Origin of the sequence: Ruminococcus flavefaciens AE3010 (assembly GCF_000526795.1) — a bacterium.
Lineage (GTDB): Bacteria > Bacillota > Clostridia > Oscillospirales > Ruminococcaceae > Ruminococcus > Ruminococcus flavefaciens_D.
The window spans coordinates 625687-741029 of sequence record NZ_JAGT01000001.1 but is presented as its reverse complement, the minus strand read 5'-3'; the positions used below and the strand labels follow the sequence as shown (position 1 = coordinate 741029).

The 115343-nt window shown below is 42.4% G+C and carries 57 protein-coding genes and 4 tRNA genes (2 of these 61 only partly in view); 47 read left to right on the top strand and 14 right to left on the bottom strand.

The genetic code is table 11. The features are described from left to right. From N774_RS17950 to N774_RS0103070, 16 genes are all read left to right on the top strand, one after another. Positions 1-7197, top strand: the final stretch of a protein-coding gene (locus N774_RS17950) for a non-ribosomal peptide synthetase (protein ID WP_024859843.1). The gene continues 7773 nt to the left of window position 1, outside the view; the window shows 7197 of its 14970 coding nt (coding positions 7774-14970); its start codon lies off the left edge, out of view; it ends in the stop codon at positions 7195-7197. Between the two features lie 13 nt (positions 7198-7210). After that, on the top strand, positions 7211-33214 hold the full coding sequence (locus N774_RS16695; RefSeq protein WP_024859842.1) for a non-ribosomal peptide synthetase: 26004 nt from the start codon (positions 7211-7213) through the stop codon (positions 33212-33214). A 17-nt stretch (positions 33215-33231) separates the two neighbouring features. Beyond that, a complete protein-coding gene (locus N774_RS17945) occupies positions 33232-35385 on the top strand; it encodes a condensation domain-containing protein (protein ID WP_024859841.1) in 2154 nt (717 codons plus the stop codon). Continuing rightward, the gene (locus N774_RS16690) at positions 35342-46942 is read left to right on the top strand and encodes a non-ribosomal peptide synthetase (protein WP_080770411.1); all 11601 of its coding nucleotides are present in this window, start codon (positions 35342-35344) and stop codon (positions 46940-46942) included. The genes N774_RS17945 and N774_RS16690 overlap by 44 nt, the downstream gene beginning before the upstream one ends. A gap of 18 nt (positions 46943-46960) precedes the next feature. Next, positions 46961-60616, top strand: coding sequence for a non-ribosomal peptide synthetase (locus N774_RS0103125; protein ID WP_024859839.1), 13656 nt, complete (start codon positions 46961-46963; stop codon positions 60614-60616). A gap of 119 nt (positions 60617-60735) precedes the next feature. Beyond that, positions 60736-62439 (top strand): ABC transporter ATP-binding protein, encoded by a 1704-nt coding sequence (locus N774_RS0103120; protein ID WP_196231518.1) that lies wholly within the window; start codon positions 60736-60738, stop codon positions 62437-62439. 1 nt (position 62440) lies between these two features. After that, positions 62441-64216 (top strand): ABC transporter ATP-binding protein, encoded by a 1776-nt coding sequence (locus N774_RS0103115; RefSeq protein WP_024859837.1) that lies wholly within the window; start codon positions 62441-62443, stop codon positions 64214-64216. 15 nt (positions 64217-64231) lie between these two features. Next, the gene (locus N774_RS0103110; RefSeq protein ID WP_024859836.1) at positions 64232-65029 is read left to right on the top strand and encodes a nitrilase-related carbon-nitrogen hydrolase; all 798 of its coding nucleotides are present in this window, start codon (positions 64232-64234) and stop codon (positions 65027-65029) included. Then, entirely contained in the window at positions 65019-65180 is a 162-nt protein-coding gene (locus tag N774_RS19085) for a hypothetical protein (protein ID WP_155250337.1), read from the top strand. The genes N774_RS0103110 and N774_RS19085 overlap by 11 nt, the downstream gene beginning before the upstream one ends. Positions 65181-65373: 193 nt before the next feature. After that, positions 65374-66579, top strand: a complete 1206-nt coding sequence (locus N774_RS0103100) for a phenylacetate--CoA ligase family protein (RefSeq protein WP_051463364.1) — start codon at positions 65374-65376, stop codon at positions 66577-66579. Between the two features lie 16 nt (positions 66580-66595). Beyond that, positions 66596-67828: a PLP-dependent aminotransferase family protein gene (locus N774_RS0103095; protein ID WP_024859834.1), complete on the top strand. Its 1233-nt coding sequence runs from the start codon at positions 66596-66598 to the stop codon at positions 67826-67828. A gap of 75 nt (positions 67829-67903) precedes the next feature. Continuing rightward, complete coding sequence (locus N774_RS0103090; protein WP_242836546.1) at positions 67904-68395, top strand: 2-oxoacid:acceptor oxidoreductase family protein; 492 nt, start codon at positions 67904-67906, stop codon at positions 68393-68395. Next, positions 68376-68648, top strand: coding sequence for a 4Fe-4S binding protein (locus tag N774_RS0103085; RefSeq protein ID WP_024859832.1), 273 nt, complete (start codon positions 68376-68378; stop codon positions 68646-68648). Before N774_RS0103090 ends, N774_RS0103085 begins: the two co-directional genes overlap by 20 nt. A 1-nt stretch (position 68649) precedes the next feature. Then, positions 68650-69861, top strand: coding sequence for a pyruvate ferredoxin oxidoreductase (gene porA / locus N774_RS0103080; protein ID WP_024859831.1), 1212 nt, complete (start codon positions 68650-68652; stop codon positions 69859-69861). Beyond that, positions 69858-70637: a thiamine pyrophosphate-dependent enzyme gene (locus N774_RS0103075; RefSeq protein WP_024859830.1), complete on the top strand. Its 780-nt coding sequence runs from the start codon at positions 69858-69860 to the stop codon at positions 70635-70637. The genes porA and N774_RS0103075 overlap by 4 nt, the downstream gene beginning before the upstream one ends. 41 nt (positions 70638-70678) lie before the next feature. Continuing rightward, complete coding sequence (locus tag N774_RS0103070; protein ID WP_024859829.1) at positions 70679-72058, top strand: SLC13 family permease; 1380 nt, start codon at positions 70679-70681, stop codon at positions 72056-72058. An 88-nt stretch (positions 72059-72146) separates the two neighbouring features. On the opposite strand, the gene N774_RS17940 is transcribed toward N774_RS0103070, so the two are convergent. From N774_RS17940 to N774_RS0103055, 3 genes are all read right to left on the bottom strand, one after another. Then, positions 72147-72821, bottom strand: coding sequence for a 4'-phosphopantetheinyl transferase family protein (locus tag N774_RS17940; RefSeq protein WP_024859828.1), 675 nt, complete (start codon positions 72819-72821; stop codon positions 72147-72149). Positions 72822-72895: 74 nt separating this feature from the next. Next, positions 72896-72979: transfer RNA gene (locus N774_RS0103060), tRNA-Leu, on the bottom strand. Between the two features lie 38 nt (positions 72980-73017). Beyond that, positions 73018-73094, bottom strand: a tRNA-Pro gene (locus N774_RS0103055). A 224-nt stretch (positions 73095-73318) separates the two neighbouring features. Between N774_RS0103055 and N774_RS0103050 the strand changes: the two genes are divergently transcribed. After that, positions 73319-75679 (top strand): clostripain-related cysteine peptidase, encoded by a 2361-nt coding sequence (locus N774_RS0103050; protein ID WP_024859827.1) that lies wholly within the window; start codon positions 73319-73321, stop codon positions 75677-75679. Between the two features lie 38 nt (positions 75680-75717). On the opposite strand, the gene N774_RS0103045 is transcribed toward N774_RS0103050, so the two are convergent. Continuing rightward, positions 75718-78468, bottom strand: coding sequence for a family 43 glycosylhydrolase (locus N774_RS0103045; protein ID WP_024859826.1), 2751 nt, complete (start codon positions 78466-78468; stop codon positions 75718-75720). A 253-nt stretch (positions 78469-78721) separates the two neighbouring features. On the opposite strand from N774_RS0103045, the gene N774_RS0103040 reads away from it, so the two are divergent. The 6 genes from N774_RS0103040 (at position 78722) to N774_RS0103015 (ending at position 85300) form a co-directional block, all read left to right on the top strand. After that, a complete protein-coding gene (locus tag N774_RS0103040) occupies positions 78722-79654 on the top strand; it encodes a DMT family transporter (RefSeq protein ID WP_024859825.1) in 933 nt (310 codons plus the stop codon). A 63-nt stretch (positions 79655-79717) separates the two neighbouring features. After that, on the top strand, positions 79718-79903 hold the full coding sequence (locus tag N774_RS0103035; RefSeq protein WP_024859824.1) for a hypothetical protein: 186 nt from the start codon (positions 79718-79720) through the stop codon (positions 79901-79903). Positions 79904-80022: 119 nt separating this feature from the next. Beyond that, a complete protein-coding gene (locus tag N774_RS0103030) occupies positions 80023-80694 on the top strand; it encodes a response regulator transcription factor (RefSeq protein ID WP_024859823.1) in 672 nt (223 codons plus the stop codon). Next, positions 80691-81698: a sensor histidine kinase gene (locus N774_RS0103025; RefSeq protein ID WP_024859822.1), complete on the top strand. Its 1008-nt coding sequence runs from the start codon at positions 80691-80693 to the stop codon at positions 81696-81698. Before N774_RS0103030 ends, N774_RS0103025 begins: the two co-directional genes overlap by 4 nt. A 114-nt stretch (positions 81699-81812) precedes the next feature. Beyond that, positions 81813-82496, top strand: coding sequence for an ABC transporter ATP-binding protein (locus N774_RS0103020; RefSeq protein ID WP_024859821.1), 684 nt, complete (start codon positions 81813-81815; stop codon positions 82494-82496). Next, positions 82493-85300, top strand: coding sequence for an ABC transporter permease (locus N774_RS0103015; RefSeq protein ID WP_024859820.1), 2808 nt, complete (start codon positions 82493-82495; stop codon positions 85298-85300). Before N774_RS0103020 ends, N774_RS0103015 begins: the two co-directional genes overlap by 4 nt. A gap of 32 nt (positions 85301-85332) precedes the next feature. Here the strand turns inward: N774_RS0103015 and N774_RS0103010 are convergent, their stop codons facing one another. The 5 genes from N774_RS0103010 to N774_RS0102990 all read right to left on the bottom strand — a co-directional run bounded on the left by N774_RS0103010 (position 85333) and on the right by N774_RS0102990 (position 90068). Beyond that, positions 85333-86655, bottom strand: coding sequence for a threonine/serine ThrE exporter family protein (locus N774_RS0103010; RefSeq protein ID WP_024859819.1), 1323 nt, complete (start codon positions 86653-86655; stop codon positions 85333-85335). Positions 86656-86776: 121 nt separating this feature from the next. Then, the gene (locus N774_RS0103005; protein ID WP_024859818.1) at positions 86777-88327 is read right to left on the bottom strand and encodes a hypothetical protein; all 1551 of its coding nucleotides are present in this window, start codon (positions 88325-88327) and stop codon (positions 86777-86779) included. Beyond that, positions 88317-88823, bottom strand: a complete 507-nt coding sequence (locus tag N774_RS0103000) for an RNA polymerase sigma factor (RefSeq protein WP_024859817.1) — start codon at positions 88821-88823, stop codon at positions 88317-88319. The genes N774_RS0103005 and N774_RS0103000 overlap by 11 nt, the downstream gene beginning before the upstream one ends. 95 nt (positions 88824-88918) lie before the next feature. Continuing rightward, positions 88919-89806, bottom strand: coding sequence for a radical SAM protein (locus N774_RS0102995; RefSeq protein WP_080770408.1), 888 nt, complete (start codon positions 89804-89806; stop codon positions 88919-88921). Then, positions 89796-90068, bottom strand: coding sequence for a hypothetical protein (locus tag N774_RS0102990; protein ID WP_024859815.1), 273 nt, complete (start codon positions 90066-90068; stop codon positions 89796-89798). The genes N774_RS0102995 and N774_RS0102990 overlap by 11 nt, the downstream gene beginning before the upstream one ends. Before the next feature lie 171 nt (positions 90069-90239). Here N774_RS0102990 and proC point away from each other — a divergent pair, with 171 nt between their 5' ends. The 5 genes from proC (at position 90240) to N774_RS0102965 (ending at position 94563) form a co-directional block, all read left to right on the top strand. Then, positions 90240-91040 carry a pyrroline-5-carboxylate reductase gene (gene proC, locus N774_RS0102985; RefSeq protein WP_024859814.1) on the top strand — a complete coding sequence of 267 codons (801 nt, stop codon included), beginning with the start codon at positions 90240-90242 and terminating at the stop codon, positions 91038-91040. 50 nt (positions 91041-91090) lie between these two features. Further along, on the top strand, positions 91091-91678 hold the full coding sequence (locus N774_RS0102980) for a hypothetical protein (RefSeq protein WP_024859813.1): 588 nt from the start codon (positions 91091-91093) through the stop codon (positions 91676-91678). 17 nt (positions 91679-91695) lie between these two features. Further along, positions 91696-92619, top strand: coding sequence for a DUF624 domain-containing protein (locus tag N774_RS0102975; protein ID WP_024859812.1), 924 nt, complete (start codon positions 91696-91698; stop codon positions 92617-92619). A 97-nt stretch (positions 92620-92716) separates the two neighbouring features. After that, on the top strand, positions 92717-93199 hold the full coding sequence (locus N774_RS0102970; RefSeq protein WP_024859811.1) for an RNA polymerase sigma factor: 483 nt from the start codon (positions 92717-92719) through the stop codon (positions 93197-93199). A 71-nt stretch (positions 93200-93270) separates the two neighbouring features. Continuing rightward, positions 93271-94563 (top strand): hypothetical protein, encoded by a 1293-nt coding sequence (locus N774_RS0102965; RefSeq protein WP_155250336.1) that lies wholly within the window; start codon positions 93271-93273, stop codon positions 94561-94563. Between the two features lie 85 nt (positions 94564-94648). Here N774_RS0102965 and N774_RS0102960 read toward each other — a convergent pair whose 3' ends face one another. Continuing rightward, positions 94649-95134 (bottom strand): metallophosphoesterase family protein, encoded by a 486-nt coding sequence (locus tag N774_RS0102960; protein WP_024859809.1) that lies wholly within the window; start codon positions 95132-95134, stop codon positions 94649-94651. A 188-nt stretch (positions 95135-95322) separates the two neighbouring features. On the opposite strand from N774_RS0102960, the gene N774_RS0102955 reads away from it, so the two are divergent. The 7 genes from N774_RS0102955 (at position 95323) to N774_RS0102925 (ending at position 100163) form a co-directional block, all read left to right on the top strand. Then, on the top strand, positions 95323-95571 hold the full coding sequence (locus N774_RS0102955; RefSeq protein ID WP_024859808.1) for a hypothetical protein: 249 nt from the start codon (positions 95323-95325) through the stop codon (positions 95569-95571). A gap of 1 nt (position 95572) precedes the next feature. Next, entirely contained in the window at positions 95573-95917 is a 345-nt protein-coding gene (locus N774_RS0102950; RefSeq protein WP_024859807.1) for a hypothetical protein, read from the top strand. Positions 95918-95934: 17 nt separating this feature from the next. Then, positions 95935-96243, top strand: a complete 309-nt coding sequence (locus N774_RS0102945) for a hypothetical protein (protein WP_024859806.1) — start codon at positions 95935-95937, stop codon at positions 96241-96243. Between the two features lie 11 nt (positions 96244-96254). Next, entirely contained in the window at positions 96255-96509 is a 255-nt protein-coding gene (locus N774_RS0102940; RefSeq protein ID WP_024859805.1) for a pro-sigmaK processing inhibitor BofA family protein, read from the top strand. Between the two features lie 76 nt (positions 96510-96585). After that, positions 96586-97860 carry a thymidine phosphorylase gene (locus tag N774_RS0102935; RefSeq protein ID WP_024859804.1) on the top strand — a complete coding sequence of 425 codons (1275 nt, stop codon included), beginning with the start codon at positions 96586-96588 and terminating at the stop codon, positions 97858-97860. Positions 97861-97897: 37 nt separating this feature from the next. Continuing rightward, positions 97898-98323 carry a zinc ribbon domain-containing protein gene (locus N774_RS0102930; protein WP_024859803.1) on the top strand — a complete coding sequence of 142 codons (426 nt, stop codon included), beginning with the start codon at positions 97898-97900 and terminating at the stop codon, positions 98321-98323. 205 nt (positions 98324-98528) lie between these two features. Next, a complete protein-coding gene (locus N774_RS0102925) occupies positions 98529-100163 on the top strand; it encodes a class I adenylate-forming enzyme family protein (protein ID WP_024859802.1) in 1635 nt (544 codons plus the stop codon). Between the two features lie 206 nt (positions 100164-100369). Here the strand turns inward: N774_RS0102925 and N774_RS16680 are convergent, their stop codons facing one another. From N774_RS16680 to N774_RS0102905, 4 genes are all read right to left on the bottom strand, one after another. Further along, a complete protein-coding gene (locus N774_RS16680) occupies positions 100370-100732 on the bottom strand; it encodes a hypothetical protein (protein WP_024859801.1) in 363 nt (120 codons plus the stop codon). Further along, a complete protein-coding gene (locus tag N774_RS0102915; RefSeq protein WP_024859800.1) occupies positions 100722-101105 on the bottom strand; it encodes a hypothetical protein in 384 nt (127 codons plus the stop codon). Before N774_RS0102915 ends, N774_RS16680 begins: the two co-directional genes overlap by 11 nt. Continuing rightward, a complete protein-coding gene (locus N774_RS16675; RefSeq protein WP_024859799.1) occupies positions 101098-101718 on the bottom strand; it encodes a hypothetical protein in 621 nt (206 codons plus the stop codon). Before N774_RS16675 ends, N774_RS0102915 begins: the two co-directional genes overlap by 8 nt. 221 nt (positions 101719-101939) lie before the next feature. Next, a tRNA-Lys gene (locus tag N774_RS0102905) sits at positions 101940-102015 on the bottom strand. A 176-nt stretch (positions 102016-102191) separates the two neighbouring features. Here N774_RS0102905 and N774_RS0102900 point away from each other — a divergent pair. The 12 genes from N774_RS0102900 to fumC form a co-directional block, all read left to right on the top strand. Then, a tRNA-Arg gene (locus tag N774_RS0102900) sits at positions 102192-102268 on the top strand. Between the two features lie 211 nt (positions 102269-102479). Next, on the top strand, positions 102480-103466 hold the full coding sequence (locus tag N774_RS0102895; protein ID WP_196231517.1) for a GDSL-type esterase/lipase family protein: 987 nt from the start codon (positions 102480-102482) through the stop codon (positions 103464-103466). A gap of 89 nt (positions 103467-103555) precedes the next feature. Beyond that, on the top strand, positions 103556-104344 hold the full coding sequence (locus tag N774_RS0102890; RefSeq protein ID WP_024859797.1) for a hypothetical protein: 789 nt from the start codon (positions 103556-103558) through the stop codon (positions 104342-104344). Further along, complete coding sequence (locus tag N774_RS0102885) at positions 104344-105036, top strand: class D sortase (RefSeq protein ID WP_024859796.1); 693 nt, start codon at positions 104344-104346, stop codon at positions 105034-105036. Before N774_RS0102890 ends, N774_RS0102885 begins: the two co-directional genes overlap by 1 nt. Then, a complete protein-coding gene (locus tag N774_RS0102880; RefSeq protein WP_024859795.1) occupies positions 105033-105929 on the top strand; it encodes a hypothetical protein in 897 nt (298 codons plus the stop codon). Before N774_RS0102885 ends, N774_RS0102880 begins: the two co-directional genes overlap by 4 nt. Before the next feature lie 144 nt (positions 105930-106073). Next, positions 106074-107306 carry a UTP--glucose-1-phosphate uridylyltransferase gene (locus tag N774_RS0102875; RefSeq protein WP_196231516.1) on the top strand — a complete coding sequence of 411 codons (1233 nt, stop codon included), beginning with the start codon at positions 106074-106076 and terminating at the stop codon, positions 107304-107306. Positions 107307-107380: 74 nt separating this feature from the next. After that, positions 107381-109114, top strand: a complete 1734-nt coding sequence (locus N774_RS0102870; protein ID WP_024859793.1) for an ABC transporter ATP-binding protein — start codon at positions 107381-107383, stop codon at positions 109112-109114. Then, entirely contained in the window at positions 109107-110846 is a 1740-nt protein-coding gene (locus N774_RS0102865; protein WP_024859792.1) for an ABC transporter ATP-binding protein, read from the top strand. The genes N774_RS0102870 and N774_RS0102865 overlap by 8 nt, the downstream gene beginning before the upstream one ends. Before the next feature lie 128 nt (positions 110847-110974). Then, complete coding sequence (locus N774_RS0102860) at positions 110975-112912, top strand: aconitate hydratase (protein WP_024859791.1); 1938 nt, start codon at positions 110975-110977, stop codon at positions 112910-112912. A 21-nt stretch (positions 112913-112933) separates the two neighbouring features. Beyond that, positions 112934-114145, top strand: coding sequence for an NADP-dependent isocitrate dehydrogenase (locus N774_RS0102855; protein WP_024859790.1), 1212 nt, complete (start codon positions 112934-112936; stop codon positions 114143-114145). 21 nt (positions 114146-114166) lie between these two features. After that, positions 114167-114814 (top strand): redox-sensing transcriptional repressor Rex, encoded by a 648-nt coding sequence (locus tag N774_RS0102850; protein ID WP_024859789.1) that lies wholly within the window; start codon positions 114167-114169, stop codon positions 114812-114814. A 513-nt stretch (positions 114815-115327) separates the two neighbouring features. Then, positions 115328-115343, top strand: the 5' portion of a protein-coding gene (gene fumC, locus N774_RS0102845; protein ID WP_024859788.1) for a class II fumarate hydratase. Its footprint extends 1361 nt past the window's final position; 16 of the gene's 1377 nt are visible here — the first part of the coding sequence; the start codon lies at positions 115328-115330; the stop codon falls past the right edge of the window.

The following is a 115343-nucleotide window of genomic DNA, read 5'->3' as shown; positions in this document are numbered from 1 at the left end:
GAAGCAGACTTTGAATACATAACAAGTACCGAATCAGATGAAGAACTTATGAAGAACTTCCTGAAGCCCTTTGATCTTGCAAGCGGAAAGCCTGTAAGAGTAAAGCTTGTAAACAAGGGCGAGTACCATCTCATGATGTTCGATATGCACCATATTGTCAGTGACGGAATGAGTGTCAATACGTTTACCAATGAGTTCATGGCATTGTACAACGGAGAAAAACCAGAGCCATTGACACATCAGTTCAAAGATTACAGCGAGTGGATGAGAACAAGAGACCTGAGCGGACAGGCAAAGTATTGGAAGTCGCAGTTTGAAGATGAAATACCTGTACTTGATATGCCGACAGATTTTCAGAGACCACAGGATCAGAGCTACGAAGGAAGCATAACAAGTGCAACCCTTGACGAGAAATTAAGTAATAGCGTCAAGGAGCTTGTAAGGAAAAGCGGAGCAACCGAATACATGGTATTCCTTGCAGCAGCAATGGTAATGCTGAGCAAGTATAGCCGACAGGAAGACATAGTAATAGGAAGTCCCATAAGCGGACGTACCCATAAGGATACCGAAGGTATGCTTGGAATGTTCGTCAACACACTTGCAATGCGAGGAAGACCCGAGAAGAACAAGAGCTTCAAGGATTTCCTTAAAGAGATAAAGGAAACATGCCTTAGGGCATATGAAAATCAGGAATATCCGTTTGAAGAGCTTGTCGAAGCAGTAGAAGTAAGACGAGATATGTCAAGGAATCCGCTGTTTGACGTGATGCTTACGATGCAGAACAACGAGAGCACAAAGCTTAAACTCGGAGACAGCGGAATCGAGGAAACAGGAACAGCCAATACAGTAGCCAAGTTCGATCTATCAATAGATGTAACGGAAACAGACGGCAAATTCGGAGTTGTACTTGAGTATTGTACAGCACTGTTCAAGAATGAAACAGCAGACAGGATACTTGCACATTTCATCGAAGTAGTGAAGTCCATAACTGTAAATTTTGAGCAGAAAATAAGCGAAATTGAAATGGCAACAGCCGAAGAAAAGCAGCTCATCCTAAACGACTTCAATGCAACAGAAACAGAATACCCAAGAGGCAAGACGGTAGTTGAGCTCTTTGAGGAACAGGTAAAGAAAACACCAAATAGTACTGCGCTTGTATTTGAAAACAATACTCTGACATATGCAGAGCTCAATGAAAGAGCCAACAGCCTTGCACACAAACTTCGTGAAATTGGGGTAAAGCCTGATGATTTTGTAGCGATCATTGCTGACAGAAGCATAGAAATGATATGCGGAATATATGGAGTTATCAAGTCAGGCGGAGCATATGTGCCGATCGATCCGACATATCCAAAGGATAGGATAAGCTTCATGCTTGATGACTGCAAACCAAAGGCAGTACTGAAATACACAACTGAAAATGTAATAATTGACAACGAAATACCTGTAATAGACCTTGGAAACGAAGAGGTCTGGAAAGGTGCGTCCGATGATCTACAGCATATCAACACACCGAATGACCTTATCTATTGTATTTACACATCGGGAACAACTGGAAGGCCGAAGGGCGTAGAATTGGAGAATACAGGCTTAATAGGACTTGTAAAGTCATATGAAGAAGTATTTGAAATGACGGGAAACGATAGAATGATGCAGTATGCAAGCTATTGCTTCGATCAGTCAGTGGGAGATATTTTCGGAGCGATGCTGAACGGAGCAGCACTGTATGTAGTGGCATCAGAGATGCGCTACAATATGAGTGAGCTTGAAGCGTACATGAAGACAAAGCGAATAACAGTGGCATCGCTGACACCTAAGGTAATTAGAGAGCTGGATATTTGCGGAATGCCTGATCTGAGACTTCTTGATTCAGGAGGAGAAGCCGCAGAGCTTGATGTTCTTAGAAAAATCGCAGTAAGCGGAAAGAAGATAATAAATTCATACGGACCTACAGAGGCAACGGTAAACACCACATACAGCGAAATAAAGGCAGAAACGCAAAGAGTTGTTATCGGAGGACATTCGTGCCATACAAAGGTATATATTGCTGAAGCTGATAATCTCTGCGGAATAGGAGTGCCGGGCGAGCTGTGCATAACAGGTGACGGACTTGCAAGAGGCTATCTGAACCGTCCTGAGCTAACTGCCGAGAAGTTCGTAAAGAACCCATTCGGTGAAGGAAGAATGTACAGATCGGGAGACCTTGCAAGATGGCTGCCTGACGGAAATATAGAGTTCTTAGGAAGAATAGATGAGCAGGTAAAGATAAGAGGCTTCCGAATCGAGCTTGGTGAAATTGAAAGCAGAATAAGAGAAATTAAAGGAATAAAGGACTGTGCAGTAATAGCGAGAGCAGACAGCACAGGAGATAAGGCAATATATGCTTATTTCACAAGCGATGAAGAAAAGAGCGTGTCAGAGATAAGAGACAGGCTCAGCGAAAGCATGCCCGAATACATGGTGCCTGCATATATGATGCAGATAAAAGCAATACCCGTAACACGAAACGGCAAGCTTGACAAAAGAGCCCTACCCGATATCGAAGCCAGAGCGACAAAGAAGTACATCGCACCAAGAAACGAGATCGAAGAGAAGATCTGCAATATATTCAGTGAAATACTTAATGTGGAACAGGTGGGAATCAAGGACAGTTTCTTTGAACTCGGCGGACACTCACTGAGAGCGACAAGACTTGTAAACCGTATCGAAGCGGAAACAGGAACAAGAATAGCATTAAAGGAAGTATTTGCACATCCGACAGCAGAGCAGCTTGCAGTACTTGCAGGAGCTGAGAGCGAAGAATATGTACCTATTCCGAAAGCTGAGGAGAAGGAATATTATTCCATGTCCTCAGCCCAGAAGAGAACCTACCTGATACAGCAAATGGATCCCGAGTCGACAGCATACAATATGCCCCAGAATCTGAAGCTTACGGGAGAAGTGCGTCCTGAAGATCTAAGAAAAGCATTGCAGGAAATGACCGACCGCCATGAGATACTGAGAACACAGTTCCTGATGATAGACGGAGAGCCTGTACAGAAAATACTTGATCACATAGATGCAGACTTCGAGTATGTAACCAGCGAAGAATCAGATGAAGAGCTGATGAAGAACTTCCTGAGGCCCTTTGATCTTGCAAGCGGAAAGCCTGTAAGAGTAAAGCTTGTAAACAAGGGCGAGTACCACTTGATGATGTTCGATATGCATCACATAGTGGGCGACGGAATGAGTGATGAGATATTCACAAGAGAGTTTATGGCACTGTATAACGGAGAAAAGCTTGAACCGTTAACACACCAGTTCAAGGACTACAGTGAGTGGATGAGAACAAGAGACCTGAGTGATCAGGCAGAGTATTGGAAGAGTCAGTTTGAAGATGAGATACCTGTACTTGATATGCCAACTGATTTCCAGAGACCACAGGAGCAGAGCTACGCAGGAAGCATAACAAGCAGAATCCTTGATGAAGACCTCAGCAAGAGCGTCAAGGATCTTGTAAGGAAAAGCGGAGCAACAGAATATATGGTATTCCTTGCAGCAGCAATGGTAATGCTGAGCAAGTACAGCAGGCAGGAAGACATAGTAATTGGCTCACCAATTAGCGGACGTACCCATAAGGATACCGAAGGTATGCTTGGAATGTTCGTCAACACACTTGCAATGCGAGGAAGACCCGAGAAGAACAAGAGCTTCAAGGATTTCCTTAAAGAGATAAAGGAAACATGTCTTAAAGCATATGAAAATCAGGAATATCCCTTTGAAGAGCTTGTAGAAGCAGTAGAAGTACATAGGGATATGTCAAGGAATCCGCTGTTTGACGTAATGCTCGTACTGCAGAACAACGAGATGGCAAATGGAGAATTATCCGGAGCAGAAGCAGAAGAAACAGGCAGCTCGGAAACGTCAGCAAAGTTTGACCTGACATTCAATGTATCGGAATTCAATGGTAAGTTTGGAATAGGACTTGAATACTGCACAGCACTGTTCAGAAGTGAAACCGCCGACAGGATACTTGCACATTTCATTGAAGTTTTGAAGTCTATAACAGCAAATGCAGAGCAGAAGATAAGCGAAATTGAAATGACAACAGATGAAGAAAAGAAGCTTATCCTTAACGACTTCAATGCAACAGCAATGGATTATCCAAGAGACAAGACGGTAGTTGAACTCTTTGAGGAACAGATAAAGAAAACTCCGAACAATACAGCACTTGTATTTGATAACAACAGCCTTACATATGCAGAGCTCAATGCAAAGGCAAACAGCCTTGCGCACAAACTGCGTGAACTCGGAGTAAAACAAGACGATTTTGTAGCGATCATTGCTGACAGAAGCATAGAAATGATATGCGGAATCTACGGAATCATCAAGTCAGGCGGAGCATATGTGCCGATCGATCCGACATATCCAAAGGATAGGATAGGCTTCATGCTTGATGACTGCAAGCCAAAGGCAGTACTGAAATACACAACTGAGAGTATAGCTATAGATAGTGAAATACCAGTAATAGACCTTGCAGACAGTAAGGTCTGGACAGGTTCGTCCCATGATCCTGAGCATGTAAATACACCGAATGACCTTATCTATTGTATCTATACCTCAGGAACAACAGGAAAGCCAAAGGGGGTTACGATCGGCAATCTTTCGCTGAACAATTATCTCAGAACAGTAGGCGAACATTTCTACATACATGATGGCGTTATACCGTTGATAACCAATTATGCCTTCGATCTGACAGTTACTGCAATTCTGGGAAGTATGCTCCTCGGAAGAACGCTTATGCTCTTTATGACAGAGTACGATCTTGCAAAGTATGCATCTGAAAATGATGTAGCAGTTCTGAAAATAGTGCCGTCACATCTTAATCTCCTTATGGACGAAATAGAAACATTTGGCAAATGCAAAATACATGCTCTTATGCTTGGCGGAGAGGCTGTAACAAGACCGCTGACAGAGCGGATAGTTAGTGTGATAGGTGAAGATACGGAGATCATAAACGAGTACGGTCCTACCGAAGCAACAGTAGCATCATCGTTTGCGAAACTCAAAAACGGCGAGCCCATAACTATAGGAAAGCCTTTCTACAATACGCAGATCTATATATTTAATGATATGGAATTCTGTGGTATAGGAGTACCGGGCGAACTGTGCATAGCAGGTGACGGAGTAGCAAGAGGATATCTGAACAGACTTGAGCTTACAGATGAGAAGTTTGTAAAGAATCCATTCGGTGATGGTAGAATGTATCGCACTGGAGACCTTGCAAAATGGCTGCCTGACGGAAATATCGAGTATCTTGGACGAATTGACGAACAGGTAAAGATAAGAGGCTTCCGAATCGAGCTTGGAGAAATTGAAAGCAGGATAAGAGAAATTGACGGCATAAAGGATTGTGCAGTAATAGCGAGAGCAGACAGCACAGGAGATAAGGCAATATATGCTTATTACACGAGTGACGAAGAGAAGAGTGTGTCCGAGATAAGGGACAGACTCAGCGCTGTGATGCCCGAATACATGGTACCTGCATATATGATGCAGATAGAAGCAATACCCGTAACACGAAACGGCAAGCTTGACAAGAGAGCGCTTCCCGATATCGAAGCCAAGGCGACAAAGGAATATGCAGCACCGAGAAATGAAAAGGAAGAAGCCGTATGCAGTGCGTTCAGCGAGATACTGAATATCGAGACCGTAGGCATAAAGGATAATTTCTTTGAGCTGGGAGGAGACTCCATCAAGGCAATAAGAATAATTTCAAAGCTGAGAAATTACGGCTACAAGGTAACGGTCAAGGATATAATGAGCGGCAAAACTGCTGAAAATATAGCCCTTTCACTGAGCTCCGAATCAAATGAAAAGAAGTATGAACAGGGCGAGGTTTACGGCAGGGTCGAAGCGACTCCGATTATAAACGAGTTCAGGGAATGGCATTTGGCTAGACCCGAGCATTATAATCAGGCAATGATGTTCTCAGTTGACGGAATTGATAATGCGACGATCCATAGGGCGATAACTGAGATTGTAAAGCATCATGACGTGCTGAGGGCAGTTTACCGAAATGATACGCTTGAAATACTGCCTATTTCTGAGAGTAAGCTTTGTGACTTCTATGAGTATGACTACAGCAATGAGAATGATAAATATTCGGCAGTAGAAAAAAAGTGTACTGAGATACAGTCAGGCATTGATCTTGCAAACGGTCCGCTTGTAAAAGCTGCAGTATTTGAATTAGGCGATACGAAACAGCTTATGCTTTGTATACATCATCTTGCTGTTGACGGAGTATCATGGAGAATACTGAGTGAAGATCTTGAAACTTCTCTTAAACAGCTCAAAAATGGAGGAACGGTCGAGCTTCCCGAAAAGACAGCGTCATTTATTGAATGGAGCAATAAACTTAATAATTATTTTAAAAATCAGTCAGAACAAAATATTAAGTATTGGAATAATGATGAAAAGGCGCTCACTGAAGGAAAGCTTTTGGCTATATACAGCGAAGATACGATAGGCAGGCAGACGGTCGAGTTTGATGAGAAGATCACGGATATTATCTTGAAACAGACAGGTAATGTTTACGGAGCAAGAACAGAAGAAGTTCTTCTGGCTGCACTATCAATGGCAGTTTTATCACTGACAGGGCAGAAGAAATTGTCCATAAGACTTGAGGGACACGGAAGAACCGATCTGGAGAGTACGGTTTTTGTTGACAGAACAGTGGGCTGGTTCACGAATATCTATGCTGTAGCATTAGACTGTTCTGATGATCCTGAGGCTGCTATCATTAACGCCAAGGATACCATCAGAAGAGTTCCCGATTCGGGGATCGGCTATGGATTTACGGAGCACAGCGTTAAACCTGATATATGCTTTAATTACCTTGGTGAAAGCGAAGATAAGGGCAAAACTCCCGTATATTCATGCGGAAAAATGATCTCTGATGAAAATAAGAACGAGACTATTGTTTTCAATGGCGGAGTTTTGAATGGTGTTATGTCTTTTGAAATAGAAAGCTATGATGACAGATTCGGCAAAAGATTTATTGAAGAATTAAGCGGATATTTTGAAGAGAACGTAAAGAAATTAGCTGAATATTGTTCAGAATTCGGAGAACAGGCTAATGAACAGACATTATCAGATATGCAATCTTCTGAGATAGACGAACTTGATATTGATTTCATAAATTCTCTTTTAGACTGATTTGGAGGATAAAATGACAAAAGTTAATAGTAAAATCGAGAATATATATTCACTGACTCCATTGCAGGAGGGCTTGCTTTTTCATTATTTAATGGAAAGTGATTCATCTGCATATGTTATACAAAATGTTTTTAATGTATATAATGTACTGGATTTTGAACATATCAAACAGGCGTTATCCCTTTTAACGACAAAGTATCAGGCTTTAAGAACAATGTTTGTATATGAAAAGGTAAAAGCGCCTTGTCAGGTAGTACTAAAGGAAAGAGCTGCAGAATGTGAGTATGTTGATCTTTCGGGCGCTGAAGATTCTGAGGAACAGTGTGCAGAGCTGATAAAGAGCGATGTTAAAAGAGGATTTGACCTTAAAAATGACACTCTTTTAAGAGTGAAGTATGTCAAGCTGAGCGGATCGCTTTATAAGCTTATATTTACAACTCATCATATTATTACTGACGGCTGGTGCAATTCTATCCTTTTCAGTGATTTCTTCAGTTATTATGAAATGCTTTGCAGCGGCAGTTCATATAACAGTATTCTGGATAAGATAGTTGAAAAAAAGAAATCCACCAAAGATTTTGGAGATTATATCAAATGGCTTGAAAAGCAGAATACGCAAAAAGCTAAAGATTACTGGGAAGATCTCCTTGAGGGATATGAGTGTGATTGTCAGATAGCTTCTTTCGGGAAAAAAGAAATGACAGATGAGAAGATGAGAGTTCTTACAAAAGCACTTTCAAATGAAACTACTGTAAGGCTGAAGGAAATATCTGAAAAGGCAGAGAGTACGATCAATGTTGTTGCCGAGACAGCTGTAGGACTTCTTCTTCAAAAGTATAACAGAAGTGATGATGTTGTTTTTGGCAAGGTTGTTTCAGGAAGAGATGCCGATGTTTCTGAAATCGAGAATATGGTAGGACTCTTTATCAATACCATTCCTGTACGAATTAAAACAAGTGAAACAACAACGATCAGTGAGATCATAGCAGATGTTCAGAAACAAGGAATTGAAAGCAGCAGATTCGATTTTTGTTCACTTGCCGACATTCAGAAACGAACGATTCTCGGATCAGAACTTATAAAAATTCTTTTTGTATTTGAAAATCAGAATTCAGGTTCTCAGAGCATTCACATTAATGATGAATACACGGATATTGAGTTTGATCAGTACCGTGAGGAGACAAGCTACGCTATTTCTATAGTTGGATTTGAGGAAAATGACAGTCTTCAATTCAAGATTATGTTTGACCCGAATAAATACTCTGACGGTGATATTCAGCTTGTATTGGATAGATTGATTAAGATTTGCGAAGAAATGGCAAACGCTCCTGATTGCAAGGTAACAGAGATCGATTCTGTAACAGATTCAGAGAGAAAACTTATCCTTAACGACTTCAATGCAACAGCTATGGATTATCCAAGAGACAAGACGGTAGTTGAACTCTTTGAGGAACAGGTAAAGAAAACTCCGAACAATACAGCACTTGTATTTGATAACAACAGCCTTACATATGCAGAGCTCAATGCAAGAGCCAACAGCCTTGCACATAAACTGCGTGAATTCGGAGTAAAGCCAGACGATTTTGTAGCGATCATTGCTGACAGAAGCATAGAAATGATATGTGGAATCTACGGAATCATAAAGTCAGGCGGAGCATATGTGCCGATCGATCCGACATATCCAAAGGATAGGATAAGCTTCATGCTTGATGACTGCAAACCAAAGGCAGTACTGAAATACACAACTGAAAATGTAATAATTGACAACGAAATACCTGTAATAGACCTTGAAAATGAAGAGGTCTGGACAGGTGCGCCCGATGATCTACAGCATATCAACACACCGAATGATCTTATCTATTGTATCTATACTTCGGGAACAACAGGCAAGCCAAAGGGAGTCCTGAACAGACATCAGGGAATAGTGAACCTGATAAGCTGGATGCAGGAGAAGTATCCATTAAACGAAGAAGATGTGATACTACAGAAGACAACATACGTATTTGACGTATCAGCAAGTGAGATATTCTGGTGGTTCAAAGCAGGAGCAAAGCTTGCGATACTGAAGCCAAATGCAGAAAAAGAGCCAGAAGAAATCGCAGCAGAGATCGAGCAGTATAAGGCAACAGTTGTAGATTTTGTACCTTCGATGCTTTCAGTATTTATGGCAATGCCTGATAAATATATCGAGCAGATCAAGGGACTGAGATATGTACTTGCAGCAGGAGAAGCGCTGAATGCGAAGCTTGTAAAGGAATTCTATGCAGCAATGAAAAAGCATGGAAGCAAAACGCTGCTTGGAAATATTTACGGACCGACAGAAGCAGCGGTATATTCGACATACTATGATCTTGCCCCCGAATTTGATGGTGAAACAGTACTGATAGGAAAGCCTATATCAAATGCAGGAGCATACATAGTGGACGGAGAAAAGCTCTGCGGAATAGGAGTGCCGGGCGAGCTTTGCATAACAGGTGACGGACTTGCAAGAGGCTATCTGAACAGACCCGAGCTTACAGCCGAGAAGTTTGTAAAGAACCCATTCGGTGAAGGAAGAATGTACAGATCGGGAGACCTTGCAAGATGGCTGCCTGACGGAAATATAGAGTTCTTAGGAAGAATAGACGAACAGGTAAAGATAAGAGGCTTCCGAATCGAACTTGGTGAAATAGAAAGCAGAATACGAGAAATCGAAGGAATAAAAGACTGTGCAGTAATAGCGAGAGCGGACAGCACAGGAGATAAGGCAATATATGCGTACTATACAAGCGATGAAGAAAAGAGCGTGTCAGAGATAAGAGACAGGCTCAGCGAAAGCATGCCCGAATATATGGTGCCTGCATATATGATGCAGATAGAAGCAATACCCGTAACACGAAACGGAAAGCTTGACAAGAGAGCATTGCCCGATATCGAAGCCAAAGCAGCAAAAGAATATATCGCACCAAGAAACGAGATCGAAGAGAAGATCTGCAATATATTCAGTGAAATACTTAATGTGGAACAGGTGGGAATCAAGGACAGTTTCTTTGAGCTTGGAGGACACTCACTGAGAGCGACAAGACTTGTCAATCGTATAGAAGCGGAAACAGGAACAAGAATAGCATTAAAGGAAGTATTTGCACATCCGACAGCAGAGCAGCTTGCAGTACTTGCAGGAGCTGAAAGTGAAGAATATCTACCGATACCTAAAGCAGAGGAAAAAGAGTACTATCCCATGTCCTCAGCCCAGAAGAGAACATACCTGATACAGCAAATGGATCCTGAGTCAACAGCATACAATATGCCCCAGAATCTGAAACTAACTGGAGAAGTGCGTCCTGAAGATCTAAGAAAAGCATTACAGGAAATGACCGACCGCCATGAGATACTGAGAACACAGTTCCTGATGATAGACGGTGAGCCTGTACAGAAAATACTTGATCACATAGAAGCAGACTTCGAGTATGTAACAAGCGAAGAATCAGATGAAGAACTTATGAAGAACTTCCTGAAGCCCTTTGATCTTGCAAGCGGAAAGCCTGTAAGAGTAAAGCTTGTAAACAAGGGCGAGTACCATATCATGATGTTCGATATGCATCACATAGTGGGCGACGGAATGAGTGATGAGATATTCACAAGAGAGTTTATGGCACTGTATAACGGAGAAAAGCTTGAACCGTTAACACACCAGTTCAAGGACTACAGTGAGTGGATGAGAACAAGAGACCTGAGTGATCAGGCAGAGTATTGGAAGAGTCAGTTTGAAGATGAAGTACCTGTACTTGATATGCCAACTGATTTCCAGAGACCACAGGAGCAGAGCTACGCAGGAAGCATAACAAGCAGAATCCTTGATGAAGACCTCAGCAAGAGCGTCAAGGATCTTGTAAGGAAAAGCGGAGCAACAGAATATATGGTATTCCTTGCAGCAGCAATGGTAATGCTGAGCAAGTACAGCAGGCAGGAAGACATAGTAATTGGCTCACCAATTAGCGGACGTACCCATAAGGATACCGAAGGTATGCTTGGAATGTTCGTCAACACACTTGCAATGCGAGGAAGACCCGAGAAGAACAAGAGCTTCAAGGATTTCCTTAAAGAGATAAAGGAAACATGCCTTAGGGCATATGAAAATCAGGAATATCCCTTTGAAGAGCTTGTCGAAGCAGTAGAAGTAAGACGAGATATGTCGAGAAATCCGCTGTTTGACGTAATGCTCGTACTGCAGAACAACGAGATAGCAAATGGAGAATTATCCGGAGCAGAAGCAGAAGAAACAGGCAGCTCGGAAACGTCAGCAAAGTTTGACCTGACATTCAATGTATCGGAATTCAATGGTAAGTTTGGAATAGGACTTGAATATTGCACAGCTCTTTTCAGAAGCGAAACAGCCGACAGGATACTTGCACATTTCATTGAAGTTTTGAAGTCTATAACAGCAAATGCAGAGCAGAAGATAAGCGACATTGAAATGACAACAGATGAAGAAAAGCAGCTTATCCTTAACGACTTCAATGCAACAGCAATGGATTATCCAAGAGACAAGACAGTAGTTGAACTCTTTGAAGAACAGGTGAAGAAAACACCTGACAATACAGCACTTGTATTTGAAAACAATACTCTGACATATGCAGAGCTCAATGCAAAGGCAAACAGCCTTGCGCACAAACTGCGTGAACTCGGAGTAAAACCAGACGATTTTGTAGCGATCATTGCTGACAGAAGCATAGAAATGATATGCGGAATCTACGGAATCATAAAGTCAGGCGGAGCATACGTGCCGATCGATCCGACATATCCAGCCGAAAGAATAAGCTTCATGCTTAAGGACTGTAAGCCAAAGGCAGTACTGAAATACACAACTGAAAATGTAATAATTGACAACGAAATACCTGTAATAGACCTTGCAGACAGTAAGGTCTGGACAGGTTCGCCCAATGATCCTGAGCACGTAAATACACCGAATGATCTTATCTATTGTATCTATACTTCGGGTACAACAGGCAAGCCAAAGGGTGTAATGATAAAGCATATCAGCGTTATTAATCTTTGCAAATCGCTGCTTTGCGGATATCTCGCTGACGTATCAAATACATCGCTCGTAGCTTCATATGTATTTGATGCATCTGTTCAGATGATTTTTGCAACATTTATCAGCGGTAAAACGCTTCATATTACCAGTAACGAAAACAAATATGATGTATCAAAGCTTTTGAGATATTATAAAGACAATAACATCGATGTAACAGATTGTACGCCTTCACATTTGAAAATGATGCTTTCTATTGGTAATACGTTTGATGTCAAATTAAAGACCATTTGGGTAGGCGGTGAGGAACTTCCTGCAAACGTTTCAAAGGGAATATATGAGGGTGGTTTCTGTAATAAACTGGTAAATGTATATGGTCCGACCGAATGTACAGTTGATATTACTTCATATGAAGTTAACGAATCAAATGAAAAAAATCTAATTGGTAAACCAATTTTCAACAGTAAGATATATATCCTAAATGGAGAAAGTCTCTGCGGAATAGGAGTGCCGGGCGAGCTTTGTATAGCAGGCGACGGACTTGCAAGAGGATACCTGAACAGACCTGAGCTTACAGCCGAGAAGTTCGTAAAGAACCCATTCGGTGAAGGAAGAATGTACAGATCGGGAGACCTTGCAAGATGGCTGCCTGACGGAAATATCGAGTTCTTAGGAAGAATAGACGAGCAGGTAAAGATAAGAGGCTTCCGAATCGAGCTTGGTGAAATAGAAAGCAGAATAAGAGGTATTGACGGCATAAAGGACTGTGCAGTAATAGCGAGAGCAGACAGCACAGGAGATAAGGCAATATATGCGTACTATACAAGCGATGAAGAAAAGAGCGTGTCAGAGATAAGAGACAGGCTCAGCGAAAGCATGCCCGAATACATGGTGCCTGCATATATGATGCAGATAGAAAGTATACCCGTAACACGAAACGGAAAGCTTGACAAGAGAGCATTGCCCGATATCGAAGCCAAAGCAGCAAAAGAATATATCGCACCAAGAAACGAGATAGAAGAGAAGATCTGCAATATATTCAGTGAAATACTTAATGTGGAACAGGTGGGAATCAAGGACAGTTTCTTTGAGCTTGGAGGACACTCACTGAGAGCGACAAGACTTGTCAATCGTATAGAAGCGGAAACAGGAACAAGAATAGCATTAAAGGAAGTATTTGCACATCCGACAGCAGAGCAGCTTGCAGTACTTGCAGGAGCTGAGAGCGAAGAATATGTACCTATCCCAAAGGCAGAGGAGAAGGAATATTATCCCATGTCTTCTGCTCAGAAAAGAACCTACCTGATACAGCAAATGGATCCCGAGTCGACAGCATACAATATGCCCCAGAATCTGAAACTAACTGGAGAAGTGCGCCCTGCTGATCTCAGAAAAGCATTACAGGAAATGACCGACCGCCATGAGATACTGAGAACACAGTTCCTGATGATAGACGGAGAGCCTGTGCAGAAGATACTCGACCATACAGATGCAGACTTCGAGTATGTAACAAGCGAAGAATCAGATGAAGAACTTATGAAGAACTTCCTTAAGCCATTTGATCTTGCAAGCGGAAAGCCTGTAAGAGTAAAGCTTGTAAACAAGGGCGAGTACCATCTCATGATGTTCGATATGCATCACATAGTGGGCGACGGAATGAGTGATGAGATATTCACAAGAGAGTTTATGGCACTGTATAACGGAGAAAAGCTTGAACCGTTAACACACCAGTTCAAGGACTACAGTGAGTGGATGAGAACAAGAGAACTGAGTGATCAGGCAGAGTATTGGAAGAGTCAGTTTGAAGATGAAATACCTGTACTTGATATGCCGACTGATTTTACAAGACCTCAGGAGCAGAGTTATGCAGGAAGCATAACAAGTACTATTATTGACGAAGACCTCAGCAAGAGCGTCAAGGATCTTGTAAGGAAAAGCGGAGCAACAGAATATATGGTATTCCTTGCAGCAGCAATGGTAATGCTTAGCAAGTACAGCAGGCAGGAAGACATAGTAATAGGAAGTCCGATAAGCGGACGTACCCATAAGGATACCGAAGGTATGCTTGGAATGTTTGTCAACACACTTGCAATGCGAGGAAGACCCGAGAAGAACAAGAGCTTCAAGGATTTCTTGAAAGAGATAAAGGAAACATGCCTTAGGGCATATGAAAATCAGGAATATCCCTTTGAAGAGCTTGTAGAAGCAGTAGAAGTACAGCGAGATATGTCAAGGAATCCGCTGTTTGACGTAATGCTCGTACTGCAGAACAATGAGAATGTCGACGGAAATCTATCAGGAGCAGAAATAGAGGGAACAGGCGCGGCAAATACAGCAGCGAAGTTTGATCTTACGTTCAATTTGTCAGAATATGACGGAAAGTTCGGAATATGGCTTGAATACTGTACAGCTCTTTTCAGATTCGAAACAGCAGACAGGATACTTGCACATTTCATTGAAGTTTTGAAGTCTATAACAGCAAATGCAGAGCAGAAGATAAGCGAAATTGAAATGACAACAGATGAAGAAAAGAAGCTTATCCTTAACGACTTCAATGCAACAGCAATGGATTATCCAAGAGACAAGACAGTAGTTGAACTCTTTGAAGAACAGGTGAAGAAAACGCCTGACAATACAGCACTTGTATTTGAAAATAACAGCCTTACATATGCAGAGATCAATGCAAAGTCCAACAGCCTTGCGCACAAACTGCGTGAACTCGGAGTAAAACCAGACGATTTTGTAGCGCTCATTGCTGACAGAAGCATAGAAATGATATGCGGAATCTACGGAATCATCAAGTCAGGCGGAGCATATGTGCCGATCGATCCGACATATCCAAAGGACAGGATAAGCTTCATGCTTGAGGACTGTAAGCCAAAGGCAGTACTGAAATACACAACTGAAAATGTAATAATTGACAACGAAATACCTGTAATAGACCTTGGAAACGAAGAGGTCTGGAAAGGTGCGTCCGATGATCTACAGCATATCAACACACCGAATGACCTTATCTATTGTATCTATACTTCGGGAACAACAGGCAAGCCAAAGGGAGTCCTTATTGAGCAGAAAGGAGCAACAAATCTTTGCCTTAACTTTATGAGCAAAAGCTATAATAGCAGCATAAAGAATGTTGCCCTTGTTGCGTCGTATGCGTTTGACGCATCTGTAAAGATGATCTTCTCGGCGTTAACAAATGGCAGTACATTGCATGTAATATCAGATGAAGTAAAACTTGACAGTGAATTATTGTTGAAGTACTTTGAAAAAAACAGTGTCGACCTGAGCGACTGCACACCAACACATTTAAAAATGTTCACTTCGCAATCTGAGAGAATAAATTACAGATTAAAAAGTATTTTTTCAGGAGGTGAGAACCTTACACATGAATTGTCAAATATGGCAATTGACAGCGGTTTATGCGAAAAAATATATAACGTATATGGACCGACTGAGTGTACAGTCGATGCAACATGCAGTGTCATAGACGGAATAACAGAGCGAGTAACAATTGGCCGACCAATTGCAAATGCAAGGATATATATTACAGATAATTCAGCCCTCTGCGGAATAGGAGTCCCGGGCGAGCTTTGCATAGCAGGTGACGGAGTAGCAAGAGGATACCTGAACCGTCCCGAACTTACAGCCGAGAAGTTTGTAAAGAACCCATTCGGTGAAGGAAGAATGTACAGATCGGGAGATCTTGCAAGATGGCTGCCTGACGGAAATATCGAGTTCTTAGGAAGAATAGACGAACAGGTAAAGATAAGAGGCTTCCGAATCGAGCTTGGAGAAATAGAAAGCAGAATAAGAGGTATTGACGGCATAAAGGACTGTGCAGTAATAGCAAGAGCAGACAGCACAGGAGATAAGGCAATATATGCGTACTATACAAGCGATGAAGAAAAGAGCGTGTCAGAGATAAGGGACAGGCTCAGCGAAAGCATGCCCGAATACATGATACCTGCATATATGATGCAGATAGAAGCAATACCCGTAACAAGAAACGGAAAGCTTGACAAGAGAGCATTGCCCGATATTGAAGCCAAGGCAACAAAGGAGTATATCGCACCAAGAAACGAGATCGAAGAGAAGATCTGCAATATATTCAGTGAAATACTTAATGTGGAACAGGTGGGAATCAAGGACAGTTTCTTTGAGCTTGGCGGACACTCACTGAGAGCGACAAGACTTGTCAATCGTATCGAAGCGGAAACAGGAACAAGAATAGCATTAAAGGAAGTATTTGCACATCCGACAGCAGAGCAGCTTGCAGTACTTGCAGGAGCTGAGAGCGAAGAATATGTACCTATCCCAAAGGCAGAGGAGAAGGAATATTATCCCATGTCTTCTGCTCAGAAAAGAACCTACCTGATACAGCAAATGGATCCCGAGTCGACAGCATACAATATGCCCCAGAATCTGAAACTAACTGGAGAAGTGCGCCCTGCTGATCTCAGAAAAGCATTACAGGAAATGACCGACCGCCATGAGATACTGAGAACACAGTTCCTGATGATAGACGGAGAGCCTGTGCAGAAGATACTCGACCATACAGAAGCAGACTTTGAATACATAACAAGTACCGAATCAGATGAAGAACTTATGAAGAACTTCCTGAAGCCCTTTGATCTTGCAAGCGGAAAGCCTGTAAGAGTAAAGCTTGTAAACAAGGGCGAGTACCATCTCATGATGTTCGATATGCACCATATTGTCAGTGACGGAATGAGTGTCAATACGTTTACCAATGAGTTCATGGCATTGTACAACGGAGAAAAACCAGAGCCATTGACACATCAGTTCAAAGATTACAGCGAGTGGATGAGAACAAGAGACCTGAGCGGACAGGCAAAGTATTGGAAGTCGCAGTTTGAAGATGAAATACCTGTACTTGATATGCCGACAGATTTTCAGAGACCACAGGATCAGAGCTACGAAGGAAGCATAACAAGTGCAACCCTTGACGAGAAATTAAGTAATAGCGTCAAGGAGCTTGTAAGGAAAAGCGGAGCAACCGAATACATGGTATTCCTTGCAGCAGCAATGGTAATGCTGAGCAAGTATAGCCGACAGGAAGACATAGTAATAGGAAGTCCCATAAGCGGACGTACCCATAAGGATACCGAAGGTATGCTTGGAATGTTCGTCAACACACTTGCAATGCGAGGAAGACCCGAGAAGAACAAGAGCTTCAAGGATTTCCTTAAAGAGATAAAGGAAACATGCCTTAGGGCATATGAAAATCAGGAATATCCGTTTGAAGAGCTTGTCGAAGCAGTAGAAGTAAGACGAGATATGTCAAGGAATCCGCTGTTTGACGTGATGCTTACGATGCAGAACAACGAGAGCACAAAGCTTAAACTCGGAGACAGCGGAATCGAGGAAACAGGAACAGCCAATACAGTAGCCAAGTTCGATCTATCAATAGATGTAACGGAAACAGACGGCAAATTCGGAGTTGTACTTGAGTATTGTACAGCACTGTTCAAGAATGAAACAGCAGACAGGATACTTGCACATTTCATCGAAGTAGTGAAGTCCATAACTGTAAATTTTGAGCAGAAAATAAGCGAAATTGAAATGGCAACAGCCGAAGAAAAGCAGCTCATCCTAAACGACTTCAATGCAACAGAAACAGAATACCCAAGAGGCAAGACGGTAGTTGAGCTCTTTGAGGAACAGGTAAAGAAAACACCAAATAGTACTGCGCTTGTATTTGAAAACAATACTCTGACATATGCAGAGCTCAATGAAAGAGCCAACAGCCTTGCACACAAACTTCGTGAAATTGGGGTAAAGCCTGATGATTTTGTAGCGATCATTGCTGACAGAAGCATAGAAATGATATGCGGAATATATGGAGTTATCAAGTCAGGCGGAGCATATGTGCCGATCGATCCGACATATCCAAAGGATAGGATAAGCTTCATGCTTGATGACTGCAAACCAAAGGCAGTACTGAAATACACAACTGAAAATGTAATAATTGACAACGAAATACCTGTAATAGACCTTGGAAACGAAGAGGTCTGGAAAGGTGCGTCCGATGATCTACAGCATATCAACACACCGAATGACCTTATCTATTGTATTTACACATCGGGAACAACTGGAAGGCCGAAGGGCGTAGAATTGGAGAATACAGGCTTAATAGGACTTGTAAAGTCATATGAAGAAGTATTTGAAATGACGGGAAACGATAGAATGATGCAGTATGCAAGCTATTGCTTCGATCAGTCAGTGGGAGATATTTTCGGAGCGATGCTGAACGGAGCAGCACTGTATGTAGTGGCATCAGAGATGCGCTACAATATGAGTGAGCTTGAAGCGTACATGAAGACAAAGCGAATAACAGTGGCATCGCTGACACCTAAGGTAATTAGAGAGCTGGATATTTGCGGAATGCCTGATCTGAGACTTCTTGATTCAGGAGGAGAAGCCGCAGAGCTTGATGTTCTTAGAAAAATCGCAGTAAGCGGAAAGAAGATAATAAATTCATACGGACCTACAGAGGCAACGGTAAACACCACATACAGCGAAATAAAGGCAGAAACGCAAAGAGTTGTTATCGGAGGACATTCGTGCCATACAAAGGTATATATTGCTGAAGCTGATAATCTCTGCGGAATAGGAGTGCCGGGCGAGCTGTGCATAACAGGTGACGGACTTGCAAGAGGCTATCTGAACCGTCCTGAGCTAACTGCCGAGAAGTTCGTAAAGAACCCATTCGGTGAAGGAAGAATGTACAGATCGGGAGACCTTGCAAGATGGCTGCCTGACGGAAATATAGAGTTCTTAGGAAGAATAGATGAGCAGGTAAAGATAAGAGGCTTCCGAATCGAGCTTGGTGAAATTGAAAGCAGAATAAGAGAAATTAAAGGAATAAAGGACTGTGCAGTAATAGCGAGAGCAGACAGCACAGGAGATAAGGCAATATATGCTTATTTCACAAGCGATGAAGAAAAGAGCGTGTCAGAGATAAGAGACAGGCTCAGCGAAAGCATGCCCGAATACATGGTGCCTGCATATATGATGCAGATAAAAGCAATACCCGTAACACGAAACGGCAAGCTTGACAAAAGAGCCCTACCCGATATCGAAGCCAGAGCGACAAAGAAGTACATCGCACCAAGAAACGAGATCGAAGAGAAGATCTGCAATATATTCAGTGAAATACTTAATGTGGAACAGGTGGGAATCAAGGACAGTTTCTTTGAACTCGGCGGACACTCACTGAGAGCGACAAGACTTGTAAACCGTATCGAAGCGGAAACAGGAACAAGAATAGCATTAAAGGAAGTATTTGCACATCCGACAGCAGAGCAGCTTGCAGTACTTGCAGGAGCTGAGAGCGAAGAATATGTACCTATTCCGAAAGCTGAGGAGAAGGAATATTATTCCATGTCCTCAGCCCAGAAGAGAACATACCTGATACAGCAAATGGATCCCGAGTCGACAGCATACAATATGCCCCAGAATCTGAAACTAACTGGAGAAGTACGCCCTGCTGATCTCAGAAAAGCATTGCAGGAAATGACAGACCGCCATGAGATACTGAGAACACAGTTCCTGATGATAGACGGAGAGCCTGTACAGAAAATACTTGATCACATAGATGCAGACTTCGAGTATGTAACAAGCGAAGAATCAGATGAAGAACTGATGAAGCAGTTCCTGAGACCCTTTGATCTTTCAAGCGGAAAGCCTGTAAGAGTAAAGCTTGTAAACAAGGGCGAGTACCATCTCATGATGTTCGATATGCATCACATAGTGGGCGACGGAATGAGTGATGAGATATTCACAAGAGAGTTTATGGCACTGTATAACGGAGAAAGGCTTGAACCGTTAACACACCAGTTCAAGGACTACAGCGAGTGGATGAGAACAAGAGACCTGAGTGATCAGGCAGAGTATTGGAAGTCGCAGTTTGAAGATGAAATACCTGTACTTGATATGCCAACTGATTTCCAGAGACCACAGGAACAGAGCTATGCAGGAAGCATAACAAGTGCAATTCTTGACGAAGGATTAAGCAGAAAAGTTAAAGAGCTTGTAAGGAAAAGCGGAGCAACAGAATATATGGTATTCCTTGCAGCAGCAATGGTAATGCTGAGCAAGTACAGCAGGCAGGAAGACATAGTAATTGGCTCACCAATTAGCGGACGTACCCATAAGGATACCGAAGGTATGCTTGGAATGTTTGTCAACACACTTGCAATGCGAGGAAGACCCGAGAAGAACAAGAGCTTCAAGGATTTCCTTAAAGAGATAAAGGAAACATGTCTTAAAGCATATGAAAATCAGGAATATCCCTTTGAAGAGCTTGTCGAAGCAGTAGAAGTACATAGGGATATGTCAAGGAATCCGCTGTTTGACGTAATGCTCGTACTGCAGAACAACGAGATAGCAAATGGTGAATTATCCGGAGCAGAAGCAGAAGAAACAGGCAGCTCGGAAACGTCAGCAAAGTTTGACCTGACATTCAATGTATCGGAATTCAATGGAAGGTTCGGAATAGGACTTGAATATTGCACAGCACTGTTCAAAAGTGAAACCGCCGACAGGATACTTGCACATTTCATTGAAGTACTGAAAGAGATCACAGCAAATGCAGAGCAGAAGATAAGCGACATTGAAATGACAACAACAGAGGAAAAATCGCTTATCCTTAACGACTTCAATGCAACAGCAATGGATTATCCAAGAGACAAGACAGTAGTTGAACTCTTTGAAGAACAGGTGAAGAAAACACCTGACAATACAGCACTTGTATTTGATAACAACAGCCTTACATATGCAGAGCTCAATGCAAAGGCAAACAGCCTTGCGCACAAACTGCGTGAACTCGGAGTAAAACAAGACGATTTTGTAGCGATCATTGCTGACAGAAGCATAGAAATGATATGCGGAATCTACGGAATCATAAAGTCAGGCGGAGCATATGTGCCGATCGATCCGACATATCCAAAGGACAGGATAGGCTTCATGCTTGAGGACTGTAAGCCAAAGGCAGTACTGAAATACACAACTGAAAATGTAATAATTGACAACGAAATACCTGTAATAGACCTTGGAAACGAAGAGGTCTGGACAGGTGCGCCCCATGATCCTGAGCATGTAAATACACCGAATGACCTTATCTATTGTATCTATACTTCGGGAACAACAGGAAAGCCAAAGGGGGTAATGATCGAGCATTATGGAGTTGCCAATTTAAGAGAATACTTTAAGTCTAAACAAGGGGTGAATTCAGAGGATAGAGTAATACAGTTTGCAAGTGTTGCATTTGATGCCGCAGTTTCTGAAATGACTATGGGATTATTATGCGGAGCTTGTATGTATCTGATTCCAAATGAGATACAGAAAGATACAAATGCGTTTGAAGAATATATTGTTCAAAATGAAATAAGCATAGCAATTTTGCCGCCGATGTATTTAACTCAAGTAAGCCTTTGCGGTCTAAGGACAATAATAACTGCCGGTTCAGAGACAAATAAAGATTTGGTAGAAGCTAATAATCATATTCCTATATATTCCAATGATTACGGACCGACAGAGGTAACTGTTTGTGCAACATATTGGAAGCACGAAAGTAACGAAGCAGTGCCTGAAAGAATTCCTATTGGTAAGCCAATGAATAATAAGCAGGTCTACATTATGCAGGGAAATAGCCTCTGCGGAATAGGAGTGCCGGGCGAGCTTTGCATAACAGGTGACGGACTTGCAAGAGGCTATCTGAACAGACCTGAGCTTACAGCCGAGAAGTTTGTAAAGAACCCATTCGGTGAAGGAAGAATGTACAGATCGGGAGACCTTGCAAGATGGCTGCCTGACGGAAATATCGAGTTCTTAGGAAGAATAGATGAGCAGGTAAAGATAAGAGGCTTCCGAATCGAGCTTGGAGAAATAGAAAGCAGAATAAGAGGTATTGACGGCATAAAGGACTGTGCGGTAATAGCGAGAGCAGACAGCACAGGAGATAAGGCAATATATGCGTACTATACAAGCGATGAAGAAAAGAGCGTGTCAGAGATAAGAGACAGGCTCAGCGAAAGCATGCCCGAATACATGGTGCCTGCATATATGATGCAGATAGAAGCAATACCCGTAACACGAAACGGAAAACTCGACAAAAGAGCCCTGCCCGAGATAGAAGCCAAAGCAGCAAAAGAATATATCGCACCAAGAAACGAGATCGAAGAGAAGATCTGCAATATATTCAGTGAAATACTTAATGTGGAACAGGTGGGAATCAAGGACAGTTTCTTTGAGCTTGGAGGACACTCACTGAGAGCGACAAGACTTGTCAATCGTATAGAAGCGGAAACAGGAACAAGAATAGCATTAAAGGAAGTATTTGCACATCCGACAGCAGAGCAGCTTGCAGTACTTGCAGGAGCTGAGAGCGAAGAATATGTACCTATCCCAAAGGCAGAGGAGAAGGAATATTATCCCATGTCTTCTGCTCAGAAAAGAACCTACCTGATACAGCAAATGGATCCCGAGTCGACAGCATACAATATGCCCCAGAATCTGAAACTAACTGGAGAAGTGCGCCCTGCTGATCTCAGAAAAGCATTACAGGAAATGACCGACCGCCATGAGATACTGAGAACACAGTTCCTGATGATAGACGGAGAGCCTGTGCAGAAGATACTCGACCATACAGATGCAGACTTCGAGTATGTAACAAGCGAAGAATCAGATGAAGAACTTATGAAGAACTTCCTTAAGCCATTTGATCTTGCAAGCGGAAAGCCTGTAAGAGTAAAGCTTGTAAACAAGGGCGAGTACCATCTCATGATGTTCGATATGCATCACATAGTGGGCGACGGAATGAGTGATGAGATATTCACAAGAGAGTTTATGGCACTGTATAACGGAGAAAAGCTTGAACCGTTAACACACCAGTTCAAGGACTACAGTGAGTGGATGAGAACAAGAGAACTGAGTGATCAGGCAGAGTATTGGAAGAGTCAGTTTGAAGATGAAATACCTGTACTTGATATGCCGACTGATTTTACAAGACCTCAGGAGCAGAGTTATGCAGGAAGCATAACAAGTACTATTATTGACGAAGACCTCAGCAAGAGCGTCAAGGATCTTGTAAGGAAAAGCGGAGCAACAGAATATATGGTATTCCTTGCAGCAGCAATGGTAATGCTGAGCAAGTACAGCAGGCAGGAAGACATAGTAATAGGAAGTCCGATAAGCGGACGTACCCATAAGGATACCGAAGGTATGCTTGGAATGTTTGTCAACACACTTGCAATGCGAGGAAGACCCGAGAAGAACAAGAGCTTCAAGGATTTCCTTAAAGAGATAAAGGAAACATGTCTTAAAGCATATGAAAATCAGGAATATCCCTTTGAAGAGCTTGTAGAAGCAGTAGAAGTACATAGGGATATGTCAAGGAATCCGCTGTTTGACGTAATGCTTGTACTGCAGAACAACGAGACGGCAAATGGTGAATTATCAGGAGCAGAAGCAGAAGAAACAGGCAGCTCGGAAACGTCAGCAAAGTTTGACCTGACATTTAATGTATCGGAATTCAATGGTAAGTTTGGAATAGGACTTGAATACTGTACAGCACTGTTCAGAAGTGAAACCGCCGACAGGATACTTGCACATTTCATTGAAGTTTTGAAGTCTATAACAGCAAATGCAGAGCAGAAGATAAGCGAAATTGAAATGACAACAGATGAAGAAAAGAAGCTTATCCTTAACGACTTCAATGCAACAGCAATGGATTATCCAAGAGACAAGACGGTAGTTGAACTCTTTGAGGAACAGATAAAGAAAACTCCGAACAATACAGCACTTGTATTTGATAACAACAGCCTTACATATGCAGAGCTCAATGCAAAGGCAAACAGCCTTGCGCACAAACTGCGTGAACTCGGAGTAAAACCAGACGATTTTGTAGCGATCATTGCTGACAGAAGCATAGAAATGATATGCGGAATCTACGGAATCATCAAGTCAGGCGGAGCATATGTGCCGATCGATCCGACATATCCAAAGGACAGGATAAGCTTCATGCTTGAGGACTGTAAGCCAAAGGCAGTACTGAAATACACAACTGAAAATGTAATAATTGACAACGAAATACCTGTAATAGACCTTGAAAATGAAGAGGTCTGGACAGGTGCGCCCGATGATCTACAGCATATCAACACACCGAATGATCTTATCTATTGTATCTATACTTCGGGAACAACAGGAAAGCCAAAGGGAGTCCCGAACAGACATCAGGGAATAGTGAACCTGATAAGCTGGATGCAGGAGAAGTATCCATTAAACGAAGAAGATGTGATACTACAGAAGACAACATACGTATTTGACGTATCAGCAAGTGAGATATTCTGGTGGTTCAAAGCAGGAGCAAAGCTTGCGATACTGAAGCCAAATGCAGAAAAAGAGCCAGAAGAAATCGCAGCAGAGATCGAGCAGTATAAGGCAACAGTTGTAGATTTTGTACCTTCGATGCTTTCAGTATTTATGGCAATGCCTGATAAATATATCGAGCAGATCAAGGGACTGAGATATGTACTTGCAGCAGGAGAAGCGCTGAATGCGAAGCTTGTAAAGGAATTCTATGCAGCAATGAAAAAGCATGGAAGCAAAACGCTGCTTGGAAATATTTACGGACCGACAGAAGCAGCGGTATATTCGACATACTATGATCTTGCCCCCGAATTTGATGGTGAAACAGTACTGATAGGAAAGCCTATATCAAATGCAGGAGCATACATAGTGAACGGAGAAAAGCTCTGCGGAATAGGAGTGCCGGGCGAGCTTTGTATAGCAGGAGACGGACTTGCAAGAGGATACCTGAACAGACCTGAGCTTACAGCCGAGAAGTTTGTAAAGAACCCATTCGGTGAAGGAAGAATGTACAGATCGGGAGACCTTGCAAGATGGCTGCCTGACGGAAATATAGAGTTCTTAGGAAGAATAGACGAACAGGTAAAGATAAGAGGCTTCCGAATCGAGCTTGGAGAAATAGAAAGCAGAATAAGAGGTATTGACGGCATAAAGGACTGTGCAGTAATAGCAAGAGCGGACAGCACAGGAGATAAGGCAATATATGCGTACTATACAAGCGATGAAGAAAAGAGCGTGTCAGAGATAAGAGACAGGCTCAGCGAAAGCATGCCCGAATATATGGTGCCTGCATATATGATGCAGATAAAAGCAATACCCGTAACACGAAACGGCAAGCTTGACAAAAGAGCCCTGCCCGAGATAGAAGCCAAGGCAACAAAGGAGTATATCGCACCAAGAAACGAAGTTGAAGAGAAGATCTGCAATATATTCAGTGAAATACTTAATGTGGAACAGGTGGGAATCAAGGACAGCTTCTTTGAACTCGGCGGACACTCACTGAGAGCAACAAGACTTGTAAACCGTATCGAAGCGGAAACAGGAACAAGAATAGCATTAAAGGAAGTATTTGCACATCCGACAGCAGAACAGCTTGCTGTTCTGGCAGGAGCTGAGAGCGAAGAATATCTACCGATACCTAAAGCAGAGGAAAAAGAGTACTATCCCATGTCCTCAGCCCAGAAGAGAACATACCTGATACAGCAAATGGATCCTGAGTCAACAGCATACAATATGCCCCAGAATCTGAAACTAACTGGAGAAGTGCGTCCTGAAGATCTAAGAAAAGCATTACAGGAAATGACCGACCGCCATGAGATACTGAGAACACAGTTCCTGATGATAGACGGTGAGCCTGTACAGAAGATACTTGATCACATAGATGCAGACTTCGAGTATGTAACAAGCGAAGAATCAGATGAAGAGCTGATGAAGAACTTCCTGAGGCCCTTTGATCTTTCAAGCGGAAAGCCTGTAAGAGTAAAGCTTGTAAACAAGGGCGAGTACCATCTCATGATGTTCGATATGCATCACATAGTGGGCGACGGAATGAGTGATGAGATATTCACAAGAGAGTTTATGGCACTGTATAACGGAGAAAAGCTTGAACCGTTAACACACCAGTTCAAGGACTACAGTGAGTGGATGAGAACAAGAGACCTGAGTGATCAGGCAGAGTACTGGAAGAGTCAGTTTGAAGATGAGATACCTGTACTTGATATGCCGACTGATTTTACAAGACCTCAGGAGCAGAGTTATGCAGGAAGCATAACAAGTACTATTATTGACGAAGACCTCAGCAAGAGCGTCGAGGATCTTGTAAGGAAAAGCGGAGCAACAGAATATATGGTATTCCTTGCAGCAGCAATGGTAATGCTGAGCAAGTATAGCCGACAGGAAGACATAGTAATAGGAAGTCCGATAAGCGGACGTACCCATAAGGATACCGAAGGTATGCTTGGAATGTTTGTCAACACACTTGCAATGCGAGGAAGACCCGAGAAGAACAAGAGCTTCAAGGATTTCCTTAAAGAGATAAAGGAAACATGTCTTAAAGCATATGAAAATCAGGAATATCCCTTTGAAGAGCTTGTAGAAGCAGTAGAAGTACAGCGAGATATGTCGAGAAATCCGCTGTTTGATGTAATGCTCGTACTGCAGAACAACGAGATAGCAAATGGTGAATTATCCGGAGCAGAAGCAGAAGAAACAGGCAGCTCGGAAACGTCAGCAAAGTTTGACCTGACATTCAATGTATCGGAAATCAATGGAAGGTTCGGAATAGGACTTGAATACTGCACAGCACTGTTCAGAAGTGAAACAGCAGACAGGATACTTGCACATTTCATTGAAGTACTGAAAGAGATCACAGCCAATGCAGAGCAGAAGATAAGCGACATTGAAATGACAACAGATGAAGAAAAGCAGCTTATCCTTAACGACTTCAATGCAACAGCTATGGATTATCCAAGAGACAAGACGGTAGTTGAACTTTTTGAAGAACAGGTGAAGAAAACACCTGACAATACAGCACTTGTATTTGAAAATAACAGCCTTACATATGCAGAGCTCAATGCAAAGTCCAACAGCCTTGCCCATAAACTGCGTGAATTCGGAGCAAAGCCAGACGATTTTGTAGCGATCATTGCTGACAGAAGCATAGAAATGATATGCGGAATCTACGGAATCATAAAGTCAGGCGGAGCATATGTGCCGATCGATCCGACATATCCAAAGGATAGGATAAGCTTCATGCTTGATGACTGCAAACCAAAGGCAGTACTGAAATACACAACTGAAAATGTAATAATTGACAACGAAATACCTGTAATAGACCTTGGAAACGAAGAGGTCTGGAAAGGTGCGTCCGATGATCTACAGCATATCAACACACCGAATGATCTTATCTATTGTATCTATACTTCGGGAACAACAGGCAAGCCAAAGGGAGTCCTGAACAGACATCAGGGAATAGTGAACCTGATAAGCTGGATGCAGGAGAAGTATCCATTAAACGAAGAAGATGTGATACTACAGAAGACAACATACGTATTTGACGTATCAGCAAGTGAGATATTCTGGTGGTTCAAAGCAGGAGCAAAGCTTGCGATACTGAAGCCAAATGCAGAAAAAGAGCCAGAAGAAATCGCAGCAGAGATCGAGCAGTATAAGGCAACAGTTGTAGATTTTGTACCTTCGATGCTTTCAGTATTTATGGCAATGCCTGATAAATATATCGAGCAGATCAAGGGACTGAGATATGTACTTGCAGCAGGAGAAGCGCTGAATGCGAAGCTTGTAAAGGAATTCTATGCAGCAATGAAAAAGCATGGAAGCAAAACGCTGCTTGGAAATATTTACGGACCGACAGAAGCAGCGGTATATTCGACATACTATGATCTTGCCCCCGAATTTGATGGTGAAACAGTACTGATAGGGAAGCCTATATCAAATGCAGGAGCATACATAGTGGACGGAGAAAAGCTCTGCGGAATAGGAGTCCCGGGCGAGCTTTGCATAACAGGTGACGGACTTGCAAGAGGCTATCTGAACAGACCTGAGCTTACAGCCGAGAAGTTTGTAAAGAACCCATTCGGTGAAGGAAGAATGTACAGATCGGGAGACCTTGCAAGATGGCTTCTTGACGGAAATATAGAGTTCTTAGGAAGAATAGACGAACAGGTAAAGATAAGAGGCTTCCGAATCGAGCTTGGAGAAATAGAAAGCAGAATAAGAGGTATTGACGGCATAAAGGACTGTGCGGTAATAGCGAGAGCAGACAGCACAGGAGATAAGGCAATATATGCTTATTTCACAAGCGATGAAGAAAAGAGCGTGTCAGAGATAAGGGACAGGCTCAGCGAAAGCATGCCCGAATACATGATACCTGCATATATGATGCAGATAGAAAGTATACCTGTAACACGAAACGGCAAGCTTGACAAGAGAGCATTGCCCGATATCGAAGCCAAAGCAGCAAAAGAATATATCGCACCAAGAAACGAGATTGAAGAGAAGATCTGCAATATATTCAGTGAAATACTTAATGTGGAACAGGTGGGAATCAAGGACAGTTTCTTTGAGCTTGGAGGACACTCACTGAGAGCGACAAGACTTGTAAACCGTATCGAAGCGGAAACAGGAACAAGAATAGCATTAAAGGAAGTATTCGCACATCCAACAGCAGAGCAGCTTGCAGTACTTGCAGGAGCTGAGAGCGAAGAATATGTACCTATTCCGAAAGCTGGGGAGAAGGAATATTATCCCATGTCTTCTGCTCAGAAAAGAACCTACCTGATACAGCAAATGGATCCCGAGTCGACAGCATACAATATGCCCCAGAATCTGAAACTAACTGGAGAAGTGCGCCCTGCTGATCTAAGAAAAGCATTACAGGAAATGACCGACCGCCATGAGATACTGAGAACACAGTTCCTGATGATAGACGGAGAGCCTGTACAGAAAATACTTGATCACATAGATGCAGACTTCGAGTATGTAACAAGCGAAGAATCAGATGAAGAACTGATGAAGAACTTCCTGAAGCCCTTTGATCTTGCAAGCGGAAAGCCTGTAAGAGTAAAGCTTGTAAACAAGGGCGAGTACCACTTGATGATGTTCGATATGCATCACATAGTGGGCGACGGAATGAGTGATGAGATATTCACAAGAGAGTTTATGGCACTGTATAACGGAGAAAAGCTTGAACCGTTAACACACCAGTTCAAGGACTACAGCGAGTGGATGAGAACAAGAGACCTGAGTGATCAGGCAGAGTATTGGAAGAGTCAGTTTGAAGATGAGATACCTGTACTTGATATGCCGACTGATTTTACAAGACCTCAGGAGCAGAGCTACGCAGGAAGCATAACAAGCAGAATCCTTGATGAAGACCTCAGCAAGAGCGTCAAGGATCTTGTAAGGAAAAGCGGAACAACAGAATATATGGTATTCCTTGCAGCAGCAATGGTAATGCTGAGCAAGTACAGCAGGCAGGAAGACATAGTAATTGGCTCACCAATTAGCGGACGTACCCATAAGGATACCGAAGGTATGCTTGGAATGTTCGTCAACACACTTGCAATGCGAGGAAGACCCGAGAAGAACAAGAGCTTCAAGGATTTCTTGAAAGAGATAAAGGAAACATGCCTTAGGGCATATGAAAATCAGGAATATCCCTTTGAAGAGCTTGTAGAAGCAGTAGAAGTACAGCGAGATATGTCAAGAAATCCGCTGTTTGACGTAATGCTCGTACTGCAGAACAACGAGACGGCAAATGGAGAATTATCCGGAGCAGAAGCAGAAGAAACAGGCAGCTCGGAAACGTCAGCAAAGTTTGACCTGACATTCAATGTATCGGAAATCAATGGAAGGTTCGGAATAGGACTTGAATACTGCACAGCACTGTTCAGAAGTGAAACCGCCGACAGGATACTTGCACATTTCATTGAAGTTTTGAAGTCTATAACAGCCAATGCAGAGAAGAAGATAAGCGAAATTGAAATGACAACAGATGAAGAAAAGCAGCTTATCCTTAACGACTTCAATGCAACTGAAACTCCTTATGCAAAGGATAAAACGATTTCTGAGATTATTGAATACTATGTTCAGAAAACTCCTGATAAAACGGCTGTTGTATTTGAAGACGAGAGACTAACGTACAGAGAATTCAATGAGCATCTGAATAGTCTTGCTCATAATTTAAGAGCTCTTGGAGTCAAACCAAATGATTTCGTAGCGCTTATTGCTGACAGAAGTATGGAAATGTTCTGCGGATTATACGGCATAATCAAGTCAGGAGCTGCTTATGTTCCAATAGATCCTGTATATCCAAAGAACAGAATAGATTTTATTCTCAAGGATTGCGCACCAAAGGCTGTATTGCTGTACACTAAGGCAGAAATTGAAATACCTGAGGGCATACCAGTGATTGATCTTAGCGATAGAGCGATATGGAACGGAAGAAAGGATAATCCTGAGATAGTTAATGATCCCCATGATCTTGCATATACAATTTTCACTTCAGGAACTACAGGAACTCCTAAGGGTGTACTTATCGAGCATTACGGCGTTGCAAATCTCAGGGAATATTCCATAAAGGCACACGGTGTAGGAGAAAATGACAATGTTATTCAGTTTGCAAGCTTTGCATTTGATTCATCGGTTGCCGAAATGACAATGGGGCCACTTTGCGGTTCTACTATGTTCATTATATCTGAGGAGCTGCGAAGAGACACCAAGGCATTTGAAGCATATATCAAGGATAATCATATCACATTTGCTTTACTGCCACCTGCGTTCCTTAATCTTCTTCATCTCGAGGGACTCAGGACCATAACTACAGCAGGTTCTGAAACATCCCGTGCACTTGTCGAAAAGAATCGTCACATACCTGTTTATTCAAACGACTATGGTCCAACCGAGGCTACAGTATGCACAACGTACTGGAAGTACGACGGAACTACGGAATTGCCTGAAAGGATACCGATAGGAAAACCGCTTCCCAACAAAAAGGTCTACATACTTGATCAGGATAAATTATGCGGAATCGGTATGCCGGGCGAACTCTGCATTGCAGGTGAGGGCCTTGCAAGAGGCTATCATAACAGACCTGAACTTACTGCTGAGAAGTTCGTAAAGAACCCATTCGGCGAGGGAAGAATGTATCGCTCGGGTGACCTTGCAAGATGGCTGCCAGACGGAAATATCGAGTACCTCGGACGAATCGACGAGCAGGTAAAGATAAGAGGCTTCCGAATCGAGCTTGGAGAGATCGAGAGCAGGATCAGAGAAATTGATGGAGTAAACGACTGTACCGTAATAGCAAGAGCGAATAATACAGGTGATAAGGCGATCTATGCATACTATACTGCAAAAATGCAGATAAATGTGAACGATATAAGAAATAAACTTGCCGAAAGTCTGCCTGATTATATGATACCTGCATATATGATGCAATTGGAAGCTATTCCTGTAACAAGAAACGGAAAGGTCGATAAGAGAGCTCTTCCTGAAATAGTTTCAGTATCCGAAGACAAATACGCAGCTCCACGAAATGAAGCAGAAGAGGTCATATGCCGTGCGTTCAGTGAGATACTGGGGGTAGAAAAGGTCGGTATCAACGACAGTTTCTTTGAGCTTGGCGGAGATTCCATAAAGGCAATAAGGATCATATCAAAGCTCAGGGAATATGGATATACCGTTTCTGTAAAGGACATAATGAACGGCAGAACTGTTGCAAAGATCGCTCCGAGCATCAATGTTGAGTATGATGCAAATACTTATGAACAGGGTGAAGTATTCGGAAAGATAGAAACAACTCCTATCATAAGAAGATTCGGCGAATGGAAGCTTGTAAATCCTGCACACTTCAACCAGGCAGTAATGTTTGATGTTGAGGGCATGGATAATGCAGTTATACATGAAGCAATAACCGAACTTGTAAAACACCATGATATTCTCAGAGCGGTTTACAGGAACAATGAACTTGTAATTATGCCAATTGCAAAAAGCAGACTGTGTGATTTCTATGAGTTTGACTATAGCAATGAAACAGATAAATATGCAGCAGTAGAAGAGAAATGTACCGAGATACAGGCAAGTATTGATCTTGTAAACGGACCGCTTGTTAAAATTGCGGTATTTGAGCTTGGCGATACTAAGCAGATGATGTTCTGTATACATCACCTTGCTGTTGATATTGTGTCATGGAAAATACTGTCAGAAGATTTTGAGACTGCGATCAATTGTATTGCAGTAGGTGATAAGGTCAAGCTGCCGTCTAAAACAGCTTCATTTATCGAATGGAGCAGAATGCTGAAGCAATATGAAAACTCTCTTTCTGATACAGAGCTGAGCTACTGGAAGAATGTTTCCGAGGAGGTCGCTGATAATGCTGTATCAGGTGATCACAGCAGCACAGTGCCCGGAAGAGGCTATGTAAAGTATGATGAAAGAACTACCGAGCTGCTTCAGAAGCATTCGGGAAATGCTTTCGGTGCAAAGATCAATGAAGTGCTTATTGCGGGACTTGCAATGGCTGTCAGAGAGATAACGGGCCAGGATAAGCTGCCTGTTGGATTTGAGAGCTACGGCCGTGAAGAACTCAGCGAAAAAATAGCTATTGACAGGACTGTAGGCTGGTTTACAAACATTTATCCTGTAATTATTGAATGCTGCGATAATGCTGAAGAAGCGATAATATCTGCAAAGGATGCTATCCGACGTGTTCCGGGGTCAGGATTGGGCTACGGAGCTGTTGAAAACGGTATCCTGCCTGAGATATGCTTTAATTACCTCGGTGAACTTGAGAGTTCGGATCAGTCTGAGAAGCCCGTATATTCATACGGTAAGACATCGGCAGACGGTAATGCAGATGATATAATAGCAATTAACGGCGGAATAAGAAACGGTATTCTTGGATTTGAGATTGAGAGCAAGGATTTAAGGTTCGGACAGAAGTTTATAGATGAACTGTGTGAGGCATTTACTAAAAAAGTTGAAGAACTTGCAGCCTTCTGTTCAGGTGAAGCAAGCACAGAAAAAACAGTATCTGATCTTATTGCAGATGATCTGGACGCTTCTGATCTTGACTTCCTGGATTCTCTGTTTGATTGATTTGGGGAGGACTTTTAATGGCAAAAGTTAATAAAAATATAGAAAATGTATATCCGCTTTCACCACTGCAGGAGGGAATGCTTTTCCACTACCTGAGTGACAGAAATACAACAGCATATATCCTACAGTCTTTATACAATATCAAAGAAAACTTTGATACCGAAAAGATCAAACAGGCACTTGCGCTGCTGTCACAGAGGTTCTCTGTTCTGAGAACTATGTTCGTATACGAAAAAATGAAAGATATTTACCAGATAGTTCTCAAGGAACGCGAGCTGGGATACGAGTATATTGATCTTTCTGACAGAAGTGAGGCTTATGCTGAGAACGTGATCAAAGAGGTCGTAGAAGCTGATCTTAATAAAGGCTTTGATCTTAAAAAGGACCCGCTTTTCAGAATTACGCATGTAAAAGTAGGTGAAAAGAAAGATAAGATGCTGTTATCGTATCACCATATCATAGTTGATGGCTGGTGCAATACGATAATGCTTGAAAAACTTTTTGAATATTATGAATCATTATGCAGCGGCAGATCATTTGATGATCTGCTCGGGGCTGTAAATGAAGAAAAAGCCAGCAGCAGTGATTATTCCGACTATATAAAGTGGCTTATTAAACAGGACAAGAATAAAGCGAGAGAGTTCTGGAGAGAACTCCTTGACGGATATGACAGTGACTGCTCTATAAAGCCTGCGTTCAAGGCTGAAAAAAACGATGAAAACGTCTGCAATACTACCCATATGATAAGCAGGGAAACAACAGCACTTCTGAAAAATATTGCAGAGAGCAATCAGTGTACAATCAATTCCGCAGCAGAAGCGGCAGTTGGAATTCTTCTTCAGACCTACAGTCATAGTGATGATGTTGTATTCGGTAAAGTTATATCGGGAAGAAATGCTCCTGTATATGGCATTGAGAAAATTGTGGGATTGTTTATAAATACTATTCCTGTAAGAGTTACAACAGATGCATCTGCTACAGTAGTTTCGCTTATGCGTTCACAGCAGGAGCAGAGTATAAACAGCACCAATTATGATTATTTTTCTCTGGCTGAGATACAGAGCATGACTTCACAGGGCTCTGGACTGATCAATATCCTGTATGTTTTTGAAAATTATATGTCAGGCGATATACAGGGTAAAGAAGAGAAAAATATCATTGATGTTGAATCAGAAAGAGATCAGACTAATTATCCTATTTCAATACTTGCATTTGAAAATGACGGACGTCTCGGATTTAAGATCATATACGATTCTGATATTTTTTGTCGGAGAGAGATAGAAAATATTCTTTCAAGAATTGAAAAGATATGTGAAGAAATGGCTTCACATCCTGATTCAAGGATATCAGAGCTTGAAGTAGTTACTGACAGTGAAAAACAGCTTATTTTGGGTAAATTCAACGCAACTGAGACGAATTATCAAAGAGACAAGACGGTAGTTGAACTTTTTGAGGAACAGGTAAATAGAACACCAAATAATACTGCGCTTGTATTTGAAAACAATACTCTGACATATGCAGAGCTCAATGCAAAGGCAAACAGCCTTGCGCACAAACTGCGTGAACTCGGAGTAAAGCCTGATGATTTTGTCGCAATAATAGCAGACAGAAGCATAGAAATGATATGCGGAATCTACGGAATCATCAAGTCAGGCGGAGCATACGTGCCGATCGATCCGACATATCCAGCCGAAAGAATAAGCTTCATGCTTGATGACTGTAAACCAAAGGCAGTACTGAAATACACAACTGAAAATGTAATAATTGACAACGAAATACCCGTAATAGACCTTACAGACAGTAAGGTCTGGACAGGTGCGCCCAATGATCTACAGCATATAAATACACCGAATGACCTTATCTATTGTATCTATACCTCAGGAACAACAGGAAAGCCGAAAGGAGTAATGATAGAGCATCACGGTGTTGTAGCTATGCAGGATTATCTTGTAAAGCTGTATAATGTGACAGAAAAGGACAATGTTCTTCAGTTTGCAAATTATATTTTTGACGCTTCTGTCTGGGAAATGACCCTTGCATTGTACTGCGGTGCAGCTCTTGTACTCATATCATCGGAAAAGATAGCTGATACTATTGAGTTTGAAAATTACATAAAGGAAAAAAAATGTGACTTTGACACTTCTGCCGCCGCAGTATTTCCGTCAGATTGAAACTGACTGTTTCAGAATTTTAACGACAGGCGGTTCTGCATCAAACAGTGATGTGGTAAAACATGTTAAGGATAATTGCAAATATATCAACGCATATGGTCCAACAGAGAATACAGTTCTTGCAACACATTGGGAGCATGAAAAAGGAACTGATATTCCTGAAATTATCCCGATTGGTAAACCAATTTTCAACAGTAAGATATATATCCTAAATGGAGAAAGTCTCTGCGGAATAGGAGTGCCGGGCGAGCTTTGCATAACAGGTGACGGACTTGCAAGAGGCTATCTGAACAGACCTGAGCTTACAGCCGAGAAGTTTGTAAAGAACCCATTCGGTGAAGGAAGAATGTACAGATCGGGAGACCTTGCAAGATGGCTGCCTGACGGAAATATAGAGTTCTTAGGAAGAATAGACGAACAGGTAAAGATAAGAGGCTTCCGAATCGAACTTGGTGAAATAGAAAGCAGAATACGAGAAATCGAAGGAATAAAAGACTGTGCAGTAATAGCGAGAGCGGACAGCACAGGAGATAAGGCAATATATGCGTACTATACAAGCGATGAAGAAAAGAGCGTGTCAGAGATAAGAGACAGGCTCAGCGAAAGCATGCCCGAATATATGGTGCCTGCATATATGATGCAGATAAAAGCAATACCCGTAACACGAAACGGCAAGCTTGACAAAAGAGCCCTGCCCGAGATAGAAGCCAAGGCAACAAAGGAGTATATCGCACCAAGAAACGAAGTTGAAGAGAAGATCTGCAATATATTCAGTGAAATACTTAATGTGGAACAGGTGGGAATCAAGGACAGCTTCTTTGAACTCGGCGGACACTCACTGAGAGCAACAAGACTTGTAAACCGTATCGAAGCGGAAACAGGAACAAGAATAGCATTAAAGGAAGTATTTGCACATCCGACAGCAGAACAGCTTGCTGTTCTGGCAGGAGCTGAGAGCGAAGAATATCTACCGATACCTAAAGCAGAGGAAAAAGAGTACTATCCCATGTCCTCAGCCCAGAAGAGAACATACCTGATACAGCAAATGGATCCTGAGTCAACAGCATACAATATGCCCCAGAATCTGAAACTAACTGGAGAAGTGCGTCCTGAAGATCTAAGAAAAGCATTACAGGAAATGACCGACCGCCATGAGATACTGAGAACACAGTTCCTGATGATAGACGGTGAGCCTGTACAGAAGATACTTGATCACATAGATGCAGACTTCGAGTATGTAACAAGCGAAGAATCAGATGAAGAGCTGATGAAGAACTTCCTGAGGCCCTTTGATCTTTCAAGCGGAAAGCCTGTAAGAGTAAAGCTTGTAAACAAGGGCGAGTACCATCTCATGATGTTCGATATGCATCACATAGTGGGCGACGGAATGAGTGATGAGATATTCACAAGAGAGTTTATGGCACTGTATAACGGAGAAAAGCTTGAACCGTTAACACACCAGTTCAAGGACTACAGTGAGTGGATGAGAACAAGAGACCTGAGTGATCAGGCAGAGTACTGGAAGAGTCAGTTTGAAGATGAGATACCTGTACTTGATATGCCGACTGATTTTACAAGACCTCAGGAGCAGAGTTATGCAGGAAGCATAACAAGTACTATTATTGACGAAGACCTCAGCAAGAGCGTCGAGGATCTTGTAAGGAAAAGCGGAGCAACAGAATATATGGTATTCCTTGCAGCAGCAATGGTAATGCTGAGCAAGTATAGCCGACAGGAAGACATAGTAATAGGAAGTCCGATAAGCGGACGTACCCATAAGGATACCGAAGGTATGCTTGGAATGTTTGTCAACACACTTGCAATGCGAGGAAGACCCGAGAAGAACAAGAGCTTCAAGGATTTCCTTAAAGAGATAAAGGAAACATGTCTTAAAGCATATGAAAATCAGGAATATCCCTTTGAAGAGCTTGTAGAAGCAGTAGAAGTACAGCGAGATATGTCGAGAAATCCGCTGTTTGATGTAATGCTCGTACTGCAGAACAACGAGATAGCAAATGGTGAATTATCCGGAGCAGAAGCAGAAGAAACAGGCAGCTCGGAAACGTCAGCAAAGTTTGACCTGACATTCAATGTATCGGAAATCAATGGAAGGTTCGGAATAGGACTTGAATACTGCACAGCACTGTTCAGAAGTGAAACAGCAGACAGGATACTTGCACATTTCATTGAAGTACTGAAAGAGATCACAGCCAATGCAGAGCAGAAGATAAGCGACATTGAAATGACAACAGATGAAGAAAAGCAGCTTATCCTTAACGACTTCAATGCAACAGCTATGGATTATCCAAGAGACAAGACGGTAGTTGAACTCTTTGAAGAACAGGTGAAGAAAACACCTGACAATACAGCACTTGTATTTGAAAATAACAGCCTTACATATGCAGAGCTCAATGCAAAGTCCAACAGCCTTGCCCATAAACTGCGTGAATTCGGAGCAAAGCCAGACGATTTTGTAGCGATCATTGCTGACAGAAGCATAGAAATGATATGCGGAATCTACGGAATCATAAAGTCAGGCGGAGCATATGTGCCGATCGATCCGACATATCCAAAGGACAGGATAAGCTTCATGCTTGAGGACTGTAAGCCAAAGGCAGTACTGAAATACACAACTGAAAATGTAATAATTGACAACGAAATACCTGTAATAGACCTTGGAAACGAAGAGGTCTGGAAAGGTGCGTCCGATGATCTACAGCATATCAACACACCGAATGACCTTATCTATTGTATCTATACTTCGGGAACAACAGGCAAGCCAAAGGGAGTCCTTATTGAGCAGAAAGGAGCAACAAATCTTTGCCTTAACTTTATGAGCAAAAGCTATAATAGCAGCATAAAGAATGTTGCCCTTGTTGCGTCGTATGCGTTTGACGCATCTGTAAAGATGATCTTCTCGGCGTTAACAAATGGCAGTACATTGCATGTAATATCAGATGAAGTAAAACTTGACAGTGAATTATTGTTGAAGTACTTTGAAAAAAACAGTGTCGACCTGAGCGACTGCACACCAACACATTTAAAAATGTTCACTTCGCAATCTGAGAGAATAAATTACAGATTAAAAAGTATTTTTTCAGGAGGTGAGAACCTTACACATGAATTGTCAAATATGGCAATTGACAGCGGTTTATGCGAAAAAATATATAACGTATATGGACCGACTGAGTGTACAGTCGATGCAACATGCAGTGTCATAGACGGAATAACAGAGCGAGTAACAATTGGCCGACCAATTGCAAATGCAAGTATATATATTACGGATAATTCAGCCCTCTGCGGAATAGGAGTGCCGGGCGAGCTTTGCATAACAGGTGACGGACTTGCAAGAGGCTATCTGAACAGACCCGAGCTTACAGCCGAGAAGTTTGTAAAGAACCCATTCGGTGAAGGAAGAATGTACAGATCGGGAGACCTTGCAAGATGGCTGCCTGACGGAAATATCGAGTTCTTAGGAAGAATAGATGAGCAGGTAAAGATAAGAGGCTTCCGAATCGAGCTTGGAGAAATAGAAAGCAGAATAAGAGGTATTGACGGCATAAAGGACTGTGCAGTAATAGCAAGAGCAGACAGCACAGGAGATAAGGCAATATATGCGTACTATACAAGCGATGAAGAAAAGAGCGTGTCAGAGATAAGAGACAGGCTCAGCGAAAGCATGCCCGAATATATGGTGCCTGCATATATGATGCAGATAGAAGCAATACCCGTAACAAGAAACGGAAAGCTTGACAAGAGAGCATTGCCCGATATCGAAGCCAAGGCAACAAAGGAGTATATCGCACCAAGAAACGAGATCGAAGAGAAGATCTGCAATATATTCAGTGAAATACTGAATGTGGAACAGGTGGGAATCAAGGACAGCTTCTTTGAACTCGGCGGACACTCACTGAGAGCAACAAGACTTGTAAACCGTATAGAAGCGGAAACAGGAACAAGAATAGCATTAAAGGAAGTATTTGCACATCCGACAGCAGAGCAGCTTGCAGTACTTGCAGGAGCTGAGAGCGAAGAATATGTACCTATTCCGAAAGCTGAGGAGAAGGAATATTATCCCATGTCTTCTGCTCAGAAAAGAACCTACCTGATACAGCAAATGGATCCTGAGTCAACAGCATACAATATGCCCCAGAATCTGAAACTTACTGGAGAAGTGCGCCCTGACGATTTAAGAAAAGCATTGCAGGAAATGACAGACCGCCATGAGATACTGAGAACACAGTTCCTGATGATAGACGGAGAGCCTGTACAGAAAATACTTGATCACATAGATGCAGACTTCGAGTATGTAACAAGCGAAGAATCAGATGAAGAGCTGATGAAGCAGTTCCTGAGGCCCTTTGATCTTGCAAGCGGAAAGCCTGTAAGAGTAAAGCTCGTAAACAAGGGCGAGTATCATCTTCTCATGTTTGATATTCATCATATTGTTGGCGACGGAGCAAGTGATGAAATATTCAAACGTGAATTTATGAAGCTGTACAATGGTGAGAAGTTGGAGTCGTTAACACACCAGTTCAAGGACTACAGCGAGTGGATGAGAACAAGAGACCTGAGCGGACAGGCAGAGTATTGGAAGAGTCAGTTTGAAGATGAAATACCTGTGCTTGATATGCCGACAGATTTTCAGAGGCCACAGGTACAAAGCCATGCAGGAGCAACAGTAACATCAATACTTGATGAGAAGCTCAGCAGAAGAGTCAAGGAGCTTGTAAGGAAGAGCGGAGCAACAGAATATATGGTATTCCTTGCAGCAGCAATGGTAATGCTGAGCAAGTACAGCAGACAGGAGGACATAGTAATAGGAAGTCCTATAAGCGGACGTACCCATAAGGATACCGAAGTTATGCTTGGCATGTTCATAAACACTCTTGCAATGCGAGGAAGACCCGAGAAGTACAAGAGCTTCAAGGATTTCCTTAAAGAGATAAAGGAAACCTGTCTCAAAGCATATGAGAATCAGGAATATCCGTTTGAAGAGCTTGTAGAAGCAGTGGAAGTACAGAGAGATATGTCCAGAAATCCGCTGTTTGACGTAATGCTCGTACTGCAGAACAACGAGACAGCAAAGGGCGAATTATCGGGTACAGAAGCCGAAGACACAGGAATAGCAAATGTGGTCGCCAAATTTGACATGATATTCAATATAGCGGAATTTGGCGGAAAGTACGGAATAGGACTTGAATACTGCACGGCGTTGTTCAGAGAAGAGACAGCAAAGCAGCTAATAGAGCATCTGACTGAGGTCTTGAAAGCAGTGACTGAAAACGAAGACCAAAAGATAGGCGATATAGAAGCTGTAACATCGGATGAAAGAAAGCATATACTCACAGATTTCAATACAACAGAAGCAGAATATCCGAGAGATAAGACCGCAGCAGAACTGTTTGAAGAACAAGCAGCAAAGGCACCTGAGAAAATCTGCTATGTGTGCAGTGGAAGAAGCATAACCTATGGAGAACTAAACAGACGTGCAAATGAAATAGCATACAAGCTCAGACAGTTTGGAGTAAAGGCCAACGAATTTGTGGGGATAATAACCGACAGAAGCGTAGAAATGGCAGTTTCGATCATAGCAGTACTGAAATCAGGCGGAGCATATGTGCCGATAGATCCGAAGTATCCGGAAGAGAGAATACGCTTCATGCTTGAGGACAGCAAGCCAAAAGCGGTAATAAAGTACACTCATAATAGCATTGAAGTACCTGTTGGAATCGAAGTAATAGAGCCTGATAAATTTACAGAAGGAATTTCAGCAAATCCTAAGAAGATAAAGAACCAGAGCGACCTTATCTACCTGATATATACATCAGGTACCACAGGCAAGCCCAAGGCAGTAGCACTCGAAGAAAGAGGCGTGGTAGCTGATATATACAACTTTAAGAGAACATTTGTTATCGACGAAAATGTAGTTTCATTGCAGCAGGCGTCATATTCATTCGATATGTTTGTAGAGGAGTTCTATCCTGCAATATGCAGCGGAGGACGAGTAGTAACAGCGCCTGCGGAAATAGTTCCCGACGTAGAGAAACTCCATGAGTACATAAACAAAAACGAAGTTACATTGGTACACTGTTCGCCGCTGCTGATGAATGAGCTGAACAGACTTGAAGAGCTGAAAACAGTAAAGAAGTACATAGTAGGAAGCGACAAGTTAAAGATCGAATATCTGAGCAATATACTAAAGAGAGATGCAGAAGTATGGCAGACATACGGACCAACAGAAGGAACAGTAATCACTACGGTATATCAGATAAAGAGAGCAGACGAAAAGTATACAAAGAAATATGCAGGAGAGCTTGTGCCCATAGGAAAGCCCAAGAGGAACTCAAAGATCTACATAATGCAGGGAAATAGCCTCTGCGGAATAGGAGTGCCGGGCGAGCTTTGCATAACAGGTGACGGACTTGCAAGAGGCTATCTGAACAGACCTGAGCTTACAGCCGAGAAGTTTGTAAAGAACCCATTCGGTGAAGGAAGAATGTACAGATCGGGAGACCTTGCAAGATGGCTGCCTGACGGAAATATAGAGTTCTTAGGAAGAATAGACGAACAGGTAAAGATAAGAGGCTTCCGAATCGAGCTTGGAGAAATAGAAAGCAGAATAAGAGGTATTGACGGCATAAAGGACTGTGCAGTAATAGCAAGAGCGGACAGCACAGGAGATAAGGCAATATATGCGTACTATACAAGCGATGAAGAAAAGAGCGTGTCAGAGATAAGAGACAGGCTCAGCGAAAGCATGCCCGAATATATGGTGCCTGCATATATGATGCAGATAAAAGCAATACCCGTAACACGAAACGGCAAGCTTGACAAAAGAGCCCTGCCCGAGATAGAAGCCAAGGCAACAAAGGAGTATATCGCACCAAGAAACGAAGTTGAAGAGAAGATCTGCAATATATTCAGTGAAATACTTAATGTGGAACAGGTGGGAATCAAGGACAGCTTCTTTGAACTCGGCGGACACTCACTGAGAGCAACAAGACTTGTAAACCGTATCGAAGCGGAAACAGGAACAAGAATAGCATTAAAGGAAGTATTTGCACATCCGACAGCAGAACAGCTTGCTGTTCTGGCAGGAGCTGAGAGCGAAGAATATCTACCGATACCTAAAGCAGAGGAAAAAGAGTACTATCCCATGTCCTCAGCCCAGAAGAGAACATACCTGATACAGCAAATGGATCCTGAGTCAACAGCATACAATATGCCCCAGAATCTGAAACTAACTGGAGAAGTGCGTCCTGAAGATCTAAGAAAAGCATTACAGGAAATGACCGACCGCCATGAGATACTGAGAACACAGTTCCTGATGATAGACGGTGAGCCTGTACAGAAGATACTTGATCACATAGATGCAGACTTCGAGTATGTAACAAGCGAAGAATCAGATGAAGAGCTGATGAAGAACTTCCTGAGGCCCTTTGATCTTTCAAGCGGAAAGCCTGTAAGAGTAAAGCTTGTAAACAAGGGCGAGTACCATCTCATGATGTTCGATATGCATCACATAGTGGGCGACGGAATGAGTGATGAGATATTCACAAGAGAGTTTATGGCACTGTATAACGGAGAAAAGCTTGAACCGTTAACACACCAGTTCAAGGACTACAGTGAGTGGATGAGAACAAGAGACCTGAGTGATCAGGCAGAGTACTGGAAGAGTCAGTTTGAAGATGAGATACCTGTACTTGATATGCCGACTGATTTTACAAGACCTCAGGAGCAGAGTTATGCAGGAAGCATAACAAGTACTATTATTGACGAAGACCTCAGCAAGAGCGTCGAGGATCTTGTAAGGAAAAGCGGAGCAACAGAATATATGGTATTCCTTGCAGCAGCAATGGTAATGCTGAGCAAGTATAGCCGACAGGAAGACATAGTAATAGGAAGTCCGATAAGCGGACGTACCCATAAGGATACCGAAGGTATGCTTGGAATGTTTGTCAACACACTTGCAATGCGAGGAAGACCCGAGAAGAACAAGAGCTTCAAGGATTTCCTTAAAGAGATAAAGGAAACATGTCTTAAAGCATATGAAAATCAGGAATATCCCTTTGAAGAGCTTGTAGAAGCAGTAGAAGTACAGCGAGATATGTCGAGAAATCCGCTGTTTGATGTAATGCTCGTACTGCAGAACAACGAGATAGCAAATGGTGAATTATCCGGAGCAGAAGCAGAAGAAACAGGCAGCTCGGAAACGTCAGCAAAGTTTGACCTGACATTCAATGTATCGGAAATCAATGGAAGGTTCGGAATAGGACTTGAATACTGCACAGCACTGTTCAGAAGTGAAACAGCAGACAGGATACTTGCACATTTCATTGAAGTACTGAAAGAGATCACAGCCAATGCAGAGCAGAAGATAAGCGACATTGAAATGACAACAGATGAAGAAAAGCAGCTTATCCTTAACGACTTCAATGCAACAGCTATGGATTATCCAAGAGACAAGACGGTAGTTGAACTCTTTGAAGAACAGGTGAAGAAAACACCTGACAATACAGCACTTGTATTTGAAAATAACAGCCTTACATATGCAGAGCTCAATGCAAAGTCCAACAGCCTTGCCCATAAACTGCGTGAATTCGGAGCAAAGCCAGACGATTTTGTAGCGATCATTGCTGACAGAAGCATAGAAATGATATGCGGAATCTACGGAATCATAAAGTCAGGCGGAGCATATGTGCCGATCGATCCGACATATCCAAAGGATAGGATAAGCTTCATGCTTGATGACTGCAAACCAAAGGCAGTACTGAAATACACAACTGAAAATGTAATAATTGACAACGAAATACCTGTAATAGACCTTGGAAACGAAGAGGTCTGGAAAGGTGCGTCCGATGATCTACAGCATATCAACACACCGAATGATCTTATCTATTGTATCTATACTTCGGGAACAACAGGCAAGCCAAAGGGAGTCCTGAACAGACATCAGGGAATAGTGAACCTGATAAGCTGGATGCAGGAGAAGTATCCATTAAACGAAGAAGATGTGATACTACAGAAGACAACATACGTATTTGACGTATCAGCAAGTGAGATATTCTGGTGGTTCAAAGCAGGAGCAAAGCTTGCGATACTGAAGCCAAATGCAGAAAAAGAGCCAGAAGAAATCGCAGCAGAGATCGAGCAGTATAAGGCAACAGTTGTAGATTTTGTACCTTCGATGCTTTCAGTATTTATGGCAATGCCTGATAAATATATCGAGCAGATCAAGGGACTGAGATATGTACTTGCAGCAGGAGAAGCGCTGAATGCGAAGCTTGTAAAGGAATTCTATGCAGCAATGAAAAAGCATGGAAGCAAAACGCTGCTTGGAAATATTTACGGACCGACAGAAGCAGCGGTATATTCGACATACTATGATCTTGCCCCCGAATTTGATGGTGAAACAGTACTGATAGGAAAGCCTATATCAAATGCAGGAGCATACATAGTGAACGGAGAAAAGCTCTGCGGAATAGGAGTGCCGGGCGAGCTTTGTATAGCAGGAGACGGACTTGCAAGAGGCTATCTGAACAGACCTGAGCTGACAGCAGAGAAGTTCGTAAAGAACCCATTCGGTGAAGGAAGAATGTACAGATCGGGAGACCTTGCAAGATGGCTGCCTGACGGAAATATCGAGTACCTCGGACGAATCGACGAACAGGTAAAGATAAGAGGCTTCCGAATCGAGCTTGGTGAAATTGAAAGCAGAATAAGAGAAATTGAAGGAATAAAAGACTGTGCGGTAATAGCGAGAGCGGACAGCACAGGAGATAAGGCAATATATGCTTATTTCACAAGCGATGAAGAAAAGAGCATATCCGAAATTAGGGATAAGCTCAGCGAAAGCATGCCCGAATACATGATACCTGCATATATGATGCAGATAGAAAGTATACCTGTAACACGAAACGGAAAGCTTGACAAGAGAGCATTGCCCGATATCGAAGCCAAAGCAGCAAAAGAATATATCGCACCAAGAAACGAGATCGAAGAGAAGATCTGCAATATATTCAGTGAAATACTGAATGTGGAACAGGTGGGAATCAATGATAATTTCTTTGAACTTGGCGGTGACTCCATTAAAGCGATAAAAATAATATCAAAGCTTAGAAATGCGGGGTATTCAGCCACTGTAAAGGATATTATGAACGGAAAAACTGCTGACAGGATAGCATTGAACATTAAGACTGAATCAGGTGAAAAGCATTATGAGCAGGATGAAGTAAATGGTAAAATCGAGCCTACACCTATTATGAAAGAATTCCAAAACTGGGGCTTGGCAAAACCGAATCACTTTAATCAGACAATGCAAATTAATGTTACAGATTTTGATAATGATTCAGTTAAAAAGGCAGTAGATAGTCTGATATGCCACCATGATGTTTTAAGAGCTGTATATCGGAATGAAACTCTTGAAATACTTCCAATATCCAAATCAAAGCTTGCGGATTATTATATTTATGATCTGTCAGCAGAGCAGCGCAAAGCGGAGATTATATTCAAGACCAGTACGGATATTCAGAAGAGTTTTGATCTTGAAAACGGGCCGTTTGTCAAGGCTGCAATTTATGATATGGGCGATTTCAAAATACTGTGGCTGTGTATTCATCACCTTGTTGTTGACGGAGTTTCTTGGAGAATCCTTCTTGAAGATTTTGATTCGGCAGTAAAGCAGGCAAGCAGGGATGAAACAATAGTCCTCCCTGAGAAGACAGCGTCTTTCATTGATTGGAGCAATTATCTCAGAAACTATAACGCTCAGATGTCTGTTTCAGATAAAGAATATTGGGAGAATGCCGTATCTGAAATCGTAAACGGCAAATTGGCTGTAAAGTTCGGAGAAAACAGTGATTATTCTGCTTTGGTAGAATTTGATAAAGACACTACCGAAAAGCTGATGACCAAAAGTTCAAATGCATACGGTGTAAAAATTAATGAAGTTATGCTTGCCGCACTTGCGACAGCAGTCGGTCGTATAACAGGACAGGAAACTTTATCCGTTGAACTTGAGGGACACGGCCGTGAAGAACTGCATGAACCAATATTGATTGACAGAACGGTAGGCTGGTTTACCAATATTTACCCTGTAAATCTTAAATGTTTGCAGGATCATTCCAAGGCAATCATATCAGCCAAGGATACAATCAGAAGAGTTCCTGATTCGGGAATCGGCTACGGTTTTGTTTCTCACAGCTGTTCTCCGGATATATGCTTTAACTATCTTGGCGATTTTGGCGAGACCAAGAGCGGTAGATCAGAGGAGTACATATTCGGCAATTCAGTTGCAGAAGAAAATATAATGCCAGAAAGAATAAGTATTAATGGCAGTATTTCAAACGGAAAGCTTACATTCTCTATCTGCGGACATGACAGCGGCGTTGGAAAAGACTTTATCGAAAAGCTTAAAGATGAGTTTAAACGCAGTCTGACCGAACTTATTGAATACTGTGCCAATACACAGAATGACGGAAAAACTATTTCGGACATGATAGATGATGAGCTTGATGACGAGGAACTTGAGCTTATAAACGATCTGTTTTCTTGATAAATTGGAGGAATACTAATGGCAGAAGTAAATAAGAACATTGAAAATATATATACATTGTCTCCAATGCAGGAGGGTATTCTGTTTCACAGTTTACTTAATCCGGGATCAGGAGAATATGTTTTACAAACGATATATGATCTGAAATATGAGCTTGATATGAGTATTGTTAAGAATTCACTGTCACTTTTGTTTGCTCGTTTCAGTATTCTGAGGACCTCATTTGTGTATGAGAATCTGAAAAAGCCCAAACAGGTCGTATTGAAAGTTCGTCAGCCTGAGGTGAATTGTATCGATCTTTCCGATAGTTCTGATTTTGATGAAAAATACAAAGAAATCGTTCATAAAGATATAATCAGAGGATTTGATTTCAAAAATGCCCCGCTTTTAAGAGTAACATACGTAAAAATAGGTGAATCTGCTTACAAATTTATATTGACTACTCATCATATCATTATTGACGGCTGGGGATTGGGAATAGTTTTTGAGAAATTCTATGAATACTATGAGCGACTTTTTAACGGTGAGACCTATGAAAATATTATCAAGGAAATCGATAATGAAAAAAGTACCTTCCCCGAATATGGTGAGTACATTAAATGGCTGACTAAACAGGATCAGAATAAAGCACTTTTATATTGGCAGGATCTCCTTGAAGGATATAACAACGTATGTGATATCCCATGCTGTTATTATCCTGAGGCAACTGATGAAAACGTCGGCTGTAAAGAGATCGAGATCAACGAAAACATTGTCATCAAGCTGAAAAATATTGCCGAGAACAATTCTATCACTTTAAACTGTATTGCAGAAACTGCCGTAGGCGTAATGCTTCAGAATTATAATGGCAGCAATGATGTTGTGTTCGGAAAAGTTGTATCAGGACGAAATGCTCCGATTTACGGTATTGAAGATATGCTGGGACTTTTCATAAATACAATACCGATAAGATTCAGAACTGAAAGTGATACTTCGGTAATATCTCTGTTAAAGGCTCAGCAGGAGCAAGGTTCAGAAAGCTTGAATTATGACTATTGTTCTCTTGGAGATATAATGAATGCTACTTCTGTGGGATCTGATCTGATCAAGGTCATTTTTGCTTTTGAAAACTTTTCATCAGGCAATGAAAGTAAAAATGACCGTTCCGATGAAAGTGGTTTATTAATTGACTCATCACGTGAGCAGACAAATTTCGGTATATCGATCAGTGCTTTTGAAAGAAAAGATAAGCTCGTATTCAGAGTGATGTATTCTCCTGAGAAATACGGGATAAAGGATGTAGATGCTATATTACAGAGACTTAATAAAATATGCAGTGAGATCGCTGAAAAATCCGAAAAGAAGTTCTCTGCAATTGAAGCAGTTATCGATGAAGAAAAAAGCCTTATTATTAACGATTTCAATGCCACAGAAGCGGAGTTCCCGAGAGACAAGACCGCAGCAGAACTGTTTGAAGAACAAGCAGCAAAGGCACCTGAGAAAATCTGCTATGTGTGCAGTGGAAGAAGCATAACCTATGGAGAACTAAACAGACGTGCAAATGAAATAGCATACAAGCTCAGAGAGCTTGGAGTAAAGGCCAACGAATTTGTAGGGATAATAACCGACAGAAGCGTAGAAATGGCAGTTTCGATCATAGCAGTACTGAAATCAGGCGGAGCATATGTGCCGATAGATCCGAAGTATCCGGAAGAGAGAATACGCTTCATGCTTGAGGACAGCAAGCCAAAAGCGGTAATAAAGTACACTCATAATAGCATTGAAGTACCTGTTGGAATCGAAGTAATAGAGCCTGATAAATTTACAGAAGGAATTTCAGCAAATCCTAAGAAGATAAAGAACCAGAGCGACCTTATCTACCTGATATACACATCAGGTACCACAGGCAAGCCCAAGGCAGTAGCACTCGAAGAAAGAGGCGTGGTAGCTGATATATACAACTTTAAGAGAACATTTGTTATCGACGAAAATGTAGTTTCATTGCAGCAGGCGTCATATTCATTCGATATGTTTGTAGAGGAGTTCTATCCTGCAATATGCAGCGGAGGACGAGTAGTAACAGCGCCTGCGGAAATAGTTCCCGACGTAGAGAAACTCCATGAGTACATAAACAAAAACGAAGTTACATTGGTACACTGTTCGCCGCTGCTGATGAATGAGCTGAACAGACTTGAAGAGCTGAAAACAGTAAAGAAGTACATAGTAGGAAGCGACAAGTTAAAGATCGAATATCTGAGCAATATACTAAAGAGAGATGCAGAAGTATGGCAGACATACGGACCAACAGAAGGAACAGTAATCACTACGGTATATCAGATAAAGAGAGCAGACGAAAAGTATACAAAGAAATATGCAGGAGAGCTTGTGCCCATAGGAAAGCCCAAGAGGAACTCAAAGATCTACATAATGCAGGGAAATAGTCTCTGCGGAATAGGAGTGCCGGGCGAGCTTTGCATAACAGGTGACGGACTTGCAAGAGGCTATCTGAACAGACCCGAGCTTACAGCCGAGAAGTTTGTAAAGAACCCATTCGGTGAAGGAAGAATGTACAGATCGGGAGATCTTGCAAGATGGCTGCCTGACGGAAATATCGAGTTCTTAGGAAGAATAGATGAGCAGGTAAAGATAAGAGGCTTCCGAATCGAGCTTGGAGAAATAGAAAGCAGAATAAGAGGTATTGACGGCATAAAGGACTGTGCAGTAATAGCAAGAGCAGACAGCACAGGAGATAAGGCAATATATGCGTACTATACAAGCGATGAAGAAAAGAGCGTGTCAGAGATAAGAGACAGGCTCAGCGAAAGCATGCCCGAATATATGGTGCCTGCATATATGATGCAGATAGAAGCAATACCCGTAACAAGAAACGGAAAGCTTGACAAGAGAGCATTGCCCGATATCGAAGCCAAGGCAACAAAGGAGTATATCGCACCAAGAAACGAGATCGAAGAGAAGATCTGCAATATATTCAGTGAAATACTGAATGTGGAACAGGTGGGAATCAAGGACAGCTTCTTTGAACTCGGCGGACACTCACTGAGAGCAACAAGACTTGTAAACCGTATAGAAGCGGAAACAGGAACAAGAATAGCATTAAAGGAAGTATTTGCACATCCGACAGCAGAGCAGCTTGCAGTACTTGCAGGAGCTGAGAGCGAAGAATATGTACCTATTCCGAAAGCTGAGGAGAAGGAATATTATCCCATGTCTTCTGCTCAGAAAAGAACCTACCTGATACAGCAAATGGATCCTGAGTCAACAGCATACAATATGCCCCAGAATCTGAAACTTACTGGAGAAGTGCGCCCTGACGATTTAAGAAAAGCATTGCAGGAAATGACAGACCGCCATGAGATACTGAGAACACAGTTCCTGATGATAGACGGAGAGCCTGTACAGAAAATACTTGATCACATAGATGCAGACTTCGAGTATGTAACAAGCGAAGAATCAGATGAAGAGCTGATGAAGCAGTTCCTGAGGCCCTTTGATCTTGCAAGCGGAAAGCCTGTAAGAGTAAAGCTCGTAAACAAGGGCGAGTATCATCTTCTCATGTTTGATATTCATCATATTGTTGGCGACGGAGCAAGTGATGAAATATTCAAACGTGAATTTATGAAGCTGTACAATGGTGAGAAGTTGGAGTCGTTAACACACCAGTTCAAGGACTACAGCGAGTGGATGAGAACAAGAGACCTGAGCGGACAGGCAGAGTATTGGAAGAGTCAGTTTGAAGATGAAATACCTGTGCTTGATATGCCGACAGATTTTCAGAGGCCACAGGTACAAAGCCATGCAGGAGCAACAGTAACATCAATACTTGATGAGAAGCTCAGCAGAAGAGTCAAGGAGCTTGTAAGGAAGAGCGGAGCAACAGAATATATGGTATTCCTTGCAGCAGCAATGGTAATGCTGAGCAAGTACAGCAGACAGGAGGACATAGTAATAGGAAGTCCTATAAGCGGACGTACCCATAAGGATACCGAAGTTATGCTTGGCATGTTCATAAACACTCTTGCAATGCGAGGAAGACCCGAGAAGTACAAGAGCTTCAAGGATTTCCTTAAAGAGATAAAGGAAACCTGTCTCAAAGCATATGAGAATCAGGAATATCCGTTTGAAGAGCTTGTAGAAGCAGTGGAAGTACAGAGAGATATGTCCAGAAATCCGCTGTTTGACGTAATGCTCGTACTGCAGAACAACGAGACAGCAAAGGGCGAATTATCGGGTACAGAAGCCGAAGACACAGGAATAGCAAATGTGGTCGCCAAATTTGACATGATATTCAATATAGCGGAATTTGGCGGAAAGTACGGAATAGGACTTGAATACTGCACGGCGTTGTTCAGAGAAGAGACAGCAAAGCAGCTAATAGAGCATCTGACTGAGGTCTTGAAAGCAGTGACTGAAAACGAAGACCAAAAGATAGGCGATATAGAAGCTGTAACATCGGATGAAAGAAAGCATATACTCACAGATTTCAATACAACAGAAGCAGAATATCCGAGAGATAAGACCGCAGCAGAACTGTTTGAAGAACAAGCAGCAAAGGCACCTGAGAAAATCTGCTATGTGTGCAGTGGAAGAAGCATAACCTATGGAGAACTAAACAGACGTGCAAATGAAATAGCATACAAGCTCAGACAGTTTGGAGTAAAGGCCAACGAATTTGTGGGGATAATAACCGACAGAAGCGTAGAAATGGCAGTTTCGATCATAGCAGTACTGAAATCAGGCGGAGCATATGTGCCGATAGATCCGAAGTATCCGGAAGAGAGAATACGCTTCATGCTTGAGGACAGCAAGCCAAAAGCGGTAATAAAGTACACTCATAATAGCATTGAAGTACCTGTTGGAATCGAAGTAATAGAGCCTGATAAATTTACAGAAGGAATTTCAGCAAATCCTAAGAAGATAAAGAACCAGAGCGACCTTATCTACCTGATATATACATCAGGTACCACAGGCAAGCCCAAGGCAGTAGCACTCGAAGAAAGAGGCGTGGTAGCTGATATATACAACTTTAAGAGAACATTTGTTATCGACGAAAATGTAGTTTCATTGCAGCAGGCGTCATATTCATTCGATATGTTTGTAGAGGAGTTCTATCCTGCAATATGCAGCGGAGGACGAGTAGTAACAGCGCCTGCGGAAATAGTTCCCGACGTAGAGAAACTCCATGAGTACATAAACAAAAACGAAGTTACATTGGTACACTGTTCGCCGCTGCTGATGAATGAGCTGAACAGACTTGAAGAGCTGAAAACAGTAAAGAAGTACATAGTAGGAAGCGACAAGTTAAAGATCGAATATCTGAGCAATATACTAAAGAGAGATGCAGAAGTATGGCAGACATACGGACCAACAGAAGGAACAGTAATCACTACGGTATATCAGATAAAGAGAGCAGACGAAAAGTATACAAAGAAATATGCAGGAGAGCTTGTGCCCATAGGAAAGCCCAAGAGGAACTCAAAGATCTACATAATGCAGGGAAATAGCCTCTGCGGAATAGGAGTGCCGGGCGAGCTTTGCATAACAGGTGACGGACTTGCAAGAGGCTATCTGAACAGACCTGAGCTTACAGCCGAGAAGTTTGTAAAGAACCCATTCGGTGAAGGAAGAATGTACAGATCGGGAGACCTTGCAAGATGGCTGCCTGACGGAAATATAGAGTTCTTAGGAAGAATAGACGAACAGGTAAAGATAAGAGGCTTCCGAATCGAGCTTGGAGAAATAGAAAGCAGAATAAGAGGTATTGACGGCATAAAGGACTGTGCAGTAATAGCAAGAGCGGACAGCACAGGAGATAAGGCAATATATGCGTACTATACAAGCGATGAAGAAAAGAGCGTGTCAGAGATAAGAGACAGGCTCAGCGAAAGCATGCCCGAATATATGGTGCCTGCATATATGATGCAGATAAAAGCAATACCCGTAACACGAAACGGCAAGCTTGACAAAAGAGCCCTGCCCGAGATAGAAGCCAAGGCAACAAAGGAGTATATCGCACCAAGAAACGAAGTTGAAGAGAAGATCTGCAATATATTCAGTGAAATACTTAATGTGGAACAGGTGGGAATCAAGGACAGCTTCTTTGAACTCGGCGGACACTCACTGAGAGCAACAAGACTTGTAAACCGTATCGAAGCGGAAACAGGAACAAGAATAGCATTAAAGGAAGTATTTGCACATCCGACAGCAGAACAGCTTGCTGTTCTGGCAGGAGCTGAGAGCGAAGAATATCTACCGATACCTAAAGCAGAGGAAAAAGAGTACTATCCCATGTCCTCAGCCCAGAAGAGAACATACCTGATACAGCAAATGGATCCTGAGTCAACAGCATACAATATGCCCCAGAATCTGAAACTAACTGGAGAAGTGCGTCCTGAAGATCTAAGAAAAGCATTACAGGAAATGACCGACCGCCATGAGATACTGAGAACACAGTTCCTGATGATAGACGGTGAGCCTGTACAGAAGATACTTGATCACATAGATGCAGACTTCGAGTATGTAACAAGCGAAGAATCAGATGAAGAGCTGATGAAGAACTTCCTGAGGCCCTTTGATCTTTCAAGCGGAAAGCCTGTAAGAGTAAAGCTTGTAAACAAGGGCGAGTACCATCTCATGATGTTCGATATGCATCACATAGTGGGCGACGGAATGAGTGATGAGATATTCACAAGAGAGTTTATGGCACTGTATAACGGAGAAAAGCTTGAACCGTTAACACACCAGTTCAAGGACTACAGTGAGTGGATGAGAACAAGAGACCTGAGTGATCAGGCAGAGTACTGGAAGAGTCAGTTTGAAGATGAGATACCTGTACTTGATATGCCGACTGATTTTACAAGACCTCAGGAGCAGAGTTATGCAGGAAGCATAACAAGTACTATTATTGACGAAGACCTCAGCAAGAGCGTCGAGGATCTTGTAAGGAAAAGCGGAGCAACAGAATATATGGTATTCCTTGCAGCAGCAATGGTAATGCTGAGCAAGTATAGCCGACAGGAAGACATAGTAATAGGAAGTCCGATAAGCGGACGTACCCATAAGGATACCGAAGGTATGCTTGGAATGTTTGTCAACACACTTGCAATGCGAGGAAGACCCGAGAAGAACAAGAGCTTCAAGGATTTCCTTAAAGAGATAAAGGAAACATGTCTTAAAGCATATGAAAATCAGGAATATCCCTTTGAAGAGCTTGTAGAAGCAGTAGAAGTACAGCGAGATATGTCGAGAAATCCGCTGTTTGATGTAATGCTCGTACTGCAGAACAACGAGATAGCAAATGGTGAATTATCCGGAGCAGAAGCAGAAGAAACAGGCAGCTCGGAAACGTCAGCAAAGTTTGACCTGACATTCAATGTATCGGAAATCAATGGAAGGTTCGGAATAGGACTTGAATACTGCACAGCACTGTTCAGAAGTGAAACAGCAGACAGGATACTTGCACATTTCATTGAAGTACTGAAAGAGATCACAGCCAATGCAGAGCAGAAGATAAGCGACATTGAAATGACAACAGATGAAGAAAAGCAGCTTATCCTTAACGACTTCAATGCAACAGCTATGGATTATCCAAGAGACAAGACGGTAGTTGAACTCTTTGAAGAACAGGTGAAGAAAACACCTGACAATACAGCACTTGTATTTGAAAATAACAGCCTTACATATGCAGAGCTCAATGCAAAGTCCAACAGCCTTGCCCATAAACTGCGTGAATTCGGAGCAAAGCCAGACGATTTTGTAGCGATCATTGCTGACAGAAGCATAGAAATGATATGCGGAATCTACGGAATCATAAAGTCAGGCGGAGCATATGTGCCGATCGATCCGACATATCCAAAGGATAGGATAAGCTTCATGCTTGATGACTGCAAACCAAAGGCAGTACTGAAATACACAACTGAAAATGTAATAATTGACAACGAAATACCTGTAATAGACCTTGGAAACGAAGAGGTCTGGAAAGGTGCGTCCGATGATCTACAGCATATCAACACACCGAATGATCTTATCTATTGTATCTATACTTCGGGAACAACAGGCAAGCCAAAGGGAGTCCTGAACAGACATCAGGGAATAGTGAACCTGATAAGCTGGATGCAGGAGAAGTATCCATTAAACGAAGAAGATGTGATACTACAGAAGACAACATACGTATTTGACGTATCAGCAAGTGAGATATTCTGGTGGTTCAAAGCAGGAGCAAAGCTTGCGATACTGAAGCCAAATGCAGAAAAAGAGCCAGAAGAAATCGCAGCAGAGATCGAGCAGTATAAGGCAACAGTTGTAGATTTTGTACCTTCGATGCTTTCAGTATTTATGGCAATGCCTGATAAATATATCGAGCAGATCAAGGGACTGAGATATGTACTTGCAGCAGGAGAAGCGCTGAATGCGAAGCTTGTAAAGGAATTCTATGCAGCAATGAAAAAGCATGGAAGCAAAACGCTGCTTGGAAATATTTACGGACCGACAGAAGCAGCGGTATATTCGACATACTATGATCTTGCCCCCGAATTTGATGGTGAAACAGTACTGATAGGAAAGCCTATATCAAATGCAGGAGCATACATAGTGGACGGAGAAAAGCTCTGCGGAATAGGAGTGCCGGGCGAGCTTTGCATAACAGGTGACGGACTTGCAAGAGGCTATCTGAACAGACCCGAGCTTACAGCCGAGAAGTTTGTAAAGAACCCATTCGGTGAAGGAAGAATGTACAGATCGGGAGACCTTGCAAGATGGCTGCCTGACGGAAATATAGAGTTCTTAGGAAGAATAGACGAACAGGTAAAGATAAGAGGCTTCCGAATCGAACTTGGTGAAATAGAAAGCAGAATACGAGAAATCGAAGGAATAAAAGACTGTGCAGTAATAGCGAGAGCGGACAGCACAGGAGATAAGGCAATATATGCGTACTATACAAGCGATGAAGAAAAGAGCGTGTCAGAGATAAGAGACAGGCTCAGCGAAAGCATGCCCGAATATATGGTGCCTGCATATATGATGCAGATAGAAGCAATACCCGTAACACGAAACGGCAAGCTTGACAAGAGAGCATTGCCCGATATCGAAGCCAAAGCAGCAAAAGAATATATCGCACCAAGAAACGAGATTGAAGAGAAGATCTGCAATATATTCAGTGAAATACTTAATGTGGAACAGGTGGGAATCAAGGACAGTTTCTTTGAGCTTGGAGGACACTCACTGAGAGCGACAAGACTTGTAAACCGTATCGAAGCGGAAACAGGAACAAGAATAGCATTAAAGGAAGTATTCGCACATCCAACAGCAGAGCAGCTTGCAGTACTTGCAGGAGCTGAGAGCGAAGAATATGTACCTATTCCGAAAGCTGGGGAGAAGGAATATTATCCCATGTCTTCTGCTCAGAAAAGAACCTACCTGATACAGCAAATGGATCCCGAGTCGACAGCATACAATATGCCCCAGAATCTGAAACTAACTGGAGAAGTGCGCCCTGCTGATCTAAGAAAAGCATTACAGGAAATGACCGACCGCCATGAGATACTGAGAACACAGTTCCTGATGATAGACGGAGAGCCTGTACAGAAAATACTTGATCACATAGATGCAGACTTCGAGTATGTAACAAGCGAAGAATCAGATGAAGAACTGATGAAGAACTTCCTGAAGCCCTTTGATCTTGCAAGCGGAAAGCCTGTAAGAGTAAAGCTTGTAAACAAGGGCGAGTACCACTTGATGATGTTCGATATGCATCACATAGTGGGCGACGGAATGAGTGATGAGATATTCACAAGAGAGTTTATGGCACTGTATAACGGAGAAAAGCTTGAACCGTTAACACACCAGTTCAAGGACTACAGCGAGTGGATGAGAACAAGAGACCTGAGTGATCAGGCAGAGTATTGGAAGAGTCAGTTTGAAGATGAGATACCTGTACTTGATATGCCGACTGATTTTACAAGACCTCAGGAGCAGAGCTACGCAGGAAGCATAACAAGCAGAATCCTTGATGAAGACCTCAGCAAGAGCGTCAAGGATCTTGTAAGGAAAAGCGGAACAACAGAATATATGGTATTCCTTGCAGCAGCAATGGTAATGCTGAGCAAGTACAGCAGGCAGGAAGACATAGTAATTGGCTCACCAATTAGCGGACGTACCCATAAGGATACCGAAGGTATGCTTGGAATGTTCGTCAACACACTTGCAATGCGAGGAAGACCCGAGAAGAACAAGAGCTTCAAGGATTTCTTGAAAGAGATAAAGGAAACATGCCTTAGGGCATATGAAAATCAGGAATATCCCTTTGAAGAGCTTGTAGAAGCAGTAGAAGTACAGCGAGATATGTCAAGAAATCCGCTGTTTGACGTAATGCTCGTACTGCAGAACAACGAGACGGCAAATGGAGAATTATCCGGAGCAGAAGCAGAAGAAACAGGCAGCTCGGAAACGTCAGCAAAGTTTGACCTGACATTCAATGTATCGGAAATCAATGGAAGGTTCGGAATAGGACTTGAATACTGCACAGCACTGTTCAGAAGTGAAACCGCCGACAGGATACTTGCACATTTCATTGAAGTTTTGAAGTCTATAACAGCCAATGCAGAGAAGAAGATAAGCGAAATTGAAATGACAACAGATGAAGAAAAGCAGCTTATCCTTAACGACTTCAATGCAACAGCAATGGATTATCCAAGAGACAAGACAGTAGTTGAACTTTTTGAAGAACAGGTAAAGAAAACTCCGAACAATACAGCACTTGTATTTGATAACAACAGCCTTACATATGCAGAGCTCAATGCAAGAGCCAACAGCCTTGCACATAAACTGCGTGAATTCGGAGTAAAGCCAGACGATTTTGTAGCGATCATTGCTGACAGAAGCATAGAAATGATATGCGGAATCTACGGAATCATAAAGTCAGGCGGAGCATACGTGCCGATCGATCCGACATATCCAAAGGATAGGATAGGCTTCATGCTTGATGACTGCAAGCCAAAGGCAGTACTGAAATACACAACTGAAAATGTAATAATTGACAACGAAATACCTGTAATAGACCTAGGAAACGAAGAGGTCTGGAAAGGTGCGCCCGATGATCTACAGCATATCAACACACCGAATGACCTTATCTATTGTATCTATACTTCGGGAACAACAGGCAAGCCAAAGGGCGTTACGATCGGCAATCTTTCGCTGAACAATTATCTCAGAACAGTAGGCGAACATTTCTACATACATGATGGCGTTATACCGTTGATAACCAATTATGCCTTCGATCTGACAGTTACTGCAATTCTGGGAAGTATGCTCCTCGGAAGAACGCTTATGCTCTTTATGACAGAGTACGATCTTGCAAAGTATGCATCTGAAAATGATGTAGCAGTTCTGAAAATAGTGCCGTCACATCTTAATCTCCTTATGGATGAAATAGAAACATTTGGCAAATGCAAAATACATGCTCTTATGCTTGGCGGAGAGGCTGTAACAAGACCGCTGACAGAGCGGATAGTTAGTGTGATAGGTGAAGATACGGAGATCATAAACGAGTACGGTCCTACCGAAGCAACAGTAGCATCATCGTTTGCAAAACTCAAAAACGGCGAGCCCATAACTATAGGAAAGCCTTTCTACAATACGCAGATCTATATAATGAATGATATGGAATTCTGTGGTATAGGAGTACCGGGCGAACTGTGCATAGCAGGCGACGGAGTAGCAAGAGGATATCTGAACAGACTTGAGCTTACAGATGAGAAGTTTGTAAAGAATCCATTCGGTGATGGTAGAATGTATCGCACTGGAGACCTTGCAAGATGGCTGCCTGACGGAAATATCGAGTATCTTGGACGAATTGATGAACAGGTAAAGATAAGAGGCTTCCGAATCGAGCTTGGAGAGATCGAAAGCAGGATAAGTGAAATTGACGGCATCAAGGATTGTGCAGTAATAGCGAGAGCAGACAGCACAGGAGATAAGGCAATATATGCTTATTACACGAGTGACGAAGAGAAGAGTGTGTCCGAGATAAGGGACAGACTCAGCGCTGTGATGCCCGAATACATGGTACCTGCATATATGATGCAGATAGAAGCAATACCCGTAACACGAAACGGCAAGCTTGACAAGAGAGCGCTTCCCGATATCGAAGCCAAGGCGGCAAAGGAATATGCAGCACCGAGAAATGAAAAGGAAGAAGCCGTATGCAGTGCGTTCAGCGAGATACTGAATATCGAGACCGTAGGCATAAAGGATAATTTCTTTGAGCTGGGAGGAGACTCCATCAAGGCAATAAGAATAATTTCAAAGCTGAGAAATTACGGCTACAAGGTAACGGTCAAGGATATAATGAGCGGCAAAACTGCTGAAAATATAGCCCTTTCACTGAGCTCCGAATCAAATGAAAAGAAGTATGAACAGGGCGAGGTTTACGGAAGGATCGAAGCGACTCCGATTCTCATGAAGTTCAGGAATCTTTCGCTTTCAATGCCTGATCATTATAATATGTCGAAATTCTTTATTGTAAACGGCGTTGAAAATGAGCAGCTTTCTGAGATAGTTCGCAAGCTTGTTATACATCACGATATGCTCAGAGTCGTATTCAGAAATGATACATTTGAGATACTTCCTGTAAATGAAAGCAAGCTGTTTGATTTTATTGAATTTGATCTGACTGATTCAGCTGAACCAATCAAGGAAATGACTGAAAAATGCACAAAAGTACAGGAAAGCATTTGTCTGTCAGATGGACCGGTAGTCAAGGCAGCGGTATTTGATACTAAGGAAGATAAGGTAATGGTTTTGATCATTCACCATATTGCCGTTGACGGTGTATCATGGCGAATAATTTCCGAAGACATCGAAACTGCTGTTAAAAAGGCAAGAAACGGAGAAACGATTGAATTTCCGCCTAAGACAGCGTCATATATTGAATGGAGCAAAAAACTCAGAGAATATGCAGATATGCAGACAGATGAGGAAAAGCTCTATTGGAAGAACGCTTCCGATGAAGCGGCAGAGGGCATTATAAAAGGTAATTATGAAGATGATTCCGATCAGGAGCCATTTGCGTTCGTTAAGCTTGATGAAGAAAGAACCAATATGCTTCTTACGAAATGTGTCAACGCTGACGGAGCTAAGATAAACGAGCTGCTTCTTGCAGGACTGTCTATGGCATTAAGGAGACTTACAGATCAGCATAAGCTTTCCGTAAAGCTTGAGGGACACGGCAGAGAGGCTATACATGTTCCGATAGATGTTGACCGTACTGTCGGATGGTTTACAAATGAGTATGTGATAAATGTGGATTGTCTTGATGATTATGACGGAGCTGTAAAGTCAGCGATACGCGCTGTTCGCAGTGTTCCCAACAACGGAATGAGGTATGGATATAACGCGCATACCTGTGAGCCTGATATATGCTTCAATTATCTTGGGGATTTCGGTCACAGTGAAAGTGAGGAAGGCAAGGTATATCCGTGCGGAAAAATGGTTTCAGAGGAAAATGTACTGCCTGAGAAAATCTCCATAAATGGCATGGTCATAAACGGTATAATGAGTTTCAATTTCTACAGTTATGACAGAAGATTTGGCTTCAATGCTGTATCTGCCTTTGCAGAAGTGTTCATACAGACACTTATCGAACTGTCAGATTACTGCGATTCGATAGATAAAAAATCATAAGCTGCGCACACGCATAAGAAATTATGGATCATCAGGTACATTGTACTCGGGAAAGGATGTTTATGCTACAATTAATAAAACTGATAAAAAAGAAAGACGTGATCCTTTTATCTGCTGCAATGGCGTTTCTGATCATACAGATACTGTTTGATCTGAAAATGCCCGAATATATGAGCTCGATCACACAGCTTATCCAGGATCACATTAATGCTGCCGATAAAAATGATAATACTGTACATATGATATGGCAAAACTGCGGACATATGTTTATTTGTACGCTTATCGCGATGATATGTACGGTTTTATCGGGAGTTATCCTTATGAAAGTGTCTGCCGAATATACAGCAAGACTCAGGGAGGTATTCTATAACAAAGTCCAGACACTCAACAAGAAAGATGTTGAGTCAATCACAACGTCTTCCTTGATAACAAGATCAACGGTGGATGTTGTCGAGATCGGCAACTTCATCACAAACAGCTTCCGGGTTATTGTGACTGCACCGCTGACAGGAGTAATTGCCATAAGCAAGATCTCGTCAAGCAACGGGAAATGGACCGCATCTATAGCTGTTTCGATTGTAATAATGATCATTGTAGAGCTTGTGATAGTCAATATGATGCTCAAATACTTTGAAAAGCGTCAGAAAGTGAATGATGAGTTCAATCTTGTAGTAAGAGAAAAGCTGTCGGGTCTGCGAATAATCAGAGCGTTCAATGCTTCACAGCTGCACAGCGACAAGTTTGAGAAAGTGAACAGCAAATATACGAACATCAACCTTATGGTAGGCAGGATAAGCCTGTTTCTGAGTCCGTTCCTTATATTCACAATGAGTATCATATCCATACTTATTTATTGGATAGGAGCGTCCATAATAAATACATCAGCACCGCCTGAGGCAAATAAGCTTTTTGGTGATATGATCGTGTTTACCAGTTACGGACTTATGATCGTGGGAGCATTTGCATCGGCATCACTTTTATTTGTCATAGTGCCAAGAGCTATGATCTCCGTCAGACGTATCAACGAAGTCCTTTTAAAGCAGCCCATGGTCAAAGAGGGCAACGGAGTAAGCAGTACTTCGGAAACAGGTACCGTAGAATTCAGAAATGTTTCGTTTCACTATGATGATGGAGAAGAGGATACTCTTTCGGATATATCCTTTAGCGTTAAAAAAGGCGAAACAGTTGCATTTATCGGCTCAACAGGATGTGGTAAGACCACTCTTGTTGAGCTGATAGTCCGTTCATATGATCCGTATAAGGGAGAGGTGCTTGTTGACGGAGTAAATGTTCGTGAGTATAAGAAGACGGAGCTTATCTCACGTATAGGCTACGCGTCGCAGAAAGCTGTACTTTTCAGCGGAGATCTCCTCTCAAATTTAGCTTTCGGAGACAATACCGATGATATTGCTTCCATAAAACAAAAGCTTGAAATAGCTCAATGCAACGATTTCATTGATATTAACGGCTCTTTGAGCGAGCATATCGCACAGAACGGCTCGAATCTGTCAGGTGGTCAGAGACAGAGAGTAGCTATTGCGCGAGCTCTTGCAAGAAATGCGGAGATATTTATATTTGACGACTGCTTTTCGGCTCTTGATCTAAAAACGGAGCGTGAGCTTCGTGAAGAGTTCAAGAAATCGCACAGTGATTCGACTTGTATTATCATTTCACAGCGTATCGGAACAGTTATTGATGCTGACAGGATAATTGTAATGGACAACGGCAGGATCGTAGGAAGCGGCACGCACACCGATCTTATATCATGCTGTCCTGTATACAGAGAGATCGCCGAAACACAGCTTAGTATGGAGGGGGCATAATATGAAGCAAATGGAAAATGCGAATAGAATGAACTCGGGAAAAACATCTTTTTTCTTCTCTCGTTACATCAAAAAACATATACCCTTGATAATTACAGCTGTGATAATGTCACTTCTTGGATCGCTTCTTACGATTTTCATTCCTGATTTTCTTGCTAAGATAACCGATAAGATACAGTCGGGTATTTCATTTGATAAAGTGGATATCGATGTTTCTGCGATAGGGAAACTATCAATAATACTTATTATAATATCTGTTCTGAGTATGCTTCTCAATTACATACAGTCGCTTATCCTTAACCGTGTGTCTATGGTCATAGGACAGTCCCTGAGAAGTGATTTCAACAAAAAGACAGACAGAGTTTCATTGAGTTACTTTGATAAGCATAATTTCGGTGATGTTCTGGCATATGTAACAAACGATGTAAACACTTTTTCACAGGTCATAATGAAGATAGGCTCATTTGTTCAAGCCATTATATTGTTCTTTGGCTGTATCGTAATGATGTTTATAAGTGAATGGAGACTTACGCTCGTCTCACTTGCAGCTACATTTTTAGGCTTTATCGGAATGGGAATACTGCTTTTAAAGGGACAGAAGTACTTTGATGCTCTCCAGCATAAATTTGCGGATGTTAATCAGCATATCGAAGAATATTATACAGCACACAGCACTATAAGAAATTATAATGCCGAAAAGCAGAGCATGGAAAGGTTCAGCCTAAAAAACCGTGTAATGACAGATAATCTTGTCAAGGCAGGTATAGTCGAAGCACTTACAGTGCCTATTATGACATTCACGTCAAATCTTGGATATATAGCGGTCTGCGTTGTAGGCTCTCTTCTTGCATTAAAGGGTTCCATCAGCTTTTCGGTTATTGTAGCGTTTATACTTTATGTCAAGCTTATAGCTACTCCTATGGAAGAGCTTGGCGGTATTACAGGACAGCTCCAGCGTGCAATTGCCGCTGTAAAGCGAATAGACGGATTCTTTGCGCAGGAAGAGCTTCCTGACGAGAGCGGTAAGACTGCAAGTCTTGATAACGTAACAGGTGAAGTTGAGTTCAGTAATATAAATTTTGGTTATACACCTGAGAAAATGACTATAAAGGATTTCTCACTGTCTGTAAAACCTGGACAAAAGATCGCTATCGTAGGTCCTACAGGTGCAGGAAAAACGACGCTTGTAAACCTGCTGATGAGATTTTATGAGCTGAACAGCGGATCTATTACAGTTGACGGTATGAGCCTTTCGGATACAACAAGAGAGAATGTGCACAGACTGTTTGGCATGGTTCTTCAGGACACATGGCTGTTTTCAGGAACTATCAGGGAAAATATCGCTTACGTTAAACAAGGCGTTACAGATGAGGAGATCATGGAGGCATGCAGAAAATGCGGCATAGATCATTTTGTCAATTCCCTTCCTAAAGGACTTGACACCGTATTTGATGAGAGCATGACAGTATCGGCAGGACAGAAGCAGCTTCTGACCATTGCAAGAGCCATGATAGAGAATGCTCCTATGATGATACTTGATGAAGCTACATCATCTGTAGACACGAGAACCGAATCTTTGATCCAGCAGTCATTTGATAAGCTCCTTGAAAACAGAACATGCTTTGTTATTGCGCATAGATTATGTACTGTCAGAAATGCGGATATGATAATTTATATGAATGAGGGTGCTATTGAAGAGATCGGTACACATGATGAACTGATCGCTAAAAACGGAGCATATGCCGAGCTGTATAACAGTCAGTTTATTACAGTTTAAAAAGGGGGAAATATAATGAAAACTGCATTGGCACAGATCAATATACGCTTTGAAGACAAAACAGCCAATGAGGACACTGTAAGAAAGTATATTAAAGAAGCTGCTGATAATTCGGCGGATATAGTTTTCTTTCCTGAGATGACGTTCACAGGCTTTACCATGGACGTACAAAAAAACGGAGATTTAAATGGTGAAACTATTGACAAAATAAGGCAAATGTCATATAGTTATAATGTTGCTGTCGGATTCGGGTGGATCAAACGTGCGGGCGAAAAGGGGGAAAATCACTATACAGTTATTTCGCCCCGCGGAGAAATACTTGCGGATTACGTAAAAATGCATCCGTTTTCTTACAGCAGCGAGGATAAATATTATAATGCGGGAAACAGCCTTTCATCATTTACATATCTTGGAAAGAGAATAAGCGTTTTTATATGCTATGATCTGCGGTTTCCTGAGATTTTTCAGGCTGCCTCGGAGGAATCCGAGATTATCGCTGTTGCAGCAAACTGGCCTGAAAGGCGCCGTGAACACTGGAAAACTCTGCTAAAAGCCCGTGGTATCGAAAACCAGTCATGGATACTTGGCGTAAATTGCTTCGGAGATCAGCAGGAGCTTCATTACAGCGGTGACAGCAGTATAATAAAGCCTGACGGCACGATAGCTTCAGAGATCAATAATGCAGAGGGAATCATATATGCGGAAATTGGTGATGAAGTTAAAGATGTCAGAAACGGTTTCCCTGTAAAACATGACAGGAGAACCGAATTATATAAAAAACTTTATAAGGGATGTGATGATTATGAATTATGATCTTGAAAGGGTGAGCCAGTTGGAGCATAAGATGGAGGAAATAATATCTGAATTATCTGAGCTGTATGGCGAAGTACCTTCAATAAGCAGGAATCTTGAAATGATAAAGGCTGATGTTGAAGTACTGAAGCATAGCACAATGGTCGATTGAAAACAAACTATATTAAATAAGAAAGGAAAGTTATATTAGATATAACAGGCATGATACAATGAATAATAAAATGCATTGGAGTATAATAAACAATTGTTATACTGTGGAACAGCTCAGAGAATTACAGCTGAGAAGATTCAGAAAAATATGTGAACACGCTTATGAAAACTCACCGGCTTACAGGAAGCTGTACATGGAGAAAGGATTTGATCCGTCACAGCTGAAAACTATAGAAGACATCAGCAGGGTGCCTATCATTGACAAGACCTTTATAAGCAGTACTCTTGATGACACCGTATATGGTTCAATGCTTGCAGTTGATGAGGATGATGTATTCTTCTATCACCAGACCAGCGGAACCACGTCCACTCCTGTATGTCAGCCCGATACTGTTACAGACTGGACCTTCAACGGCGAGGGCTGGGCTGAGCTTATGTGGGAAATAGGAATAAGACCACACGACAGAGTAATGGTAGCTTTCAACTATAACCTTTTCATCGGTTTCTGGGGAGCACATTACGGCTGCGAGAGGATCGGCGCTGAGGTAGTTGCAGGCGGCGGACTTACTTCCGAGCAGAAGCTTCTAAAAATAAGAGACCTTGGGGTCACAGCTCTTGCCCTGACTCCTACATATGCTTTCAGACTTATAGAGGCAGCTGAGAAGAACGATATCGATCTGAAATCCTTAAAGGTCAGAAAGATAATCTGCGCAGGCGAGCCCGGAGCTCTTATCCCGTCAGTAAAGCAGAAGCTTGAAGAAACTTGGGGCTGCGATGTATACGACCATATTGGTGCGACCGAGGTCGGTCCATGGGGATTCGAGTGCAGCGCAAAATGCGGAAGCATGCACATAAACGAGTCCATGTTTTACCCCGAACTAATAAAAATGGATTCGGAAGAGCTCATTACAGAGCCCAACGAGTACGGAAGAGTAGTAATAACTACCTTTGATAGAAAAGCAAGACCATGTATCCGCTTCAACACTAACGATATTGCATGCTGGGCAGAAGAAAAATGCAGCTGCGGTTCCATCTACAGAATGTTCAAGGGCGGAATACAAGGACGCGGTGATCACATTATCAAGGCAAGAGGAACATTTGTTAATCCTGTTGTTATCGAAAATGTTATTGTCAAGGAGCCCTGTGTTGACCGTGAGCACAGAATACTTGTAAATCCTTCGGGAAATATGCTTATGATACAGGTAGAAGCTCTTCCGGGAGTTGACAAGAAGGATTATGAAGTTATAGCCGCAAGACTCAAAAAGAACATTTTCAACTGTACATTCCTCAACTTCAAGATAGAGATGCTTCCCTACGGAACACTTGAAAGAAGCGAAGCTAAGTCAAAGAAGGTCATTATTGTTAATGACGGACTTGTTGGCAAAGCAAAATCACTGTGATATAAGGAGAATAAGGATGAATCATTATTTAAACGATCCGTATCTGGATTCAATGAATTTTCTGAATGAAGCGTGCATAAAGTATCCCGAAGCCATATCATTCGGCTCCGGAAGACCCGTTGAGGAGTTCTTTCACCTTGAAAATACTGTTGACGGCGTAAAGAGATACGCTGAGATAAGGGGGATAGATCCGAATTTCCTTGGTCAGTACAATATGACCAAGGGGATCATCAATGACTTTGTTGCAAAACTCGTTAAAAATGATGAAAATATAGATATTTCTCCTGACGACATCATAATCACTGACGGTGCGCAGGAGGGCATGGCAATACTTATCGATACATTATTTGATAAGAATGATGTTCTTCTTGTGACCGATCCGTCCTATGTTGGTTTTATAGGATATGCAAAGATAGCCGGAATTGATATCAGAGTAGTAAAGCGCAATGATACAGGCATTGATTTTGATGATCTTCAGCGTGTAATAGATACAATTATAAAAGAGGGCAGAAATATTGCGGCAATGTATGAGGTCCCTGATTTTCAGAACCCGACAGGTATCAGCCTTCCTCTGAATGAGAGAAAGGAGCTCATCGAGCTTGCTGACAAGTACGATTTCTATATAATCGAAGACAGCCCCTACGGTTACTACTGCTATGAATCGGAAAAGATACCGTCAATGAAGGCACTTGATACAAAAAAGCGCGTTATATATATCGGAAGCACATCAAAAACAGTGTTCCCGTCTCTCAGGATCGGATATCTTCTTGTTGATCAGGAGATAAAGACTGACGGCAGAACTGTAAAGCTTTCAGAAGAGTGCAAAAAGGTAAAGAGCTTTATTACAGTAAATACATCAGCAGTTCTGCAGGCTATGTTCGGCGCGATACTCTACGACAACAACTTCACTCTTAAAAAGTATTGTGCCGATAAGGTAGGGTACTGCAAACAGAACAGGGACGTACTTGCTGATATAATCGAGAAAGAGTTCGATTTCTGTGACAACTGGCACAAGCCTGCGGGCGGATACTTCACTACAGTGAAGATACCCTTTGATCCTACAAATGACCTTGTTGTTGAAGCAATAGAGAAATACGGAGTTATCGTTTGTCCCATGAGCATGTTCTGTATCGATCCCGAAAACGGAAAGAACATGATAAGACTTTCGTTCAGCCATATGACAATTGATGAGATAAAGACTGGTATGGCAAGAATGAAGAACTGGATAACCGACGTATCCAACAGATAACGGTTGAACCGTAAAGAAGGTGCAGAAATGATAAAAATAAAAATATACGGCCTTGGAGGACAAGGTGTCGTAACAATGGGAAAGGTTCTTTGTATAGCTTACAGTATATATGAGAATGATTTTGCCAAGACTATGCCCGCATACGGACATGAGCGCAAAGGCGGAGCAGTTCTCACAGATGTTATTGCAGATAAAGAACGCATACTGACAAATTCGTTTATAACCGATCCTGACTGTGTTATTGTTCTTGATCCAAATGTAAGTGCGGAAGAGGTCAAGCTCGATGTTGAAAAACACAAGAATGCTGTACTAATTTTAAATACAGATACAGTAAAGCAGGATTATGCGGCAGCTTTTTCACAGTGCTGGTATACCGATGCAACAAAGTATTCACTGGAGCAGGTAGGCAGAAACCTGCCAAACGTTGGAATGCTGGGAGCACTGGCTAAAGTCGGACTTATAGGGCTTGAAGCAGTTGAAAATGCTGTAAGGGACTATTTCGGAAAATCAGCTGAAAGCTATCTCAGGATCATCAAGGAGGGTTACGATGGTACACAGAAAAGATAATGCCGTATACGGACCTGTGGCGCTGGAGTGCAAGGCACTGGCGACAGGTGCATGGAGGATAAAGCGTCCTGTAATAAATGATAAATGCGTTTCATGCAAGACCTGCATATCCTACTGTCCGTGCATGTGTATTGATGTAAAGGACGGCAAAACAGTAGAAATAGATTATACCTACTGCAAGGGCTGCGGTGTGTGCAGTACAGTCTGCAAGCTAAGCGCAATAGAAATGATGTTTGAAAAGGAGGCAGAGTGATATGAAAAAGCAGATACTCGACGGAAACGGCGCGGCTGCAGAGGCTATCCGTGCTTCCAATGTAGAAGTTGTCGCAATGTATCCAATAACTCCTCAGAGCCCCCTTGCCGAGAAGCTTTCGCTGCTCATTGCAAAGGGAGAGATGGACAGTACATGCACTTGCGTTGAATCGGAGCATTCAGCAATATCCTACGTAATAGGTTCTCAGCTGACAGGTGTCAGAAGCACAACAGCAACATCGTCTGTCGGTCTCGCACTGATGCATGAGGTCCTTGGCGTAGCCGCAGGCTGTCATGTCCCCATAGTAATGCCTGTGGTAAACAGAGCGCTTGTATCTCCATGGAGCCTCTGGTGTGATCATCAGGACACCATGTGCGAGAGAGATACAGGCTGGATGCAGATATATGCAGAAAATGCACAGGAGATATATGATCTGATACTCTGTTCATACAGAGTTGCGGAGCATCGTGATGTATGTCTGCCTATGATGGTATGTATGGACGGATTCTATGTTTCACATACATTGCAGACAGTCATCACCGAGGATAATGAAGCTGTAAGCGGCTTCGTGGGCAGATATGTTCCCACAAATCTTGTACTTGACAACAGCAAGCCCATGTTCATCAATAACCTTACATCGCCTGACGAGTACACGGAAATGCGTTATCAGCAGAAGATATCATTTGATAATGCCAGAGAAGTTATGGCAGATGTTTTCAGCGAATTCAAGGAAAAGTTCGGAAGAGAATATTCTCTCACCGAAGCATACTGCTGCGAAGATGCGGAAGCGGTTCTTGTGTGTCTTGGCTCAGCGTGCGGAACAATAAAGCATATGATACAGGTTATGCGCAAGGAAGGCTATAAAGTAGGCCTGCTCAAGATCATTTCTTATCGTCCTTTCCCTGCTGAGGAGGTGCGTTCGGCACTGAATGGCATAAAGAAGATAGGCGTTGTTGACAGAAGCTCGGGACTTGGCGGAAATTTCGGACCTCTGGGACTTGATGTGTCTCAGGCAGTGAATTCCGACGGTTCAGTTAATTTTGTGAATTTTGTAACAGGCCTCGGAGGTAGAGATGTATCTGAGGATACCATAAGAAAAATGTTCATGGCTCTTCTGAACAATGAAGCTGAAAATCAGCAGGTATGGATAGATGTTCATGATGATGCACTTGAAATAAGAGAAAAAGGCGAGCGTCAGGAGGGAAGAGCATGAGTGTAAAGAATTGTATCGCCAAGGGCGTAAGCAGCTGCGTAGGCTGCGGACTTGAGCTTGCTATACGTCATGTAGTAAAAGTTGTCGGTGAAAAGACCATAATAATCATTCCGCCGGGATGTGCGGCTACTTATTCGGGATTCGGCGCTGAAACAGCAATGACGATCCCCGGCTTTCAGGGAAATCTTGAAAATACGGCAGCATATGCGGCAGGAGTCAGGGCTGGTCTTGACAGACAGGGCAAAAAGGATATCAATGTCCTTGCGTTTGCAGGTGACGGTGCAACTGTAGACATTGGTTTACAGGCACTTTCTGGCGTTTTTGAGCGCGACGAGAAAATAATATATGTCTGCTATGACAACGAAGCATACATGAATACTGGCGGACAGAGGAGCAGTTCGACTCCGAAGGACGCTTCAACTACAACTACTCCCGCAGGTAAGACCACGGAGAAGAAAAATATGATAGCCATTGCACAGGCGCATCACGTAAAGTATATTGCTTCTGCATCAGTTGGAAATATACCCGACCTGGAAAAAAAGGTAGCAAAAGCCATGGAGAATGAGGGAACATCATATATCCACATTCATGCACCTTGTCCTACGGGCTGGGGATATGATCCGTCTCAGACTGTGCTTATAGCAAGGGAAGCAATGGACTGCGGAGCATTTGAATTATGTGAGATCATAAACGGCGAGAAAAAGGTAACATATTCTCCTAAGGGAACAGATATTTCAAAGTATCACAGTGATCAGAAGAGATTCAGAAAAAAATGAAGTGTTTAATTTAATAAAGATGGAATAGGAGAAATATTGATATGAATTTAAAAAAAGCAGGAAGCGTATTAACGGTATTGATGTTTATCGGAGTCTTAGCTCTCAGGATATTTGGCGGCGCTTCCATGGTACCGCTTATATCGGTTGCAGTAATGATGATCTTTCTTGTAATGCTTATATGCGAAGTAATGCCGATAACGCTTGCCTGCATCTTTACGCTTGGATTTATGCCTGTTCTGGGGATAACCCCGGATTTCAACACAGCATTGACAGGATTTTCAAATCAGGTCGTATTCTTTATACTTGCGTCTTTCGGAATAGCTTCAGCGCTTATCAAGGTGCCGATATCGAAGCGTGTACTGAAATACCTTCTTGTAAAATTCGGCAAGGATTCAAAGATGCTGGTACTGGTATTCATGATAGCAACAGCGCTTATATCATCTGTAATGTCCAATGTGCCTGCATGCGCCATATTTATTGCGATCATTTCAGAGCTTCTGAAGCTCCTTCCCGAAGAGGACAGAAAGAAAACAGGCAAGACCTTTATGATAGGAATACCTGTTGCAAGTATGATAGGCGGTATAATGACTCCCGCAGGAAGCTCCATAAATCTTCTTGCACTTAGTATATTGGAGGAAAATACCGATCATGGCATTACTTTTGTCCAGTGGATGTGTTTCGGTATACCGATAGTTCTGGTAGTTCTCCCTCTTGCGTGGCTGATACTTATAAAGGTATTCCCGCCTGCACAGATCGAGAAGAACAAGATAAACACTTTCATAGGCGATATGAATATCCCTGCAAAGTTTCTGCCTGAGGAAAAGCGTGTACTTATTATATTCAGCGTGATATTTGCGCTGTGGTTGGCTTCTTCATGGATACGCTCCATAAACATAATGGTAGTTTCGCTGATAGGCTGTGCGGTATTCTGCCTGCCTAAGTTCGGCGTGCTCTCTGCAAAGGAGTTCTTCCAGAAAGTAAGCTGGGACGCTATATTCCTTGTAGGAACTGTATTGTCACTGGCGTCAGCTTTAGTGGCAAACGGAGTAAGTGATAAAATGATAAGCATGCTTCCTGATATGGGAGACTCTCACTTGCTCATATATCTCGGTATAGCAGCGATCACATTTATACTGCTGCTCTTTATACCTGTTGCACCGTCGCTGGTGGCACTGTTTACACCTGTAGCCATTCATATAGCAGTCTCGGCGAATATGAACCCTGCATTAGTCGTTATGCTGTGCGCTATGTGTGCTGGTCAGTGTTATCTGTTCCCGCTTGACACAGTTTGCTTGCTGTCTTACAGTCATGGATACTATAAAATGTTTGAGATGCCGAAAATGACAGCTGTTTTGCAGGCTTGCTTCGTGGCGATAAGCTCCGTGTTCATTTATATAATAGGAATGCTTATATTCAAATAAAAATGTATCTGCTGGGATCTATGGATTTTTGTAAAATTTATGTATAAAAATAGTCGTAAGAGTTTGGGGCTCTTACGACTATTTCGTTTTAATGTTCATCTATTTCAAGCTCGTCAAGGTATTCATTAAGACTTTTTCTGACAAAGCGAGTTCCTTTATCGGCTGAACATACTGAGATATGATATTCAGAAGTATGTTCAACATTAAAGAAACAGTTGCGGTATGCGAATTCATTTTCTGTGTTAAGAAACTCTATAGTCCGAATATCATCTGTAAGACCGCTGCCATCAAATTTTACGAAGCTCTCTTTGAGTGTCCACAGCCTTGTGAACGCCTCTGAGGGTGAGTCAGCACTGCGGATAAGTTCGATTTCTCTGTCGGACATGGTACAGCCGATTATGTCATCGAATCCAGTAACGGTATCCTGTACATCAACGCCTATATTATGCATTGACAGACCGCAGCATACAGCTTTATCACAATGTGAGATATTGAAGCAGATATTGCTGTTTGTGAAAACCGGTTTCCCATTTTCTCCTTTTTTTATCTTAGGAAGCTCATAAATATTCAGCATTCTCAGTCCGTAAACGAGAAGGAAAAAAGACGCAAGGCAGGCGTCACCGTCCTTTTTAAAAAGAAATTTTTGGGAAGAAAGGATACGGTCACGGGGAATAAATTTTTTTATTCTTTCAAGCTGGCTGCTGGTCAGCGGTTGGTCCGTATCAAGGAGGTAAACGACAGGCAAGTCATTTGTACTAAGCATATAGTCTCCTTTGCAGATTGAATTGTTCTCTGTAAAAAGCCAAAGGCACGAGACTAACTCGTGCCTTTGATATATGCCGCTGACCGGACTTGAACCGGTACGGATTTTACTCCGAGGGATTTTAAGTCCCTTGTGTCTGCCAATTCCACCACAGCGGCGCATTAACGGTATATCCTGATACAGGATATACCGTCTTTGGTCGAGGTGACAGGATTTGAACCTGCGGCCCCTACGTCCCGAACGTAGTACTCTACCAAACTGAGCCACACCTCGACAATATAAATATTATACTACAAATGAGAAGCAATGTCAAGCACAAATAAAAAAGCGACAATTATTTTTATATTTTAACAAGTTTGAACGCTCCTTTACAGATGTTTTTTAAGAGACAATTGATTTGTAACCGCTTTTAACTTGACATTCTCTGTGAAAGAGTGTAAAATATAATAATGTAGGCATATTTTAGCCTGATAAAGAGTAAAATTATGGAGGTTATTATGGATCCTAAACAGAACAGACCCCAAGGAAGACGTAAAAACGTTACCTCTGGCGGCAGTGGAGCACATAGACGAGGCGACGGTCTCGGAACAGGCCCTGTCGGTTCAGGCAGCTACTCGGGCGGTCCTACCGGCGGTGGCGGCGGAGCTAAAAGAGCTGCAGCCGGAGGCGGCGGACTTATTACACTTTTGATCATCGGTTTTATAATATTTAAATTGTTCGGCAGCAGCGGCGGTGGTGCCGGTGATCTGCTCGGTTCACTCACAGGAGGAAACGGCGGCGGACTTGATATTGGTTCAGTACCGTCAGGCTTCGGCTTCAGTACTGAGGATACAGCTCAGGGAAGTGCTACAAGTGATACAGCAGTTGATACGTCAGTAGCTACAGGCTCCCGTGACAAGAGAACTGTCATCAAGGGCAACGGCGAAGATGTTGTTACTATAATGGTATACATGTGCGGTACCGACCTTGAATCCAAGTACGGTATGGCTTCTTCCGATATGGAGGAAATGAAGGCAGCTACTTACGGCGATAATGTCAATGTTATCGTATTCACAGGCGGCTGCTCAAAGTGGAAATTAAGCGGCATCAGCAATCAGAAAAACCAGATCTACCAGATCAAGAACGGTCAGATCGGCAGGCTTGTTGAAGATGCAGGCGCTAAGGCTATGACCGATCCTAACAACCTTGCATCATTTATCCAGTTCTGTGCCAAGAATTTCCCTGCAAACAGAAACGAGCTTATCCTCTGGGATCACGGCGGCGGATCTGTAACAGGCTACGGCTACGATGAGAAGAACAAAAACAGCGGCTCCATGACTCTTGAAAACGTAGCTCAGGCTCTGAAGAGCGGCGGCGTACAGTTCGATTTTGTCGGCTTTGATGCTTGCCTTATGGCTACAGCTGAGACAGCTCTTATGCTCAACGATCACGCTGACTATCTTATCGCTTCTGAGGAAACAGAGCCCGGTATCGGCTGGTATTATACTAACTGGCTTACAAAGCTCGGCAGCAATACATCGATGCCGACACTTGAAATCGGTAAGAATATAGTTGACGATTTCGTTTCCGAGTGCGGCAAGAAGTGCAGAGGACAGAAGACCACTCTTTCAGTTATCGATCTTGCAGAATTCTCAAATACCGTACCAAAGGATCTTTCTGCTTTTGCAAAGTCTATCAGCAATAAGATATCCAATAACGAGTACAAGGATATTTCAAATGCAAGATATGCTACCCGTGAGTTTGCTGAGAGCACTTGCATAGATCAGGTTGACCTTGTAAATCTTGCTGAGAATGTTGGAACTGCCGAGGGTAAGGCACTTGCTTCAACATTAAAGAATGCAGTTAAGTATAACAAGACCTCATCAAATATGACAAACGCATACGGCGTTTCCATTTATTTCCCGTATCAGCGTTCTTCATACGTTGATAAGGCATGCAAGACCTACGACAAAATAGGCATGGATTCCGAGTATTCACGCTGCATCAAGCAGTTCGCTAAGCTTGAAACAGGCGGACAGATAGCAGCAGGCGGCACTGGCTCTGCTCTTGAGTCACTCTTCGGAATGGGCGGTTCTTCAAGCTCGTCAGGCAGTTCTGATATGATAGGTTCGCTTCTTTCAAGCTTCCTTGGCGGCGGCAGAAGCATTGCAGGCCTTGATGATACAAATACTGAGTTTATGAAGGATACAGACGTAGACGATACAGCAGAGTATCTTTCATCTCATTACTTTGACGCTACAAAGCTCACATGGGAGCAGAAGAACGGCAAGTACACCATGGATCTTTCAGATTCTCAGTGGGAAATGGTACATAGCCTCGATCTTAATATGTTCTATGATGACGGTTCGGGCTATATCGATCTCGGACTTGATAACATCTTCACCTTTGACGACGACGGAAAGCTCGTTGCAGATACTGATAAGAACTGGCTCTCAATCAATGGCAATGTTGTTGCATACTACCACACAGATACAGTTCAGAGCGGCAATGACCTTATTATCACAGGTTATGTACCTGCACTTCTCAACGGTGAAAGAGTAAACCTTATCATTCAGTTCGTAAATGATGACAACGGCACTGTTGTAGGCGCTTCAACAGATTATGTTGGCGGAGAGACAGAGGCTGTAGCAAAGAATCTCACAGAAATAAATGTGGGAGACAAGCTTGACTTCATCTGTGATTACTATTCATACGATATGAAGTATCAGGACAGCTACTTTATCGGCGAGCAGGTAACTGTTACCGATAATATGACTGTCAGCAACACAAACGTAGGAAGCGGCGCATGCCACATTCTCTATCGTTTCTCTGACATCTACAATCAGAATTACTGGTCAGAACCAATCATTATCGACTAATAGAAAAGAGCAGCCAATGGCTGCTCTTTTTGTATGCTTTATTGTTTGATGAGTAGCTTGCGCAGTTCCACATTATCGAAGATATCCACAGCTCCGTCATCGTTTATATCAGCATTGTAGCTGCTGGTGACACTAACCTTTCCAAGGAGATACTTCTGGAGCATTACCAGATCTGCGGTATTCATAGCACCGTCGTCATTCACATCGCCCTTTATAGGAAGAACAATTTCTTCGGGAACAGCAGGCTCAAGAACGAATTTCTGAGTATCCGCTCCAGAGAAGCTGTTCACATTAAAACCTGCTTCTTCCGTTGAGCTGTTCTTGTCGATCTCGACACAGCTGTCGTTCAGGAGCAGTGAATAGCTTCCGTCCTTGTTGCAGATGATACTGAACTTCTGCTCGTCAGCTCCCGTATATTCCGTAACTGAAAGCTTGCCTGAGCTAAGTGTAAGTGCTTTGCCGTCCTGTTTTCTTACGGAGTATCTTCCGTCATCAAGCTTTGTGAAGCACCAGATATGATCATTCACAGTAAATGGCATGTTTCCGTTCATATCAGGCTGAACAGTTAGACCGTTTGCATTGAACAGCTCAATATTCCCGTTCATGTCAAACATATAAAGCTCGCTTTCAAGGCTGCGTACTGTGTAATTTCCGTCAGTGACCTGTGGATGAACAGGGGACAGGCTCCAAAGCTGACAGCCGCCCTCCCAGTAATTCCATTGGTTTACATTGCCGCCGTTCTCCTTTGACCATTCGTAGACATCAAGTCCGCCTGCATTGTTGGAGCACTTGGACACAATACCGTAGTCAGAGCCGCACTTTTTTATCTTGAAGAGCTGATTGTCCTTGCCGGTATATTTCTGGAGCTCTATGTTCACGCCGTCCACGGCGGAGCTTTCAGCCACAGCTATACACATTGATTCGTCGCCCACTGACACGATTCGGCAGTAATCATTGTCAACCGATATGATGCGCCACTGCTGAGCCCAGCTTCCGTTGCGCTCCCACTGCTGTATATTGGTGCCCTCGTCGAGTTTGCCGTTTGGCAGGTCAATGGCCATGCCGCTGTTCTGATTGATAACGTAGTATGATACACCGCTGAGGAGCTCGGTTTCGCTGAGTTTCAATGAAGCACCTGAACCTGATACGGTATCAGCCTTATTAATGAGCTGGGAGTTCTTATCTGTAAAGTCCGCATTTCCCGTGCGCTCACTCCCTGTGAACTGCTTGGTCTGAGCGCCCCATACGGTCTGGTTATTGCTGCCTACAGCTGTAAATGACATGACCTTTTTGCCGTTTTCATCCTTGGCTGCAAGGAAATATCCCGAATAGCTCTGACCGCCGATAATAAGCTCGGCAGCTGAATTATCCTGTGCCTGGGACCACTTGCCTGTAACAGCACCGCTTATACTGCCGTCAGCATTCAGCTTTATGCTGCTGCAGCTGATAATCTTGCCGTCTGTAGAGTTTCCGTGGTTTATGAATTCATAATCGCCGACTATATCTTCTTCGTTATAGCCTGACTCTGAAATAACGTCTCCTGCGTACTCATATGGAGCGACCACGGGCCAGCCCTGCTGGTTGAAGTACATTGAATGTACACGGACCTCATGGAATTCAGCTCCGTCATCAAATCTGGTGTGATAAATGAGATACCATTTGCCGTCATCGTCTTTGAGGACAGAGTTATGACCGCATGCCATATAAGCCTTGCTGAGAGAGCTGAACTTATAATTGCCCATGACCTTGAGACCTACAGAGTCAAGGTTTGGATTTTTAGGGAGCACTGCCTGTCTGCCTGCGGGATCGGTAAATGGTCCGAGAGGAGATGTGGAGCGGAAAACACGCATATTATATCCGCCTGTTGAAGTAAGTCCGCCGTAGGTCACCCACAGGTAATAGTATCCTGTATCAGCATTGTACTCAATGAACGGACCTTCGCCTGATTTTCCGTAGCCACCCGATATTTTTGTACCGAAATAGCTGTCCACCATTCTTCCGTCAGAGGTCTGACCTGTTTTCGGGTGTATGCACTGACCTGTCTTAGGGTCAATTTCAAGAGTAAAAATACCGCCTGACCACGAACCGTAGCACATGTACATCTTTCCGTTGGTATCAAAGTAGATAGTAGGGTCTATGGCGTTTGGGAACAGCTGATTGTTGAAGTTGTCCTTATTGAACCAGCTGTTATTGAATGTCACCTGTCCCTGAGCTATAAGCTCATCAACATTGGTGGAGGTGTACTTGCGGTTAACGTTCTTGGTACTGCTTGTAGCGTAGCTGTCATTGTTGGTGAAACCTGAATAGATCAGGGTATCAACAAAGGTATACGGACCCTCGATGTTCTTTGAAGCAGCATAGGCTATAACAGAACGCATATAGGTGGAAGATGTGCAGAAGTACATGAGGTATGCACCTTTGCTGCCGTCACTGTTGATATAATCGCCGTCCCATACAACGTCGGGAGCCCATACAGCAAAGCCTCCTGCGCAGTCCTCAAGGTTTTCGCCTGCCCAGTCAAAGGCTTTTTTCAGATTCTGGGAAAGGTTGCCGAATTCCACGTTGTTTGTTGTGGCATAACCGTTTGAGAAGCGCTTCCAGTTCTGGAGATCACCGGACTTGGCTGCTTCGATATGGGAGCCGAAAACATAGTAAGTGTTTTTGTCCTTTACAATGGACGGGTCATGTACGGAGACCCGCGTTCCGCCTGCGACAGCTGAGAGACCTGTCATAACAGGAAGCATAAGGCAGGCAGAGAGGGCTGCTGCCATAAACTTTTTGATTTTCATTTTAATATCCTCCGATAGAAATTTGTTGATATAATTATAGTCTTTTTTGGCTGATTTGTCAATAAAAGTGCAGTGCACAAAAGTATTCTCAATATCAAGAATAGCGCATAAGGCTGATGCATAAGCCTGTTCAACATAAATATTATCGCGTCAGGTAGAAGCTTTGTAAAAAGCTCTGATTTTTTATAAGTCTATTGGAAACGGAGCTAAACTGTGCTATAATAATTCACATATGGTATTTAAGGAGTTATTTATGAAAGAAAGGTCAATATTTACAAAAAAAGCAGTAGTCCTGCCGCTGACCCTGCTGTGCTGTCTGCTGTGGGGAAGCGCTTTCCCATGTATAAAGCTTGGATACGGATTTTCAGCCATCACAGCAGAGGATACCTGCTCCCAGATGCTTTATGCAGGTCTTAGATTTACTTTTGCAGGTATACTGGCGCTGTTGATCGGAAGTCTAATTGCACGAAAAACGCTTATACCTCATGCAGATGAAGTGACCAAGGTCATGAAACTTTCACTATTTCAGACTATACTCCAGTACACATTTTTCTACATCGGACTTGCACGGAGCACAGGCATGAAGAGCTCTGTCATAACAGCCTCCAATGTATTTCTTTCAATACTTGTGGCAGCATTGATATTCAGAACGGAAAATCTTACATTCCGTAAGATAGCAGGCTGTATTGTGGGCTTTTCGGGAGTTGTCCTCATAAACATCAGTGGCATGAACGGGGGATTCAGACTGACAGGGGAGGGCTTTGTTTTTCTTTCAGCTCTGTCCTATGCTTTTTCGGCAGCTCTTATAAAAAGATATTCGGCAAAGCATGACCCTGTCATGCTAAGCGGCTGGCAGTTCGTATTCGGCGGCGCAGTAATGACAGCTGTCGGCTTTATATTCGGCGGCAGGATAACAGTCATAAATACCAAGGGAGTTCTCATGCTTCTGTATCTTGCATTTGTTTCCGCAGTGGCTTTTTCCATATGGGGAACTCTTCTGAAACACAATCCTGTCTCGACCATATCGGTTTTTGGCTTTATGAACCCTGTTTTCGGAGTTATACTTTCATTTTTGCTGCTTTCGGAAAGAAGTCCTTCAGGGCCGCTTATGGTATGTGCTTCATTGTTACTTGTTGCTGCGGGAATAGTCATCGTAAATATATCTGTTCACAAAAAAGCAACTTGAATTTAAGATTCTTTTAAGGTTTGTATTTTACAATAAAAGCAACAAGGAGAGGGGGAATCGGTAATGAAAAAGCTATTTTTTATTTTAACAGCGTGCGGAATCCTTATCTCTGTTTGCGGCTGCGGCACGGGATCAAATAAAGGCAATGAGGAAGATACTTCCAATGATTCTGTCATTTATGTTTCTCCTGCCGATGGCATATCAGGAGCTTACGGGGCATATGTTGTAAGGAACTCCGCAGAAGTATGAATTCATAAGATATTATACAGATAAAAGCAGCTTTCGGCTGCTTTTATTTTTTCGTTGCAATTTTCAGAGAGATATGTTATTATATAATGGACAATTGATCAGAACGGAGTTGTATCAAATTGAACAGAATATTACTCGTTGAAGATGATAAAGAAATAATCGCCAATCTTACAGAGTTTCTCAAAGGAGAGGGCTTCAGCGTCAAAAACGCCGGCGGACAGACAAAAGCGCTCGAAATGGTGGAAAATGAGAGCTTTGACCTTGTGCTTCTCGATGTTTCTCTTGCAGACGGCAACGGCTTTGCGGTATGCTCGGCAATAAAAGCCAATACCTGTATCCCTGTTATTTTTCTGACTGCCTCAGGTGACGAATTCAGCACAGTAACAGGCTTTGATCTTGGAGCAGATGACTATATAGCCAAGCCATTCCGTCCCCGTGAGCTTGTATCACGAATAAAAAACGTCCTCAGACTTACAGGCAGTACAGGCACTGTAACTCAGCTGGGAGATGTACTTGTTGACACTGTAAAGGGAACTGCAAGCAAAAACGGAAAAGATTTGTTTTTGTCTGCCCTTGAGTACAGATTGCTGCTTGTTTTTATCAATAACAGGGGAACTGTTATGACAAGGACAAAGCTCCTTGAGTCGATATGGGATATAGCAGGAGAATTTGTCAACGATAACACTCTTACAGTCTATATAAAGCGTCTTCGTGAGAAAATAGAGGACGATCCTGCAAATCCGACCATAATAAAGACAGTAAGAGGTCTTGGGTACAGGGTGGACATATGAGAGATCTGCTTAGAAATACGGAGATAAAGCTCTCATTTGGGATATACGTTTTTTTATCGGTCCTCGCTGTTGGCGGCGCTTTTTTATATGACAGGAGGCTGCTTCTGCCTGCACTTTTACTATGTGCTGTATTCACTTTTATCCACATGTACTGCATATATATCCGCTATAAGCGCATCTCAAAGATGTCGGCGGATATTGACAGGATACTCCACGGTGATGACAGCATAAGGTTTGAGAATTATTCAGAGGGAGATATAGGGCTTCTCCAGAGCGAGATATACAAAATGACAGTTCGGCTTCGTGAGCAGCAGAGCAAGCTTACCGAGGACAAGATCTATCTCGCAGATTCTCTTGCGGATATCTCCCATCAGATAAGGACTCCGCTGACGTCGATCAATATACTTGTTTCAATGCTCTCCGAGCCCGACCTGACGTATGAGAAGCGTGAGCAGCTCATACATAAGCTGTACGGACTTCTTTCGCGCATAGACTGGCTCATAACCGCACTTCTTAAAATGTCTAAGCTTGACGCAGGAACTATAAAATTCCACAGTGAGGATATAAGTATCCGTGATCTTCTTGAAAAAGCCTGTATGCCTGTTCGTGTGCCAATGGAGCTTCGCGGACAGGAGCTCATCATCGAGGCTGAGGGAGATATAAGCTGTGATGTTGCGTGGAGCTGTGAGGCTATCGGAAATATAGTGAAAAACTGCATGGAACATACTCCTGACGGCGGAAAAATAACTGTCTGCGGGAAGAGAAATACACTTTTCTCAGAAATAGTTATTACCGACAGCGGCAGCGGTATTTCCAAGGACGATCTGCCGCATATATTTGAGAGATTCTACAAGGGCAGGACTTCCGAGGACAAAGGCGGCTTCGGCATTGGACTTGCTCTTGCAAGAATGATAGTGACAGGACAGAACGGCACGATTAAGGCAGAAAACGCATCAGGCGGCGGAGCTGTTTTCATTGTCAGATTTTATGAATCTACTGTATAAAGCGAGATTATTCTCGCTTTTTCTTTTTGTGACATTTTTGTTATTTTAAAGTCACCTTACAGTCATATTGACATGATAGAATATATACATAAACCAAGAAAAGGAGCATTTACTATGGAGATACTCAGAGTTGAAAATTTATGCAAGGTCTACGGCAGCGGTGAAAACGAAGTTCACGCACTTGACAATGTAAGCTTTAAGGTTGAAAAGGGCGAATTTATCGCAATAATCGGTCCGTCAGGCTCGGGAAAGTCTACTTTGCTCCATATACTTGGCGGAGTTGATAAGCCCACCTCGGGAAAAGTGTATATGGACGGCAAGGACGTTTATGCTCAGAATGATGAACAGCTTGCCATATTCCGCCGCAGACAGGTGGGACTTATATATCAGTTCTACAATCTTATTCCCGTACTCAATGTTACCGAGAATATTACACTTCCTGTACTCATGGACGGTCAGCAGGTCAATGATGACAGACTCAATGAGCTTATTGCAACACTGAAGCTCAAAGGCAGAGAGGAACATCTTCCCAATCAGCTCTCAGGCGGTCAGCAGCAGAGAGTTTCCATTGGCAGAGCACTTATGAACGCTCCTGCGGTCGTATTAGCAGACGAGCCTACAGGCAATCTTGACAGCAAGAACAGTCAGGAGATAGTCGATCTTCTCAAGCTTTCCAATCAGAAATACAATCAGACGCTTATTATCATTACTCATGATGAGAATATAGCGCTTCAGGCTGATCGTATACTTGCTATAGAGGACGGCTGTATTATCCGTGACGAGGTGATACGCAAATGAATATTTTTAATAAAGTTACACTTCAGTCGCTGAAAAAGAACCGAACAAGGACATTTGTAACGATAATCGGTATCATGCTGTCAACAGCTCTTATCTGTGCTGTTACTACCTCTTTTGCTTCTGTAAGACAGTACGCAATAGGTTATTTCGAGCAAACTGAGGGCAAATGGCACGGAATGCAAAAGAATATCGACAACGATACCTTCAAGAAGATCGACGAGTCTGACAAAGTAAAGGACAAGGCGGTATTCAGCTATATAGGCTATGCAGACATCGGAAGCACCAACAACTACAAGCCATATCTGTACATATCAGGCTTTCATGAGGACGAGGAGGGGATAGCTCCCGTACATATTATCTCGGGACGTTTTCCTGAGAACAGCCATGAGATAATGCTCCCCGATCATCTTGCCGATAACGGCGAGGTTTACTTCAAAGAGGGTGATGTGCTGAAGCTTGAAATAGGCGACAGAGTTCCTAATACCGATGAGCTTCTCAGCATGGACACCGATAAGTTTGATTATAACCTCAGGGAAAGCATTGATATAGAGAGTCTTATTAGAGATAATTCGGATATCATCAACAGCTATATACTCAGACAGGACACGCCCTATGTCGCTGTAGATGAAAGCGGAAAAACTATCTCAGCCGAAAAGCTGAAAATAAGGGAGACGAGAGAGTATACAGTTGTCGGATTCTACCGCCGCCCTGAATTTGAGGACATGTTTTCTCCGGGATATACTGCACTGACAGTTCCCGATGAGTATACTGAGGACACGTATTATACAGTTTTTTACTGTATGAAGAACATGAGCGATATCTACGACTTTATGAAGGATAACGGTTTTGAGGAGGATTATCATACAAGCATGACTCACTCCGAGCTTCTCATGTTCAGAGGCGTTTCGCAGTATGCAAGCTTCTATAGCATGATATATGGTCTTATGGCAGTTGTCATTGTACTGATAGTATTTGGTTCCATTATGCTGATATACAATGCATTTTCCATATCTGTATCCGAGAGGACAAAGCAGTTCGGTCTTCTTTCATCTATCGGAGCAACAAAGAAGCAGCTTCACAGAATGGTTAGGTTTGAAGCAACTTTTCTCAGTTTTATCGGTATACCACTCGGTATAGGATTGGGAATACTCGGCATGTGGATCACATTTCTCGCTATAGGCAGAAGATTCTCTGAGCTTATGGGTGGTAACTATGATGTTCCCATGCGTATATGTATCTCACCGTCAGCTCTTATAGCAGCCTGCATAATCGCTTTCATTACCATAAGAATATCTGCGTGGATACCCTCAGTCAGAGCTACAAGGATAACTGCTGTTGAGGCAATACGCCAGAACTCAGACATAAAGCAGGATAAGCATATAAAAACTCCAAAGATCATATACAAGGTATTCGGTCTTTCGGGGGTACTTGCACATAAATACTTTAAGCGCAGCAAGAAAAAGTACCGTGCAACTATTATAAGCCTTTTTATGAGCATAGTTCTCTTTATTTCAGCTTATGCGTTTACTTCATATCTGGTAACATCTGTGGACGACGCATACACTACCTTTAATATGGATTATATGTATTCTCTGTTTGAAGAGCCCAATAAGAAAAACATGATCGATATAGACGAGCTTCTGAGAAATATAAAGAATACCGAATATATCACAGATGCGTGCTATTATTCAGGCAGCTATCAGTCCGCATATATCGATGAAAAATATCTGAGCGAAGAGATGAGTGGCACAGAAAAAGGCTATGTTCAGGAAGAAGCATATGATCTTGACAAAAAAGAAGGTTATAAAGTAATAGATATCCTTGCCTGCTTTGTCGATGATGAGACCTTCAGAAATCTCATTAATAAGTACGGGCTTTCCGAGAACGAGTTCATGAACCCCGACGCTCCTCTTGGTATCGCCTATGATAATTCTTTTATCCTTGACACTGAAACAGGCAGAATGATCCGTAAAAAGCTTTTTGAGTCCGACAGCTTTGAAGTAGAGTTCACAGCTCATGATGAGGTAGAGGGTTACTTCTATTCTGAGACTCATAAGGACGGAAAGGTCATATACAGCTCAAATGACGGGCTCGATCAATTAGAGTTTGACGAAAAAGATTGTTCAAGGGAAATAACCATGAGAGTCGGAAAGGTCGTTGAAGAACCTCCGTTCATGCTTAATTACTACGGTAATGCGATAGTATATCCTTACAGTTATATGAATATATTTTTCAATGATGACGAAGAGGGGGCAAGCGGCGTTGACTTCTCTATAAAATCCGATGATATCATCGGCGGATACAAGGCTCTTGAAAAGACACTCAGCGAAAACGGACTTACAAGCGAAACCCTTTACAATTATGCAGAGTCAGTTGAATCAAGCAGAAGCATAATTGTTATCATAAAGGTATTTGCATACGGATTTATCGTACTTATCTCACTTATAGCTGCGGCAAATGTATTCAACACCATAACCACAAACATCAATCTTCGCAGAAGAGAGTTTGCGATGCTCAGATCTGTTGGAATGACGTCGAAAGGCATGAAGAAAATGCTTAACTTTGAGTGCGTTCTCTATGGCACAAAGGCACTTATGTACGGACTGCCTGTTTCTGCAATAGTAACTCTGTTTATATCCAGATCAATAGATCAGGGTATCGATACCGTATTCAGAATGCCATGGGGCGCTGTAGGTATTGCGGTGCTCAGCGTATTCCTTGTTGTATTTGCAACAATGATGTACTCAATGAGCAAGGTCAGGAAGGACAATACCATTGACGCACTGAAAAACGAAAATCTGTAAATGAAAAAAGCTCTCCGATTGGAGAGCTTTTTTCAGCTGCTTTTTCTGAAATTCCTGTCAGTGAGTATCCTTGCACATATCAGACCGAGAGGGAGGGCTGTAACTATAAGAACAGCCTTTGTGAGCCAGACTGCTCCCGTAGTTATATCGTTTATGACAATATAATAAACTCCCTTGTACATGAACATTCCCGGGACCATTATAACTATTGACGGCACTGTAAGAGTTATTCGCGGATAGCCTATCCGGTGATGGATAGCTGATGCAAGAAGTCCTGCGGATAATGCGCCTGTGAAAGCTGCAAGTCCGGCGTGTATTCCTGCCATATCAATGAGCTCTAATCTGAGAGTGTTTGCACACATACCTATCAGACCTGCTATAGCTGCCATTTTTCGGGTGCTGTTAAACATAAGAGAGAAGCCGTACACTCCGCAGAAGCTGGTTATCATTATAAATACTGCACGAAGCAGGGGAGAGATATCATAGACTTCAAAATCCTGTGGGTGGAAACTGAACACAGTTGCGCAAAGCCAGCCCGTAAGAGTTGCGACTGTTATAATGAGCAGGGCGTAGGTTATACGCTCGATACCCGACCTGAGGTCAAGCTTGGCAAGATCCATGCCGCCTGTGATAAGCGGAAATCCCGGGATAACAAAAAGCATAGAGCAGATATATCCCGCCTGATGTACTGCTGAAACTCCGAGAAGAAGTTCTGCCAGCTTTATGAATATGACGTATGTACAGCACGCCGAAGCAACACCTGCGGCAACATTGGCAAAGAGAGTGATGTGACGTTCAAGCAGCTTTTTCCTTACAAAGTTTCCTATACCTGCACCGAAAAATGCACAGAGCATCTCTGCTATGCCGCCGCCCAGCAGAAATGTAAATGCACAGCAGGCAAAAGCGGCAGCAAGCCCGAGATTCCAAGCTTTGTAATTGCCCTTCATGTCCTGAAACTTATCAAGTATCATGTGGAACTGCTGAACAGAGTATTTTTCGACTCTTTCGGCAAAGCTGTCGGCGAAGTGTTCAAGCTCGTTGAGCTTATCGGTGTTTACGCCAGTTGTGTTTAATGAGATAGCATTTGTATATGTTTCATTTCCGCTTATGCAGGTATATTCTATGGAAAGCAGACCAATGTCCGCATTGCAGGTTATCCCGAGAGCACGTGATATTTTATTCATTGAAGCTCTTACACGCCATGCGGCTGTACCTACGGACAGCATCATCAGTCCGACTCTTCCCACAAGAGAGGCTTTCTCCTGCAATGAAGCATTTTTTGCAGGTATATTGCTTTCGGTATTGACTATATCATGCCATTCTATTGCCATATGCTGTTTTCTTAGCTTACTCATATAACGCTCCTTAGTGTTTTATCAGATCATCAAATTATATTATACCACTTTGGCAGCTGTAAAGCAATACTGTGAGCGCATGAAAAAGGCGATACACTTAAATGTATCGCCTTTTGTAATATTACTTAATATCTTTAACGGGGATAATAGGGGATTTTGCACCGTTTGGAGCCTTATTGACCGCCGTATGTCCAGTGAAGTCAACGTAGAGATCATCAAGATCGTCTGCATTGGCTATAAGTGATACCCTGACGTGAGTTTCACCGCCTGCGGGGATATTTATGCCGTTTTTACCGGATTTATTGTCGCTTTCAAGTGACAGGAAGTCCTCAGAGGCTATTTTACTGTGATTCATAAGCACAGCATCTCCCTTGTGACACTTCACTCTCCAGTTGCAGTCCCATTCGGGTGCTATAAGCAGTCTTGGGAATATATTGTAGCTGACCTTACAGTTTTCAATATCTTCGCATATATCTTCGTCCCCGACGTTTTTATATGTCAGGTCGAGAACTATAACTTTCTTTTGTACTGTTTCTGTGTCTGTTATCTCATCAAGAGTGTTTATGCCGTCGCCAAGAGTGCCGTACTGATAGGTCTCATATATCTTGCCGTCGTCAGCAAGGTATTCGCTGTAATCAGCTCCCCAGCCGCAGCCGTCTGTAGTAATGCCGTCGAAATCATCCTGAACCCATGCATCGTTTACAGTTATCTCAACACTGTGTCCAAAACCATTTTCATCCGAAACCGTATCGCCTATGCTGACAATATTATAGTCATCAATGCTTTTTCCTGTAGTATCAGATCCGATATCAGAAGAACCGCCTGAGGATTCTTCTCTCTGGAACCATGTTCCCGCTGTGGTCGTATCAGAGGGGATAAGCTTCATACCGTCGATAATACTTTTCAGATCATCATCTGAGATATCGTCGGTAGCAAACAGTTCAACAACAAAGTTAGTGTTCGTGAACTGTATCCAAGATACACGTCCGAAATTATTAGTATCTTCCACCCCTGAATAATCCTTATTCTGTCTGTGGAAGATATAAGCTGTCTTTTCCTCATTGGAAACGTCATCAAGCTGAACAATACCGCCGACCTTTTCTTTCATTGGAGTATCAGCGTCAACTCTGAAGTAACATGAGTCAAATGTACCGCCTGCGGCTGTTGCGAAAGCGTGCTTGCCAATTCTTTCGCTGTCATCATAAGCGCCGTCGGGGAGCCATGTGTATTCTACATCGTAGTTCTGCTCATCGGAAGCTTCTTCCTCAGTAGGCTGGAATGTGAGGATATACTGGTATTCGCCGTTCTTTTCAAGCTGCATACCTATGGGAGCAATTTCAGCTTCTTCTGTCGGCTCCTCGGGAGTAATGACAGTCTGAGTTGCAATAACATCGTCTGTCTCCGTGTCAGCAAGCTGTGCGGAATTGTTCATTGATCTTGATATAGCGTAGATAGACATAGGAGCAGCAATAACTATGGCTGCCGCAGCTGCCACCATTCCAATATAGCGGCTTTTAATATGATTTGATGTCTTTTTCATAGTGATCCCTTTCTGTATGTTCTCCCTGCGAAGTTCATACCTAACGGAGAAATCATGCATTTTGTCCGATGAAAAAGCTTCATTGACTATGTTGTCCCATTCTTCTTTGGTAGGAAACCTTTTATTTTTCATTGTTGATCTCTCCTTTTGTTTTCAGGCGTTTTTTAGTACGTTCAAAACGCTTTCTTACATTTGCTTCGGTGAGTGATAATTTATCAGCAACTTCCTTCCATGACATTTCCTCGATACATCTAAGCGTAACGATACGCCTGTCGGTCTCACCGAGCCCGCGAAGAATGTCATTTACCGACTCTGTATCACATTGCTCCTGAGCTTTATCGGCGACCTGTATTGCATTGTCGATGGAGACTTCCTCACTGTACCGACGCTTGTTTTTACGATAGATGTTTATGGAAGTGCTTTTTATGACTTTAACGATATAAGCCTTTGTCTTTTCGCTTTTGCAGTCGCCGAATCTTCCTATCCTGTGCATTATCCTTATAAATGCATCTGAAACAGCGTCCTCGGCAAGTCCTTCATCATGCAGAACAGCGTAAGCTATACGGTACATTGGCTGCTCATATAGCTCATAGAGAAGTCTCAGCTTTTCGGATTCGTCGTTAGTCATTTTATCACCTCAATTGAAACGTTTCATAACATATAACACTTTTTCTGTCTGTTTTGTGACACCAAATCAAAAAAAAGCTCCGTATTGGAGCTTTTTTATATACCTGAAAGGTCGAAATCGGGCACATAATCTTCGGATGCCGAGCTTTTTTGCTGCGTAAAGCCGTTTATTCCGAGCTCGGCTGCAAGATCAACCACACTGTTGTACTCCATTTTTGTGACTTTGCGTTTCAGCTCCGGAAATTCATCAGAGATAAAATCAAAAGGAGTATACTGGTTCATTATGCTGACCAGTACATCTTCGACAGAAGTATTTTCGGCTATCCACTTAATTATTTCCATTGAGTCGTGCCTGTGGGAGGGGAGCACCATATGACGAATTATCGTTCCTTTTAAGAGACCGCCCTCGGCGTTATATTTAAGCGTACCGACCTGTTTTACCATTGCAAGCACAGCAGCCGAGGCTTTTTCAAAGTAGTCGGGTGCATTTGAATATCTTGCGGAGATATCAGGGGAATAATATTTGAGATCAGGCAGGTAGACATCAATATATCCGTTAAGCATTTTAATAGTATCGACAGATTCATATCCTCCGCAGTTATAAACAACAGGTATGGACAGCTTATGCTTTATCATGTCAAAAGCATTTATTATATTGGGAACAAAGTGTGTGGGCGTAACAAGGTCAATATTGTCTGCACCCATATCCTGTAATCTCAGAAATATCTCAGCAAGCTTTTCGTCAGATATCTCTTTTCCGAAGAGCGTGTTGCTTATTTTGTTGTTCTGACAGAAACAGCAATGGAGATTACAGCCTGAGAAAAAAACGGTTCCTGCTCCGTTTTTGTAAGAAATACAGGGTTCTTCCCATTTGTGCAGAGAAGCTCTTGCAACTATAGCCTTGCTCCCTGCACCGCAGAAGCCTTTACTGTTTATTCTGTCTGTGCCGCATTTTCGCGGGCACAATGTACATTCATTCATCATATTCATCGTCCATGTAGTCCCTGAAATCAAAGTTTTCGGAAGTCGTTGTGCTGTCAAGCAGCTCCTTTGCGCTTATATTATTGTTTATACAGTACATTGCCGCAGCGGCAAGAAATATACTTTTGGAAAGTCTGTTTTTGTTGCAGTAATCGGTTATGAGCCTGTCCTCATAAAGGCTTGCTCTGCAGGAAAGGCTCTTATAATAGATAACGCTGTTGGAATAGCGGGATATTTTGTTCTTCTTAGCCTTTTTTCTGTCCATAACACCGTCTCCCTTTGACTGAATATTCTAATTTTATCACCGCAGCTTCAAAAAGTCAATAAATGTCGCAAAAAACGCCTGCTTACATTGAACATCACAAAATTTTCACTTGCTTTTTTGTATAAAGTGATGTATAATTAATATTGCATTATTATTTAAGGAGCTAAAGCTATGATAAATATAGGTTTTATTGGTGCAGGCAACATGGGCACCGCAATAATGAAAGGCATATCAACAAGCAGCCTCGGTGCTGAAGTAAAGCTTTTTGCTTTTGATCCATGCACTGAAAAACTCGCTGCACTTGCTGAATACGGCGTAAACGGCTGTTCTTCCGAAAAGGAGATAATGGACAACTGCAAGTATGTTTTCCTCGCTGTCAAGCCTCAGATAATTGAGGGCGTTCTTGAAGCAATATCTGCTCACACAACAAAAGATACTGTTATCATTTCTATTGCAGCAGGTATCGGCGACGAATTTATTGCAAAGAAGACTATTCCCGATGCAAAGGTTGTTCTTGTAATGCCAAACACACCTCTTCTTTTAGGTGAGGGAGCATCGGCACTTTCAAGAAACGAGCGCGTAACAGATGAAGAGTTCGATGTTGTGCTTAATATTTTCAAAATATGCGGTAAGGCGGCTGTTATTTCCAAGGATAAAATGAAAGAGATAATCGCTATTAATGGAAGCAGTCCTGCATTTATCTATCTCTTTGCAAAGGGCTTTATTGACTATGCAGCTTCAGTTGGAATCGACAAAGCAGCTGCTGAGGAGCTCTTCACTCAGAGCCTTATCGGTTCTGCAAAGATGATAACAGATTCGGGATATACTATCGACGAGCTTATTAAAATGGTATCCTCCCCGGGAGGAACTACTCTTGCTGGTCTCGACAGACTTTATGAGGGCAATCTTACAGAAGTAGTAAAGAATTGCTGTGACAGCTGTACAAAGAGAGCATACGAGCTTTCAAAATAAGTCTTAAATGCTTTTTATGCGCATATATTTCTTTGAAAGGAATGATGTGCATGAAACAGATAAGTACGTTCAACACTAAAAAAGACAGGACAAGCCTGCTTTTTTACATGATATTTATTATCGGAGGTATTGGGGCAGGAGCTTTCCTCTCAGGAAAAAGTCAGCTTTCGGCTTCTGTATGGATAAATCAGCAGCTTTTTACCCGGACTTTTTCAATGAGGGATTCACTGAATACTCTTGTTTCGCTTCTTTTATATCTGGGAGCAGCCTTTTTGACGGGGCTATTTGCTTTCGGACGTCCCTGCGGACTTGCCTTGCTTGTATACAGAGGGATAGGGATCGGTGTTTCGGCAGGTCTTATGTATGTCATGTACGGCAGAGGAGCCGTTGTCCCTGTTATCATTACGTTTTTGCCAAGAGCGGCATCAGCGGCATTTATCGCTGCGGTATCTATTAGGGAATCAGCACGTAATTCAAGGTCTATCCTTGCGTTCTGTATGAACAGATACGACAGCGGTGAAAACAGTATAAGCTTTAAGCTTTACTGTCTGAGATATATAGTACTTTTTATTTTTTCAATATTTATTTCTGCGGCTGACGGAGCTGTATTATATCTCTATGGTTCTGTGTGCAGATAGTAAACGGAGGAATTTATTTGGGCGTTTTTTTCAAGGATTATGTCAGTGCAGGAGTAGGTATATCCAAGCATGCTCCCAAGAAAAAAGGTGCAGCATTGTTTTTTGATATACTTGGCAGAAAGTTCTGGAAGCTTCTTGCAATTAACTTTATGTATATGTTATTCTTCCTGCCTTTTCTTTTGATCTTATTGGCACTTGCCATCTTCAAAAACAGCTACTACGGCTTTGTAATATCCGCAGGAGTTTTATTAGCTGCTTTTGCAGTTCTTATCGGACCTGCTACAGCAGGAATGACCAAGGTAATAAAGTCATTTGTTATCGAGAAGCCTGCATTTATCTGGCGCGATTTCTGGAGCGCTTTCAAGAGCAACTTCAAAAATGCGGCTATCGTTGGCTTTATTGACTGTGTGGTATTTGCATCCGCATTTTCATCTTTGCAGGTTTATCCAGCAATTGCCAAGCAAACAGGCTCAAAAGCCATATACATACCTATGGTGATAGCTTTCAGCCTGTTCCTTGTAATTATCATAATGAACTATTATATTTTCCCGATGATGATAGCGACCACGCTGTCTCTGAAAAATCTTATAAAGAATTCATTTGCCCTTGCTTTTGTTGCACTGAAGCAGAATTTCTTGATCTTTATCGTATCCTTGCTCACATTTGCTCTTATGGGAGTATTGCTGTTCTTTGTATTTCCTGTATTTATGCTTCTTATGCCGTTTTTTCCTGCGGCATTCCTGTGTCTTTTTAGCTGCTTTATAAGCTATCCCGTTATACAGAAATATGTTATCAATCCTTACTATACAAGCATCGGCGAGATAAATCCCGAGCTTGTTGACGATACTGCCGACGATGAGGAGCGTATCTTTGAGGATATGGGCGGCAAGGAAAAGCCTATTGAAAAGCGTACAAAGGGAAAAGGAAAGAGAATATCATAATAATTCGGCGCATTTTGCGCCGTTTTTATTTTTTGTGTGATATTTCATACATTTATTTCGTTTTACATATGAAGTACTTCAAAAAAAGGAGCGAACAATGGATTCAGAAAAAATGGCTGAAATTTACGATAAATACAGCAATGCCGTATATCGTATGGCATTTGCCTACTGCAAGAACAAGGCAGATGCCGAGGATATAATGCAGGAGGTCTTTATCAAGCGTTTCTCCATAGATATAGTATTCGATGAAGAAACAAAAGAGAAGAGCTGGCTTCTAAAGGTCACTGTGAACAAATGCAGGGATATGTTCCGTTCATTGCGGTACAAGTATTCTCTGACGTTGATACCTCTTGAAGAGGCAAGCCTTGTATATGAAACTCCTGAGGAAAGCGAGGTCTACCGCGCTGTAATGTCCCTTCCGCAGAAATACAGAACAGTGATCCATCTCTTTTACTATGAGGAATACTCCATAAAGGAGATAAGCGCTATAACAGGCAGCAGGGAAACTGCTGTACAGACCCAGCTGTTCCGTGCACGTAAAAAGCTTAAAGAAATTCTTGGAAAGGAGCTCCAACTATGAATATTAATAATTATAAAAAAGTAACGGACCGCTTGACACCTGATGAGCGGTTAAGAAAAGAGGTACTTGATATGAGTAAACGTGAGAACAAAATAAAGTTGAATACAAATGAGTATACCGAAAACGTATCAGGCGTCGAGGTGCGCCGCGGAAGCAGCATTACACGCTATATAAGCATTGCGGCAGCTTGTGCGATACTTGTGGGCGGTATAGGTACTACGGGAGTGCTGCTTCATAGGAACAGCAGGAATGCCCAGCAGCTTGCTGAGGTAAGCGAGGAAAAAACAACTGCCGAAGTAGAAACCGAGATAGCCGAGGAGCCTGCTCAGACCGAAGCCGATGCTGAATATGATTATGATGTGATCGCAAGAGAGCTTACAGACAGCTATCTGGACGAATTGAATGTTCTTGTTTACGGAGATGTGGAATATGACACCAATTCAGCCATTTCCTTTAATATCGTTGACAGTTCCGATGAAGAATGGACAAACAATTACGGCTATGAAAAGTCTTTCTATAAGGTCACAGACCAGCGCTTCCACAGCTGTCAGGATATTTACGAATACTATAAAAAATCTCTTGCATCAAGAATATTTGATGATACAACAGATCAATACTATGATATGCCCGAGAGCTTTAAGAATGCATTTGCTCTTGACGGCTGCGGTATGGTGAACTGGCTCGGCGGCGATGTTAGCAAATTTGAAGTAGGAAGCAATGTTGATCTGCGTCCTTCAGGCAACAGAGATGATGACGCGGTCGATGAGGAAGCTTTTGCTCTGCATATTGCAAACTACATTGATTATAACGGCGAACTTTATATTTCAAAGTTTTCGACTGAAAGAGACAAAATAAAGTATTCTACCGAACCAATGGTCATAAGTGCAGAAGAAGATAAGTGCGTTATTTCGCGTTATGTTATGGAAAACTATTATTACGGAGATAATGCAAAATACGGAGCTGAAATACTGTTTACACTTGTTCGTGAAAACGGCGAGTGGAAGATAGAGCGCGTCGAAACCGGCGCACAGCCGGAGTATCTGACATATATTGCAGTACAGTGCTATGTTATGGAGGATCACGAATATGACGACATTAATCTTGGCGAAGAATATGATAAATCTACTGCAAGACGTCCTGTATTGACCTCTCTTGAGATCAGTGATTATGACTTTGAAAATAAGACCGCAAGGATACATGCTGTTCTTCACGATATGGCAGATGTTGACGCCGCCGAGATCGAAGCAGATATTGATTATAACACGGTAACGCTTTCAAATGTTAATTTAAAGAGACTTAAAGATTTTGACGAAACATTAAAGCGTCCCAGTGTTATATGGAAAGAAACTCATCCCGATGAATGATATAAAATTATCCCCTGAACTGAGGTTCAGGGGATTTTTTATGTAACAATAATGAAGTAAACGCATAAAATATAAGCAGGGAATATCAGACATTGACAATATTGGTTATGACATCGCCCTCCGGAGTGATGTCGATATGACCGAATGACGGTTTGCTGCCGTCGCGTGGGATAGAAGCGCTTCCGGGATTCATAATATAGAATCCGTCCTCGTAGCTTTGATAGCGCTCGTGAGTATGTCCGAAAAGGATTATATCACATTCGTTGGCAGCAGCAAGAGCTTTAAGTTTGTCAAGAGAACCTCCGACACCGTAAAGATGACCGTGTGTGGCAAGTATCTTATGGCTTATAAGCGGCAGTACGAAATAGTCCTCGCTGATACTGTCAAAGTCGCAGTTTCCTGCAACATGGATTATCTTAGGAGCTAATCTCTGATGTGACAGGATGAAATTATCAAGCTCGCGTTCACCGTCACCGAGATGGAATATCCAGTCTGCGTCAGTATTTCGCATAATAACACTTTCAAGAGCATAAGAATTACCGTGTGTGTCTGATATTACAACAATGCGCAAATATATCCCTCCTAAGAAGTTTATACCATATTATAACATAATTTTTTGAAAAAATCAACAGGTATTATCAAAAAAATATGGGCTTGTTTGTTAAAATCGCAAAAATGCGGTAGCTACGAGCATACAAAACATATTTTATCATTAAATACAATATATTATTGTATATATCATGTTTTATGGAGGCAGCTATGAATAATATCGACTCAAACAAGGTATCGGGACTTCTCAATGTTATAAGCAAGAAGATCGGTGTGCCATCCGATAAATTACGGGCCGAGCTTGAAGAGGGGAAGTTCGACAGTGCGCTTTCGGCTATGAACAGGAATGATGCTGCAAGATTTCAACAGGCAGTTAACAATCCCAAAATTGTTGAAAAAATGATGAGCACACCGCAGGCAAAAGCACTGTACGAAAAGCTGTCAGGCGGAAAGAAATAAAATGGACGACATAATGAGCAGAATCAGCGAGATTCTGTCAGATGAGGAAAGCGTTAAACAGCTTTCAGAGCTAGCACAAATGCTGGTCACAGACAGCGATAAAAACGAAGCGAAAGCGGAGAATGCGGTTCCTGAAGATCAGCCTGATATAGCTTCTATGCTGAAGCTTACAAGTCTTATCGGCGAAGCCTCAAAGCAGGACAGAAACGCCGATCTGCTGCTGGCACTGAAGCCTCATCTTGGCGAAGAAAAGCAAAAACGTGTAGATAAAGCCATAAAGCTTCTTAAGCTTCTGGCAATATGGAACATTGCAAAGGGAAGCGGTCTTTTGCAGGAGCTTATTTAAAGAAGGGAGGCGAGTTAATGGCGGTATACGGAGATTTTTCAAACAAGAGAAAAGATAGGGAATGCGTGAATCTGTATCATTGCAAAGGTCACAATGCCGCTGCTGACCTGCCTCCTGATATCAGAGAATGTGATGCCCCGCCTCCTGTGAAAGAGCAGTCGGAGAGTAAAAGTGAGAAAAGTGCCTTATTCAGCAATTTGATCGATGAATTTCTTGATGGCGGCATAGACAGTGACAAGCTTCTTGTAGCTGTGATACTCTACCTGCTTATCAAGGAGGGTGCAGACATAAAGCTTATCATCGCGCTTGGATATATACTTATTTGAGAGGTAAAATTATGGATACTGAAATGCTGTTCAAAATTTTTTGCGGAGCCATTGCTGCTGTAATGATAATATATTACATCAGACGTCAGAAAAAGATGCTTTCCTTTTTCATAGGAGCATTTACAGGCGGAGCTGCGCTGTTTATCGTCAATAAATATGGACCATTATTCGGAACGGATATCCCTCTGAATCTTTTTAATATTCTTGGCAGCCTCATACTTGGAGCACCTTTTGTAGCTTTTATTGTAATAATGAATTTTTTGTAAATTCAAGGGCTTATTTCACAAAAACTATTGTATTATTATGAGTGTTATGGTAAAATATATGTATAGGAGGTGGATTATGAACATCATCGATATTATCAACAAAACCAAAAAATCACAGGAACTGAATGAAGAAGAGATCGCGTGGCTCGTAAAAAATTATACTGACGGCGAGATACCCGATTATCAGATGTCTGCATGGCTTATGGCAGTATGTCTTAACGGACTTACCGAAAAAGAGACTTTTGCACTTACTGCGGCGATGCGTGACAGCGGAGATGTTCTCAGGCTGAATATCCCTTTCACTGTGGACAAGCACAGTACAGGAGGAGTTGGCGATAAAACATCTCTTATCATAGGACCTATAGTTGCAGCCTGCGGCGTATGCATGGCAAAAATGTCAGGACGCGGCTTGGGACATACAGGAGGAACTATCGACAAGCTCGAAAGCATTGAGGGCTACAGGACCGATCTGCCTCTCGGAGAGTTTGAAGCTATCCTTAAAAAGACGGGTTTTTCAATTATCTCTCAGACAGGAGCGCTTTGTCCGGCAGATAAAAAAATGTATGCCCTTAGAAACGCAACAGGTACAGTGGACAGTATACCGCTGATATGTGCAAGTATAATGAGCAAAAAGCTTGCCATGAATGCGGATTGTCTTGTACTTGACGTAAAATACGGTACAGGTGCTTTTATGAAGACCAAAGAAGACGCCGAAAAGCTTGCTGTACTCATGGAAAAAGCAGGTAGATCAGCAGGCAAGAAGTGCAAGGCTGTTGTTACAGATATGAATGTTCCTCTCGGAAAGAATATAGGAAATGCTCTTGAGGTCAAGGAAGCCATAGAGCTTCTTCAGGGAAAGATAAAAGGCACTCTTTATGATGTTTGCATCGAGCTTTCAGCTGATCTTCTGGAGCTTGCAGGCAAAGGAACAAACGAGGAATGCATAAGAATGGCTGAGAACGCTGTTTCGTCGGGCAAGGCTCTCGATGTTCTGCGCGAGACTATCAGGCTGCAGGGCGGAAATGAAAAGATATGTGATGATACTTCACTGCTTCCTCAGCCTCTTCTTAAATATGAGATCAGAGCTACAAAGGGCATGAAGATACTGGGCTTCAACTGTGAGGAGCTGGGAATGACTTCACTTCTGCTTGGTGCCGGAAGACTGAACAAGACCGATAAGATCGACATGAGCGCAGGTATAGTCATGAATTGCAGCGTTGGAGATCAGCTTGCCGCCGATGATATAATAATGACTCTGTACTCTACAGTTTGCAGCGATTTCTCCGATGCAGCGGTAAGAGCTTTGAATGCAGTAAAATTTAAAATAACCGAAAAACCGAGTTATACATGATAAAAATCATATAAACACATTACAGGAGGTCTAAAATATGGGATTTGTGGATTCAGTAAAGGATTTTGCAGAAAAAGTCGGTGAGTCTGTTGAGCGCGGGGCAAAAACAGTTTCAACCAGCTCAAAGAGATTTGCGGAAAAGACGAAGATCAGGAGAGAAATGGCACGTGTTGAGTCAGATATCAATACGGATTACATAGAGCTTGGCAAGGTCATGTACGAAAAGATATGCAGTGACCCTGACACAGAATACATGGCTACTATAAGCGATATCAAGGAAAAGACTTTAAAGCTTGATGAACTCAAAGCAGAGCTTATGTCGCTTGAGGACAAGGTTTTCTGTGAGAACTGCGGCTCTCAGATACGCAGAGAGCAGGTTTACTGCGATAAGTGCGGAGCAAAGGTGATACATGAGGCACCTGCTGAAGAAGCAGAGGAAGCTCCAAATATAACAGTGGAATAATCAACAAGGCGCATTAAGAATATTAATGCGCCTTGATTTATGCAACTTGCTGAAAAACGCTGCTTCGATTTGTCTAAAAAAACACATAGCAGGTCTTTACTTTTTGACTTTTTTGTGATAAAATAAAAATAGTTTATCACTTTGCAGCTTTTTGCCTTTTAAACATAAAAGCGTCAAAGCTGTTAAGTCAGAAAGGAATATAATAATGCCAATTACAGAATTACTTGAACGAAATGCAAAATTATACGGGAACGATGTTGCTCTCGTTGAGGTCAATCCCGAGATAACAGAAGTAAGACGTATTACATGGAAAGAATATGAGCTTATCGAGCCAAATCCCGAGTGTCACTACAGACGTGAGATAACATGGAGAGTCTTTGACGAGAAAGCGAACCGTTTCGCAAACATGTTATTGGAAAGAGGCGTAAAAAAGGGAGATAAAGTAGGAATACTTCTTATGAACTGCCTTGAATGGCTTCCCATATACTTCGGTATTCTCAAAGCAGGCGCTCTTGCTGTACCGCTTAATTTCAGATATACAGCTGATGAAATAAAGTATTGTCTTGATCTTGCCGAGGTGGATATCCTTGTTTTCGGACCTGAGTTTATCGGACGTATCGAGGAGATAGCCGATGAGATCAGTAAGAATCGTCTCCTTTTTTATGTAGGCGAGGGATGTCCGTCTTTTGCCGAGCACTATGACAGCCTTGTTGCCAACTGCACAAGCTCTTCCCCAAAGGTAGCTGTTAATGACGAAGATAATGCTGCGATCTATTTCTCGTCGGGCACTACAGGCTTCCCTAAGGCAATTCTTCATGATCATACAAGCCTTATGCATTCTGCTAAAGTAGAGCAGAATCACCACGGTCAGACAAGGGACGATATTTTCCTTTGTATCCCTCCGCTGTACCATACAGGCGCAAAGATGCACTGGTTCGGCAGTCTTTACTCGGGAAGCAAGGCTGTTCTTCTCAAGGGCGTAAAGCCAAAGTCCATAATCGAGACTGTTTCCGAGGAGGGCTGTACTATAGTATGGCTTCTTGTACCGTGGGCTCAGGATATACTTGATGCTATCGACAGGGGAGATATCGACCTCTCAGATTACGATCTTGACCAGTGGAGACTTATGCACATAGGTGCTCAGCCTGTTCCGCCCTCACTAATCGCACGCTGGAAAAAGGTGTTCCCCAAGCACCAGTACGATACAAATTACGGACTCAGCGAGTCCATAGGGCCAGGCTGCGTTCATTTGGGTGTTGAAAATATCCACAAGGTAGGCGCTATCGGAAAGGCTGGCTACGGCTGGAAAGTTAAGATTGCCGATGAAAACGGAAACACTGTTGAACGCGGACAGGTCGGTGAGCTTCTTGTCAAGGGTCCCGGAGTTATGAAGTGCTATTACCGTGATGAAAAGGCTACAGCCGAGACTATAAAGGACGGCTGGCTCTATACAGGTGATATGGCTCAGGAGGACGAAGACGGATTTATTTACCTCGTTGACCGTAAGAAAGATGTTATAATCAGCGGCGGTGAGAATCTTTATCCTGTACAGATAGAGGACTTCCTCAGAAGTCACCCTGCTGTAAAGGACGTAGCGGTAATCGGACTTCCCGATAAGAGACTTGGTGAGATAGCTGCGGCTATTATTTCCATAAAGGAAGATCACACCTGTACGGAAGAAGATATCACTTCATTCTGTCAGAAGCTTCCGAGATATAAAAGACCTCATAAGATCATCTTTGCTGACGTTCCGAGAAATCCCACAGGAAAGATCGAAAAACCAAAGCTCAGATCGATTTATTGTGGTGAAAGTCTTGTTGCAAAACAGATCAAAAACTGATAAAAAAGGGCAGCTTAGCTGCTCTTTTTTGATTTATCGACAATATTCGACAAAACACGTCAAAATACGACGCGATAATGACTTACATTTTTATTTTGTTTGTGATATAATTGATTTATCATTGCAAAAAGGAGTGCATGTATAAATGAATAACGTTGTAGCAATTATCGTTAAAACTCTTCTTAACCTCGGAATATCTCCAAATACTAAAGGTTATCATTATCTGCGGGACGTAATTCTGATCTGCGTAACGCAATGCCATAAAGCATGTTATGAAAGATGTGTTTGCGGCGCTCGGCTTCATCTGGAAATTTATCACGCAAGCCAACCATTAGGCGCTTTGCGATTTGGCGCAAGAAAATACCAGTCTTACAAGCCGGATCTAGCCACTTTAAATCCGGATTACTCCATATATCTTCCGGAAATAAATCCAACATTTTATCTACTAGCTCTGGCGGCGTAAAAACCTCATCACTAGATAGATTTGCTATACAGTCCAGAATATCTGGAACGTGACCACCCTTAATTAAACGCGTAAAAAGATTGACCTTCTCTGGTTTATTCTCCATACTCCTCCTCGTTATCGCTAGAATCCTGCGGCATATACAGTTCGCTCTTTAGGCGAACTCGCTCGTTCAATATTTCTCGAACCTGTTCTACCGTCGTAGCAGCCAGAAGATCGTTCACGAGCTTCTCCATCGCCTGCGCTTTGCGTTCATCGCGCTTCCTCTTCATGCTCAAAATATTCGAGCGCTTTCTGCGTTCCCTAAACACTAAGTCGTCTCGGTAGCGTTGTTTTAGATATGCTACAGTCGCGCGATTATCACGCTTGTTTTTGCATTTCGCCGAGCAATAATGCGGAAGGCGCCCCTTACCCTTTCTTTCCCACTCAAAAAGCTTGCCACATTCGCTACATACAAATGTCTGCTTCTCATCATTCATGAGATAGCTCCTTATAGGACACCGTTGGGTAATCCTTGATTACTTTATCGATTCCAGCCTCCATATCTGTCAGCGCGTAAACGCGGCGCTTAAACAGGCCTTTGGCGGGGGTTGAATATTCAGTGAAAAATACTTTGTCCTTACCGTTTAACATGTCACCAACAATTAGGTTGGTATCCATGATTGCGTTCATAGCTAGTAAGAACTCCTTCGAGGATTTCTTCGGCAGATAATCAAAAATGACGCCCTGGAGGCGTTTCTTGCATTCAGAGATGTTGTCTTCAGCAATATCTACGCCGTAAATCGTCGATAAAACTTTGAGAACCGAAAATTCACGATTCTTTTTATGCCACTCAACTTTGTCCTGTTTTAGGTGATCTAAGCGTTGGCGCAAAATTGCTTCAAGAAAATTACCATTACCGCAAGCTGGTTCCAAAAAGCGCCAGTAGCGATTAGATGTGGCCTGAGTGAGAGCAAGAATATTATTTACTTCACGCTCGGCAGTAAAAACTTCGCCACGGTCACGCACGCGAGATTTTGTTTTTATTTGCTTTTCTTCTGTGCCTAAATTCTTTCGAGCTACCATAATCATTTTATGAAAATATTTTAACATATTATGAAAGTTTTTTCAAATAATAAACGGTGCATTACGGTGCAATTATGGTGCATTTTGCAAAATTTCAGTTAGGGTACAAAAAAATGACCCAGCACTAAATGCCAGGCCAATTTCTTTTTAATAAAATTTCTGTTACATATAAAGAAAAGCACCCCTATAAATAGCGGTGCTTTTCTATATGGTCTTACCCATAGGGGTTCAACTAAGACCATTAAATATGGTGAGACATGAGGGATTTGAACCCTCGACCCTACGCTTAAAAGGCGTATGCTCTACCGACTGAGCTAATGTCTCACAACAAAAATAATTATATCAATTTTTAGATTGGTTGTCAAGGTTTTTTCTCCTTTTTTATAAATTCGGTCTATATGTCAACGTTTGATGCTCTATTTAGTGCAACTTGACGTTTTTTTAATATATGGTTGACATTTCTATCATATCATGATATAATATTTAAGTCGTCAAACGATGTGCTTGTAGCTCAGCTGGATAGAGTGACTGGCTACGAACCAGTAGGTCGGGGGTTCGAATCCCTCCAGGCACGCCACAAAAAAGCCTTACGATTTTCGTAGGGCTTTTTGTTTTTGCTTGAAAAGTTAATATTTCCATGATATAATCATAAAAAAGCTTTAAAGGAGAAGAATATGAAAAAGCTCATTTCACTTTTTGCGACTATGACTTTAAGCTTAGCGGGGATCATGATGTTTTCTTCGTCGGCGTCCTGCGAAGAAAAAAACGTATCAGAACCGATAAAAATTATGGCGATAGGTGATTCGATTACTGATGGATATGGGGTATCAGGCTCCTATCGTAAATATTTGTACAGCGAGCTTACAAAGAAAGGCTATAATATCGATATGGTCGGCTCTAAGGGCAATGATATGAAAGCGGAGTTCATCGACAGTGAAACAGGAGAAAGCTTTGTCTATGATGATGATAATACAGGCTACAGCGGATATACTATAAAGGAATATCAGGGCAGAAACGGTATCCTTGAAACGCTCAAGTCCACAAACTGTATAGAGACCTGCAAGCCTGATATTGTAATTCTTCAAATAGGAACCAATAATATAATCGATAACTATGATATGGATAAAACGATTGATGATCTTGGGGCGCTTATAGATTATATTCTTGGCAGTTTGCCTGATACATCAGCTCTTTTTGTTACAACTATTCCCGATGTTGATCCCAACAGACAGGAAGTGTATAACTGGTTCAGCAGCTATCGTCACTCAGCTGACTGGCAGACTAATTATTCAGATGCCGAAGCAGAAGAGAACATATTAAAAACTCTTCATATTTATAATGCAAATCTTAATGCTGAGGTACAGAAAAAGAAAAATGAGCAAGTGATCAGTAATTCTGATCTTTCAAACGGAATAAATATAGATTTTAAAGATGAAGGTTCACTTAAAATCCCACATCTTTATAATGCTGATGCAGCATCTGTTATCACAGATGTAAAAGCACAGCTATTGGACGGTGTTCACCCAAATAACAAAGGTTATAAGCTCATGGGAGAATACTGGGCTGAGCAGCTTGATAATTATCTGAGCCAAAAGCCTGCTGAGGAAAAGACATACAAAGTTGCTGATCTTGTAAAACTGCAGAAGTTCATTCTCGGAGCGAGTGATTTGACGGACGGTGAAATTACCCTTGAAAAATATGATATGAATAAGGATAACAGAGTTGATATATACGATATTGTATGCCTGCGCAAGGAGCTTATCAGCGATCTTTAAAAAGGAAAAGCTTTCTTTTATCATGTTTCTTGACAATATTCTTATTAAAAGGTATAATAATATTTGTATATGTGATTGGAGGAATCGATATGTACCTTAAAAAGATAATTACAGCCTTTGCTTCGGCAGCTGCTGTTGCAGGCTGTTCTATAGCTTTTTCAGCAAATGTTTATGCTACAACTGCTGATGATGTTGCTGCTGTAGCAAGGTCCTACGGATATTCGGAGGAAGATATTCAGGCAGGATATAACGAGTATTATTCACACCCCGAAGATTATCCTTCCGAGCTTCTTGATAAAGTTATTCTAAAGCTTCATGAAGCAGGCAGTCAGATAATCACAGCAGGTCCGCAGGTCACTGATGTACCTGCTACTACAACTGCTTCAAATGATCCTGAGCAGCCGGCAACAGTAGATGACGGCATTACGATAACCGCAAGCGACGGTACAACATTCACCAGAATAAGCACAGAAGCTTTTATTGCTATGTCATATGATGAAAAAATGGCATACGTCAGAAGCTTTTCGCCCGAGCAGCAGCAGGCTATCATAGACAATCTGTCTCCCGAGGAATACAGGAGCCTTATGAAGCAGAGCCCGTCGGAGCAGAAGCTCCAGATAGTAGGAAAGCTTTCTGAGGCAGCTGAGCAGATGGGGCTTAATATTACAGTTGACGAAATAAGTGACAGTTCACTTACTATAGCAATGCGCAACGACGACGGTGAGCTTCTTAACGTTTCTACAGCAGGAGCTTCAGTAGAGGATACAGGCTATGACAGAAGAGGTATTCTGGCTTGTGCAGCAGCACTTGTCGGTATCGGTATTTCCGCGTTGTTCCTTGTTATGCGCAAACTTAAAGCTGATGGAGCAGAAGAATAATGGAAAAAAGCAAAAAGAAAAAGAATAGTCTGTTCATCCATATTATTACGCCTTTTATTGTTCTTGTGCTCTGCATAGGGATATTCATTGCAGCTATGATAAAGCCCTCTGACAAGCTGAAGGTATATCTTAATCTGGCTTTTATGGACAATCTTAAATCAGCTCCTGAAGCAGCGGGCTCGGGACTTGTTGTAAGGGATAACGATATTATAGACGAATTTGACGGAGAGACCTATGACGAGGGAGAGATAATTCGACCTAAATTCGGTGAAATGTACGCGGTTCTCACTACCTCTGCCTTTGATATTTCCATTCCTGTTTACTGGGGAAGCAATTCCGAGCTTTTTGAGCGCGGAGCTTGTCAGTCATCGGGTTCAAAGATCGTCGGCGAGGACGGAAATACAGTCATAAGCGCCCATGAAGATACGTTTTTCTCTGAGCTGGACAAGCTGAAAATAGGTGATACAGTAACGCTGAAAACTAACTACGGCGAATTCACTTATAAGGTCAAGGAGCAGATTACTTTTAATAAAAAAGACGGTAAATATGTAGCTCCGTCAGCCGTTTCAAAGCTTACGCTGTATACCTGCAAAAAAGATATACTGGGCAATGCTGATGAAAGAGTCGGCGTAATATGCGAGCCGACAGAAAAGAAATTTTATAAAAAAGTCGGAGAGGGGAGTTCAAATTGAAAAAGACAAGCACATACCTCCCTTCGCTTATAATTTCTGTTTTACTTGTTTTTCTGACCATCGCAGGCTCTGCGCTTCTGCTCGTTGATATTAATATATCGGCAGATAAGCTTAAAAAGCTTGCACGGAAGAATTCTCTTGAAACAAGCATTTATTCGGATATAAACAAGTATTACAAGGATAAATATAACACTACGGGCATACCTGCGGAAGTATTTATGGATGCCGTTGATGAAGCGTATATCCGCTCATTTGAGGAGGCATATATCGATTCTGCCTTTGCCGCTCTTGAAAACGGAACTGAAATGGCGGCAGTTCACCCAAAGAACGTCAAGCTTGAAGAAAACATTGACAGCTTCTTTGATTCCTTTGCAGAGGAAAATAACTACGAAAAAGATGATAATTACGGCTTGAAGCTTCGCAATACCAAAGAAAACGCCTATGCAACCATAGGTTCATTCTGCGATGTTTATAAGTTTTCCTCCATGAACCGGCACGGTATACTTTCCAAGCTTGCAAAGGTGTATTCACACCGTATAGCAGCTACAATTGCTGCTATGGCGGCAGTTCTTCTGATGATAATACTTCTTATCCTAATCAACCGCAAGAAGAAAATAACTGCAATGTACTGGTGCGGCGTTTCTTCCATGGTAGCCGGGATACTGGGCATGGTACCGAGTTTATATCTGCTCGTAACTCATTATTTTGATTCTTTTACTATCAAACAGGTGCCTGTATTTACAGCTTTCACAAGTGTGATGTACAAGTACACCGAGGCTTTTGCGGCTGTAAGCATAGCGCTTGCAGTTGTGGGAATATCTCTTATGGTAATTTACGGAGTTATCCACGAAAAAAAGAAATATCCCGATGTAAAGCCTACTAAAATCGATTGATAGCAAGCAGCTGCTGTAACAGGCGGCTGCTTTTTATTCTGTGATAATAAAATATTGTACATTTATGCCATTGACTATTTTAAAATTTTATGATATAATATATAAAAAATATGCGGCAAGGGTGTCGCTATCAAGGAGGAGTTTATGATAAATCGAGATGATGCGCTCCGTATACTCTCAAAATACGGACAGGAACACATTCTGAAACACTACGATGAACTTGACGAAGACGGCAAAAATGAGCTTCTTGGTCAGATTGAAATAATTGATTTTTCTGTTCTTGACAATCTTGATGCAGAAAAAAACACTAATTCGGTACGCGGAAAGATCGAGCCCCTCGGTGCAGTAACGATCGATGACATCGCTTCCAACAGTGAGGAGTACATCAATGCAGGCATTGATGCCATAAAGGCAGGAAAGACGGCAGCAGTTCTTCTTGCTGGCGGACAGGGTACAAGACTTGGCTTTGATAAGCCAAAGGGCATGTTTAAGATAGGTGTAAACGAAGAGCTCTATATTTTCCAGTGCCTTATAAACAATCTCATGGACGTTGTAAAGCTTACCGATACATGGATACCTCTATATATCATGACAAGTGAGAAGAATAATAAGGATACCATTGAATTCTTCAAAGAGAAGAACTATTTCGGATATGACCCTCAGTATATACGTTTCTTTATACAGGACATGGCTCCGTCTGTTGATTTCAGTGGAAAGGTCCTTATGGACAGTGAATCGAGAATATCTATTTCGCCAAACGGAAACGGCGGCTGGTTCTCGTCACTGGTTAGAGCAGGACTTCTTGACGAGATAAAGGAAAAAGGCGTTGAATGGCTCAACGTATTTGCTGTTGATAACGTTCTTCAGCGTATGGTCGATCCCGGATTTATCGGAGCTGTTATAAAATCAGGACTTCAGTCAGGCAGTAAGGTAGTAAGCAAGGCTGCCCCCGATGAAAAAGTTGGTGTCCTTTGTCTTGAAGACGGTATGCCGTCTATAGTAGAGTATTACGAAATGACAGAGGAAATGCGCACACTTCTCAATGAAAACGGAGATCTTGCTTATAAATACGGCGTTATCCTCAATTATCTTTTCAATGTTGCAAAGCTTGAGGAGATATGCGATAAGAAGCTTCCTGTTCATGTAGTGGACAAGAAGATACCTTACATGAATGATAACGGCGAATATATAATTCCGTCAGAGCCTAACGGACATAAATTCGAGACTCTTGTTCTTGATATGGTGCATATGCAGGACAGCTGTCTTGCTTATGAGGTCGTTCGTGAAAAGGAATTTGCTCCTGTTAAAAATGCTACAGGCGTAGATTCTGTTGATTCTGCAAGAGAGCTTCTTAAAGCAAACGGTGTAAATATATAATAAAGAAAACGACACTTTTGATCATTCAGAAGTGTCGTTGCCATGTATAGAAAAAGTGGGTGTTTTTACTACAAATGAAGGATCTGTTGAAATATCTGAAGAATTACAAGAAAGAGCTTGTATTCGGACCTTTTTTTAAGCTGCTTGAAGCGATATTTGAGCTGATAGTGCCTGTTGTAATGGCAAAGATAATAGATAACGGTATCGGCAGGAATGACAGCTCTTATATTTTCAGAATGAGCGGACTGATCGTATTGCTGGGAGTATGCGGACTGTGTTTTGCGCTTACCTGTCAGTATCTTGCCGCGAAATGCGCATACGGCTTTGGCACTGAGCTGCGCTCGGCATTGTATAAGCACATCAATCAGCTTTCCTACAGCAGTATAGACAAAATAGGCACCTCCTCACTTGTTAACCGTCTTACCAATGACTCAAACACAGTTCAGAACGGAGTCAATATGTTTATCCGTCTTGCTGTAAGAGCTCCATTCCTTGTTATCGGAGCAGCCGTTATGGCAGTAACTATAGACGCTAAGCTTTCGTTTATATTCTTTGTTGTTGCACCGCTTATTTCCGTGATAATCTTCCTGATAATGCGAAAAACTGTCCCCATGTACAAAAAGACGCAGAAATGCCTTGACAAGGCTTCTACCCTTACAAGAGAGGGACTTGAGGGAGCGCGAGTTATAAGAGCTTTTTCACGTCAGCAGGAAGAAATAGATGAGTTCAGTGAAGCGGTAGACGAAATATCAGCCTGCTCCATAGCTGTTGGAAAGATATCCGCCATACTCAATCCTGTAGCATTTATGGTAATGAATCTTGGCATTGTAGCAGTAATATGGTTCGGAGGTAAACGCATCAATATCGGCGGACTTACTCAGGGCGAGCTCACTGCATTTACTAACTACATGACTCAGATACTCCTTGCCCTTGTAGTTCTTGCCAATCTGATCGTTATATTTACAAAGGCACTTGCATCTGCTAACAGAATAAGCGAGGTATTTGCTCTTCCTGCCGAAAAAAGCGGCGATATAGAGGAGTTCAGCAATAAAACTGACAAAATGATAGAATTCACCGATGTTTCATTCTCGTATGAGGGAGCTGGTGATTACTCTGTCAGAAACATAAGCTTTTCCATAAAAAAAGGACAGATGCTTGGAGTTATAGGCGGTACAGGCTGCGGTAAATCGACCCTTGCCAATCTTATACCATGTTTTTATCGTGCGACTAAAGGCAAAGTAAGCGTATCAGGTATTAACGTCGAAGAATTCAACTCTGACGAACTCAGAGGAAGAATTGGAACTGTTCCTCAGAAAACAGTTCTTTTTTCGGGCACTATTCGCGAAAATATGCGCTGGAGAAAGCATGACGCCACAGATGAAGAGATAATATCCGCATTAAAAACGGCACAGGCGTGGGAATTTGTCAAAGATACTTCCGACGGTCTTGACACTGTCATTTCTCAGGGCGGAAAGAACCTCTCGGGTGGTCAGAAGCAGCGAATAGCAATTGCACGAGCTCTTGTAGGCTCTCCCGATATTCTTATCCTCGATGATTCAACAAGTGCCCTTGACTATAAGACCGATCTTGCTCTCAGAAGAGCTCTCAGCAGCGATATGCCATATACTACCGTTGTTATGATCTCCCAGAGAACAACCTCTCTGAGGGACGCTGACAAGATAATCGTTATGGATGACGGCGAGGCTGTAGGTATCGGAACACATGATCAGCTTATCGAAAGCTGTCAGGTCTACAGCGAGATATATCACTCACAGATGACTCAGAGAGAGGGGGAGACAAATGCTTAAAACATTAAAGCGCGTCTTTTCGTATGCACGTCCCTATCTCAGATTTTTTGTCCTGACTGTTATTTTTGCAGGCTTTGGAGTAGCTCTTTCGCTGTCTGTTCCCGTATTTATCGGCGAAGCTGTAGACTGCTGCGTCGGAAAGGGGAATGTTGACTTTGAAAAGCTGCTGAGGATAATCATAACTTTAGCTGTTATCGTTATAGCCGCCACTGTGTTCCAGTGGCTTATGAGCTTATGTACCAATAAACTGGCTTTTCTTACTATACGTGATCTGAGAGCCGATATATTCAATAAGCTTGAACGAGTTCCGCTTAAATACATTGACGGACATACAAAGGGAGAGCTGACAAGCCGCGTTATCAATGATATTGAGATAATCTCCGATGGCTTATTGCAGGGATTCACTCAGTTTTTCAGCGGTATTGTCACAATTATCGGTACTCTTATATTCATGATGACCATAAATGTCAAAATAGCCATTGTCGTTGTGATTCTTACGCCCCTTTCTTTTGTAGCGGCATCGCGCATTACAAAGGCTTCTCATGATTCTTATGTAAAGCAGTCAAAGCTGCGCGGCGATATGGTAGGACTTGCGGAGGAAATGGCTGGAAATCAGAAGATAATCAAGGCGTTTGTATATGACAAAAGGGCAGAGGAACGCTTTGATGAGATAAATGCAGCTTACGGAAAAATAGGCGCTAAGGCTACATTTTTCAGCTCAATGACCAACCCGACGACACGCTTTGTAAACGGTCTTATCTATGCAGCAGTCGGTATGCTTGGAGCTCTCGGCGTTATAGGATATTCCTCGTTTATTGGCTATATGTCCGTAGGTAAGCTTTCCGGCTTTCTTGCATACGCCAATCAGTACACTAAGCCATTCAATGAAATATCGGGCGTTATTGCAGAGCTTCAGAACGCTATTGCATCTGCACAGCGTGTTTTTGATGTGCTTGACGAAGAAGAAGTTCCCGATGATTCCGGCAAGGAAGTGCTTACGTCATGTGACGGAAGTCTGGAATTTTCAGATGTTTTCTTTTCGTATTCACCTGAGACCAAGCTTATCGAGAACTTCAGCCTTGATGTAAAAAGCGGACAGCGCATAGCTATTGTAGGTCCTACAGGCTGCGGAAAATCCACGATAATTAATCTTCTGCTCCGTTTTTACGACATAAACAGCGGCAGTATAAGATTTTCAGGCGAAAATATCAGTGACATTACACGTGATAGTCTCAGAAGCTGCTTCGGAATGGTTTTGCAGGAAACATGGGTGTTTACGGGAACTGTTGCCGAAAACATAGCCTACGGAGCTCCAAACGCCACCCGTGAGCAGATAATCGGGGCTGCAAAGGCGGTTTACGCTCACGGCTTCATAAAAAGGCTGCCAAAGGGCTATGATACGCTTATAAGCGAGGACAGCGGACTTTCGCAGGGACAAAAGCAGCTCATATGTATCGCAAGGATCATGCTTATGGATCCGCCCATGCTTATCCTTGACGAAGCCACAAGCTCCATAGACCTGCGCACTGAGCAGCGTATACAAAAGGCGTTCCGGAAGCTTATGGAGGGCAGGACCAGCTTTGTTATTGCTCACAGGCTTTCTACAATAAAGAGCTCTGATGTTATTCTTGTTATGAAGCATGGTAATATCATAGAGCAGGGAAGTCATAGCGAGCTTATGAAAAAAGGCGGATTTTACGCTGAATTGTACAACAGTCAGTTCGCTTCATAGCAGTTTGAAAGAGCTTCGGAAGAAGCTCTTTTTTCTTTGCATAAAAAAGTTTGTTTAATTCTTGACAAACTGCTTTAAATGTTGTACAATTAATATGTATTTTTATGTATTGAAAGGAATGATCTTCAATGGGTTTAACTTTAACTGAAAAGATCCTCAAAGCACACTTGGTAGACGGCGAGTACGTCAAAGGTCAGGAGATCGGTATCCGTATCGATCAGACTCTTACTCAGGACGCTACAGGTACAATGGCTTATCTTGAATTTGAAGCTATCGGCGTTCCTCGCGTAAAGACAGAACGTTCAGTCGCTTACATAGATCACAATACTCTTCAGAGCGGTTTCGAGAACGCTGACGACCACAGATTCATCGGCAGCGTTGCAAAGAAGCACGGCATTTACTTCTCGCGTCCTGGTAACGGTATCTGCCACCAGGTACACCTTGAGCGTTTCGGTATCCCGGGGAAGACTCTTATCGGCTCTGACAGCCATACTCCTACAGGCGGCGGTATCGGTATGATCGCTATCGGTGCAGGCGGACTTGATGTTGCTGTTGCTATGGGCGGCGGAGCATACTATATCACATGTCCAAAGGTAGTTAAGGTTGAACTCACAGGCAAGCTCAGACCATGGGTAGCTGCAAAGGACGTTATCCTTGAAGTTCTCAGAAGACTTTCCGTTAAAGGCGGCGTAGGCAAGGTCATCGAGTACTGCGGCGAGGGCGTAAAGACACTTTCAGTTCCCGAAAGAGCTACTATCACAAATATGGGCGCAGAGCTTGGCGCTACAACATCTATATTCCCGTCAGACGAGATCACAAAGCAGTTCCTCAAGGCTCAGAAGCGCGAGGAAGTATGGACACCTCTTGCTGCTGATCCTGATGCAGTATATGACGAGGAGCTTCAGATCAATCTCAGCGAGCTTGTTCCTCTTGCAGCATGTCCTCATTCTCCCGATAACGTTAAGAGCGTTGAGGAGATAGGCAGACTCAAGATAGATCAGGTATGTATCGGTTCATGTACAAACTCATCACTTCTTGATATGCTGAAGGTAGCTCATATACTCAAGGGCAAGACTGTTAATCCCGATGTATCACTGGCAATTGCTCCCGGTTCAAAGCAGGTCCTCAATATGCTTGCTCAGAACGGCGCGCTTTCTATACTCATTGATGCAGGTGCAAGGATCCTTGAAAGTGCATGCGGACCATGTATCGGTATGGGACAGTCTCCTAATTCAAAGGGTATCTCTCTGAGAACCTTCAACAGAAACTTTGAGGGACGCTCAGGTACTAAGGACGGACAGATATATCTTGTATCTCCCGAAATGGCTGCTGTATCCGCACTTACAGGTTATCTCACAGACCCGAGAGAGCTTGGCGACATGCCTGATTTCAAGCTCCCCGAGGAATTCGTTATCAACGACAATATGATCGTTCCGCCCGCTTCTGTTGAGGAAATGGACAGCGTAGAGATACTCCGCGGACCAAACATCAAGCCTTATCCCGAGACAGCTCCGCTTCTTGAGACTATCGACGCTCCCGTATCACTTAAAGTCGGTGACAATATCACAACTGATCACATCATGCCTGCAGGTGCAAAGATCCTTCCTCTGCGTTCAAATATCCCGAAGATCTCACAGCACTGCTTCGCTGTATGCGATGAAAGCTTCCCTGAGAGAGCTAAGTCTCTCGGTAAGAGCATAATCGTCGGCGGTTCCAACTACGGACAGGGCTCATCAAGAGAGCACGCTGCACTTGCACCGCTCTATCTTGGCGTAAAGGCTGTTCTTGTTAAGTCATTTGCTCGTATCCACAGAGCTAACCTTATCAATGCAGGCATTCTTCCTCTTACATTTGTAAATGAGGCTGACTACGACAGCATTTCACAGGGCGATGAGCTTGTGCTTGCTGACGTCAGAAAGGCTGTAGAGGCAGGAAAGTCCGAGCTTACTGTTGTAAACAAGACTAACGGCAAGGAGATACCTGTACTCTGCGAGCTTTCGGGACGTACAAAGGACATCATGCTTGCAGGCGGACTTCTCGACTTTACAAGAGAATCCATGAAGTAATTACCACGGAGGTATAAAACAATGTCAAAGATCACCATGAAAACTCCACTTGTCGAAATGGACGGCGATGAGATGACCAGAATCCTCTGGCAGTGGATCAAGGAAACTCTTCTTGAACCATATGTAGAGCTCAATACCGAATACTATGACCTTGGTCTGAAGCACAGAGAAGAGACTAAGGATCAGGTAACTATAGATTCAGCTGAGGCTACAAAGAAGTACGGTGTAGCAGTAAAGTGTGCAACTATCACACCGAATGCTGCAAGAATGCCCGAGTACAACCTCACTCAGATGTGGAAGTCACCTAACGGCACGATCCGTGCAGCTCTTGACGGTACTGTATTCCGTACTCCTATCATCGTAAAGGGCATAGAGCCTTATATCCCCACATGGACAAAGCCTATCACTATTGCTCGACACGCTTACGGAGATGTTTACAAGAACACCGAAATGCGTGTAAGCAAGGGCAGCAAGGCTGAGCTGGTCGTAACAGACGAAAACGGCAATGAGACCCGCGAGCTTATCCATGATTTCACCAAGTGTGACGGTATTATTCAGGGACTTCACAACCTGGACGCTTCTATCGCCGGCTTTGCAAGAGCTTGCCTCAATTACGGTCTCGACCTCAAACAGGACGTTTGGTTTGCTTCAAAGGATACAATTTCCAAGAAGTACGATCACCGCTTCAAGGATATTTTTCAGGAAATATACGATAATGAGTATAAGGAGAAGTATGAAGCAGCTGGCATAGAGTACTTCTATACCCTTATCGACGACGCTGTTGCAAGAGTTATTCGTTCAAACGGCGGCTATATCTGGGCTTGCAAGAACTATGACGGTGATGTTATGTCTGACATGGTATCTACAGCTTACGGCAGCCTTGCAATGATGACTTCTGTTCTCGTTTCTCCTGACGGTATCTATGAGTACGAAGCTGCACACGGTACTGTTCAGCGTCACTACTATAAGTACCTCAAGGGTGAAGAGACATCAACTAACTCTGTAGCTACAATATTCGCGTGGAGCGGTGCACTCCGCAAGAGAGGCGAGCTTGATAACACTCCCGAGCTCTGTGCATTTGCTGACAAGCTTGAAAAGGCAACTATCCAGACTATTGAAGACGGCATAATGACGGGCGATCTTTATCTTATATCCAAGCTCGACAATAAGAAAAAGGTCGATTCAAAGACCTTCCTTGACGAAATAAAGATCAGACTTGATAAATTAATGTGATAAGAGAGAAGGCATACAGTAATGTCAAAGAACTCAATATCAAATTCAGTAATCAGGAGACTGCCTCGTTACTACCGCTTTCTCGGCGAACTTGAACATAACGGATATGTTCGTATATCGTCCCGTGAACTTTCTGAGAAAATGGGACTTACCGCTTCGCAGATAAGACAGGACTTCAACTGCTTCGGTGAATTCGGTCAGCAGGGCTACGGCTATAACGTAAGCGATCTTCGCCTTGAAATCGGCAAGATACTCGGACTGGACAAGCAGACACCTATGATACTGCTTGGTGCAGGTAATCTCGGTAAAGCTATAGCTTCACACATTGATTTCCGCAATAAAGGCTTTGATCTTATCGGTGCATTTGATGTAAATCCAGATATTGTCGGCAAGGAAGTGGGAGAGCTGAAGGTCAGGAGCACAGATGAATTAAGCACATTCTGCGCTGAAAATAAGCCTGTAGCAGCTATTCTTTGTGTTCCTATGAATGCAGCCGAAAAGCTTGCGAATACACTTATAGAGTGTGGGATAAAAGCTTTCTGGAACTTTACACACTACGACCTTAAAGTTACCCATAAGGGAATCGCTGTTGAGAATGTTCATCTCGGAGACAGCCTTACCACGCTTTCCTATGGCTTGAATAATCTTGAAAAAGACGAAAAAAAATAATGTAAAACGAAGCAGCGAAAGCTGTTTCGTTTTTTATATGACAATGTGAAATAAATATCAATCTTTTTGCTGCTTTATATATAAAATGGAATTATCATATTCTGAAATGCTATTGACTATTATATGCTTTACATAAAAAATATAGCTTGTTTTTTCCGAAACATAAATCCTATCCTGTAAATTATTAAAGGAATGACCACTGGTTTTATTGTTATAATTGCCTGTTTTATTACGGAAAGTAAGTGTGTTGCTTGAAATAATATACTTAATGGTCTTGAATCACAATACCTATCAGATCAGTAATATAAAAATAAATATATTGCAGGGACAATATATAAAATATTTGTAAATACATCATTGTTAATTATATATCAATATCTGAATAGCGATATTCTTAACTTGAATTTGAATTATTCATAATATACTGGTATACTTATTATATGTGATAGTTTAAATTGTATCCTGATGTCATTCGGCACGGGATCTGAAAATTTTCTGGGAGTGGATATTAAAATGGATTATCGCGTTG

Bases quoted from the DNA above. Each gene is read 5' to 3' on its own strand.
- N774_RS0102850 (WP_024859789.1), top strand. From the start codon at position 114,167: ATGTCAAAGAACTCAATATCAAATTCAGTAATCAGGAGACTGCCTCGT.
- N774_RS0102940 (WP_024859805.1), top strand. From the start codon at position 96,255: ATGGATACTGAAATGCTGTTCAAAATTTTTTGCGGAGCCATTGCTGCT.
- porA (WP_024859831.1), top strand. From the start codon at position 68,650: ATGAAAAAGCAGATACTCGACGGAAACGGCGCGGCTGCAGAGGCTATC.
- N774_RS0102970 (WP_024859811.1), top strand. From the start codon at position 92,717: ATGGATTCAGAAAAAATGGCTGAAATTTACGATAAATACAGCAATGCC.
- N774_RS0102935 (WP_024859804.1), top strand. From the start codon at position 96,586: ATGAACATCATCGATATTATCAACAAAACCAAAAAATCACAGGAACTG.
- N774_RS0103005 (WP_024859818.1), bottom strand. From the start codon at position 88,327: ATGAAAAATAAAAGGTTTCCTACCAAAGAAGAATGGGACAACATAGTC.
- N774_RS0103075 (WP_024859830.1), top strand. From the start codon at position 69,858: ATGAGTGTAAAGAATTGTATCGCCAAGGGCGTAAGCAGCTGCGTAGGC.
- N774_RS0102980 (WP_024859813.1), top strand. From the start codon at position 91,091: ATGAAACAGATAAGTACGTTCAACACTAAAAAAGACAGGACAAGCCTG.
- N774_RS0102925 (WP_024859802.1), top strand. From the start codon at position 98,529: ATGCCAATTACAGAATTACTTGAACGAAATGCAAAATTATACGGGAAC.
- N774_RS19085 (WP_155250337.1), top strand. From the start codon at position 65,019: ATGAATTATGATCTTGAAAGGGTGAGCCAGTTGGAGCATAAGATGGAG.
- N774_RS0102995 (WP_080770408.1), bottom strand. From the start codon at position 89,806: ATGATGAATGAATGTACATTGTGCCCGCGAAAATGCGGCACAGACAGA.
- N774_RS0103115 (WP_024859837.1), top strand. From the start codon at position 62,441: ATGAAGCAAATGGAAAATGCGAATAGAATGAACTCGGGAAAAACATCT.
- N774_RS0102890 (WP_024859797.1), top strand. From the start codon at position 103,556: ATGTACCTTAAAAAGATAATTACAGCCTTTGCTTCGGCAGCTGCTGTT.
- N774_RS0103125 (WP_024859839.1), top strand. From the start codon at position 46,961: ATGGCAGAAGTAAATAAGAACATTGAAAATATATATACATTGTCTCCA.
- N774_RS0103000 (WP_024859817.1), bottom strand. From the start codon at position 88,823: ATGACTAACGACGAATCCGAAAAGCTGAGACTTCTCTATGAGCTATAT.
- N774_RS0102885 (WP_024859796.1), top strand. From the start codon at position 104,344: ATGGAAAAAAGCAAAAAGAAAAAGAATAGTCTGTTCATCCATATTATT.
- N774_RS0103020 (WP_024859821.1), top strand. From the start codon at position 81,813: ATGGAGATACTCAGAGTTGAAAATTTATGCAAGGTCTACGGCAGCGGT.
- N774_RS0103050 (WP_024859827.1), top strand. From the start codon at position 73,319: ATGGATCCTAAACAGAACAGACCCCAAGGAAGACGTAAAAACGTTACC.
- N774_RS0102895 (WP_196231517.1), top strand. From the start codon at position 102,480: ATGGCGATAGGTGATTCGATTACTGATGGATATGGGGTATCAGGCTCC.
- N774_RS0102915 (WP_024859800.1), bottom strand. From the start codon at position 101,105: ATGAATGATGAGAAGCAGACATTTGTATGTAGCGAATGTGGCAAGCTT.
- N774_RS0102950 (WP_024859807.1), top strand. From the start codon at position 95,573: ATGGACGACATAATGAGCAGAATCAGCGAGATTCTGTCAGATGAGGAA.
- N774_RS0102870 (WP_024859793.1), top strand. From the start codon at position 107,381: ATGAAGGATCTGTTGAAATATCTGAAGAATTACAAGAAAGAGCTTGTA.
- N774_RS0103085 (WP_024859832.1), top strand. From the start codon at position 68,376: ATGGTACACAGAAAAGATAATGCCGTATACGGACCTGTGGCGCTGGAG.
- N774_RS0102855 (WP_024859790.1), top strand. From the start codon at position 112,934: ATGTCAAAGATCACCATGAAAACTCCACTTGTCGAAATGGACGGCGAT.
- N774_RS0102865 (WP_024859792.1), top strand. From the start codon at position 109,107: ATGCTTAAAACATTAAAGCGCGTCTTTTCGTATGCACGTCCCTATCTC.
- N774_RS0102990 (WP_024859815.1), bottom strand. From the start codon at position 90,068: ATGGACAGAAAAAAGGCTAAGAAGAACAAAATATCCCGCTATTCCAAC.
- N774_RS0103015 (WP_024859820.1), top strand. From the start codon at position 82,493: ATGAATATTTTTAATAAAGTTACACTTCAGTCGCTGAAAAAGAACCGA.
- N774_RS16675 (WP_024859799.1), bottom strand. From the start codon at position 101,718: ATGTTAAAATATTTTCATAAAATGATTATGGTAGCTCGAAAGAATTTA.
- N774_RS0103010 (WP_024859819.1), bottom strand. From the start codon at position 86,655: ATGAGTAAGCTAAGAAAACAGCATATGGCAATAGAATGGCATGATATA.
- N774_RS0103120 (WP_196231518.1), top strand. From the start codon at position 60,736: ATGGCGTTTCTGATCATACAGATACTGTTTGATCTGAAAATGCCCGAA.
- N774_RS17945 (WP_024859841.1), top strand. From the start codon at position 33,232: ATGGCAAAAGTTAATAAAAATATAGAAAATGTATATCCGCTTTCACCA.
- N774_RS0102930 (WP_024859803.1), top strand. From the start codon at position 97,898: ATGGGATTTGTGGATTCAGTAAAGGATTTTGCAGAAAAAGTCGGTGAG.
- N774_RS16695 (WP_024859842.1), top strand. From the start codon at position 7,211: ATGACAAAAGTTAATAGTAAAATCGAGAATATATATTCACTGACTCCA.
- N774_RS0102860 (WP_024859791.1), top strand. From the start codon at position 110,975: ATGGGTTTAACTTTAACTGAAAAGATCCTCAAAGCACACTTGGTAGAC.
- proC (WP_024859814.1), top strand. From the start codon at position 90,240: ATGATAAATATAGGTTTTATTGGTGCAGGCAACATGGGCACCGCAATA.
- N774_RS0102875 (WP_196231516.1), top strand. From the start codon at position 106,074: ATGATAAATCGAGATGATGCGCTCCGTATACTCTCAAAATACGGACAG.
- N774_RS16680 (WP_024859801.1), bottom strand. From the start codon at position 100,732: ATGGAGAATAAACCAGAGAAGGTCAATCTTTTTACGCGTTTAATTAAG.
- N774_RS0103025 (WP_024859822.1), top strand. From the start codon at position 80,691: ATGAGAGATCTGCTTAGAAATACGGAGATAAAGCTCTCATTTGGGATA.
- N774_RS17940 (WP_024859828.1), bottom strand. From the start codon at position 72,821: ATGCTTAGTACAAATGACTTGCCTGTCGTTTACCTCCTTGATACGGAC.
- N774_RS0103090 (WP_242836546.1), top strand. From the start codon at position 67,904: ATGGGAAAGGTTCTTTGTATAGCTTACAGTATATATGAGAATGATTTT.
- N774_RS0103070 (WP_024859829.1), top strand. From the start codon at position 70,679: ATGAATTTAAAAAAAGCAGGAAGCGTATTAACGGTATTGATGTTTATC.
- N774_RS0102965 (WP_155250336.1), top strand. From the start codon at position 93,271: ATGAGTAAACGTGAGAACAAAATAAAGTTGAATACAAATGAGTATACC.
- N774_RS0103110 (WP_024859836.1), top strand. From the start codon at position 64,232: ATGAAAACTGCATTGGCACAGATCAATATACGCTTTGAAGACAAAACA.
- N774_RS0103095 (WP_024859834.1), top strand. From the start codon at position 66,596: ATGAATCATTATTTAAACGATCCGTATCTGGATTCAATGAATTTTCTG.
- N774_RS0103035 (WP_024859824.1), top strand. From the start codon at position 79,718: ATGAAAAAGCTATTTTTTATTTTAACAGCGTGCGGAATCCTTATCTCT.
- N774_RS0102945 (WP_024859806.1), top strand. From the start codon at position 95,935: ATGGCGGTATACGGAGATTTTTCAAACAAGAGAAAAGATAGGGAATGC.
- N774_RS0102955 (WP_024859808.1), top strand. From the start codon at position 95,323: ATGAATAATATCGACTCAAACAAGGTATCGGGACTTCTCAATGTTATA.
- N774_RS0103100 (WP_051463364.1), top strand. From the start codon at position 65,374: ATGGAGAAAGGATTTGATCCGTCACAGCTGAAAACTATAGAAGACATC.
- N774_RS0103040 (WP_024859825.1), top strand. From the start codon at position 78,722: ATGAAAGAAAGGTCAATATTTACAAAAAAAGCAGTAGTCCTGCCGCTG.
- N774_RS0103045 (WP_024859826.1), bottom strand. From the start codon at position 78,468: ATGAAAATCAAAAAGTTTATGGCAGCAGCCCTCTCTGCCTGCCTTATG.